Source organism: Candidatus Pantoea deserta, assembly GCF_003813865.1.
Taxonomy (GTDB): Bacteria; Pseudomonadota; Gammaproteobacteria; order Enterobacterales; family Enterobacteriaceae; genus Pantoea; species Pantoea deserta.
Window position 1 is genome coordinate 341,909 of record NZ_RMVG01000001.1, and the last position, 113,023, is coordinate 454,931.

General features: G+C 56.7%; 111 protein-coding genes and 1 tRNA gene (2 of these 112 cut by a window edge). 53 read left to right on the forward strand and 59 right to left on the reverse strand.

What is annotated here, in order from left to right; translation table 11 throughout:
* The 4 genes in view from mlaC to mlaF are tightly spaced (at most 13 nt apart) and all read right to left on the reverse strand, a layout consistent with a single transcriptional unit that may run on beyond the window.
* Positions 1-109: the 5' portion of a phospholipid-binding protein MlaC gene (gene mlaC, locus BBB56_RS01580; protein ID WP_123798181.1), read on the reverse strand. Its footprint begins 524 nt before the window's first position; the window shows 109 of its 633 coding nt (coding positions 1-109); it begins with the start codon at positions 107-109; its stop codon lies off the left edge, out of view.
* 13 nt (positions 110-122) lie between these two features.
* Positions 123-668, reverse strand: coding sequence for an outer membrane lipid asymmetry maintenance protein MlaD (mlaD, locus tag BBB56_RS01585; RefSeq protein WP_123798182.1), 546 nt, complete (start codon positions 666-668; stop codon positions 123-125).
* Between the two features lie 4 nt (positions 669-672).
* A complete protein-coding gene (gene mlaE / locus BBB56_RS01590) occupies positions 673-1,455 on the reverse strand; it encodes a lipid asymmetry maintenance ABC transporter permease subunit MlaE (protein WP_123798183.1) in 783 nt (260 codons plus the stop codon).
* A gap of 3 nt (positions 1,456-1,458) precedes the next feature.
* Positions 1,459-2,274, reverse strand: coding sequence for a phospholipid ABC transporter ATP-binding protein MlaF (mlaF, locus tag BBB56_RS01595; RefSeq protein ID WP_123798184.1), 816 nt, complete (start codon positions 2,272-2,274; stop codon positions 1,459-1,461).
* 224 nt (positions 2,275-2,498) lie between these two features.
* Here mlaF and BBB56_RS01600 point away from each other — a divergent pair, with 224 nt between their 5' ends.
* The 11 genes from BBB56_RS01600 (at position 2,499) to npr (ending at position 10,488) form a co-directional block, all read left to right on the forward strand.
* Positions 2,499-3,479, forward strand: a complete 981-nt coding sequence (locus tag BBB56_RS01600; protein WP_123798185.1) for a calcium/sodium antiporter — start codon at positions 2,499-2,501, stop codon at positions 3,477-3,479.
* Positions 3,480-3,496: 17 nt separating this feature from the next.
* Positions 3,497-4,483 carry an arabinose-5-phosphate isomerase KdsD gene (kdsD, locus tag BBB56_RS01605; RefSeq protein WP_123798186.1) on the forward strand — a complete coding sequence of 329 codons (987 nt, stop codon included), beginning with the start codon at positions 3,497-3,499 and terminating at the stop codon, positions 4,481-4,483.
* Between the two features lie 13 nt (positions 4,484-4,496).
* A complete protein-coding gene (gene kdsC, locus BBB56_RS01610) occupies positions 4,497-5,063 on the forward strand; it encodes a 3-deoxy-manno-octulosonate-8-phosphatase KdsC (protein WP_123798187.1) in 567 nt (188 codons plus the stop codon).
* Complete coding sequence (lptC, locus tag BBB56_RS01615; protein ID WP_123798188.1) at positions 5,060-5,638, forward strand: LPS export ABC transporter periplasmic protein LptC; 579 nt, start codon at positions 5,060-5,062, stop codon at positions 5,636-5,638. The genes kdsC and lptC overlap by 4 nt, the downstream gene beginning before the upstream one ends.
* A complete protein-coding gene (lptA, locus tag BBB56_RS01620; RefSeq protein ID WP_123798189.1) occupies positions 5,607-6,155 on the forward strand; it encodes a lipopolysaccharide ABC transporter substrate-binding protein LptA in 549 nt (182 codons plus the stop codon). The genes lptC and lptA overlap by 32 nt, the downstream gene beginning before the upstream one ends.
* Positions 6,156-6,160: 5 nt before the next feature.
* Positions 6,161-6,886: an LPS export ABC transporter ATP-binding protein gene (gene lptB / locus BBB56_RS01625; RefSeq protein ID WP_123798190.1), complete on the forward strand. Its 726-nt coding sequence runs from the start codon at positions 6,161-6,163 to the stop codon at positions 6,884-6,886.
* A 47-nt stretch (positions 6,887-6,933) separates the two neighbouring features.
* Positions 6,934-8,367 carry an RNA polymerase factor sigma-54 gene (gene rpoN, locus BBB56_RS01630; protein WP_123798191.1) on the forward strand — a complete coding sequence of 478 codons (1,434 nt, stop codon included), beginning with the start codon at positions 6,934-6,936 and terminating at the stop codon, positions 8,365-8,367.
* 21 nt (positions 8,368-8,388) lie between these two features.
* Positions 8,389-8,676 (forward strand): ribosome hibernation promoting factor, encoded by a 288-nt coding sequence (hpf, locus tag BBB56_RS01635; RefSeq protein WP_123798192.1) that lies wholly within the window; start codon positions 8,389-8,391, stop codon positions 8,674-8,676.
* Positions 8,677-8,830: 154 nt separating this feature from the next.
* Positions 8,831-9,310, forward strand: a complete 480-nt coding sequence (ptsN, locus tag BBB56_RS01640; protein ID WP_123798193.1) for a PTS IIA-like nitrogen regulatory protein PtsN — start codon at positions 8,831-8,833, stop codon at positions 9,308-9,310.
* Between the two features lie 54 nt (positions 9,311-9,364).
* Positions 9,365-10,219 (forward strand): RNase adapter RapZ, encoded by an 855-nt coding sequence (gene rapZ / locus BBB56_RS01645; RefSeq protein WP_123798194.1) that lies wholly within the window; start codon positions 9,365-9,367, stop codon positions 10,217-10,219.
* Entirely contained in the window at positions 10,216-10,488 is a 273-nt protein-coding gene (gene npr, locus BBB56_RS01650) for a PTS phosphocarrier protein NPr (RefSeq protein WP_123798195.1), read from the forward strand. The genes rapZ and npr overlap by 4 nt, the downstream gene beginning before the upstream one ends.
* Positions 10,489-10,490: 2 nt before the next feature.
* On the opposite strand, the gene mtgA is transcribed toward npr, so the two are convergent.
* Complete coding sequence (mtgA, locus tag BBB56_RS01655; protein WP_123798196.1) at positions 10,491-11,210, reverse strand: monofunctional biosynthetic peptidoglycan transglycosylase; 720 nt, start codon at positions 11,208-11,210, stop codon at positions 10,491-10,493.
* Positions 11,211-12,094: 884 nt separating this feature from the next.
* A complete protein-coding gene (arcB, locus tag BBB56_RS01660) occupies positions 12,095-14,437 on the reverse strand; it encodes an aerobic respiration two-component sensor histidine kinase ArcB (protein WP_123798197.1) in 2,343 nt (780 codons plus the stop codon).
* Between the two features lie 846 nt (positions 14,438-15,283).
* Here arcB and gltB point away from each other — a divergent pair.
* Together gltB and BBB56_RS01670 are read left to right on the forward strand one after the other, a co-directional pair.
* Positions 15,284-19,753: a glutamate synthase large subunit gene (gltB, locus tag BBB56_RS01665; RefSeq protein ID WP_123798198.1), complete on the forward strand. Its 4,470-nt coding sequence runs from the start codon at positions 15,284-15,286 to the stop codon at positions 19,751-19,753.
* Positions 19,754-19,807: 54 nt separating this feature from the next.
* Entirely contained in the window at positions 19,808-21,226 is a 1,419-nt protein-coding gene (locus BBB56_RS01670) for a glutamate synthase small subunit (RefSeq protein WP_123798199.1), read from the forward strand.
* Between the two features lie 52 nt (positions 21,227-21,278).
* On the opposite strand, the gene sspB is transcribed toward BBB56_RS01670, so the two are convergent.
* The 5 genes from sspB to zapE form a co-directional block, all read right to left on the reverse strand.
* Positions 21,279-21,764, reverse strand: a complete 486-nt coding sequence (gene sspB, locus BBB56_RS01675) for a ClpXP protease specificity-enhancing factor (RefSeq protein ID WP_123798200.1) — start codon at positions 21,762-21,764, stop codon at positions 21,279-21,281.
* Between the two features lie 3 nt (positions 21,765-21,767).
* On the reverse strand, positions 21,768-22,409 hold the full coding sequence (sspA, locus tag BBB56_RS01680) for a stringent starvation protein SspA (protein WP_123798201.1): 642 nt from the start codon (positions 22,407-22,409) through the stop codon (positions 21,768-21,770).
* Positions 22,410-22,734: 325 nt separating this feature from the next.
* Positions 22,735-23,127: a 30S ribosomal protein S9 gene (gene rpsI / locus BBB56_RS01685; RefSeq protein ID WP_031375459.1), complete on the reverse strand. Its 393-nt coding sequence runs from the start codon at positions 23,125-23,127 to the stop codon at positions 22,735-22,737.
* A gap of 15 nt (positions 23,128-23,142) precedes the next feature.
* Positions 23,143-23,571 carry a 50S ribosomal protein L13 gene (rplM, locus tag BBB56_RS01690; RefSeq protein ID WP_123798202.1) on the reverse strand — a complete coding sequence of 143 codons (429 nt, stop codon included), beginning with the start codon at positions 23,569-23,571 and terminating at the stop codon, positions 23,143-23,145.
* Between the two features lie 228 nt (positions 23,572-23,799).
* Positions 23,800-24,927, reverse strand: coding sequence for a cell division protein ZapE (gene zapE / locus BBB56_RS01695; protein ID WP_123798203.1), 1,128 nt, complete (start codon positions 24,925-24,927; stop codon positions 23,800-23,802).
* A gap of 186 nt (positions 24,928-25,113) precedes the next feature.
* Between zapE and zapG the strand changes: the two genes are divergently transcribed.
* The 3 genes from zapG (at position 25,114) to degS (ending at position 28,147) form a co-directional block, all read left to right on the forward strand.
* Positions 25,114-25,515, forward strand: coding sequence for a Z-ring associated protein ZapG (gene zapG, locus BBB56_RS01700; protein WP_123798533.1), 402 nt, complete (start codon positions 25,114-25,116; stop codon positions 25,513-25,515).
* Positions 25,516-25,625: 110 nt separating this feature from the next.
* On the forward strand, positions 25,626-26,987 hold the full coding sequence (gene degQ / locus BBB56_RS01705; protein ID WP_123798204.1) for a serine endoprotease DegQ: 1,362 nt from the start codon (positions 25,626-25,628) through the stop codon (positions 26,985-26,987).
* A 92-nt stretch (positions 26,988-27,079) separates the two neighbouring features.
* Entirely contained in the window at positions 27,080-28,147 is a 1,068-nt protein-coding gene (gene degS, locus BBB56_RS01710; RefSeq protein ID WP_123798205.1) for an outer membrane-stress sensor serine endopeptidase DegS, read from the forward strand.
* Positions 28,148-28,325: 178 nt separating this feature from the next.
* On the opposite strand, the gene epmA is transcribed toward degS, so the two are convergent.
* Positions 28,326-29,303, reverse strand: coding sequence for an elongation factor P--(R)-beta-lysine ligase (gene epmA, locus BBB56_RS01715; protein ID WP_123798206.1), 978 nt, complete (start codon positions 29,301-29,303; stop codon positions 28,326-28,328).
* 134 nt (positions 29,304-29,437) lie between these two features.
* Between epmA and BBB56_RS01720 the strand changes: the two genes are divergently transcribed.
* Positions 29,438-29,962 carry a lipocalin family protein gene (locus tag BBB56_RS01720; protein ID WP_123798207.1) on the forward strand — a complete coding sequence of 175 codons (525 nt, stop codon included), beginning with the start codon at positions 29,438-29,440 and terminating at the stop codon, positions 29,960-29,962.
* A 33-nt stretch (positions 29,963-29,995) separates the two neighbouring features.
* Here the strand turns inward: BBB56_RS01720 and BBB56_RS01725 are convergent, their stop codons facing one another.
* The 3 genes from BBB56_RS01725 to efp form a co-directional block, all read right to left on the reverse strand.
* Complete coding sequence (locus tag BBB56_RS01725) at positions 29,996-30,130, reverse strand: entericidin A/B family lipoprotein (RefSeq protein ID WP_033749247.1); 135 nt, start codon at positions 30,128-30,130, stop codon at positions 29,996-29,998.
* 102 nt (positions 30,131-30,232) lie between these two features.
* Entirely contained in the window at positions 30,233-30,361 is a 129-nt protein-coding gene (locus BBB56_RS01730; RefSeq protein WP_123798208.1) for an entericidin A/B family lipoprotein, read from the reverse strand.
* Between the two features lie 50 nt (positions 30,362-30,411).
* Entirely contained in the window at positions 30,412-30,978 is a 567-nt protein-coding gene (gene efp / locus BBB56_RS01735; RefSeq protein ID WP_123798209.1) for an elongation factor P, read from the reverse strand.
* A 41-nt stretch (positions 30,979-31,019) separates the two neighbouring features.
* Between efp and epmB the strand changes: the two genes are divergently transcribed.
* From epmB to BBB56_RS01760, 5 genes are all read left to right on the forward strand, one after another.
* The gene (gene epmB, locus BBB56_RS01740; protein WP_123798210.1) at positions 31,020-32,048 is read left to right on the forward strand and encodes an EF-P beta-lysylation protein EpmB; all 1,029 of its coding nucleotides are present in this window, start codon (positions 31,020-31,022) and stop codon (positions 32,046-32,048) included.
* A gap of 60 nt (positions 32,049-32,108) precedes the next feature.
* Positions 32,109-32,732 (forward strand): response regulator transcription factor, encoded by a 624-nt coding sequence (locus BBB56_RS01745; RefSeq protein ID WP_123798211.1) that lies wholly within the window; start codon positions 32,109-32,111, stop codon positions 32,730-32,732.
* Positions 32,729-35,836: an ATP-binding protein gene (locus BBB56_RS01750; protein ID WP_123798212.1), complete on the forward strand. Its 3,108-nt coding sequence runs from the start codon at positions 32,729-32,731 to the stop codon at positions 35,834-35,836. The genes BBB56_RS01745 and BBB56_RS01750 overlap by 4 nt, the downstream gene beginning before the upstream one ends.
* A 102-nt stretch (positions 35,837-35,938) precedes the next feature.
* A complete protein-coding gene (locus BBB56_RS01755; protein WP_158673928.1) occupies positions 35,939-36,373 on the forward strand; it encodes a DUF1090 family protein in 435 nt (144 codons plus the stop codon).
* A gap of 61 nt (positions 36,374-36,434) precedes the next feature.
* Positions 36,435-38,540: a fimbria/pilus outer membrane usher protein gene (locus tag BBB56_RS01760; protein WP_123798214.1), complete on the forward strand. Its 2,106-nt coding sequence runs from the start codon at positions 36,435-36,437 to the stop codon at positions 38,538-38,540.
* A 41-nt stretch (positions 38,541-38,581) separates the two neighbouring features.
* On the opposite strand, the gene BBB56_RS01765 is transcribed toward BBB56_RS01760, so the two are convergent.
* The 4 genes from BBB56_RS01765 to BBB56_RS01780 form a co-directional block, all read right to left on the reverse strand.
* Positions 38,582-38,935 carry a DUF4156 domain-containing protein gene (locus BBB56_RS01765; RefSeq protein WP_123798215.1) on the reverse strand — a complete coding sequence of 118 codons (354 nt, stop codon included), beginning with the start codon at positions 38,933-38,935 and terminating at the stop codon, positions 38,582-38,584.
* A gap of 195 nt (positions 38,936-39,130) precedes the next feature.
* Positions 39,131-40,780, reverse strand: a complete 1,650-nt coding sequence (gene groL / locus BBB56_RS01770) for a chaperonin GroEL (protein ID WP_123798216.1) — start codon at positions 40,778-40,780, stop codon at positions 39,131-39,133.
* A 45-nt stretch (positions 40,781-40,825) separates the two neighbouring features.
* On the reverse strand, positions 40,826-41,119 hold the full coding sequence (locus BBB56_RS01775) for a co-chaperone GroES (RefSeq protein WP_123798217.1): 294 nt from the start codon (positions 41,117-41,119) through the stop codon (positions 40,826-40,828).
* 235 nt (positions 41,120-41,354) lie between these two features.
* Positions 41,355-41,813 carry an FxsA family protein gene (locus BBB56_RS01780; RefSeq protein WP_123798218.1) on the reverse strand — a complete coding sequence of 153 codons (459 nt, stop codon included), beginning with the start codon at positions 41,811-41,813 and terminating at the stop codon, positions 41,355-41,357.
* A gap of 345 nt (positions 41,814-42,158) precedes the next feature.
* Here BBB56_RS01780 and aspA point away from each other — a divergent pair, with 345 nt between their 5' ends.
* The 6 genes from aspA (at position 42,159) to BBB56_RS01810 (ending at position 47,881) form a co-directional block, all read left to right on the forward strand.
* On the forward strand, positions 42,159-43,595 hold the full coding sequence (gene aspA / locus BBB56_RS01785) for an aspartate ammonia-lyase (protein WP_123798219.1): 1,437 nt from the start codon (positions 42,159-42,161) through the stop codon (positions 43,593-43,595).
* Between the two features lie 102 nt (positions 43,596-43,697).
* A complete protein-coding gene (locus BBB56_RS01790; protein WP_123798220.1) occupies positions 43,698-44,999 on the forward strand; it encodes an anaerobic C4-dicarboxylate transporter in 1,302 nt (433 codons plus the stop codon).
* A 75-nt stretch (positions 45,000-45,074) separates the two neighbouring features.
* A complete protein-coding gene (cutA, locus tag BBB56_RS01795) occupies positions 45,075-45,389 on the forward strand; it encodes a divalent cation tolerance protein CutA (protein ID WP_123798221.1) in 315 nt (104 codons plus the stop codon).
* Positions 45,365-47,065 (forward strand): protein-disulfide reductase DsbD, encoded by a 1,701-nt coding sequence (locus tag BBB56_RS01800; protein ID WP_123798222.1) that lies wholly within the window; start codon positions 45,365-45,367, stop codon positions 47,063-47,065. Before cutA ends, BBB56_RS01800 begins: the two co-directional genes overlap by 25 nt.
* Before the next feature lie 54 nt (positions 47,066-47,119).
* Positions 47,120-47,698, forward strand: a complete 579-nt coding sequence (gene dicD, locus BBB56_RS01805) for a division control transcriptional repressor DicD (protein WP_123798223.1) — start codon at positions 47,120-47,122, stop codon at positions 47,696-47,698.
* Between the two features lie 107 nt (positions 47,699-47,805).
* Positions 47,806-47,881: transfer RNA gene (locus BBB56_RS01810), tRNA-Phe, on the forward strand.
* A gap of 466 nt (positions 47,882-48,347) precedes the next feature.
* On the opposite strand, the gene argE is transcribed toward BBB56_RS01810, so the two are convergent.
* From argE to BBB56_RS01835, 5 genes are all read right to left on the reverse strand, one after another.
* Positions 48,348-49,499, reverse strand: a complete 1,152-nt coding sequence (gene argE, locus BBB56_RS01815) for an acetylornithine deacetylase (protein ID WP_123798224.1) — start codon at positions 49,497-49,499, stop codon at positions 48,348-48,350.
* Complete coding sequence (locus BBB56_RS01820) at positions 49,492-50,166, reverse strand: DUF1028 domain-containing protein (RefSeq protein ID WP_123798226.1); 675 nt, start codon at positions 50,164-50,166, stop codon at positions 49,492-49,494. Before BBB56_RS01820 ends, argE begins: the two co-directional genes overlap by 8 nt.
* Positions 50,163-50,597, reverse strand: a complete 435-nt coding sequence (locus tag BBB56_RS01825; protein ID WP_123798228.1) for a RidA family protein — start codon at positions 50,595-50,597, stop codon at positions 50,163-50,165. The genes BBB56_RS01820 and BBB56_RS01825 overlap by 4 nt, the downstream gene beginning before the upstream one ends.
* A gap of 18 nt (positions 50,598-50,615) precedes the next feature.
* The gene (locus BBB56_RS01830) at positions 50,616-51,881 is read right to left on the reverse strand and encodes a flavin-containing monooxygenase (protein ID WP_123798230.1); all 1,266 of its coding nucleotides are present in this window, start codon (positions 51,879-51,881) and stop codon (positions 50,616-50,618) included.
* Positions 51,882-52,033: 152 nt separating this feature from the next.
* Positions 52,034-52,951 (reverse strand): LysR substrate-binding domain-containing protein, encoded by a 918-nt coding sequence (locus BBB56_RS01835; RefSeq protein ID WP_123798232.1) that lies wholly within the window; start codon positions 52,949-52,951, stop codon positions 52,034-52,036.
* A gap of 445 nt (positions 52,952-53,396) precedes the next feature.
* On the opposite strand from BBB56_RS01835, the gene BBB56_RS01840 reads away from it, so the two are divergent.
* The 4 genes from BBB56_RS01840 to BBB56_RS01855 all read left to right on the forward strand — a co-directional run bounded on the left by BBB56_RS01840 (position 53,397) and on the right by BBB56_RS01855 (position 57,446).
* Positions 53,397-54,917, forward strand: coding sequence for an amino acid ABC transporter permease/ATP-binding protein (locus BBB56_RS01840; protein ID WP_123798233.1), 1,521 nt, complete (start codon positions 53,397-53,399; stop codon positions 54,915-54,917).
* A gap of 27 nt (positions 54,918-54,944) precedes the next feature.
* Positions 54,945-55,817, forward strand: a complete 873-nt coding sequence (locus tag BBB56_RS01845) for a phytanoyl-CoA dioxygenase family protein (protein WP_123798235.1) — start codon at positions 54,945-54,947, stop codon at positions 55,815-55,817.
* Between the two features lie 19 nt (positions 55,818-55,836).
* The gene (locus BBB56_RS01850) at positions 55,837-56,649 is read left to right on the forward strand and encodes an ABC transporter substrate-binding protein (RefSeq protein ID WP_123798237.1); all 813 of its coding nucleotides are present in this window, start codon (positions 55,837-55,839) and stop codon (positions 56,647-56,649) included.
* A 65-nt stretch (positions 56,650-56,714) separates the two neighbouring features.
* The gene (locus BBB56_RS01855) at positions 56,715-57,446 is read left to right on the forward strand and encodes a class II aldolase and adducin N-terminal domain-containing protein (RefSeq protein ID WP_123798239.1); all 732 of its coding nucleotides are present in this window, start codon (positions 56,715-56,717) and stop codon (positions 57,444-57,446) included.
* 11 nt (positions 57,447-57,457) lie between these two features.
* Here BBB56_RS01855 and fliR read toward each other — a convergent pair whose 3' ends face one another.
* The 13 genes from fliR to fliF form a co-directional block, all read right to left on the reverse strand.
* Positions 57,458-58,237, reverse strand: coding sequence for a flagellar biosynthetic protein FliR (fliR, locus tag BBB56_RS01860; protein WP_123798241.1), 780 nt, complete (start codon positions 58,235-58,237; stop codon positions 57,458-57,460).
* 1 nt (position 58,238) lies between these two features.
* Positions 58,239-58,508, reverse strand: a complete 270-nt coding sequence (fliQ, locus tag BBB56_RS01865; RefSeq protein WP_123798243.1) for a flagellar biosynthesis protein FliQ — start codon at positions 58,506-58,508, stop codon at positions 58,239-58,241.
* 13 nt (positions 58,509-58,521) lie between these two features.
* Positions 58,522-59,268 (reverse strand): flagellar type III secretion system pore protein FliP, encoded by a 747-nt coding sequence (gene fliP / locus BBB56_RS01870; RefSeq protein ID WP_123798245.1) that lies wholly within the window; start codon positions 59,266-59,268, stop codon positions 58,522-58,524.
* Positions 59,265-59,666 carry a flagellar biosynthetic protein FliO gene (fliO, locus tag BBB56_RS01875; protein ID WP_123798246.1) on the reverse strand — a complete coding sequence of 134 codons (402 nt, stop codon included), beginning with the start codon at positions 59,664-59,666 and terminating at the stop codon, positions 59,265-59,267. Before fliO ends, fliP begins: the two co-directional genes overlap by 4 nt.
* Entirely contained in the window at positions 59,666-60,067 is a 402-nt protein-coding gene (fliN, locus tag BBB56_RS01880; protein WP_123798248.1) for a flagellar motor switch protein FliN, read from the reverse strand. Before fliN ends, fliO begins: the two co-directional genes overlap by 1 nt.
* Before the next feature lie 4 nt (positions 60,068-60,071).
* Positions 60,072-61,070 carry a flagellar motor switch protein FliM gene (gene fliM / locus BBB56_RS01885; RefSeq protein WP_123798250.1) on the reverse strand — a complete coding sequence of 333 codons (999 nt, stop codon included), beginning with the start codon at positions 61,068-61,070 and terminating at the stop codon, positions 60,072-60,074.
* A 5-nt stretch (positions 61,071-61,075) separates the two neighbouring features.
* Entirely contained in the window at positions 61,076-61,588 is a 513-nt protein-coding gene (gene fliL, locus BBB56_RS01890; RefSeq protein ID WP_123798252.1) for a flagellar basal body-associated protein FliL, read from the reverse strand.
* 143 nt (positions 61,589-61,731) lie between these two features.
* Positions 61,732-62,931 (reverse strand): flagellar hook-length control protein FliK, encoded by a 1,200-nt coding sequence (locus BBB56_RS01895; RefSeq protein ID WP_123798254.1) that lies wholly within the window; start codon positions 62,929-62,931, stop codon positions 61,732-61,734.
* Positions 62,928-63,377, reverse strand: a complete 450-nt coding sequence (fliJ, locus tag BBB56_RS01900) for a flagellar export protein FliJ (RefSeq protein WP_123798256.1) — start codon at positions 63,375-63,377, stop codon at positions 62,928-62,930. Before fliJ ends, BBB56_RS01895 begins: the two co-directional genes overlap by 4 nt.
* Positions 63,378-63,379: 2 nt before the next feature.
* On the reverse strand, positions 63,380-64,759 hold the full coding sequence (fliI, locus tag BBB56_RS01905; RefSeq protein WP_123798258.1) for a flagellar protein export ATPase FliI: 1,380 nt from the start codon (positions 64,757-64,759) through the stop codon (positions 63,380-63,382).
* The gene (locus tag BBB56_RS01910) at positions 64,756-65,466 is read right to left on the reverse strand and encodes a flagellar assembly protein FliH (RefSeq protein WP_123798260.1); all 711 of its coding nucleotides are present in this window, start codon (positions 65,464-65,466) and stop codon (positions 64,756-64,758) included. Before BBB56_RS01910 ends, fliI begins: the two co-directional genes overlap by 4 nt.
* Complete coding sequence (gene fliG / locus BBB56_RS01915) at positions 65,453-66,439, reverse strand: flagellar motor switch protein FliG (protein WP_123798261.1); 987 nt, start codon at positions 66,437-66,439, stop codon at positions 65,453-65,455. The genes BBB56_RS01910 and fliG overlap by 14 nt, the downstream gene beginning before the upstream one ends.
* Positions 66,439-68,091 carry a flagellar basal-body MS-ring/collar protein FliF gene (gene fliF, locus BBB56_RS01920; protein WP_123798263.1) on the reverse strand — a complete coding sequence of 551 codons (1,653 nt, stop codon included), beginning with the start codon at positions 68,089-68,091 and terminating at the stop codon, positions 66,439-66,441. Before fliF ends, fliG begins: the two co-directional genes overlap by 1 nt.
* A gap of 271 nt (positions 68,092-68,362) precedes the next feature.
* Here fliF and fliE point away from each other — a divergent pair, with 271 nt between their 5' ends.
* The 8 genes from fliE to BBB56_RS01960 all read left to right on the forward strand — a co-directional run bounded on the left by fliE (position 68,363) and on the right by BBB56_RS01960 (position 75,641).
* On the forward strand, positions 68,363-68,689 hold the full coding sequence (gene fliE, locus BBB56_RS01925; protein ID WP_123798265.1) for a flagellar hook-basal body complex protein FliE: 327 nt from the start codon (positions 68,363-68,365) through the stop codon (positions 68,687-68,689).
* Positions 68,690-68,932: 243 nt separating this feature from the next.
* Positions 68,933-69,799 carry a CheR family methyltransferase gene (locus BBB56_RS01930; RefSeq protein WP_123798267.1) on the forward strand — a complete coding sequence of 289 codons (867 nt, stop codon included), beginning with the start codon at positions 68,933-68,935 and terminating at the stop codon, positions 69,797-69,799.
* Positions 69,796-70,842: a protein-glutamate methylesterase/protein-glutamine glutaminase gene (locus tag BBB56_RS01935; protein WP_123798269.1), complete on the forward strand. Its 1,047-nt coding sequence runs from the start codon at positions 69,796-69,798 to the stop codon at positions 70,840-70,842. The genes BBB56_RS01930 and BBB56_RS01935 overlap by 4 nt, the downstream gene beginning before the upstream one ends.
* A gap of 86 nt (positions 70,843-70,928) precedes the next feature.
* Complete coding sequence (gene cheY, locus BBB56_RS01940; RefSeq protein ID WP_123798270.1) at positions 70,929-71,318, forward strand: chemotaxis response regulator CheY; 390 nt, start codon at positions 70,929-70,931, stop codon at positions 71,316-71,318.
* Between the two features lie 4 nt (positions 71,319-71,322).
* Positions 71,323-71,964: a protein phosphatase CheZ gene (cheZ, locus tag BBB56_RS01945; RefSeq protein ID WP_123798272.1), complete on the forward strand. Its 642-nt coding sequence runs from the start codon at positions 71,323-71,325 to the stop codon at positions 71,962-71,964.
* 37 nt (positions 71,965-72,001) lie between these two features.
* Positions 72,002-73,147, forward strand: coding sequence for a flagellar biosynthesis protein FlhB (flhB, locus tag BBB56_RS01950; protein ID WP_123798274.1), 1,146 nt, complete (start codon positions 72,002-72,004; stop codon positions 73,145-73,147).
* A complete protein-coding gene (flhA, locus tag BBB56_RS01955) occupies positions 73,147-75,243 on the forward strand; it encodes a flagellar biosynthesis protein FlhA (RefSeq protein ID WP_123798276.1) in 2,097 nt (698 codons plus the stop codon). Before flhB ends, flhA begins: the two co-directional genes overlap by 1 nt.
* On the forward strand, positions 75,240-75,641 hold the full coding sequence (locus BBB56_RS01960; RefSeq protein WP_123798278.1) for a flagellar protein FlhE: 402 nt from the start codon (positions 75,240-75,242) through the stop codon (positions 75,639-75,641). Before flhA ends, BBB56_RS01960 begins: the two co-directional genes overlap by 4 nt.
* Positions 75,642-75,658: 17 nt before the next feature.
* On the opposite strand, the gene fliT is transcribed toward BBB56_RS01960, so the two are convergent.
* The 3 genes from fliT to fliD are packed head-to-tail and all read right to left on the reverse strand — an operon-like array spanning position 75,659 to position 77,958.
* A complete protein-coding gene (fliT, locus tag BBB56_RS01965; protein WP_123798280.1) occupies positions 75,659-76,009 on the reverse strand; it encodes a flagellar protein FliT in 351 nt (116 codons plus the stop codon).
* Positions 76,006-76,407 (reverse strand): flagellar export chaperone FliS, encoded by a 402-nt coding sequence (gene fliS, locus BBB56_RS01970; protein WP_123798282.1) that lies wholly within the window; start codon positions 76,405-76,407, stop codon positions 76,006-76,008. The genes fliT and fliS overlap by 4 nt, the downstream gene beginning before the upstream one ends.
* A 54-nt stretch (positions 76,408-76,461) precedes the next feature.
* On the reverse strand, positions 76,462-77,958 hold the full coding sequence (gene fliD / locus BBB56_RS01975) for a flagellar filament capping protein FliD (protein WP_123798284.1): 1,497 nt from the start codon (positions 77,956-77,958) through the stop codon (positions 76,462-76,464).
* Between the two features lie 440 nt (positions 77,959-78,398).
* Between fliD and BBB56_RS01980 the strand changes: the two genes are divergently transcribed.
* Positions 78,399-79,211: a flagellin N-terminal helical domain-containing protein gene (locus BBB56_RS01980; RefSeq protein WP_123798286.1), complete on the forward strand. Its 813-nt coding sequence runs from the start codon at positions 78,399-78,401 to the stop codon at positions 79,209-79,211.
* A 270-nt stretch (positions 79,212-79,481) separates the two neighbouring features.
* On the opposite strand, the gene cheW is transcribed toward BBB56_RS01980, so the two are convergent.
* The 18 genes from cheW to flgB all read right to left on the reverse strand — a co-directional run bounded on the left by cheW (position 79,482) and on the right by flgB (position 97,086).
* Complete coding sequence (gene cheW / locus BBB56_RS01985) at positions 79,482-79,994, reverse strand: chemotaxis protein CheW (RefSeq protein ID WP_123798288.1); 513 nt, start codon at positions 79,992-79,994, stop codon at positions 79,482-79,484.
* Between the two features lie 26 nt (positions 79,995-80,020).
* Positions 80,021-82,042, reverse strand: a complete 2,022-nt coding sequence (gene cheA, locus BBB56_RS01990; protein WP_123798290.1) for a chemotaxis protein CheA — start codon at positions 82,040-82,042, stop codon at positions 80,021-80,023.
* Positions 82,029-83,012 carry a flagellar motor protein MotB gene (gene motB, locus BBB56_RS01995; RefSeq protein WP_123798292.1) on the reverse strand — a complete coding sequence of 328 codons (984 nt, stop codon included), beginning with the start codon at positions 83,010-83,012 and terminating at the stop codon, positions 82,029-82,031. Before motB ends, cheA begins: the two co-directional genes overlap by 14 nt.
* Positions 83,009-83,899, reverse strand: a complete 891-nt coding sequence (gene motA, locus BBB56_RS02000) for a flagellar motor stator protein MotA (RefSeq protein ID WP_123798294.1) — start codon at positions 83,897-83,899, stop codon at positions 83,009-83,011. Before motA ends, motB begins: the two co-directional genes overlap by 4 nt.
* 107 nt (positions 83,900-84,006) lie before the next feature.
* On the reverse strand, positions 84,007-84,450 hold the full coding sequence (gene flhD, locus BBB56_RS02005; protein WP_370661845.1) for a flagellar transcriptional regulator FlhD: 444 nt from the start codon (positions 84,448-84,450) through the stop codon (positions 84,007-84,009).
* Between the two features lie 69 nt (positions 84,451-84,519).
* The gene (locus tag BBB56_RS02010) at positions 84,520-85,242 is read right to left on the reverse strand and encodes an RNA polymerase sigma factor FliA (RefSeq protein ID WP_123798296.1); all 723 of its coding nucleotides are present in this window, start codon (positions 85,240-85,242) and stop codon (positions 84,520-84,522) included.
* Between the two features lie 178 nt (positions 85,243-85,420).
* Positions 85,421-87,076, reverse strand: coding sequence for a methyl-accepting chemotaxis protein (locus tag BBB56_RS02015; protein WP_233592969.1), 1,656 nt, complete (start codon positions 87,074-87,076; stop codon positions 85,421-85,423).
* 104 nt (positions 87,077-87,180) lie between these two features.
* Positions 87,181-88,104: a flagellar hook-associated protein FlgL gene (gene flgL, locus BBB56_RS02020; RefSeq protein ID WP_123798300.1), complete on the reverse strand. Its 924-nt coding sequence runs from the start codon at positions 88,102-88,104 to the stop codon at positions 87,181-87,183.
* A 40-nt stretch (positions 88,105-88,144) separates the two neighbouring features.
* A complete protein-coding gene (flgK, locus tag BBB56_RS02025) occupies positions 88,145-89,788 on the reverse strand; it encodes a flagellar hook-associated protein FlgK (protein ID WP_123798302.1) in 1,644 nt (547 codons plus the stop codon).
* A gap of 104 nt (positions 89,789-89,892) precedes the next feature.
* Entirely contained in the window at positions 89,893-90,837 is a 945-nt protein-coding gene (gene flgJ / locus BBB56_RS02030) for a flagellar assembly peptidoglycan hydrolase FlgJ (RefSeq protein WP_123798304.1), read from the reverse strand.
* Positions 90,837-91,958 carry a flagellar basal body P-ring protein FlgI gene (locus tag BBB56_RS02035; protein WP_123798306.1) on the reverse strand — a complete coding sequence of 374 codons (1,122 nt, stop codon included), beginning with the start codon at positions 91,956-91,958 and terminating at the stop codon, positions 90,837-90,839. The genes flgJ and BBB56_RS02035 overlap by 1 nt, the downstream gene beginning before the upstream one ends.
* Positions 91,959-91,968: 10 nt before the next feature.
* A complete protein-coding gene (locus BBB56_RS02040) occupies positions 91,969-92,700 on the reverse strand; it encodes a flagellar basal body L-ring protein FlgH (protein WP_123798307.1) in 732 nt (243 codons plus the stop codon).
* Positions 92,701-92,753: 53 nt separating this feature from the next.
* Positions 92,754-93,536, reverse strand: coding sequence for a flagellar basal-body rod protein FlgG (gene flgG / locus BBB56_RS02045; protein ID WP_123798309.1), 783 nt, complete (start codon positions 93,534-93,536; stop codon positions 92,754-92,756).
* Between the two features lie 22 nt (positions 93,537-93,558).
* The gene (locus tag BBB56_RS02050; RefSeq protein ID WP_123798311.1) at positions 93,559-94,299 is read right to left on the reverse strand and encodes a flagellar basal body rod protein FlgF; all 741 of its coding nucleotides are present in this window, start codon (positions 94,297-94,299) and stop codon (positions 93,559-93,561) included.
* A 12-nt stretch (positions 94,300-94,311) separates the two neighbouring features.
* On the reverse strand, positions 94,312-95,514 hold the full coding sequence (flgE, locus tag BBB56_RS02055) for a flagellar hook protein FlgE (RefSeq protein ID WP_123798313.1): 1,203 nt from the start codon (positions 95,512-95,514) through the stop codon (positions 94,312-94,314).
* Positions 95,515-95,539: 25 nt separating this feature from the next.
* The gene (locus BBB56_RS02060) at positions 95,540-96,250 is read right to left on the reverse strand and encodes a flagellar hook assembly protein FlgD (protein ID WP_123798315.1); all 711 of its coding nucleotides are present in this window, start codon (positions 96,248-96,250) and stop codon (positions 95,540-95,542) included.
* A gap of 12 nt (positions 96,251-96,262) precedes the next feature.
* On the reverse strand, positions 96,263-96,667 hold the full coding sequence (gene flgC / locus BBB56_RS02065) for a flagellar basal body rod protein FlgC (protein ID WP_123798317.1): 405 nt from the start codon (positions 96,665-96,667) through the stop codon (positions 96,263-96,265).
* Positions 96,668-96,675: 8 nt separating this feature from the next.
* Entirely contained in the window at positions 96,676-97,086 is a 411-nt protein-coding gene (flgB, locus tag BBB56_RS02070; protein WP_123798319.1) for a flagellar basal body rod protein FlgB, read from the reverse strand.
* 341 nt (positions 97,087-97,427) lie between these two features.
* Here flgB and flgA point away from each other — a divergent pair, with 341 nt between their 5' ends.
* The 10 genes from flgA (at position 97,428) to BBB56_RS02120 (ending at position 110,050) form a co-directional block, all read left to right on the forward strand.
* Positions 97,428-98,087, forward strand: a complete 660-nt coding sequence (gene flgA, locus BBB56_RS02075; RefSeq protein WP_123798321.1) for a flagellar basal body P-ring formation chaperone FlgA — start codon at positions 97,428-97,430, stop codon at positions 98,085-98,087.
* An 88-nt stretch (positions 98,088-98,175) separates the two neighbouring features.
* Complete coding sequence (gene flgM, locus BBB56_RS02080; protein WP_255420526.1) at positions 98,176-98,472, forward strand: flagellar biosynthesis anti-sigma factor FlgM; 297 nt, start codon at positions 98,176-98,178, stop codon at positions 98,470-98,472.
* A 17-nt stretch (positions 98,473-98,489) separates the two neighbouring features.
* Positions 98,490-98,933 carry a flagella synthesis protein FlgN gene (locus tag BBB56_RS02085; protein ID WP_123798324.1) on the forward strand — a complete coding sequence of 148 codons (444 nt, stop codon included), beginning with the start codon at positions 98,490-98,492 and terminating at the stop codon, positions 98,931-98,933.
* Positions 98,934-99,174: 241 nt separating this feature from the next.
* Positions 99,175-100,437 (forward strand): SrfA family protein, encoded by a 1,263-nt coding sequence (locus tag BBB56_RS02090; protein ID WP_123798326.1) that lies wholly within the window; start codon positions 99,175-99,177, stop codon positions 100,435-100,437.
* Between the two features lie 4 nt (positions 100,438-100,441).
* The gene (locus BBB56_RS02095) at positions 100,442-103,399 is read left to right on the forward strand and encodes a virulence factor SrfB (protein WP_123798328.1); all 2,958 of its coding nucleotides are present in this window, start codon (positions 100,442-100,444) and stop codon (positions 103,397-103,399) included.
* Positions 103,396-105,546 carry a virulence factor SrfC family protein gene (locus BBB56_RS02100; RefSeq protein ID WP_123798330.1) on the forward strand — a complete coding sequence of 717 codons (2,151 nt, stop codon included), beginning with the start codon at positions 103,396-103,398 and terminating at the stop codon, positions 105,544-105,546. Before BBB56_RS02095 ends, BBB56_RS02100 begins: the two co-directional genes overlap by 4 nt.
* Positions 105,547-106,440: 894 nt before the next feature.
* The gene (gene flhD / locus BBB56_RS02105) at positions 106,441-106,788 is read left to right on the forward strand and encodes a flagellar transcriptional regulator FlhD (RefSeq protein ID WP_123798332.1); all 348 of its coding nucleotides are present in this window, start codon (positions 106,441-106,443) and stop codon (positions 106,786-106,788) included.
* A gap of 10 nt (positions 106,789-106,798) precedes the next feature.
* Positions 106,799-107,338 carry a flagellar transcriptional regulator FlhC gene (gene flhC, locus BBB56_RS02110; RefSeq protein ID WP_123798537.1) on the forward strand — a complete coding sequence of 180 codons (540 nt, stop codon included), beginning with the start codon at positions 106,799-106,801 and terminating at the stop codon, positions 107,336-107,338.
* A gap of 772 nt (positions 107,339-108,110) precedes the next feature.
* Entirely contained in the window at positions 108,111-109,142 is a 1,032-nt protein-coding gene (locus tag BBB56_RS02115) for a Gfo/Idh/MocA family protein (RefSeq protein WP_123798334.1), read from the forward strand.
* Positions 109,143-109,165: 23 nt separating this feature from the next.
* The gene (locus BBB56_RS02120) at positions 109,166-110,050 is read left to right on the forward strand and encodes a sugar phosphate isomerase/epimerase family protein (protein WP_123798335.1); all 885 of its coding nucleotides are present in this window, start codon (positions 109,166-109,168) and stop codon (positions 110,048-110,050) included.
* Here BBB56_RS02120 and BBB56_RS02125 read toward each other — a convergent pair whose 3' ends face one another.
* Positions 110,051-111,064, reverse strand: coding sequence for a Gfo/Idh/MocA family oxidoreductase (locus BBB56_RS02125; protein WP_123798337.1), 1,014 nt, complete (start codon positions 111,062-111,064; stop codon positions 110,051-110,053).
* A gap of 98 nt (positions 111,065-111,162) precedes the next feature.
* Here BBB56_RS02125 and BBB56_RS02130 point away from each other — a divergent pair, with 98 nt between their 5' ends.
* Positions 111,163-112,182 (forward strand): LacI family DNA-binding transcriptional regulator, encoded by a 1,020-nt coding sequence (locus tag BBB56_RS02130; RefSeq protein WP_123798339.1) that lies wholly within the window; start codon positions 111,163-111,165, stop codon positions 112,180-112,182.
* Positions 112,183-112,268: 86 nt separating this feature from the next.
* Positions 112,269-113,023 carry the 5' portion of a glutathione-dependent disulfide-bond oxidoreductase gene (gene yghU, locus BBB56_RS02135; protein WP_123798341.1) on the forward strand. Its footprint extends 112 nt past the window's final position, so 755 of the gene's 867 nt are visible here — the first part of the coding sequence; its start codon is at positions 112,269-112,271; the stop codon falls past the right edge of the window.

Here is a 113,023-nt window from a genome sequence, read left to right on the forward strand (position 1 = left end):
TCGCCGCGGCTTCATTCATCAGTTTGTAAGGATTGCTTTGATCGGCTGCATTTGCCGCGGCCAGCGGCGCAACGACCAGCATGGCGATCATCAGGAAGCGTTTAAACATCGTTTTTTACCTCTCAGGGTTGAGCCGGAGCCGCAGGCGCGCTGTCGCCGCCCTGCGTACCCGTGTTGTCCGTTTCGTTTTTATTGTCACCGCCGCTCTTGTACAGGAACTGACCAATCAGGTCTTCCAGCACCATCGCCGATTTGGTATCGCGCAGCGTATCGCCGTCTTTTAACATCGCCGAGCCAAGCTCAGGATCGTCAAAGCCCAGATTCAACGCTAAATATTGCTCGCCGAGTAGACCCTGCGTGCGGATCGCCAGCGAACTGGTGTCAGAAATTTTACCAGCATATTCATCGCTGATCGCCATAGTGACGCGCGGCAGCAGCGTTTTAGGTTCAAGAGAGATGTCGGTCACCCTGCCAATCACCACCCCGCCAATTTTAACCGGCGAGCTGACTTTCAGGCCGCCGATATTGTCAAAGGTGGCGTAGAGCTGCCACGTTGGCTGAGTGCCAAGCGACTTAAGATCCGCCACACGCAGGCAGAGAAATAGCATGGCTACCAGCGCCAGCAGCATAAATACGCCAACCCAAATTTCGCTTTTTTTGCTTTGCATTACATTATTTCCCAAACATCAGTGCTGTCAGCACAAAATCCAGACCGAGCACCGCCAGCGAGGCGTGCACCACGGTACGCGTCGTTGCGCGGCTGATCCCTTCCGAGGTCGGAATCGCGTCATAACCGTTGAACAGCGCTATCCAGGTGACCGTAACGGCGAAAACGGCGCTTTTGACCAGGCAGTTGATAACATCGGTGCGAAAATCGACCGCATTTTGCATCGCTGACCAGAAGAAGCCTGGGTCAATGCCTTTCCAGCTGACGCCCACCAGCGCGCCGCCGGCTATTCCCACCGCCGTGAAAATCAGCGTCAGCAGCGGCATGCTGATAAAGCCCGCCCAGAAGCGCGGCGACACGACGCGACGCAGCGGATCGACCGCCATCATCTCCATGCTGGAGAGCTGCTCGGTGGCTTTCATCAATCCGATTTCCGCCGTCAGCGCCGATCCGGCGCGTCCGGCGAACAGCAGCGCGGTGACCACCGGTCCCAGCTCGCGCAGCAGCGACAGCGCCACCAGCATGCCAAGACTGGTTTCCGCGCTGTAGGTGGTGAGTACCAGATAGCCCTGTAGCCCCAGCACCATGCCGATAAACAGGCCGGAGACGATAATAATCAGCAGCGACAGAACGCCGACGCTGTACAGCTGCCTGACCAACAGCGGCGCATGTTTGCGAAAGGCGGGCTTCCCTACCAGTGCATGAAACAGCATTAGACCTGCCCGACCAAAGGTTGAGCAGGTATTGATTCCCCGGCGTCCCAGCGACGCCAGCGCCTTGAACAACATTGACTACCCTCTCCCTGAGCCGGTTAAGTCGGCAAGATAGTCTCCGGCGGCAAACCGAAACGGCACAGGCCCGTCCGCAATGCCATCCAGAAACTGACGCACGCGCGGGTCGGGGTTTTCCCGCAGCTGCGGCGTGCTGCCCTGCGCAATAATTTTTTGTCCCGCCACAATATAGGCGCGATCGGCGATGCTCAGCACTTCAGGCACGTCGTGCGACACCACGATGCAGGTCACCCCCAGCGAATGGTTCAACTCATCGATCAGCTTGACCAGCACGCCCATGGTGATGGGGTCCTGCCCCACGAAGGGTTCATCAAACATGATCAAATCCGGCTCCAGCGCGATTGCTCGCGCCAGCGCGGCGCGCCGCGCCATCCCGCCGGACAGCTCGGCCGGTTTAAGCTGCGCCGCGCCGCGCAGCCCCACCGCTTCCAGCTTCATCATGACCGTGCTGTGCAGCAGCGGCGCAGGCAGCTGCGTGTGCTCGCGCAGCGGCCAGGCGACGTTTTCATACACGGTAAGATCGGTAAACAGCGCGCCAGACTGAAAAAGCATGCTCATTTTTTTACGCGCTTCATAGAGTCTGGCGCGCGACAGGCGTGGAATGTTTTCGCCGCGAAACCAGATTTCGCCTCGATCGGGCGGCAGCTGACCGCCAATCAGACGCAGCAGCGTGGTTTTACCGATGCCCGACGGTCCCATAATGGCCGTGACTTTTCCTTTCGGCACCGTCAGCGAGATATCGTCGAAAATTCGCCGATCGCCGCGTGAAAAACTGACGCCACGAACCTCAACCAGGTTCGTTTCCTGTTGGTCCATTATTACCTCTTCTGTGGAGCGGGCGCTATAAAGCCTAGGATGGTAGCCCGTAACGCGCCAATGCACGATAGCTTTGCAAAAATTCGCCTCTTCAGTTTGTCGAAAGCGGCCATAAAATTTACTTTTGCCGCTCGGACGGTCAAAATCAGCGCCTGTTTGTGATGACAAAACCTGAATCTGCCGCACAAGACGTGTTGGCAACGCATTTCATCCAAGGATTTTTCATGTTCGTAGCCTCTGCCCTGCTGATCGTTGGTTTGATTTTACTGGCTTATGGTGCCGATCGTCTGGTGTTCAGCGCCGCGATTCTCTGTCGATCCTTTGGTATTCCGCCGCTGATTATCGGCATGACCGTCGTCAGTATCGGCACATCGCTGCCAGAAATGATCCTCTCTTTTTCAGCGGCGCAGCACGGGCAAATGGATCTCGCGGTGGGCACCGCGCTGGGATCGAACATCGCCAACATCCTGCTGATTCTCGGCGGCGCAGCGCTGCTGCATCCCCTGACCATTCACTCCAATCTGATACGACGCGAACTGCCGCTGATGCTGCTGGTCTCACTTCTTAGCGGCCTGATGTTATTCGATAACTACCTGAGCCGTCTCGACGGCGTGAGCCTGATCGCTATTGCGCTGATCTATTTGCTGGTGGCGATCCGCATCGCACGCCGCGCGGAACGGGATAATAACGACACCCTGACCCGCGAGCAGCTGGCGGAACTGCCGCGCGAAGAGAGCGGCAATACGGTCGCGTTTCTCTGGCTGGCGGTTGCGCTGATTATTTTGCCGATGGCAACGCGCATGGTGATCGACAACGCCACTGCCTTTGCCGCCTATTTCGGCGTCAGCGAACTAGTGATGGGAGCGACGCTGATTGCGGTGGGTACCAGCCTGCCTGAGCTGGCGACGGTGATCGCGGGCGCGCTGAAGGGCGAAGATGACATCGCTATCGGCAATCTGATCGGCGCCAACATTTATAATATCGCCATCGTGCTGGGCCTGCCGGCGCTGATGAATCCCGGTAGCGTGGATGAACATGCCTTCGCGCGAGATTACTGGGTGATGCTGGGCGTCAGCGTGCTGTTCGCCCTGCTCTGCCTGCAACGCAGTCGTCGTATCGGCCGGCTGGCAGGCGCGCTTTTACTCTGTGGCTTTACTGCCTGGGTCGCGCTGTTGTGGATTCAGCCCGATTTTATCAATGGATAACAAAGGACCGATTTGCCATGTCAACTCAGCTTTCAATCGCGAATTTCGACTTTCAGACGGCGGGAAAAGCGGTACTGCGCATCGAGCGTGAGGGTCTGGAGCAGCTGGACCAGTATATTAACGAGGATTTTACCCGCGCCTGCGAGATGATCTATCACTGCCAGGGTAAAGTCGTCGTCATGGGCATGGGCAAATCGGGTCATATCGGCAAGAAAATGGCCGCCACCTTCGCCAGTACCGGCACGCCCGCTTTTTTCGTCCATCCCGGCGAAGCCAGCCACGGCGATCTTGGCATGGTCGGCAGCAGCGACATCGTGCTGGCTATTTCCAACAGCGGTGAATCGAATGAGATTCTGGCGCTGATTCCGGTCCTGAAGCGGCAGCATGTCAAACTGATCTGTATCACCAGTCGCCCTGACAGCGCCATGGGCCGCGTCGCCGATGTGCATCTCTGCGTGAAGGTGCCGCAGGAAGCCTGCCCGCTGGGTCTGGCTCCCACCAGCAGCACCACCGCGACGCTGGTGATGGGCGATGCGCTGGCCGTGGCGCTGCTGGAGGCGCGCGGCTTTACCGCGGAAGACTTCGCCCTGTCGCATCCGGGGGGCGCGCTGGGACGCAAGCTGCTGCTGCACGTCAGCGACATTATGCACAGCGGCGACGAAATCCCCCATGTCACCCGCGATGCCTCGCTGCGCGACGCGCTGCTGGAAATTACGCGCAAAAATTTAGGGCTAACGGTTATCGTCGACGACCTGATGAAGATTGAAGGCATTTTTACCGACGGCGACCTGCGCCGCATCTTTGATATGGGCATCGATTTTCAGCACGCCACCATTTCCGAGGTCATGACGCGCGGCGGCATTCGGGTGCGCCCTAATGTGCTGGCGGTCGATGCGCTGAATCTGATGCAAAACAAAAACATTACTGCGCTGTTAGTGGCCGATGACGATCGTCTGTTGGGTGTGGTACATATGCATGACATGCTGCGCGCCGGCGTAGTCTGAACAGGAAACAACAATGTCGGTAAATACTTCCCTGGTGGAAACCTGCTACGGCCCGGTCAGCGCGGAGGTAATGGCGCGCGCCAGCCAAATCCGTCTGCTGATTTGCGATGTTGACGGCGTGATGTCGGACGGCGTGATCTATATGGGCAATAACGGCGAAGAGTTAAAAGCCTTTAACGTCCGCGACGGTTATGGCATTCGCTGTTTGCTAACCTCTGATATAGAGGTCGCGATTATTACCGGTCGCAATGCGCGCCTGATGGAGGACCGCTGTAAGACGCTGGGGATCCGCCATCTTTATCAGGGGCAGTCTGATAAGCTTTTGGCCTATCGCGAACTTCTGGATACACTGTCGCTTTCCGACGATCAGGTTGCCTATATCGGCGACGATCTGATTGACTGGCCGGTCATGGCCAGAGTGGGGCTGAGCGTGGCCGTGGCAGATGCCCATCCCGTGTTATTGCCGCGCGCGCATTACGTGACCCGCATTGCAGGCGGACGCGGCGCGGTGCGCGAACTCTGCGATCTGATTTTAATGGCGCAGAACAAATTTGAGGATGCCAAAGGGCAATCAGTATGAGTAAAAGCAGGCGTTGGATAACGCTGGTTCTGGCCTTGATCGCGCTGGTGCTGATCGGCTGGAACCTGACCAGCCAGGATGAGGATAGCGCGCCGGTGGCGGCAAATGACCAGGAACCGACCTATACCAGCGCAAATTCGAATACCGTGGTGTATAACCCGACTGGCGCGCTGGCTTACAAACTGGTGTCGGACAAAGTGACCTACTTTGCGGCAGATGAGGTGAGCTGGTTCGACAAACCGGTGATGACCACCTACGACGAAAATAAGGTTCCGACCTGGTCCGTGCGCGCGGATAAAGCCAAACTGACCAAAGATCGTATGCTTTATCTGTATGGTCACGTTGAGGTGAATACCCTGACGCAGGATTCGCAGCTACAGCGCATTAAAACCGATAACGCGCAGGTTAACCTTATCACTCAGGACGTGACGTCCGACGATCAGGTCACGCTGTTTGGTCGCGGGTTTAACTCTACCGGCATGAAGATGCGCGGGAATTTACGGACGAAAAACGCCGAGTTGATTGAAAAGGTCAAAACGTATTATGAAATTCAAAATGCACAACAACAGCCTTAAGTTTTTCCTGGTCGGCGCGCTGCTGGCGGCCAGCCTGCCCGCGCTGGCGGTGACCGGCGATTCCGATAAGCCCGTGAACATTGACTCGGAGAATCAGGCGCTGGATCTGCAAGGCAATGTGGCCACCTTCACCGGCAACGTCATTGTGACCCAGGGCACCATCAAAATTACCGCCGATAAAGTGGTGGTGACGCGTCCCGGCGGCGACAGCAACAAAACCATCGTTGACGCCTGGGGCAATCCGGCCACATTTTATCAGATGCAGGACAACGGCAAGCCCGTGCAGGGCCACGCCGCCAAACTGCACTATGAGCTGGCGAAAGACTTCGTTGAGCTGACCGGCAATGCCTATATTGAGCAGCAGGACAGCAATATCAAAGGCGATCGCATTACCTATCTGGTCAAAGAGCAGAAGATGCAGGCCTATAGCCAGGGCCAGAGCAAGCGCGTCACCACCGTGCTGGTGCCGTCGCAGCTACAGGATAAGAACGCTAACAGCCAGAAAAAGAGTAACTAATCACTATGGCCACACTCATCGCAGAAAACCTGGCGAAGGCCTATAAAGGCCGTCGCGTGGTAGAAGACGTCAGCCTGCAAGTAAAATCAGGCGAGATCGTCGGCCTGCTTGGTCCCAACGGCGCCGGCAAGACTACGACCTTCTACATGGTCGTCGGCATCGTGCCGCGCGATGCGGGACGCATTGTCATCGACGAAGATGACATCAGTATTTTACCGCTGCACGCCCGCGCGCGTCGCGGCATCGGCTATCTGCCGCAGGAAGCGTCGATTTTTCGTCGCCTCAGCGTCTATGACAACCTGATGGCCGTTTTACAGATCCGTGACGATTTAAGTGAAGAGCAGCGTCAGGATCGCGCTAACGAGCTAATGGATGAGTTTCATATCGCCCATCTGCGCGACAGCATGGGTCAGGCGCTGTCAGGCGGCGAGCGCCGCCGCGTAGAGATCGCGCGCGCGCTGGCGGCGAATCCGAAATTTATCCTGCTGGACGAACCCTTCGCTGGCGTTGATCCTATCTCGGTAATCGACATCAAAAAAATCATCGAGCACCTGCGCGACAGCGGTCTCGGCGTGCTGATTACCGACCACAACGTCCGTGAAACCCTGGCGGTATGCGAACGCGCCTATATCGTCAGCCAGGGGCATCTAATCGCCCACGGCACCCCTAACGAAATTCTTGCAGATGAGCAGGTTAAGCGGGTTTATTTGGGCGAAGAGTTCAGACTCTGATAAGGTGTCGTTAATACGATGTTTGCTTAGGAAATCCTGTCCTGAATATGAAGCAAGGTTTGCAACTCAGGTTCAGCCAACAGCTGGCGATGACTCCGCAGTTGCAGCAGGCCATTCGACTGCTGCAACTCTCTACGCTTGAGCTTCAGCAAGAGCTACAGCTGGCGCTGGAGAGTAATCCGCTGCTGGAGCAGGCTGAAGTGCATGAAGAGATCGACAGCCGCGATTATCAGGAAGATGAGGTGCTGGACACGCGCGAGGCGCTTGAACAGAAAGAGATGCCGGACGAGCTGCCGCTCGACGCGACCTGGGACGAGATTTACACCGCAGGCACGCCTTCCGGCACCGGCACCGACTACCAGGACGACGAGCTGCCGGTCTATCAGGGCGAGACCACGCAGTCGCTTCAGGACTACCTGATGTGGCAGGTGGATCTGACGCCGTTTACCGATACCGATCGCGCTATTGCCACCTCGATCGTCGATGCCATTGATGATACCGGGTACCTTACCGTTTCGCTTGACGAGATCCTCGACAGCATGGGCAACAGCGAGCTGGCGCTTGATGAAGTCGAGGCGGTGCTGAAACGCATTCAGCGCTTCGATCCGGTCGGCGTGGGCGCGCGCGATCTGCGCGACTGCCTGCTGGTGCAGCTCTCCCAGTTCGCCCCCGCGACGCCGATGCTGGCCGAAGCGCGCCTGATTGTCAGCGAACATCTGGATCTGCTGGCTAACCACGATTTCCGCAGCCTGATGCGCGTTACCCGCTTCAAAGAAGACGTGCTGAAAGAGGCGATGCTGCTCATTCAGTCGCTGGATCCGCGGCCAGGCCAGTCGGTGCACACCGGCGAGCCGGAATATGTCATTCCGGATGTTCTGGTGCGCAAGGTCGGCAAGCGCTGGACGGTCGAGCTAAACGCCGACAGCGTGCCGCGCCTGAAGATTAATCAGCACTATGCGGCAATGGGCGGCGCGGCGCGCAACGACAGCGATAACCAGTTTATTCGCAGCAACCTGCAGGAAGCCCGCTGGCTGATAAAAAGCCTGGAAAGCCGCAACGATACCCTGCTGAAAGTGACGCGCTGTATCGTCGAGCAGCAGCAGGCTTTCTTCGAGCAGGGCGAAGAGTATATGCGTCCAATGGTGCTGGCGGACATCGCCCAGGCGGTGGATATGCATGAATCCACTATCTCGCGCGTGACCACGCAGAAGTATCTGCATAGCCCGCGCGGCATCTTTGAACTTAAATATTTTTTCTCCAGCCACGTAAACACGGAAGGCGGCGGCGAAGCGTCCTCCACGGCTATTCGCGCGCTGGTGAAAAAATTAATCTCAGCGGAGAATCCCGCTAAACCCTTGAGTGACAGCAAGCTCACCTCCATGTTATCTGAACAGGGCATCATGGTGGCGCGCCGGACTGTCGCCAAATACCGCGAGTCTTTATCTATTCCGCCATCGAACCAGCGTAAACAGCTGGTTTGACAGAAATGAGAAGGATGACCTATGCAGCTGAACCTTACTGGGCAAAATGTTGAAATCACCGAACCACTGCGTGAATTTGTAAACAATAAGTTTGCCAAACTGGAACACTACTTCGATCGTATCAATCAGGTTTATATTGTTCTGAAAGTGGAAAAGGTCACTCAGGTTGCGGAGGCAACCTTGCACGTCAGCGGCGGCGAGCTGCACGCCACGTCGGAAGCGGAAGATATGTATGCGGCGCTTGACGGGCTGGTGGATAAACTGGCTCGTCAGTTGACCAGGCATAAAGACAAACTGAAAAAACACTAACCTTCACGCTTGCAGCGCGCGCCGCGCGCTCAGGGCGGTCTGGATGGGGCGGATTTACCGCCCCGTTTTGCCATCTGTGCAAGCGCCACGGGATACCGCGCGGTCTCTGCGCGCCGTAAGCCTGCGGCTCTGTGAACTCGCAAGTGAAACGATAATGAATAACGATCTGACACTGGAACTGAATACCGTGCTGACGCTGGACTGTACGCGCAGCGGCGTACACTGCCAGAGTAAAAAACGCGCGCTGGAGATTATCAGCGAACTGGCAGCGAAACAGCTTAACCTGCCGCATCAAACGCTGTTTGAAGCGATTCTGACCCGCGAACGCATGGGCAGTACGGGTATCGGCAACGGTATCGCGATCCCGCACGGCAAACTGGAAGAAGACACGCTGCGCGCCGTAGGCGTCTTTATCAGCCTCGATCAGCCGATTGCTTTCGATGCGGTGGATAATCAGCCGGTCGATCTGCTGTTTGCGCTGCTGGTGCCGGCAGACCAGTGTAAAACCCATCTGCATACCCTGTCTCTGGTCGCAAAACGTCTGGCGGACAAAACCGTCTGTCGCCGCCTGCGCGCTGCGCAGAGTGATGAAGAACTCTACGCCATCATTACAGAAGCTCCAGAGGAGCAGTAACGCGCGTTGCGCTTTTACCGGCTTGCGCGCCGGTTTAAAACGGGAGAAAAGGTCATGGTGCTGATGATCGTTAGCGGTCGGTCAGGCTCAGGAAAATCGGTGGCGCTGCGCGCCCTTGAAGACATGGGATTCTACTGCGTCGATAACCTGCCCGTGGTGCTATTGCCAGAGCTGGCCAATTCGCTGGTTGAACGTAATATCTCGGCCGCCGTCAGCATTGACGTGCGCAATATGCCGGAATCGCCAGAAGTTTTTGAAACGGCGCTCAACAATTTGCCGGATGCCTTTTCACCTCAGCTGCTGTTCCTGGACGCCGATCGCAACACGCTGATCCGACGCTACAGCGACACGCGTCGCCTGCATCCGCTCTCCAGCAAAAATCTGTCGCTGGAAAGCGCCATTGATGAAGAAAATGATCTGCTGGAGCCGCTGCGTTCGCGCGCCGATCTGATTATCGATACCTCTGAGATGTCGGTGCACGAGCTGGCGGAAATGCTGCGCACGCGACTGCTGGGCAAGCGCGAGCGCGAACTGACCATGGTGTTTGAATCCTTTGGCTTTAAGCACGGCATTCCCATTGACGCTGACTACGTTTTTGACGTGCGTTTTCTGCCTAATCCGCACTGGGACCCGAAGCTGCGTCCCATGACCGGTCTTGACCGCCCGGTCGCGGCCTTTCTCGATCGCCATACCGAAGTCCATAATTTTATTTACCAGACGCGCAGCTATCTGGAGCTGTGGCTGCCGATGCTGGAAACGAATAATCGCAGCTATCTTACCGTCGCGATCGGCTGTACCGGCGGCAAACACCGTTCGGTTTATATCGCCGAGCAGCTGGCGGACTACTTCCGTTCGCGCGGCAAAAATGTGCAGTCACGCCATCGCACGCTGGAAAAACGCAAATCATGACCGTCAAACAAACCGTTGAAATCAAAAATAAGCTGGGCATGCACGCGCGACCGGCAATGAAGCTGTTTGAGCTGGTGCAGAGCTTTGACGCCGAGGTGCTGCTGCGCAATGAATCAGGCACCGAGGCAGAAGCCAGCAGCGTGATTGCTCTGTTGATGCTCGACTCGGCCAAAGGCGGCCATATCGAGATTGAAGCCAGCGGCCCGGAAGAGACTCAGGCGCTGGCGGCCGTGATTGAACTCTTCGAGGCTGGCTTCGACGAAGACTAGTCTTATTTGAGGTGATTACGCGCCAGAAAACCCTCTCCGCCCAGCTGGCGCATCTGGCGCATAATCCACTGCTGACGCTGGCGAACATAACCAGAAGGCGCGTCAGCGCGAAAACGGATGGGATTAGGCAACACGGCGGCCAGCAGCGCCGCTTCCGCCATCGTCAGGCGGCTGGCCGGTTTATGAAAATAGCGTTGTGACGCCGCCTCCACGCCAAAGACGCCGGGTCCCATCTCCGCGATATTAAGGTAGACCGTCAGAATACGACGCTTGGTCCAGACGGTTTCAATGCCGACCGTTAATCCCGCCTCCAGACCTTTTCTGACCCAGCTGCGCCCGTCCCAGAGAAACAGGTTCTTTGCCGTCTGCTGTGACAGCGTCGAGGCGCCGCGCATGCGCTCGCCTTCGCTTCCCAGCGCTGACTCAATGGCGTCAACGTCGAAGCCCCAGTGCTGAGGAAACTTTTGATCTTCCGAGGCGATAACCGCCAGCCCCATCCAGGGGGCGATATCATCCTGTCCAACCCAGTCGGAGTGCGCCACATAGTGAAAATCGCCGCGCAGCCAGGCCCCGATTTGCCGTTCCGCCATTACTGCGGAAAACGGCACGGGCAAAAATGCGAACAGTACGATGCCGGCGACCCAGAAACCCGTAATAATCAACAGGACGCTGGCTGCGACTCGCTTAAGACGCTGGCTGAGGCTCCCTTTATTCTTACTCATGCAATGTTCTCTTACCTGTTCCCTGCATTAATCAATTACTGACGTGATGAAAGGCTTATCTTCGTCAAAATGGCTGAAGAAGCGCGAAAACCTGTGCGCATTTTAAGCGCCACGTTATGATTTCATTAGCGATATTTTAAAACAGATCGAATGACATCAAGCACTTCCGTGAAAAAGGAATCGGTTCCATTCCTGTTTTATGGCTTTCTCATTGCGCCAGTCACACTTAATGATTTGTGATAAGCGCCCCGTTAAATCATTCGCATTATTAAACCTTCACCCCCGCGGCTATGTACCACTTTTCATGATTTAGCGCCGCTGGTGGTCCAGCCTGCGATTTGCGCGCGCCGATTCTCCCCGGACTGGCGCTGCAAAAGCGCGCAATTTAACCCTATAGTTTCTGTAAGTTTAGCTGGCACGGGACAAATCTGGAACTTTAAGAAGCCGCTTTCCAAAACGTTTTGGATAAAGCGGCCTGAAAACGACATTACGCTTTATATTTCATGGTATTAGCTAAAATAAACGCGCCATTTGCCCTTTGGGTCGCTTTTCTTGTCATGTTGACCTGGCTCTCACTGCTGAAGAAAACAAAAACCGCGCAAAAAAGAGTACAATTGGTCAAAATGAGCGCAATGCAACGCAGAAATTAATTCCTTACTTGACTGTGTTGCCAAATTAATGTTTTCTGTATTTAAACGCTGCTCAACATCACACATTTTAATGAATCTTCACCCAGTCGTTAATGAATTTGCTAAGGTGATGTCAGGCGTTAACCAATACCACGCTGCTGCACTTTTTATTCTTATCAGTATAGCAACAGCGACTTTTTCCCTGGTGTTGGCGCAGTATTCGCGCACCCCGGTCTCGACTGGGGTCATTTTTTTTTAAGCCCCCTGATTTTCTTTTTCCGCCACCCAGTCGCGCAGCACCTGTACATCGTGACGCCATTCGCGCTTTAACTCCTCAATCCATTCGCCAACATTGTCCCACCATGCCGGCAGTTCCGGGCTTTGGATCTGTTTCGCGACGTGCTGTAAATGCTGTAATCCTACCGATCCCGCCGCGCCTTTGATTTTATGCCCCTCTTCAGCGATCCCCTTCTGGTCGCGGGCCATCAGATTGGAGTCAAGCACCTCAAGGTAGCCCGGCATCATCTGTTCAAACATCGTCAGACTTTGCGTAATCAGTCCCGGCCCGACCAGCTCGATATACTGCTCCAGCATCGGCACATCGAGCAGCGTGCGCGTTTTGCCGTCGCTGCCGGCGTGAGTCGCCGGGTCTTCGTCGCCCTGGTGATCCCAGAACTTCTTGATCATGGCGGTCAGCGCCGGCACTGACAGCGGCTTACTCAATACGTCATCCATACCGGCATCCAGATACTCTTTTTTATCTTTCAGCACGTTCGCGGTCAGCGCGACCAGCGGCGGCAGCGTCGTGTCAGGATAGCGCTGGTGTATAGCGCGTGAGACATCCAGGCCGGTCATATCGGGCAGCTGAATATCCAGCAGGGCAAGGTCAAACTCCAGCGGGTCGAACATATCCAGCGCCGCCTGGCCAGTCATGGCGACCTCGACGCTACAGCCCAGTTTTTCCAGTACCGAGCGCGCGACCACCACATTCAGTTCGATATCTTCCACCAGCAGGACGTGCAGGGCGGGCAGCGGCATGTTGTCATCCATATCGTCATCCTCAACCTCTTCGGCCACGCGCGGCGCGTTAATTAACACGGTGAAACAGGAGCCCTGCCCCGGCGCGCTGCGAACGCTAATGTCGCCTCCCATCGCCTGCGCCAGACGCCGCGAGACCGCCAGCCCGATGCCGGTGCCGGTGGCGGGTTTGCCGCCGTGCTGATCTTTCACCTGATAGTACATAGCAAAGATCTTGTCCTGCTCTTCCTGCGGAATGCCCTGCCCTGAATCTTCGACTTCAAAGCGCAGCATCTCATTCTGCTCATAGGCGACGCGCACCACAATTTCACCCTGCTGGGTAAACTTCACCGCATTGCCAATCAGATTCCACAGGATCTGGCGCAGGCGCGTGCCGTCGGCGCAGATTTTGTGAGGAAGCGGTAAGGCCGGCGCCATCACGAACTTCAGCCCTTTCGGCTGCGCCAGCAGCCCGGAGAGGTTCTCCAGGTCGGCGAGGAAACCAGTAAAGTCGAGCGGCTGGTTGTCCAGCTGCACTTTCCGGCGCTCGATCTTATCCACCTCAATAACGTCGTTAAAGATATTGCCGAGGGTGATAGCAGAGACGTGGATGGTCTTGAGGTACTTGAGCTGCTCCTGATTAAGATCGGTATCCAGCAGAATGCGGCTCAGGCCGACAATGCCGTTAAGCGGCGTACGCAGCTCGTGGCTGATAGTAGAGATAAAGGTGGTCTTTTCCCGGCTGGCGTTTTCCAGCGCGTCCTGATAGCGCTTACGCTCGGTAATATCGCGTCCAAAACCCATCAGTCCGCTGCGTTTGCCGACGCGGTCATAGTAAGGCACCTTGCGGATCTCAAAGCAGGCCTTACGGCCGTCCGGATACTGTAGCCACTGTTCATAGGTCAGAGAGACGTTGTGGCGGAAAACTTTCTCGTCGGTCTCCAGTACCTTACTGGCGGCGTCCTCGTCATAAATATCGCGCGGCGTCAGGCCGATAAGCTGCTTTTCGCTTTTGCCGGTCAGCAGCTCCATGGCGCGGTTACAGCCGGAGAACTGCTTATCAATGTTGCGGTAGAACACCAGGTCTGGCGACGCATCGAGGAAAGAGCGCAGAAACGAGGATTGCTGCTCAAGTTCAATTTGCGCCTGCTCGCGGCGAGCCATCTCTTCGCGCAGCTTATCCATGACCTGCTCGCGCGCCTGCTCTGCCTTTATACGATCGCTGATTTCCTGATTAAGCTGCGTGATGGTCTCTTTCATCTGCTGGTTCAGCTCTAAGTCACGGGTGCGCATCTCCTCCAGCTTATCCACCAGCCGCGACAGGCGCTGACGCGACTCCTCCAGCTGATCGACCACGACAGAGAGGAAATAGACTGCCCAGGGCGTGATCAGCAGGCCGAAAAACACCGAGCGCACCACGTCGATGCTCTCAACATGACCGCGCAGCACCATGGTCACCGCCATCTGCACGACCATCGCCAGTACGACCAGCGCCGACGCCAGCAGCAGCGAAAAGCGCACCAGCCCAAGCTTCACCATCAAATCAACATAATACTGCGCCAGCAGACGAATCTGTTTCATACGAACTCCCTGGAAAATATCTGGCTCATCATAGCGTAATTAAACACCCGATGGCGCTGCGAGATACAGGAAAGCGCCCGTTCTGCCCTGTTATGGTGCAACTGACGTCACGTTCGCCGACGTTGACCGCCTGACGGCTAAAGAACTTGACTAAATTCTCCAACTGAATAATCTGGAGGGCCGCCTGTTTGCTGGCGGTCAGGTGATAAGCCCTTCATTTTCTTTGCCGGCAGCAGTCTGCTGCTCTGGCGCAGCCGTCTTTTATTGCATATCCATTCGATTTAACTGCATGAATCATCATATCCAACATGATTAATTTTGCTTATGATGCGGGTTTATTTTATTCAAATATGACGTTATAAGAAAAACAGATACATGACGTGCGGGGAATCTGCTATGCAGCATATCCTGCTGTCAAACCCCTGTAAGCCAGCATGCTAAAGGGATTTCAGCGCTAACCTACAGTGAGTCAGTTCACATTTCCGCCGGGTCGGGCAACTGGACGATTGACAGTAATTTCCCGGTTTATTTGATAAATATCATCAAGTTATCTCTGCATCGTCGTCAGAAATGACGACCAGGAACCCCATTTGACCTTATTCCGCTTTCCCGATAAGTTGGAAATCCGCTGGAAGCTTTCTGGACGAGTGCTCAACTCGTCATATTTATGCAGTAACAGAGATTCCCCCTGTAACAAGACCTCGACGCTTGTGACAACGACGCCAACGGCCAGACAGATGGGGCGACACCGGAGTGCGGCGCACGATGCGCGCCTCTGTCGTCTGCCCTTCCTGCGCCTGCGGTTCGACCAACGGGAATCCACAGAGCCTGGGGAGGTTCACTGAAATGTTGTATGACAAATCCCTTGAAAAGGATAACTGTGGTTTCGGCCTGATCGCCCATATAGAAGGCGAACCTAGCCACAAGGTAGTGCGTACCGCGATCCACGCGCTGGCCCGTATGCAACACCGTGGCGCGATCCTTGCTGACGGCAAGACCGGCGACGGCTGTGGTCTGTTATTACAAAAACCTGACCGCTTTTTCCGCGTGGTGGCCGAAGAGAAAGGCTGGCGTCTGGCGAAGAACTACGCCGTCGGCATGCTGTTCCTCAGTCATGATGAGGAAGAGGCGCAGGCGAGCCGCCGCATCGTGGAAGAAGAAGTGGTCCGTGAAACCCTCTCCGTGGTGGGCTGGCGCGACGTGCCCGTTAATCAGGACGTGTTGGGAGAGATTGCGCTCTCCTCTATGCCGCGCATCCAGCAGCTGTTTATCAACGCCCCGGCAGGCTGGCGTCCGCGCGATATGGAGCGTCGCCTGTATATGGCGCGCCGCCGCGCGGAAAAACGCATTGAGCAGACCGACGATAAAGCGTTCTACATCTGTAGCTTCTCGAACCAGGTCAATATCTATAAAGGCCTGTGTATGCCGGCCGACCTGCCGCGCTTCTATCTCGATCTGGCGGATCTGCGTCTGGAATCGGCCATTTGCCTGTTCCATCAGCGCTTCTCCACCAACACCGTGCCGCGCTGGCCGCTGGCGCAGCCGTTCCGCTATATGGCGCACAACGGCGAGATCAATACCATTGCCGGTAACCGTCAATGGGCGCGCGCGCGCGCCTATAAATTTAATACGCCGCTGATCCCCGACCTGCAAAACGCCGGGCCGTTTGTCAACGAAACCGGCTCTGACTCCAGCTCAATGGACAACATGCTGGAGCTGTTTCTGAACGGCGGTATGGATCTGGTGCGCGCGATGCGTTTGCTGGTTCCCCCAGCCTGGCAAAACAACCCGGATATGGACCCGGAGCTGCGCGCCTTCTTCGACTTTAACTCTATGCATATGGAGCCGTGGGACGGCCCGGCAGGCATCGTCATGTCCGACGGCCGCTATGCCGCCTGTAACCTGGACCGTAACGGTCTGCGTCCCGCGCGCTACGTGATTACCAAAGACAAGCTTATCACCTGCGCTTCCGAGGTCGGCATCTGGGATTACCAGCCGGACGAGGTCGTGGAAAAAGGCCGTGTCGGCCCTGGCGAACTGATGGTGATCGACACCCGTATCGGACGCATTCTGCATTCGGCAGAAACCGACAACGATCTCAAGAGCCGCCACCCCTATAAAGAGTGGATGGAGAAGAACGTTAAGCGACTGGTGCCGTTTGAAGATCTGCCCGACGATCAGGTCGGCAGCCGCGAGCTGAACGACGTGGAGCTGGCGACCTGGCAGAAGCAGTTTGCCTACAGCAGCGAAGAGCTGGATACCATTATCCGCGTGCTGGGCGAGAACGGACAGGAAGCCGTCGGCTCGATGGGCGACGATACGCCGTTCGCCGTGCTCTCCAGCCGCCCGCGCATTATCTATGACTATTTCCGCCAGCAGTTCGCGCAGGTCACTAACCCGCCGATCGATCCGCTGCGTGAAAACCACGTGATGTCGCTGGCGACCAGTATTGGCCGTGAGATGAACGTCTTCTGCGAAGCGGAAGGCCAGGCGCATCGCGTCAGCTTTAAATCGCCGATTCTGCTGTGGTCCGATTTTAAACAGCTGACCACCCTGGAAGGCGAATACTATCGCGCCGACACGCTCGACTGCACCTTCGATCCGGCCACGCAAACGCTGGAGCAGGCGGTGCATGCGCTGTGCGACGAGGCGGAGCGGATGGTGCGCAACGGCACCGTGCTGCTGGTGCTTTCCGATCGCGCCATCAGCGAAACCCGCCTGCCGGTTCCGGCGCCGATGATCGTCGGCGCGGTACAGACGCGACTGGTTGAGAAGAGCCTGCGCTGCGACGCCAACATCATTGTTGAAACCGCCAGCGCGCGCGATCCGCACCACTTTGCGGTGCTGCTCGGCTTTGGCGCGACGGCGATCTATCCGTATCTGGCCTATGAATCGCTGGCGAAGATGGTCGACAGCAACGTCATTGAGAAAGATTACCGCGCGGTGATGCTGAACTACCGTAACGGCATCAACAAGGGGCTGTACAAGATCATGTCCAAGATGGGCATCTCTACCATCGCCTCTTATCGCTGTTCGAAACTGTTTGAAGCGGTCGGTCTGCACGCTGACGTATCGGGCCTCTGCTTCCAGGGCGTGGTCAGCCGCATCAGCGGCGCAAACTTCGCCGACTTCCAGCAGGATCTGGTCAACCTGGCGAAACGCGCCTGGCTACAGCGTAAACCACTGGATCAGGGCGGCCTGCTCAAATACGTGCACGGCGGCGAGTATCACGCCTACAACCCGGACGTGGTGGGCACGCTGCAACGCGCCGTTGAAAGCGGCGAGTACAGTGATTATCAGGCCTACGCGAAGCTGGTGAACGAGCGTCCGGTCGCCACGCTGCGCGATCTGCTGGCGTTACAGCCGGGCACCGAAACCATCTCTATTGACGATGTCGAACCGGCCAGCGAGCTGTTTAAGCGTTTTGATACCGCTGCGATGTCTATTGGCGCGCTCAGCCCAGAGGCGCATGAGGCGCTGGCCGAAGCGATGAACTCGCTTGGCGGCTACTCTAACTCCGGCGAAGGCGGCGAAGATCCGGCGCGCTACGGCACCAACAAAGTGTCGCGTATCAAGCAGGTCGCTTCCGGCCGCTTCGGCGTGACGCCAGCCTATCTGGCGAACGCGGACGTTATTCAGATTAAAGTGGCTCAGGGCGCTAAGCCGGGCGAAGGCGGTCAGCTGCCAGGGGATAAAGTAACGCCTTACATTGCGAAGCTGCGCTACTCCGTACCGGGCGTGACGCTGATCTCCCCGCCGCCGCATCACGATATTTATTCGATTGAAGATCTGGCGCAGCTGATTTTCGACCTGAAACAGGTCAATCCCAAAGCGATGATTTCCGTGAAGCTGGTTTCCGAGCCAGGCGTCGGCACCATCGCGACCGGCGTGGCGAAAGCCTATGCCGATCTGATCACCATCGCTGGCTACGACGGCGGCACCGGCGCCAGCCCGTTAAGCTCGGTGAAGTATGCTGGCTGTCCGTGGGAGCTTGGCCTGGTGGAAACCCAGCAGGCGCTGGTCTCCAACGGTCTGCGCCACAAGATCCGTTTACAGGTAGACGGCGGATTAAAAACCGGTCGCGACATCATTAAAGCGGCTATTCTGGGCGCGGAAAGTTTTGGCTTCGGCACCGGTCCGATGGTGGCGCTGGGCTGTAAATACCTGCGTATTTGCCACCTCAACAACTGTGCGACCGGCGTGGCGACTCAGGATGACAAGCTGCGTAAGAATCACTACCACGGCCTGCCGTTCAAAGTGACCAACTACTTTGAATTTATCGCGCGTGAAACCCGCGAGATTATGGCCAGCCTGGGGGTAAAACGCCTGACTGACCTGATCGGCCGCACCGATTTGCTGAAAGAGCTGGATGGCTTCACGGCTAAGCAGCAGAACCTGGATCTGTCGTCGCTGCTGAAAACCGCCGCGCCGATGCCGGGCAAAGCGCTGCACTGCACCGAGAGCTGCAACCCGCCTTTCGATAAAGGCGAGCTGAACAAGACGCTGCACGATCAGGCGATGCCGTTTGTCACCGCTAAACAGAGCAAGACGTTCTACTTCGACATTCGCAACACCGATCGCTCGGTGGGCGCGACCCTGTCGGGCGCTATCGCCGCTATCCACGGCGATCAGGGGCTGGCGGCGGATCCCATCCGCGCGCACTTCTCCGGCACGGCGGGACAGAGCTTCGGCGTCTGGAACGCAGGCGGCGTTGAGCTGACGCTGACCGGCGACGCCAACGACTACGTCGGTAAAGGCATGGCTGGCGGTATGCTGGCGATTCGTCCGCCGGTGGGCTCGGCGTTCCGCAGCCACGAAGCGACCATCGCGGGCAATACCTGCCTTTATGGCGCGACGGGCGGCAAGCTGTTCGCCGCAGGCCGTGCAGGCGAGCGTTTCGCGGTGCGTAACTCCGGCGCCATCACCGTGGTGGAAGGCATTGGCGATAACGGATGCGAGTATATGACCGGCGGCATCGTCTGCGTGTTAGGCCGCACCGGCGTTAACTTCGGCGCAGGCATGACGGGCGGCTTCGCCTACGTGCTGGATGAAGACGGCGAGTTCCGTAAGCGCGTCAACCCGGAGCTGGTTGAAGTGCTGAGCGTTGATGAGCTGGCGATCCACGAAGAGCATCTGCGCGGCCTGATTACCGAGCATGTGCAGCATACCGGCTCCAGCCGCGGCGAAGAGATCCTCGCGAACTGGCCGCACTGGTCGTCGCGCTTCGCCCTGGTTAAACCAAAGTCCAGCGACGTTAAAGCCTTGCTGGGTCACCGCAGTCGTTCCGCAGCCGAGCTGCGTGTGCAGGCACAGTAATAGTTTGTCCCGTCTGGCGTCGTGCGCCGGGCGGGATAGCCGTAAGAGGTTACGATGAGTCAAAACGTATATCAATTTATCGACTTACAGCGCGTTGACCCGCCAAAGAAACCGCTGAAAATCCGTAAAATTGAGTTTGTAGAAATTTATGAGCCATTTTCAGAGAGCCAGGCGAAGGCGCAGGCCGATCGCTGCCTCTCCTGCGGTAACCCTTACTGCGAGTGGAAGTGTCCGGTTCACAACTACATCCCTAACTGGCTGAAGCTGGCGAACGAAGGCCGTATTATGGAAGCGGCGGATCTGTCCCATCAGACCAACAGCCTGCCGGAAGTGTGCGGACGCGTCTGTCCTCAGGATCGCCTGTGCGAAGGTTCCTGTACGCTGAACGATGAGTTTGGCGCGGTGACCATCGGCAACATCGAGCGCTATATCAATGATAAAGCGATGGAGATGGGCTGGAAGCCGGATATGTCGCACGTTAAGCCGACCGGCAAGCGCGTAGCGATTATCGGCGCGGGTCCGGCGGGTCTCGCCTGTGCGGACGTGCTGACGCGCAACGGCGTGAAAGCGGTTGTCTACGATCGCCATCCCGAAATCGGCGGCCTGCTGACCTTCGGTATTCCGTCGTTCAAGCTGGAAAAAGAGGTCATGATCAAGCGTCGTCACCTCTTCACCGAGATGGGCATTGAGTTTCAGCTCAATACCGAGGTCGGCCGCGACGTGCAGATGAGTGATCTGGTAAACGCCTATGACGCCGTATTCCTGGGCGTTGGCACCTATCAGTCAATGCGCGGCGGTCTGGAGAATGAAGATGCGCCAGGCGTCTATGACGCGCTGCCGTTCCTGATTGCCAACACCAAACATACTATGGGCTTTGCGCAGCAGGACGATCAGCCCTATATCAACATGGAAGGCAAACGCGTCGTGGTGCTGGGCGGCGGCGATACGGCGATGGACTGCGTGCGTACCTCTATCCGCCAGGGCGCGACGCACGTGACCTGCGCCTACCGTCGTGATGAAGCCAACATGCCGGGTTCAAAACGCGAGGTGAAAAACGCGCGTGAAGAGGGCGTAGAGTTTCAGTTCAACGTGCAGCCGCTGGGCGTAGAAATCAACGCCAGTGGTCGCGTCAGCGGCGTAAAGGTCGCGCGTACCGAAATGGGCCAGCCGGATGCGGCAGGTCGCCGTCGCGCCGAAATCGTGCCGGGTTCCGAGCATGTGCTGCCGGCGGACGCGGTGGTGATGGCGTTTGGTTTCCGTCCCCACAAAATGGAGTGGCTGGCCGACTTCAGCGTGGAGCTGGATAGCCAGGGGCGCATTATCGCACCGGAACAGGCTGAGAGCGCCTTCCAGACCAGCAACCCGAAAATCTTCGCCGGCGGCGATGCGGTGCGCGGGTCCGATCTGGTGGTCACGGCGATTGCCGAAGGCCGTAAAGCCGCAGAAGGCATTATGGACTACCTGGAAGTGTAATCTTCAGACAGCAACAAAAAAGCCGGCTAATGCAGCCGGCTTTTTTTATGTGCTATTTCACGACGCGCAGCGACGGACGATGCCCGCGCGGCGGCGGATCGTCATCCGGCGAGTTGTCCTCTTCGCCGGCGTCGTCAGGACGATCGCCGTCAATCACGGACATAACCGGATCGACCGGCGTCTCTTCCGCGCTCTGCGCGCCCAGCTCATAGGCCGGCTCCGGCTCAAACATCGTGCCTGCGCCATTTTCACGCGCATAGATGGCCAGAATAGCCGCCATCGGCACGGAAACCTGACGCGGCACGCCGCCGAAACGCGCGTTGAAACGCACTTCGTCGTTGCCAAGCTCAAGGTTGCCCACCGCGCGCGGCGCGATGTTCAGGACAATCTGACCATCGCGTGCATACTCCAGCGGCACCTGGACGCCAGGCAGATTAATGTCGACCACCAGATGCGGCGTCAGCTGGTTATCAAGCAGCCAGTCGTAAAACGCACGCAGCAGATAGGGACGACGGGCCGAGAGTTGCGACATTTCCATAGTTTAGCCCCGGGCTTGCAGGCGCATTTCACGTTCCGCTTCCGTCAGCGAAGCGAGGAATGAGTCACGCTCAAATACGCGATTCATATAGCCTTTCAGCTCTTTAGAACCGGAACCGGCAAGGTCGATGCCCATTGACGGCAAACGCCACAGCAGCGGCGCCAGGTAACAGTCTACCAGGCTAAATTCTTCGCTCATAAAGAACGGCGTGCGCGCAAACAGCGGTGCAATCGCCAGCAGCTCTTCGCGCAGCTGCTTACGCGCGGCTTCCGCTTCCTGGCCGCTGCTTTTTTCAATGGTATGCATCAGGCTGTACCAGTCTTGCTCGATGCGGTGCATCATCAGACGGCTTTCGCCGCGCGCAACCGGATAGACCGGCATCAGCGGCGGATGCGGGAAGCGCTCGTCCAGATACTCCATAATGATGCGGGATTCATACAGCGTCAGTTCACGATCTACCAGCGTCGGCACAGTGCGATACGGGTTGAGGTCAATCAGATCCTGCGGCAGGTTATCCATTTCGACCTGCTCGATCTCCACGCTGACGCCCTTTTCAGCCAGTACGATACGTACCTGATGGCTGAAAATGTCAGTGGGACCAGAAAACAGCGTCATTACCGAACGTTTGTTGGCAGCGACAGCCATGAAAACCTCCAAGTTTGTTCACAAAAAGTTACTGCGAATAGCCAACCACACGGCGACTCACCTGCTCAATCGGTCGCTCACAGCCCGCGCTAGCCACGTCTACTGACATCCTGACAGTTGACCGACCTCACACGCTGACTTATGGGCGCAAAGTGACACAGAGTTTACCAGATTTTGGGCAGCTTGTGGGCAGGGATTCAAGATTTGCGGGGAATTTGCGAGCAGCGCAGAGATTTTACGCGCGGATCGGGGGAGAAGCGGGAAAATAAAAAACCCGCCGAAGCGGGTTTTTTGCGCCAGTAGTCGCAGCCGGAGCTGCAAACCATTAACGCTTGGAGAACTGCGGACGACGGCGTGCTTTACGCAGACCGACTTTCTTACGTTCAACCTGACGTGCGTCACGGGTAACAAAGCCCGCTTTACGCAGTTCAGCACGCAGAGATTCGTCGTATTCCATCAGCGCGCGGGTGATACCATGACGGATCGCACCAGCCTGACCAGAAATACCACCACCTTTAACGGTGACGTACAGATCGAATTTACCAACCAGATCCAGCAGCTCAAGCGGCTGACGAACGACCATGCGGGCAGTTTCGCGACCGAAGTACTGCTCCAGAGAACGTTGGTTGATTACGATGTTGCCACTGCCCGGCTTGATAAATACGCGAGCGGTAGAGCTTTTGCGGCGACCAGTGCCGTAGTTTTGAGTTTCAGCCATTGCCTGTAATCCCGATTAAATGTCAAGAACTTGCGGTTGCTGTGCCGCATGGTTGTGCTCGTTGCCCGCGTAAACTTTCAGTTTACGGAACATTGCACGACCCAGCGGGCCCTTCGGCAGCATGCCTTTAACCGCGATTTCAATCACACGCTCAGGACGGCGAGCAATCATCTCTTCAAAGGTCGCCTGTTTGATACCACCGATGTGGCCAGTGTGGTGATAGTAAATCTTGTCAGAACGCTTGTTGCCGGTGACAGCGACTTTGTCAGCGTTCAGAACGATGATGTAATCACCAGTATCAACGTGCGGAGTGTATTCCGCTTTGTGCTTACCACGCAGACGGCGCGCCAGTTCAGTCGCCAGGCGACCCAGGGTTTTGTCCGTTGCGTCAACAACATACCAGTCACGCTGTACGGTTTCTGGTTTAGCTGTAAAAGTTTTCATCGAAAAGCTTACCCAAATTAAGTTACACGTTGGTGAAAACCCAAACGCTTAAGTAAACGGTTGAGGCTCACACGACCATTTTGACCAGCAAGCCCACCCCTTCGGATAGAGTTACCGGAGCACAACGGATTCGGGAAATAAATCCAGTTGCTGTAACGTGGGGTCGCAAGATTATAGAGAAGTCGATTGCAAAAATCGAACCCTATTTGATCTTTTTCTTGCGCGGCCTTACGGCAAATGCGGCAGCCGTAAATACTCCTCGCTCTGCATCTCCTGAAGACGCGACAGACAGCGCTGATACTCGAACTTCAGCCGCGTGCCCTGATAGATTTCAAACAGCGAGGTTTCCGCCGCGACCACCAGCTTAACGTGGCGCTCGTAGAACTCATCCACCAGCGCAAGGAAGCGCCGCGCCTGATCTTCGGTTTTATAAATCATCACCGGCACGTCATAGAGCAGCACGCTATGGAACCGGCGCGACAACTCGATATAGTCATGCTGGCTGCGCCCTTCTCCGCACAGGGTGAGAAAGTCGATCGCCAGCACGCCTTCGCTTACGCCCAGCGTCGGCATCTGCCGATGGTTAATTTCCAGCACCGGCGCATCGTCGCGCGCGCTGCCGGCCAGCGCCTTAAACATGCGCTCCATCTCGGCATGGGTCGCCTCGTTCAGCGGCGCGTTCCACAGATGCGCCGACGTCAGGGTGCGCAGCCGGTAATCGATACCTGCGTCAACGTTCATGATGTCGCAGTGCTGTTTAATTTGCGCAATCGCCGGCAGAAAGCGCGCGCGCTGCAATCCGTTGCGATAGAGTTCATCCGGCGGGATATTCGAGGTGGCGACCAGCGTAATGCCGCGCGCGAACAACGCCTCCATCAGCGTGCCCAGCAGCATCGCGTCGGTAATATCCGAAACGAAAAACTCATCGAAACAGAGAATATCGGTTTCAGCTTTAAAACGGTCGGCGATGGTCAGCAGCGGATCGCTTTGTCCCTGTAGCTGGGTCAGCTCTTCGTGCACGCGCAGCATAAAGCGGTGAAAGTGCAGACGCAGCTTGCGGTTGCCAGGAATAGACTGAAAAAACAAATCCATCACCCAGGTTTTGCCGCGTCCGACGCCGCCCCACATATAGAGGCCGCGCACCGGCGCCTGCGTCTCGTTTTTCTCTTTGCCCATCAGCCGCGACAGGCGGCCAAACAATCCTTTGCCGCTGGCAGGGACATCCGGCTGACGCGAAATCAATGCCTGCTGAACAGCGTCCAGTCGGGTGATCGCTTCACGTTGTACATCATCGGGTTTAAAGTCGCCCTGCGACAGCGCCTGCTCATAGCGCGCAAGCGGAGATGAGGTTTGCATGGTTCTCTCTGAGTCCCTGAAAAGGTCGTATTCACTATTCGGTTGAGGTTCTGTTGACGAAAAAAAGGCCGCTCTACACTAAGGCATGCCGCCTCAGAGTTCCACATCCATTAGATTAACGGGTATAGTGACTACTGTTGAAATGGTGGATGCCCTACAAACAACGGAAATTACATGGGAGTCATTATGACCTGGGAATACGGGCTAATTGGTTTAGTAATTGGCATTATTGTCGGCGCGGTTGCCATGCGTTTCGGTAATAAAAAACTGCGCGAGCAGCGCAGCATGCAGTACGAGCTGGAGAAGACCAAAGCAGAGCTGGCAGACTACCGCGAAGAGCTGACGAATCACTTCGCGCAGAGCGCTGAGCTGCTGGACAACATGGCGCGCGACTATCGCCAGCTTTATCAACATATGGCCAAAGGATCGAACGATCTGCTGCCGAATCTGCCGGGTGAAAAGAACCCCTTTGCCTATCAGCTGACCGAAGCTGAAGCGGATAACGATCAGGCGCCGGTTCAGATGCCGCGCGACTACTCCGAAGGCGCTTCCGGCCTGCTGCGTGGCGAACGCCCTGCGCGCGACTAATCTTATTGGGGCGTAATCCTGTTGCGCCCCGCATTTTTGCGAACCCAGACCCTGAATCAGCTGTCACATACCTTTACTCCCCCACTTTTTGCAGCGAGAGCGTTGTAGCAATGAAAAAACAATTAAGCGCATTAGCCTTGAGTATTGCATTGGGCCTGGCCGCAGCGCCTGCTGCGATGGCGACACTGCCCGCACAGATTCAGGGGCAGCCGTTGCCTAGCCTGGCGCCTATGCTGGAAAAAGTTCTGCCGGCCGTGGTCAGCGTCCATGTTGAAGGCACGGAAACCGCCAGCCAGGCGCAGGATATTCCGGAGCCGTTAAAACGCTTCTTTGGCCAGGGTCCCGGCGGCGAGCAGGCGCAGCCGTTTGAGGGCTTAGGATCAGGCGTTATTATCGACGCCGCCAAAGGCTATATCCTGACCAATAATCACGTCGTCAACGGCGCGGATAAGATCAGCGTGCAGCTTGGCGACGGCAGCGAATACGACGCGAAGCTGATTGGTCATGACGAACAGACCGACATCGCCCTGATTCAGGTCGAGGGCGCCAAAAATCTGACGCAGGTGAAGATTGCCGACTCCGATCAGCTGAAGGTCGGGGATTTCGCCGTCGCTATCGGCAACCCCTTTGGGCTGGGTCAGACCGCGACCTCCGGCATTATCTCCGCGCTGGGCCGCAGCGGCCTGAATCTTGAAGGGCTGGAGAACTTTATCCAGACCGACGCCGCCATCAACCGCGGCAACTCCGGCGGCGCGCTGGTGAACCTCAACGGCGAGCTGATCGGCATCAATACCGCGATTCTGGCCTCCAGCGGCGGCAATATCGGCATCGGCTTCGCCATCCCCAGCGATATGGCGATGAATCTGGCGCAGCAGCTGATTAAGTATGGCGAAGTGAAACGCGGTCAGCTGGGAATTAAAGGCACCGAGATGACGGCGGATATTGCTAAGGCGTTTAACGTTGACGCTCAGCGCGGCGCCTTTGTCTCTGAGGTGCTGCCGCAGTCCGCCGCGCAAAAAGCGGGCATTAAGTCCGGCGACATCATCACCTCGATCAATGACAAGCCCATCACCAGCTTTGCCGAGCTGCGTGTGAAGGTCGGCACCACCGCGCCAGGCGAGAAAGTGAAGCTGGGTCTGCTGCGCGACGGCAAGCCGCTGACGGTAGAGGTGACGCTGGATCAAAGCACGCAGAGCACCGCCAGCGCACAGCTGATGTCACCGGCGCTACAGGGCGCTACGCTCAGCGATGGCGCAACCAAAACGGGCGATAAAGGCGTTAAGATCGACAGCATCGAAAAAGGTACGGCGGCCGAACAGGTTGGCCTGCAAAAAGATGACGTCATCATCGGCGTGAACCGTACGCGCGTCACCAGTCTTGCTGAAATGCGCAAAGTGCTGGAAGGCAAACCGCCAGTGCTGGCGCTGAACGTGGTACGCGGCGACGAGTCTATCTATTTGCTGCTGCGATAATCCTCTCTGCCAGGCGGACAACACAAGCGCGTGTTTGTTCGCCTTTCTCGTGTTATTCTGCCCTGCGATCTCTCCTGGCGTAAGTTAACACCATGTTTCTTAAACTTTTGCGTTCAGTGGTGTTGGGCCTGATCGTCGCGGGCATTTTGCTTGCGGCGCTGCCCGCACTGCGCATGGGCGGCACCAGCGCCCTTCTTAACCGCGACGACAGCGACGATGAAACCCCTTTCAGCTTCAATGCCGGGGTGCGTCGCGCTGTGCCTGCGGTAGTGAATGTCTACAACCGTAGCGCACACGGCGGCAACAACAACCGCGGCATTACCACGCTGGGTTCCGGCGTGATCATGAACGCCAGAGGCTACATCCTTACCAATAAGCACGTTATTAATAACGCCGATCAGATTATCGTTGCGCTACAGGATGGCCGTTTCTTTGAAGCCACACTGGTCGGCTCCGACGCCATGACCGATCTGGCCGTGCTAAAAATCACCGCCTCCAGCCTGCCGGTTATTCCGATTAACGCGCATCGCGTTCCGCATATCGGCGATGTGGTGATGGCCATCGGCAACCCCTATAACCTCGGCCAGACGGTGACCCAGGGGATTATCAGCGCCACCGGCCGCGTCGGTCTCAGCTCTTCGGGTCGCCAGAACTTTCTGCAAACCGACGCCTCCATTAATCAGGGCAACTCCGGCGGCGCGCTGATCAACTCGCTGGGCGAACTGATGGGCATCAATACCCTGACCTTCGATAAGAGCAACGACGGCGAAACGCCGGAGGGCATCGGCTTTGCGATTCCTACCGCGCTGGCCAGCAAGATCATGGATAAGCTGATCCGCGACGGGCGCGTTATCCGCGGCTATATCGGCATTACCGGACGCGAGCTTCCTGCGCTGCATAATCAGGGCAGCGGCATCGATCATGTGCAGGGGATTATCGTCAGCGTCGTAACGCCAGGGGGACCGGCGGAGAAAGCGGGTATTCAGGTGAACGACGTGCTGCTGAGCGTTAACGGCAAACCTGCTGTTTCCGCTCAGGAAACCATGGATCAGGTAGCGGAAATCCGCCCTGGCTCGGTGATTCAGGTTGAGGTGCTGCGCAACGATCGTAAGCTCAGGCTGCCGGTGACGATTCAGGAGTTTCCCGACAGCGGCAGCTGATTCAGAGGGCCGGCCTGCGGCATGGCCCGCTCGCCAGGAGGCAAACGGCGGCATCGCTGTCCGCCCGCCCTGTTCTTCAGGCCCGCTCGCGGGCCGCGCCGTCTAACAAGCCTCCGACGCGGGCTCCTCCTTCTGCGACTTCTCTCTGGCGGCCGTTTCCCCCGCAGCAACCCCTCTTTTAGCTACGATCCACCGGAAACGCGATCACTTCGCTCAGCGAATCGGCCTTCAGCGCCAGCATAATCAGACGATCCACGCCCAGCGCCACGCCGGAGCAGGCAGGCATGCCGTGCGCCAGCGCATCCAGCAGATAAGCATCGACCGGATGTTGCGGCAGTCCGCGCGCCGCGCGCCGTCGGTTATCCTGCTCGAAACGCTGACGCTGCTCGCGGCTGTCGGTCAGCTCGCGGAAGCCGTTCGCCAGCTCTACGCCTTTGTAATAGACCTCGAAACGCTCCGCGACGCGATGGTCTTCGGTGCTGATCTCAGCCAGCGCCGCCTGGCTGGCGGGGAAGTGGTAGACAAAGGCCGGCTTATCGATGCCGATCTTCGGCTCTACGCCCAGCATAAACAGCAGCATCAGCAGGGTATCGCGATCCTCTTCACGGTTCGCCAGCTCGCCCTCGCCCAGCTTCTCTGCCGCCTCACGCAGCTGCGCCTTATCCGCTGACAGCGGATCGAGATCCAGATAGCGAATAAATGCCTGCTGATAAGAGAGGGATTCTGCGCTGTCGCACTCCAGCACCTGCTGCAACAGATCGTCCACCTCATTCATCAGGCGGTACATATCATAGTGGGGGCGATACCACTCAAGCATGGTAAATTCGGGATTATGGTGCCGACCGGCTTCTTCGTTACGGAAACAGCGCCCCATTTGATAAATCGGTCCGCTGCCCGCCGCCAGCAGGCGTTTCATATGATATTCCGGGCTGGTCATCAGCCAGAGGTCGCGCCCCTGCGTGGCGCCGGGACCCACAAAACGCGTCTGGAAAGGGACCAGATGAATATCGGTAACCGTTGCCTGGCTCATGGCCGGCGTATCCACTTCCAGCACGCCGCGATCGGCAAAGAAACGTCGAATTTCCGCGAGGATAGCGGCACGTTTCAACAAATTGGCAATGGGTGCGCTCGGCTGCCAGCTTGCCGTTTCGCTCATGGTGATGACTCCTTATACAAATAAGGGGTGGAAGTCTACCTGCATTGCCATCGGCAGACAATCTGCCGCCCGAATCCAGGGAAAAATCGCAGCGACAACTATACTTAATCTGCTCAATTAACAAGGAATCGCTTATGTCCCCATGGAAAACCTTTATTGCAGGGCTAGGCTCTGTGCTGTCAGTAGCCTGCTCTACTACGCCCCCAAAAAACGTTACCGTTGTCGAAGGGTTCGACAGCCAGCGCTATCTTGGCACCTGGTATGAAATCGCCCGCCTCGATCACCGCTTTGAGCGCGGACTGGAACAGGTCACAGCCACCTACACACCGCGCGAAGACGGCGGCCTGAAAGTGGTCAATCGTGGTTATAAACCGCAGAAGCAGAAATGGCAGGAGAGCGTCGGCAAAGCGTACTTTACTGGCGATCCGCAGCGCGCCGCGCTCAAGGTCTCCTTCTTCGGTCCGTTCTACGGCGGGTACAATGTGATCGCGCTGGATAACGACTATCGCTATGCGCTGGTGTGCGGGCCAAACCGCCATTATCTGTGGATACTGTCGCGCACGCCGCAGCTGGATGAAGGCGTGAAGCAGAGGCTGGTCGAGCAGGCGCGGCAGGCCGGTTTCCCGGTGCAGGATCTAATCTGGGTGAAACAGAAATAACCGGTACGACAGCATCGTACCGGTCTGGAGAGCTTACTGCGCAGTTCGTTGAATAGCCTGACCGCCCGCTTCTACGTCCTCGCCGACACCACGCGTGGTGTTACAGGCAGACAGCAGAGAAGAGAGCACCAGCACTGAAAAAATGGCAACAATACTTTTCTTTAACATGGTAATGTCCTTTTTGTGGTTGCAGTCAAGTACAGCGCTTTAAGCATAGACTGCTTATGGCTGAACGTACTGATACGCACAGAAAAAGGTTGTCAAACGGGACTATTTTGCCGCACGCGAAATGGCGCTGCCGAGGTGGGAAACATCTTCGCCAAAACCGTGAAAAGTATTACAGGCGCTGAGTGCGCAGCAGGCCAGCAGCACCAGAGTGAAAAACGTGGGATTTTTCATTCTTCGTCACTCACAAAAGAAAAGGCGCATCTCAGGATGCGCCTTCGCACTTATTTAACGCGTGATACGTATTCGCCAGAGCGGGTGTCTACTTTAACCACCTCGCCAATCTGTACGAACAGCGGCACTTTAACCACTGCGCCTGTCGCCAGGGTAGCCGGTTTGCCGCCGGTGCCTGCGGTGTCGCCTTTCAGACCCGGATCGGTTTCAATCACTTCGGATTCGATAAAGTTAGGCGCCTGCACGGCGATCGCTTTGTTGTTCCACAGGGTGACGATACACTCTGCATTGTCCTGAAGCCACTTCTGCACGTCTTCCAGCACTTTCGACTCAACCTGATACTGTTCGAAAGTTTCCGGGTGCATAAAGTAGTAGAAGTCGCCGTCGTTGTAAGAGTATTGCAGCGTCATATCGACAACATCCGCGCCTTCCGCTGAGTCGGTAGACTTGAAGGTTTTCTCAACGCGAGTACCGGTCAGCAGACGACGCATTTTAACGCGGGCGAATGCCTGGCCTTTACCCGGCTTAACGAACTCACTGGACTCGATGGCATACGGCTCGCCTTCGAACATGATTTTAAGACCGGAACGAAAATCGTTGCTAAGATAAGTCGCCATAAAGGCCCTCTGTAAATATTGAACTGGTAATAGCCAAAAAAATGGCACACATTGTAACCCTAAAAACCCCTTCCAGAGAAGATTGGTTGCAGCAACTTGCTGATGTTGTCACCGAACCCGATGAATTGCTGCAACTTTTAGGCCTTGATCAGCATACTGAACTGGCGTCTGGCAGCGATGCGCGGCGTCTGTTCGCGCTGCGCGTGCCGCGCGCCTTTATCGCCCGCATGAAGCCGGGCGATGCGCAGGACCCTTTACTGCTCCAGGTGCTTACCCAGCGCCAGGAGTTTATCCAGGCGCCAGGCTACAGCACCGATCCGCTCGACGAGCAGAGCAGCGTCGTGCCGGGCTTATTGCATAAATACAGAAACCGCGCGCTGCTGCTGGTCAAGGGCGGCTGCGCGGTCAACTGCCGCTACTGCTTCCGCCGCCATTTCCCCTATCAGGATAATCAGGGCAACAAGCGCAACTGGCAGACGGCAATTGACTATATTGCCGCCCATCCTGAGCTGGATGAGATTATCTTTTCCGGCGGCGATCCGCTGATGGCGAAGGATCATGAACTGGCGTGGCTAATTGACGCGCTGGCGCAGATCCCGCACCTGAAGCGCCTGCGCATTCACAGCCGCCTGCCAGTGGTGATCCCGGCGCGCATTACCGACGAGCTGTGCCGGCTGCTGGCCGACACGCGTTTGCAGGTATTGATGGTGACGCATATCAACCACGCGCAGGAAATCGACGCGGCGCTGGCGCAGGCGATGCAGCGCCTGCGGCGCGCTGACGTAACGCTGCTGAACCAGAGCGTGCTGCTGCGCGGCGTTAACGATGACGCCGGCACGCTGGCCGATCTCAGTAACGCGCTGTTCGACGCGGGGATTCTGCCCTACTACCTGCATGTGCTGGATAAGGTGCAGGGAGCCGCGCACTTCTTTGTCTCCGATGAAAAAGCGCGCGCGCTGGTACGTGAACTACTGAGTCGGGTTTCGGGCTATATGGTGCCGAAGCTGGCGCGCGAAATTGGCGGAGAGCCAAGTAAGACGCCGCTCGATCTACAGCTGCGCCAGGAATAGTATTTCAGACAGCGGACGGGAGTCCGCTGTTTACAGGCGCTCAATGACAAGGATGTATGTATGCCTAAGATACTGGTGGTTGATGACCATCCAGCCATCTGCTTCGCTGCAAAAGCAGTGCTGGAAAAAGAAGACGATTTTGAGGTAATGACCTCCCACGGCGGCCAGCTACTACAACAAATACGCCAGCATGCGCCGCAGCTGCTTATCCTCGATATTGCCCTCAATAATGAAGATGGCCTGCTGCTGCTCCCGCGTATCCGCCAGCACCACCCTGAATGTAAAATCCTGATCCACAGCGGCTTAGCGATTCACCTCTATGCCGAACGGGCATTACGCGCAGGCGCCGATGGTTTTGTGAGCAAACAAACCTCGTTAAGCGAGCTGCTTCCCGCCTGCTATTTAATTCTTAACGGCTACGTGGTTTTTCCCGCTCAGGGGTTCACGCTGCCGCCCGCCGACAAGCCCTGCGACCGACAGACGCTTCTCGCCAGGCTGTCTGACCGCGAGCTGGTGGTTTTACGCCTGTTACAGGAGGGAAAAACCAATAAAGCCATCGCGGAACAGCTGGCGCTGAGCCATAAAACGGTCAGTACCTACAAGACGCGCATCCTGGAAAAAAGCGCCGCGCCCTCGCTGGAGCAGCTGCTGCTGTGGCTGCAAGAGAGCGCGCAGGCGGAATGAGACTCCTGGTATGGCTTATGCTGCTGTGGTGCGCCGCATCGCAGGCAGCGGAGAAGCGCGAGCTGCTGGCTCACACGCAGCTGTCGCTCAACAATCTCGGTCTGAGTCAGCAGGAATGGCACTGGCTCAATAGTAAAAAAACGTTGCGGTATGCGGCGTGGCAGCCGATTAAGCCGCCTTTTGAACTGATGCCTGGCCGCCAGGACTATAGCGGCATCGTTGCCGATTACCTGGGCATTATCGCCGCCAGCCTGCATATTCCCGTAACGATAACGCTTTACGCCAGTCGGGAAGAGGCGTTACAGGCGCTGAAACTGGGTACGGCGGATGTTATCGCCTTTGCCCAACCCGCCCGGCCCTTTTCCGGTCTGGCGCTCAGCCGTCCCTGGACATCATCCCAGTCGGTGGTGGTAAGCAGACACGAGCAGCGCCAGCAGGCCAACAGCCCGCTACAGGTCGGGGTCGATGAGGATGATGTTTGCCTTGAGGAGGAAAGAAAACAGTTTCCCGCCGCCCGGTTTATTTCCTTTAAATATGTGCGCCAGGCGCTGGAAGCGCTGACGTTTGGCGACATCGACTTCTATCTCGGCAGCCTCATCCCGACGCAATATGTGATTAACCTGGAAAACCTCCAGGAACTGGACGTGCAGGTTCGCGACGACAATCCGCCTGCCCGCGCATTCTCTTTCGCCGCCGCGCAGGAACAGCGCAACTGGGTGGTGATTATCGATAAGCTGATGGCGCGTATCCCGCAAGCCGCGCACGCAGATATCCAGCGACGCTGGAGCAACAGCGTCACTCGTCGCAACGAGGCGCCTGCGCCGCTGAGTTCGCTGGAGAGCAAATGGCTTAGTCAGCATCCGCAGGTGAGCGTTGTCGTTCCTGAGAATAATTTTCCGCTGAGCTACGTTGATGCGCGCGGCCAGCTCCAGGGGATTGTCGCCGATTTACTGACTCTGATGCAGCAGCGTATCGGCATTGAATTTATTATTCACCGCACGCCCTATCAGGCTGACGCGCTGGATCGGGTTATGCGCGGCGACAGCCAGCTAATGGCCTCAACGTCGTTTTACAGCGCGCAGCAGCATGACCTTCTTACCTCTCGCATCCTTTTATATTCTTCGCGCGTCCAGGTGGTGCGCCTTGATGCGCAACCTCATGAGACGCCCCGGCGTCTGGCTTTTCTGTATGGCGAGCAGTCTGAAGAGACGCTGCGTCAGTACTATCCCACCAGCCAACTGACCGGGGTGCGCAGCTGGCGACAGGGGCTGGATAAAATCGTAAAGGGTGAAGCGGATGCCATGGTCATGCCGCTGATTATCGCCGGGCCGCTGATCGCTGCCCATTACCCTCAGCAGCTCAGGCTGGCGAAAGGCCAGTGGCCGGGTCCGCTGCGCATTGTGCTGGCGACCTCCAGGAACGACTACACGCTGGCCAGCATCCTGGACAAAACGCTGATGAGCCTGCCGCCTGAAGAGGTCAATGCCATTATCAGCAAACGCCGGGAGCCGCCGGTCGCGGTACCCCCCGCGCTGCTTCCTCCTACTGTTCCGGTCTGGCTGCCGCTGCTCACGATGCTGCCCTGTCTTGTCGTTATTGGCTGGCTGCTCTGGCTCGGACGGCGGCGGCAAAAAGCAGTGCGGCTGGCGGAGCGCCGCATACAGCAGCAAAGTACCTTTTTAACCGTCCTGAGTCATGAGATGCGTAATTCCGTCAGCGCCGTTAACGGCATGCTGGAGCTGCTGCGCCAGCAGCCGCCGGGTGAAGCTGTCGATCAGGCGACGCTGCACGTGGCGCACGACGCGGCGGGGTCCTTACTTAGTCTGACCAGCGAAATGCTCGACTTTGCCCGTCTGGAGGCAAACCGGCTGATTTTGCGCCCTGAGGCCGTATCGCTGCGCGCGCTGCTGGAGTCGGTCGCCGCGGTTTATGAGGGGGTTGCACGGCAAAAACACCTGCGCCTGCTGCTGGCGATCGATACCACGCTGAACCGCAAGATCCTGGTCGATCCGCTGCGCCTGCGTCAGATCCTGGAAAATTTGCTGAGTAACGCCGTGAAGTTTACCTCCAGCGGCGACATCAGGATGGAGGCGCTGTGCGACATCCTGCCGGACAACCATCTTCAGCTGACGGTTCGCATCGAAGACAGCGGTGCCGGCATTGACAGCGTCACCTGCCAGCGTCTGTTTCATCCCTTTACCCAGGGGGAGAATGGCGAAGAGAGGCAGGGAAGCGGAATGGGACTCTATATTTCTCGCTCGCTGGCGCGCATGATGGGCGGGGACATCCTGTTACAAAGCCAGCCCGGAAAGGGTTCTGTGTTCAGCCTGACCCTGCAACTGGCTGTTTTAGAAGAGCCTGACTACGTCGCGCCCGCCCCGGCAGCGCCCGATCGGCCGGAAAAGAATTCGCCAGACGGCCTGCGCATTCTGGTCATTGATGACCATCCGGCGAACCGTTTTTTACTGCTGCGGCAACTGGCGTGCCTGGGCCATCAGGCAATAGAGTGTGAAAATGCGGCTCTGGCCGGCGAACGGGTTAAACAGTATCGTCCCCAGCTGGTGATAACCGATCGCTGTATGCCGCAGCAAAACGGGTTTGATCTGACACGTAGTCTGAAAAAGCGCTGGCCAGATCTGATCGTCTGGGGGCTCTCTGCGGACTGGGACGACACGACGCTTGACGCGGCGGCCCAGGCTGGCATGACGGCCTGTTTATCCAGACCCTTAACGCTGCCTGTGCTGCAACAGCATCTGTCCCGACTGGACCAGCCCGTCCCCACGCTCTGGTCCCCTTCCGCCCTGCCCCCGGCGCTGCTTACGGGCGATAAACTCAGCCAGTTTCTTCTGATGCAGATTGAGGCGCTGGATGAGGCGCTAAGTCATATCGCCAGCTGGCGGCAGAGCGGTCAGCCTGCCCTGTCAGCCACGCTGCATCGCCTGTATGGCGGCATGGTGATACTGGGCGCCACGCGCTTAGCCGCGCTCTGCCAGCGTCGCTATCAGCAGCCTGACGAGCTTGACGAGCTGATCGAGGTCGCGAAAGCGTTACGCCAGGAGTTAATCGGGACTACAAAAAATGGCGACGGTCTGACAGCAAAATGAGGCAGCTCGTACATTGAGCCGCCTCGCCCTGCCTCCTATTATCTCGCTCACCAGAGGACGCCAGGGTGGCCCTCGGAGAGATCACTAATCAGGAGCATGACCATGAAAAAATCAACCGCGATAGCGCTCACTCTTATGACGGCGCTGGGCGCCGCGAGCGCAGCACAGGCATCCGTTTCATATTGTACGACCGTTGGCACCGCCAAACTGAACAAAGAGATCAGTCTGGCGACCAAATATGGCAACACCGCCAAAGCCGCTGCGCTGGAAGAAGCGCTGGCAAACATTGAAACCTCTTGCGCCGCGAAAGAAATGCAGGAAGCGCAGAAAAAAGTGATCAAACTGGAGAAAAAACTGACCCAGGCCCAAAACGAGTTAACTTCCGCTCAGGCGGAGTTGCAGAAGGCGCAGGTTGTAGGCAAAAACTCTAAGATCTTAAAATATCAAAACAAGATTGCTGAAAAACAGGCAAAAGTCGAGATCGTTACGGCTGAACTTGAGCAGGCTCGCGCAACGCTTGCCGCGCTGACCAGCTAATTCCCGCACTCGTTCTGACAAAACGGAAGCGCCAGCTTCCGTTTTTTTATCAGTCATAAGCATGGCGCACCTCTTCTTGCTGCTGTTTCTGCTTTCGTGCAGCTCGCTTGCCTGCGCTGAAGAGAAAACAGCGCTCTACGTTAACCAGACATACAAAGGTCAGGTCGCGCTTAAACAGGTGCAGCAGCGCCCCTGTCTGACCTATGAACTCCTTGAAGAGTGGGGGGTAATGTCGGCGGTAGCCGCTCAGCCCGTCTGGACAGCGCAGGGCTGCCTTGATCCCCATGCCTCGCCGCTGGCCGGGCAAGTCTTCCGCTATCGGCCTGAACTTCATATGCTGATCCTGACGCTGCCAAAAGCCTGGTTTACGCCGCAGTCCGGCGGCGTCATGACCAGCCGCTGGGATGACGGCATTAATGCCCTCTTTACCAGCTATAGCCTGAACGTCGAGCGTCAGCGTGCGCTGAGCGAGTGGGATGAAGGCGAAAGAAGCTTGATGCTGGACTTCAGCAGCGGCCTTAATGTCGGTCCCTGGCGGCTGCGCTACCAAAACAACGTCTGGCGCGAACCGGACGATCACGGCTCATATACGCGCTCGATCGCGCTGTGGCGCAGCATCACCCCGCTGCGCGCCCGCTTTACCGTCGGCGACACCACCTCCTCTGATGCGCTATTCGCCTCGCTCCCTTTACGCGGCGTATCGCTGGTCAGCGACGAAAATATGTATCCCAACAGCTGGCGACGTCAGGCGCCCTGGATAACCGGCTATGCGCGTTCGGCCGCCACCGTGACCCTCTATCAGGGCGGTATGCAAATCTATCGCACGCAGGTTGCGCCCGGTCCCTTTACGATTTACGACTATCTCCCTACTACCAGCAGCACCAGTTCAACCATCACCATGCAGATTGAGGAGAGCGACGGCACTGAACACACGCGCTTGCTTCCCTGGGTTTCCCTGCCAAACCTTGTCCATAAGGGCATAGTGAAATACGAGGCGCTGGCGGGACACTATCGCCCTCTTTACCGCAGCACGCTGCCGCAACCCGCCTTCTGGCAAGGCACGCTTTCCGCGGGCCTGACCCAGGATATTACGCTGTCAGGCGGCGCTCAGTCCTCTGCTGGCTATTACAGCGTAGTGGCTGGCGCAGGCGTGAATGTGCGGGCGGACACCACGCTATCGCTCGACGTGACGCGCGCCGTTGATAGCGGAAAAAACACCGCGGGCAGCGGCTCAATCTGGCGCCTGCGCTATGCGAAGGCGTTTTTTGCTGACAGCGTCAGCCTGAATGGTCTGGCCGCTTATTATCCAGCCGGTGGGCATTACCATACGCTGGGTGAAAAAATCAGCCAGACCAGCTATGCCAGCGCCAGCCTGGATAACCGGCGCTGGCGCGCCGGGCTGAATCTCAGCCGCAACTTCTCAGAAGATGCCTCACTGACGCTCGGCTGGACGCAGCAGTCAGGACGCGCGCCGGGCAGTCATACCCGCAGCGCCACGCTGGATTTCAACACCCTCTGGCAGGACGTAGATATTAGCTTCAGTTTCAGCCATAACCGCTACGGCCACGCGTTAGCCGAAAACTACCTGGAGCTGAGCTTAAGCCTGCCCCTCACGTTCGGCGCAAATTACCTGACGGCCAGCCATGTGACGCAACTGGAGCGGGCAGGCGCCGTCACCCAGGGCGTGGAGCTGGACGGGACGGCCTTTAAAGACTTTAGCCTGCGATACGGTATGGGCGTCTATGCGACGCGGAAAGGCAATGAACGTCTGACCGGTAATGTAGGGTACAGATACAACGCCGGAGAGGCGAGTTTCAGCGTTGAAAATGGCAGCAGACAACGCGCGCTTCACGGCGCGTTAAGCGGTAGTCTGGTATGGCATGACAAGGGCATTACGGCCGGGCAGACGCTGGGCGAAACAATGGCGTTAGTCAGCATGCCGCCGGGGGCGCACGCGGGCGTCTATAACCAGTTCGGCAGCACCAGCGATGAGCAGGGCTACCTGCTGGTCAGTTACCTGACGCCGTGGCGTCTCAATACGCTTTCTCTGGATAAATCAAATATGGACGAGGAGATGGCGTTTGAAGTCAGCAGGCTGGAGGTGGTGCCGACGCTGGGCGCGATCGTTCGCGCTGACTTTATGCCATCAGCGCCCAGCGTGAAGTAGAGATAAAAGGTGGCACCGGCGAAACGGGTGCCATCGCAACGCTACTTAGCAGGACACTTATAGACCTGACCGGTCATTTTGCTGTCCAGCGGCGCAAATGCGGACCACAGATTTTGCGTTGGACTGGTCGCGCCGTAAATCACGTTTCCGCCCATTTCCGCCGCGCGGTTGCGCAGATCGTTGGCCGCGCCGCGCAGTGAACTGCCTTCGCCGCCGGAGCCGCTGAGCCAGTTGCTCTGAGAGCCGGTGACGTTACCCAGAAGCTGACAGTCGCTGCCCGGCTGCTGATCGGTAAAAGTAACTCGTTCGCCGCCAGCGCTCAGCTGGTGAGAGCTGCTGCACCCTGCCAGCAGTAAGGTACCGACCGCCAGTCCAAGCAAGAGGTTAATCCGCATTGTAATCCCCATTTATTATCATCAGTATTGGGCGGCAGCGTAGCAGAAAAAAGCGGTTTTTTTCTGAACATTCATTGCCCTGAGCCCACAAAGCCGAAGGTTTGCGCCCTTACTTATACCCTTTTCATCCGTAAAAGAAAAACCCCCGACCGTTTCCGATCGGGGGTTTTTCAGCGCGCAAAAGCGTCAGGGCAATTACATCATGCCGCCCATACCGCCCATGCCGCCCATGCCGCCAGCGCCAGCACCTAAATCAGGCGCGTCGCCTTTCGGCAGGTCGGTCACCATACATTCGGTGGTGATCATCAGACCGGCAACAGAAGCCGCGTACTGCAATGCAGAACGGGTCACTTTGGTCGGGTCCAGGATACCGAAGTCGATCATGTTGCCGTACTCTTCGGTCTGCGCGTTGTAACCGTAGTTGCCGTCGCCGTTTTTCACGTTGTTCGCAACAACAGACGGCTCTTCGCCGGCGTTGGAAACGATCTGACGCAGCGGGGCTTCCATTGCGCGCAGCGCAACTTTGATACCCACGTTCTGGTCTTCGTTCTGGCCAGTCAGTTCGGTCAGCTGTGCCGCTACGCGCACCAGCGCGACGCCGCCGCCAGCCACCACGCCTTCTTCTACCGCAGCACGGGTTGCGTGCAGGGCGTCTTCAACGCGTGCTTTCTTCTCTTTCATTTCAACTTCGGTGGCTGCGCCCACTTTCAGCACGGCAACGCCGCCTGCCAGTTTCGCTACGCGCTCCTGAAGTTTTTCTTTGTCGTAGTCAGAGGTCGCTTCTTCGATCTGCTGACGAATCTGCGTTACGCGGCCAGAAATGGCAGACTCTTCGCCCACGCCATCGATGATGGTGGTGGTGTCTTTGTTGATGACAACGCGTTTCGCCTGGCCCAGATCTTCCAGCGCCGCTTTTTCCAGCTCCATACCGATCTCTTCAGAGATGACGGTGCCGCCGGTCAGGATAGCAATATCCTGCAACATCGCTTTACGGCGGTCGCCGAAGCCCGGCGCTTTCACCGCAGCCACTTTCACGATGCCGCGCATGGTGTTAACCACCAGGGTAGCCAGCGCTTCGCCTTCCACGTCTTCAGCGACGATCAGCAGCGGTTTGCCTGCTTTGGCAACGGCTTCCAGCACCGGCAGCATTTCGCGGATGTTGGAGATTTTTTTGTCAGCCAGCAGGATGAACGGCGATTCCAGCTCTACTGCGCCGGTTTCCGGCTTGTTGATGAAGTACGGAGACAGGTAGCCGCGGTCGAACTGCATACCTTCAACGACGTCCAGCTCGTCCTGAAGACCGGTGCCTTCTTCAACGGTGATTACGCCTTCTTTACCCACTTTTTCCATCGCCTGAGCGATCAGGGTGCCGACGCTTTCATCGGAGTTAGCGGAGATAGTACCGACCTGAGCGATAGCTTTAGAGTCAGAGCACGGAACGGACAGCGCTTTCAGCTGCTCAACAGCGGCGATAACCGCTTTGTCGATGCCGCGCTTCAGATCCATCGGGTTCATGCCAGCCGCGACTGCTTTCAGACCTTCGTTAACGATAGCCTGCGCCAGTACGGTTGCCGTGGTGGTGCCGTCGCCTGCCGCATCGTTCGCTTTAGAGGCAACTTCTTTCACCATCTGCGCGCCCATGTTTTCGAACTTGTCTTCCAGCTCGATTTCACGCGCAACAGACACGCCATCTTTCGTGATGGTCGGTGCACCAAAAGATTTATCCAGAACAACATTACGGCCTTTCGGGCCCAGGGTAACTTTTACTGCATCTGCCAGTACGTTCACGCCGCGCAGCATTTTTACGCGAGCGTCATTACCGAATTTTACGTCTTTAGCTGCCATTTCAATTGTCCCTTAAATTCGTTTCGTTCAGTGAATTTCGCGTAATTACGCTTCAACAATCGCCAGAATGTCGCTTTCAGAGATGATCAGCACTTCTTCGTTGTCGATCTTTTCGGTTTTTGCGCCGTAACCTTCGTTAAAGATCACCAGGTCGCCAACTTTAACGTCCAGCGGCTTAACCTCACCGTTTTCCAGGATGCGGCCATTACCCACCGCCAGCACTTCGCCACGGGTCGATTTGCCAGCTGCCGAGCCGGTCAGAACGATGCCGCCAGCAGATTTAGCTTCAACTTCTTTACGCTTGACGATAACGCGATCGTGCAACGGACGAATTTTCATTAGATAGCTCTCCTTTGAGAAGTCCAATCATTCATTTTTGGGTTGAACGCCGGACAGCCTGGCTTCCGGCCTCGTGGAGCAAGAGATAGGGTCGGATAAAAAGGCTTTCAAGGCCCTGAAAGCAAATTTTTTACCTGGCTATGACAACTGCCGCTTTTTTGCGCAAAACAGGCCCTTTTAGCGTCGCGCATAAAAAAAGCGCGACGCTCAGGTCGCGCTTCTCTTCTGGCTGCGCTTAGCGATCGTGGCGGTCATCGTGCCCGATGCGATCGCTCTCTTTACGCTCATATTCGCCCTCGACGGTAAAGCCGCTGTCCGGCCCTGCGCCCGGCCCGCGCCAGACGCGCAGATGCGGCATCAGCTTCAGCGTCAGGTGTTTCTGCACCGGCGGCAACAGCAGCAGCAGACCGAGAAAGTCAGTGAAAAAGCCAGGCAGCAGCAGCAGGAAACCGGCAATGATCAGCGAGACGCTTTTAATCATCTCTTCGGCCGGACTTTCGTTACGCGCCAGCTTCTCCTGCATTAGCATAAAGTTTTTCATGCCCTGGTTTTTGACCAGCGACACTCCCAGCGCCGAGGTGAAGATCACCAGCAGCATGGTCATCAGCACGCCCAGCGCGTGAGCCACCTGAATAAACAGGGTGATCTCAATCCAGGCGAGCACAAAAATAATGATTAACGGTAACCAGCGCACCGTATTCTCCTTTTAGTCGAGCCGTCCTGCTTCAGGCAGGCAGCAAAAACGCCTTTTCAGACGACATAGCTCTGAGATGGGCCTGCCGCAACGCTAATTCAACCGAGGTTTTCAAATATTTACAGTGGGGTTAAATTTGTGCGCAATATCACATATCGTAGCGATGCTGACGGCAATAAGAGCGTAATTTCCGATCCCCGCTCGCGCTTTAGCCCGACGGCAGCATATGATCGTGCGCACCTGAGAGCAGGCGGATACACTGTCGGCTCCGGCTTTCCACGACAAATAACACATCACCTGTGATGGATGGCGCCAGCGCAAGCGGCCAATAACAAGAAGGTTATCATGGCGAACAACATTCGTATCGAAGAAGACCTGCTGGGCATGCGTGAAGTTCCCGCCGATGCCTATTATGGCGTTCATACTCTGCGTGCGATTGAAAATTTCCGTATCAGCAACAGTAAAATCAGCGATATTCCTGAATTTGTGCGCGGCATGGTTATGGTGAAAAAAGCCGCCGCCCTCGCTAATAAAGAGCTGCAAACCATCCCGCGCAACATTGCAAACACCATTATTCAGGCCTGTGACGAAGTCCTGAATAACGGCAAGTGCATGGATCAGTTTCCGGTCGATGTCTATCAGGGCGGCGCGGGCACCTCGGTGAATATGAACACCAACGAGGTGCTGGCCAATATCGGGCTGGAACTCATGGGCCATCATAAAGGTGAGTACCAGTTCCTTAATCCCAACGACCACGTCAATAAATGCCAGTCCACTAACGACGCCTACCCCACCGGTTTCCGTATCGCCGTGTACAGTTCGATCCTGAAGCTGCTGGACGGCATTAAAGAGCTGGGCGAAGGCTTTGAGCGCAAGGCGGCCGAGTTCGAGAGCATCCTGAAAATGGGCCGCACCCAGTTGCAGGATGCCGTGCCAATGACGCTGGGCCAGGAGTTCCACGCTTTCCACGTCCTGCTCAATGAGGAGACGCGCAGCATTCTGCGCACCGCCGAACTGCTGCTGGAGGTCAATCTGGGCGCGACGGCGATCGGCACGCGTCTGAATACGCCAGACGGCTATCAGCATCTGGCGGTTCAGCGCCTTGCCGAGGTCAGCAACCTGCCGGTTATCCCGGCGGAGGATCTGATTGAAGCCACCTCGGACTGCGGCGCTTACGTGATGGTGCACTCCTCGCTGAAGCGTCTGGCCGTGAAGCTGTCGAAGATCTGTAATGACCTGCGTCTGCTCTCTTCCGGTCCGCGCGCCGGTCTCAACGAGATCAACCTGCCGGAATTGCAGGCCGGCTCCTCGATCATGCCCGCTAAGGTTAACCCGGTGGTGCCAGAGGTGGTCAATCAGGTGTGCTTCAAGGTCATCGGCAACGATACCACCGTGACGATGGCGGCCGAGGCGGGTCAGCTTCAGCTTAACGTGATGGAGCCGGTCATTGGCCAGGCGCTGTTTGAATCCATCAGCATTCTTACCAACGCCTGCTACAACCTGCTGGAAAAATGCGTTAACGGCATTACCGCCAACAAAGCGGTGTGCGAAGCCTATGTGTTTAACTCTATCGGCATCGTCACCTACCTCAACCCCTATATTGGTCACCACAACGGCGACATCGTCGGCAAAATCTGTGCGGAAACCGGTAAAAGCGTGCGCGAAGTGGTGCTGGAGCGCGGGTTGCTGACCGAAAGCGAGCTGGATGATATTTTCTCTGTGCAGAACCTGATGTACCCGGCTTACAAGGCCAAACGCTACACTGACGAAAACGAACAGTAAGTCGTCCAGAGCGAGATGAGAAAAAGGCGCGTCGCGATCAACACGGCGCGCCTTTTTATTTGCTACATAGCCTGCTGTTTTACCACTTTCATGAGGTGATGAATGATCGTCGTTGAGTTAGCGATCGTCCTGCTGGCGATCTGGTTGGGCGCCCGTCTGGGCGGCATTGGCATTGGTTTCGCTGGCGGGCTGGGCGTACTGGCGCTGACGCTGGTCTGCAGACTAAAGCCGGGCGCGATCCCTTTTGATGTGATTGAAATCATTATGGCGGTGATCGCGGCCATCGCCGCTATGCAGGTCGCGGGCGGCATGGATTACCTGGTCAGTCTGGCGGAGCGGCTGCTGCGTCGCCATCCGCGCTACGTCACGCTGCTGGCGCCGCTGGTGACCTATATCATGACGCTGCTGGCGGGCACCGGCCATACGGCCTTTTCTACGCTGCCGGTGATCGCCGAAGTGGCGAAAGAGCAAGGCGTACGCCCGTCGCGCCCGCTCTCTATCGCCGTCGTCGCCTCGCAAATCGCCATTACCGCCTCGCCGCTGTCGGCGGCGGTGGTATTTTTCGCCTCGCTGCTGGAGCCGCGCGGCGTCAGCTATATCGCCCTGCTGGCGGTCGCTATTCCCTCGACGATGATCGGCCTGTTTCTGGCGGCGCTGGTCACTAACTTCCTTGGCAAAGAGCTGCATGAGGATGAGATTTACCAGGCGCGCCTCGCGAAAGGCGAAGTACGCCTGCGCGGCGCAAGCCACTATGAAGAGAAGCCAGGCGCGAAACGTTCAGTGCTGCTGTTTCTGGCCGGCATCGTCGCCGTGGTGCTCTACGCTACCGCTATCAGCGACGGCGTCGGGCTGATTACCGATCCGCCGCTGCCGCGCAACGAAGCGATCGTGGTCTTTATGCTCACCATCGCCACGCTGATTTCGCTGTTCTGCCGCATCGACACCGGCGCGATCCTCAGCGCCAGCACCTTTAAGTCAGGCATGAGCGCCTGCATCTGCGTTATGGGCGTGGCCTGGCTCGGCGATACCTTTGTTAAAGCGCACATTAGCGAGATCCAGCATCTGGCGGGCGATTTACTGCATCAGGCCCCCTGGCTGCTGTCGGTGGCGCTGTTCTTCGCCTCCATGCTGCTCTATTCGCAGGCAGCGACCGCCAAAGCGCTGATGCCTGCCGCCCTGCTGCTGGGGGTATCGGCCCACACTGCCGTCGCCTCTTTTGCCGCCGTCTCCGCGCTGTTCGTGCTGCCGACCTACCCGACGCTGCTGGCCGCCGTTGAAATGGATGACACCGGTTCAACGCGCATCGGCAACTACGTGTTCAACCATGCCTTTATCGTGCCGGGCGTGCTGGCCATTGCGCTGTCGGTGCTGTCTGGCTTTTTGATTGGCGGTCTGGTGCTGTAGCGCCGTTACAACCTGTAAAGCCTGCGGCGCGGCGCGCGTGCTATCATCGACGCTTTCCGCAACGGGAGTGACGCAATGAATGCCGTGGTAATTCTGTGTACTGCCCCGGACGAAGCCTGCGCGCATCGGCTCGCCGCGCAGGCGCTGGCGTCCAGGCTTGCCGCCTGCGCGACGCTGCTGCCCGGCGCCACGTCGCTTTATGTCTGGCAGGGCAAGCTTGAGCAGGCGCGCGAGGTCCAGCTGCTGCTAAAAAGCGATAGCGCGCATCAGCAGGCGCTAATGGACCTGCTCAAACGCGAACATCCTTATGAAGTGCCCGAACTGCTGGCGCTACCGGTTCAATATGGAGACAGTGAATACTTGTCATGGCTGCACGCATCTCTTGCCTGATCGCCGTTATACTGGCGTTTTTTATCACGCTGCCGACGCAGGCCTCGCTCTTTTCCCCACAGGCTAACAGCCGCTTTGTGCCGGTAGATCAGGCTTTTACCTTCGATTTCAACCAGCAGGGCAGCGAGGTGGCGCTTAGCTGGAAGGTGAAACAGGGCTACTACCTGTATCGACAGCAGATTCATATCAGTGCGCAGCAGGCGCAGATTGCGCCGGTGACGCTGCCGCTGGGCCAGCCGCATGAGGATGAATTTTACGGTAAAAGCGAAATTTATCCGCAGGATCTGCATTTGCCGGTGCAGTTACAGCAGGCCGCGCAGGGCGCGACCCTCAGCGTTACCTATCAGGGCTGTGCGGCGGCGGGTTTCTGCTATCCGCCGGAGACGCGCACCATTCCGCTGTCGCCACTGAGCGCCAGCGCCGCATCGCCTGCCCTCAGCGCGCAGCCTGCGCCTGCGACACCGCTGCCCTTTTCGCCGCTCTGGGCGTTGCTGATTGGCATCGGCGTCGCCTTTACCCCCTGCGTGCTGCCCATGTATCCGCTGATCGCGGGAATTATTCTCGGCGGCCAGCGCAGCGGCTCGCTGCCGCGGCTGTTTAGCCTGGCCGTCATCTATGTTCTGGGCATGGCGCTTACCTACACGCTGCTGGGCGTCGTCGTAGCGGCGGCTGGCCTGCGCTTTCAGGCGGCGCTCCAGCACCCTTATGTACTGATCGGGCTGTCGCTGATTTTCACCCTGCTCGCGCTGTCGATGTTCGGTCTGTTTCAGCTACAGCTTCCCGCCAGCATGCAGACGCGCCTGACGCTGTGGAGCAATCGCCAGCAGGGTGGATCCCTGCCCGGCGTGTTCTTGATGGGCGCGCTGGCGGGATTGATCTGCTCGCCCTGCACCACCGCGCCGCTCAGCGCCATTCTGCTCTATATCGCGCAGAGCGGTAATCTGTGGGCAGGCGCGGGCACGCTGTGGCTCTACGCCGTCGGCATGGGACTGCCGTTAATTGCGGTGACGATGTTCGGCAACCGCCTGCTGCCGAAAAGCGGTCCCTGGATGCAGACGGTGAAGCAGGGATTTGGCTTTGTTATTCTGGCGCTGCCGGTGTTTTTACTGGAGCGCGTGCTGGGCGAACTCTGGGGCATGCGCCTGTGGAGCGCGCTGGGCATCGCCTTCTTTGCCTGGGCGTTTTGTAGCAGCCTGCGCGGCAACGGCGGCAGATGGCGACTCGTGCAGATAGTGATGCTGGCCGCCGCGTTGATTTGCGCGCGGCCCTTGCAGGAGTGGGTTTGGGGCGCGCCGGCGACCTCGCCGACGGCCGCCCGGCTTCCTTTTCAGCGCATCCTCTCTGCGCCCCAGCTGGACGCGGCGTTACAGCAGGCTAAGGGTCGCGTCACTATGGTTGATCTCTATGCCGACTGGTGCGTTGCGTGCAAAGAGTTTGAAAAATACACCTTTAGCGATCCGGGCGTGCAGGCGGCGCTGAGCCATATGCAACTGTTGCAGGCTGACGTCACCGCGAATAACGCAGCGGATAATGCCCTGTTGCAGCATCTACAGGTGGCTGGCCTGCCCACTATTCTGTTTTTTGACGCAGAAGGCCGCGAGATCCCCGACTCACGCGTAGCCGGTTTTCTTAACGCAGAAGATTTCCGCACGCATTTGCAGAATCGGGTTCGCTAAACGACACTGGAGAAACGCCGCCAGTGGCGGCATGGTTTACAGAGGAGACGTTACTTGCAGCGTGAACAGATACTTGAGCATGCGTTAAACGTGCTTGAAAAAAATGGACTGGCGGCAACGACGTCATTACAACAGCTGGCTGGCGACAGTGAACTGACGCTGGCGCAGCTTGAACAATTCTGGCCTGAACGCGATGCCCTGCTCTACGATGCGTTGCGCTATCATGGCCAGCAGATCGATACCTGGCGGCGCCAGGTTTTGCTCTCCACCGAACTCGACGGCGAACAAAAACTGCTGGCGCGTTATCAGGTATTAAGCGAACAGGTACAGAAAGGCCGCTATCCGGGCTGCCTGTTTATTGCCGCCTGTAGTTTCTACCCACAGCCGGACCAGCCGGTGCATCAGATTGCTGAACAGCAAAAGCAGGCTTCCTGGCATTTTACCCACGGCATTCTGGTTGAGCTGGGGCTGGATAACCCTGCGATGGTGGCGGACCAGCTGGAGCTTATCCTTGAAGGCTGTCTCAGCAAGCTGCTGGTTAAGCGCAATGTGCAAGATGTGGCGACGGCAAAACGCCTGGCGGAAGACGTGCTGCGCATCGCCCTGTGTCGGGCTAATGGCGCGCTGGCATAGGTTTTTGCCCCTTCTGCCTGAAAAGCAGGCAATCAGTCACGTTTTCCTGCTTTTTTAATGCAAAGCCGTTGACGCGAAGCGGCCATTACGGTTTAATGCGCCCCGTTGCCCGAATAGCTCAGTCGGTAGAGCAGGGGATTGAAAATCCCCGTGTCCCTGGTTCGATTCCGGGTTCGGGCACCAAAATTTAAAGAACCCAGCCTTATGGCTGGGTTTTTGCTTTTGTGCGGAACCCGTTCATCGAACCCGTTCGATAACCTCGCCGCGTCCAGCGGCTCGCCCTGCGGGTTTACCGCGCAGGCGCGGTAAAGCAAAAATGCTCCCGGCATTTTTGTCCGGGTTCGGGCACCACAAATTTAAAAAACCCAGCCTTATGGCTGGGTTTTTGCTTTTGTGCGGAACCCGTCATCGAACCGGTTCGATGATCTCGCCGCGTCCGGCGGCTCGCCCTGCGGGTTTACCGCGCAGGCGCGGTAAAGCAAAAATGCTCCCGGCATTTTTGTCCGGGTTCGGGCACCACAAATTTAAAGAACCCAGCCTTATGGCTGGGTTTTTGCTTTTGTGCGGAACCCGTCATCGAACCCGTTTGATTACCTCGCCGCGCTGAATGCCTTTATAAACGGGGTCGGTTGACAGATATAAACGAGGGTTAGCCAGCGCGCATCCAGGCGCAGAGCCTGGCGAGCATCTGCATACAGCGTTCAAGCTGCTCCACCGCAACAAACTCGTCGGCTTTATGTCCCTGCGCCATACTGCCTGGCCCGCAAATCAGGGTGGCAATGCCAGCTTCGTTGAACAGGCCGCCTTCGGTGCCGAAGGCCACGGTGGAAAACGCCGCGCTGCCGCTCCAGTCAGCCAGCCAGCGGGCAACGTCGCTTTGAGGATCGGTTAACAGACCAGGATAGGCGCCCAGCGGCTGAAACGTAATGGCGCTCTCCGGCGCTTTCGCCTGCATCGCGGGCAGTAGCTCGCTGCGCGCGAAGGCTTCGATATTCTTCAGTACGCTCTCTGCATCCGCATCCGGCAGAGTACGCAGCTCAAAATCGAACTGACAATCCTGCGGCACGATATTCAGCGCCGCCCCGCCCTGAATCGTTCCGACCTGCAAGGTGCTGAACGGCGGATCGAAGCGCGCGTCCTGCGTCTGCTGGAGCGATTCGCTGATGCCGGAGATATGCCCGATAAGCTTCGCCGCCTGCTCTATCGCATTGACGCCGGAGGGCGCCCAGGCGGAATGGCAGGCGTGGCCGCGCACCTGACAGCGCATCGCCACTTTGCCTTTATGGCCGTAAACCGGCTGCATCCCGGTGGGTTCGCCGATAATGCAGAGCGCGGGTTTCTCCGGCGAAGCCTGGAGATGCGCCACCAGCGAGCGCACGCCCAGACAGCCTACCTCTTCGTCATATGAAAAGGCCAGATGCAGCGGCATGCGCAGCGGCCGGGCTAAAAATGTCGTAAGCGAGGCCAGCACGCAGGCGATAAAGCCTTTCATATCGGCGCTGCCGCGACCATAGCAGCGCCCGTCACGCTCGGTCAGCGCAAAGGGCGGCATCGTCCACGCCTGCCCGTCCACCGGCACCACATCGGTATGGCCCGACAGCAGCACGCCGCCGTCGCCCGCCGGTCCCAGCCGGGCATAGAGATTCGCCTTGCGTCCGTCGTCGCTATAAAACAGCGTGGAAGCAACGCCGTGCTGCGCGAGAAGGTCGCGGATAAAGCCGATCAGCGCCAGATTCGATTCGCGGCTGGTGGTGTCGAAGGCCAGCAGCGACGCCAGCAGCGCGCGCAGATGGCTATTCATCGCCGGGCACGCCATAGCTCGGCGCTTCACGCGGATCGAGCGCGCGCGTCACATAGGCCTCCATCTGCGGTTCATAGGCGAGCCACAGGCGCGACAGCGCATCCACCGGGTCCTCTTCGGCCCAGTCCACGCGCAGATCCACCAGCGGCCAGGTATAGTCGTCTACCACCTTAACGGCGGCGGAGTGCACTGGTCCGGCTTCACCGCCGCGGTCGATGCCCGCCTGAAGCGCCGCAATCAGTCGGCTGGTCAGCTCCCCGGAAGAGGCTTCAAAAGCAGAGACCATAGCGTCAATCACCGCTTTGTCCGCCAGCATATTGCCTGCCGCTACACAGTTCTCGCCCTGCGCCACCTTCCAGACGCCTAAGGTCTGGCTGCCGCTGAAGTGCGCCACTTCGCCTGCGGAATCAATCACCGTCACCTGGCGATAATCGCTAAAGCGATCCTCCGCCAGCGCCAGCTTGAGCGCCTGCTGCGCGGACGCGCCCGCTTCCAGCTGCGCCAGCACCTGCTGCCCCAGCGCAGGCAGGGTAATGTTCTGGCTGGATACCGCGCCGGTTCCCGCCTGCAACCACGGGCAGCGCGCGCCGACCGCAATGCTGGAAGAGCTGATGGCGATACCCAGCTGCCCGCTTTCTGGGCAGCGTGCGCTAATCGAAAGCGTCATAGCGCCTCCTTGCCATGCCAGCCGTCCGGGATCACGGCGATGACGTCAATCTCCATCAGCCACTGCGGCTGCGCCAGCGCCGACACCACCAGCCCGGTGGATATCGGGAAAACGCCCTTTAGCCACTTGCCGACCTCCAGGTAGACCGGCTCGCGGAAGCGCGGGTCGGTGATATAGGTGGTGGTCTTGACGATATGCGACAGATCGCTGCCTGCCTCTTCCAGCAGCTGCTTAACGTTTTTCATCGCCTGCGCCGCCTGTACGCCTGGCTCGCCCAGCCCAACCAGGTTGCCGTCAAAGTCGGTGCCGACCTGACCGCGCACGTAAACGGTATTGCCCGCGCGCACCGCCTGACAAAGATCGTTATCAAGCGCCTGATTGGGGTAGGTCTCTTTGGTATTGAACATACGAATACGGGTATGCGTTGGCATTAGGGGTCTCCTGCCTGATTAAGAGTGTGGCGCGGTCTGGTAGCTCTGATACTGACGCTGGATGGCGATCTGGTCGGCGATATATTTCGCGTCGTGCCAGACTCCCCAGATAAAAGTAGAGCCACGGCGGGAGAGCCAGGGCAGCCCAAGAAAATAGACGCCCGCTTCGGCTGACACGCCGCGATGGTGCTGCGGTTTACCTTTTTCATCGAAAGCATCCACCTGAAGCCAGCTGTAATCCGCTACATAACCGGTCGCCCAGATAATGCTGTTAACCCCGGCGCTGGCGAGATTTAGCTCGCTAAGCGGATGCGTCACGCAGTCGGGATCGGGCAGAAAGTGACGCGCCTCTGGCTCTTCGGGCAGGTCGAGACCGTTACGGGCAATCCAGGCATCCGCCGCATCCAGCAGCGCCAGATAGCTGGCGTCGCCGCGCGCGATGTTGTGCGCCAGATCGGGCTGAAACGTCACCGTCTCCCCTTCAAAAGCCTGCGTCATGCCGACCAGGTTCACGCCCTGCGCCGCCAGCGCGCGAAAATCGACCGTGTGGCCGCCGCGCGCGCCGCTTACGGCGATGGTGACATGCTCTTTACCCGGCTGGCTGGCCGCCGCGTCCCACATCCCCAGCACGCCAAGCCACCAGCAAAAGTCACGGTTGCGATAGGCGCGCGGCGGACGATCGTGCGGTCCGACCGAGAGCCAGACTGTTTTTCCGGCACGCTGTAATTCGTCCGCGATCTGTACGCCGGAGGATCCCGCGCCGATAACCAGCACGCCCCCTTCGGGTAGCTGCTGCGGATTGCGGTATTCCGCCGAGTGGATCTGTTTCAGGCGATCGCTGCGCGGCGCGATCGCCGGGATCACCGGTTTCTGAAAAGGTCCGGTCGCCGCCACAATGCGCTGCGCCTCAATCACGCCCTCTGAGGTCTGCACGGTGAAGCCTGCGCGGCCGCTGTTGCGCTCGACGCGCAGCACCTCTACGCCGGTGCGGATCGGCGCGTGGAACTTTTTCGCATAGTCGACGAAGTAATCCGCCACCTTCTCTTTAGCGACAAAGCTGTCGGGCGCGCACTCCGGAAACGCCATACCGGGAAAGCGATCGTGCCAGGCGGGACCGTTTGCCACCAGCGAATCCCAGCGCCCGCTGCGCCAGGCTTCGGCAATACGATTTTTCTCCAGCACCAGATGGGGTACATCAAGGCGGCTCAGATGCTCGCTCATCGCGACGCCCGCCTGCCCGGCGCCAATCACCAGGGTATCAATCTCTGTTTTCATCTCTGTCATTTCAGCGTCCCTCAGCCAGCCGCCGGCCGATATATTCATCACAGGAAAGGCTTCCAAGACTATTTGAGGCGACGGAAAGGGTAAAATATTATAAAGCTAACGACTGGATAGGAATTTATTAGGCTGCGCCAGACGTCAGCTAAAACGCGTAATTAACGCTGCGGCACGGGAAAAAGTTCGGCGCGGCGACAATAGTCCATAAATAACTGAGCCGGTCGGGTTGGCTCATTATTTTGCAGGTAAGCCATAATCAGCGTGGAGTCCGGCATTTCATCTTCTATTTCCAGATGAATAAGTTTTTGTCCGTCATAGGTCATATCAGAACAGGGACGCGTCACCAGCACCGAAAAACCTAATCCCTGCCCCACCATGCAGCGCACCATTTCAATAGAAGGCGAACTGTAGGCGACGTCAGGATGGTAGCCCTTCTCTTTAAAGATGCGGATAAAGTAGTTTTTACTGGGGATGGCATCCAGCAGGATCATCGGCTCGCGGCTCAGCTGTTGCAGCGACACCGTTGCCTGTCGCGCCAGCGGATGCGCAGCGGGCAGCAGCGCATAGGGTCGGCGCGGCGCGTTCAGCGGCTCCTTCTTAATCGAGTGGTCCAGATCCAGATCGTAGAGAAACGCCAGATCGAAACGTCCGCGATGCAGTCCGTGCATCAGCTCATGCTGCTCGCCGTCATAGAGTTCGATGGTGATGTCAGGATAAATTTTTTTAAACCCGGCGATCAGTTTCGGCAGGTAGAGCGGCGCGGCCGACTCAAAGCAGCCCACTGCGATGGCGCCGGACACCAGCTGATGCTCAGCGCGGGAGTTCTGCTCAAACTCATAGGTTAAACGCAGCAGATCGCGCGCCTTCTCGTAAAAGCGGCGGCCGCCTGGCGTCAGGGAAACGCCCTGCGCGTGATGGCGGATAAACAGCTGCTGATCGAAGGTGTCCTCCAGATTTTTAATGGCAATAGAGATAGAGGGTTGAGCGATATGCAGCTGGCGCGACGCTTCAGCGATGCTCTCTGTTTCCACTACGGTGACGAAATATTTCAACTGTTTCAGCGTAAAGCGCATCATGAAAACCTTATGATTATGGCCGCCGTCTCAGCAGGACGGCTTTGCAGGTATCTGTACGCTGCAAGCCTCATGCCATGCTGTTGCCCCTTAAACGGGCAGAGCATGTCGTCACTTCTCGTAGCGCGCGATCCGAATTGTTATTGATATAACAACAAAGGCGGCGCGTTATATTTTAATGGCCTGCTGAGTATTTTTTAACGCCGCCTCATTTTGGCACAGACCTGCGCCATAAAAGGGCAAAGCTCTTTAAATTACGCAGCCGCAATAATGCCTGTTATTAACTTATGGTTGCCCTCTCTCTTTTTCCGCTGAATAGTTTTTTTAAAGTCTGAAGGCAACAATTTACTAATTGCCTCCAGTTAGCCGCTGCCGCCATAGTGTCAATTAACCAAAAGCGGCGAATTTTTATTGAAATTCGCTTTTATTTAAGCGAGTGAAATGCCTCATGACCTTTAACTGGAACTATATGTTCAGCCTGTTCAGCGACGCCGAATTTTGGCTGGCGACCTGGACCGTTATCAAACTGAGCCTGCTGACCTGGGGCATCAGTATCGTGGTGGGGTTTGTGCTGGCGCTGGCGAAGCAGTCGAACCGCGCGCTGTTCAACCTGCCTGCGCGCGGCTACATCTGGCTGTTCCGCAGTCTGCCGCTGCTGGTGCTGCTGATTTTCGTTTATAACCTGCCGCAGGCCGCGCCCGGCACCGCCGCGCTGCTCAGCGACCCCTTCTGGGCGGGCCTGATCGCCATGGTGCTGAGCGAAAGCGCCTATATCGCGGAGATCCATCGCGGCGGCCTGCTGTCGATTCCGAAAGGCCAGAGCGAAGCCGCGCGCGCGCTGGGGCTGCGCTTTACCGGCATCCAGTGGCGCATCATTATCCCGCAGGCGGTGCGCGTCGCCCTGCCCGCGCTGGCAAACGAATATATCGCCATCGTGAAGCTCAGCTCGCTGGTGTCGGTAATTTCGCTGACGGAGATCCTGATGGTCGGCCAGCGTCTCTATTCGCAAAACTTCCTGGTGATGGAAACCATGGCGGCGGTCGCCTGCTACTACGTGCTGATCGTCACGGTGTTCGACTTTCTGCTGAAACAGCTGGAGCGCTATCTCGACGTCACCCAGCGTCGTCCGTCCGGCAAGGTGGATGACCAGCTTTTCGCGCTGGCGCAGCGCGGCGTCACGCCGCTGGCCCGCCCGGCGGCGCAAACCAGCGGCCCGGCCCTACAGGCTTCGCGTTTGCACAAGGCCTATAACAATGTCGAAGTGCTGGGCGCGGTCAGCCTGCAAATTCAGCCGGGCGAAGTGGTCTCAGTGATTGGCCCATCCGGCTCCGGCAAAACCACGCTTATTCGCCTGCTGAACGGACTGGAGCAGATTGACAACGGCGAGATCCGCATTAACGGCCAGCCCTTTATTCACCTTAGCAAGCAGGGCGAGCAGAAGCCGCGCTTTATCGAGCACGCCGAGCACCGCCTCAACATCGGCATGGTGTTCCAGAGCTTTAACCTGTTTCCGCACCTTAGCGTGCTGGACAACCTGCTGCTGGCCCCGCGCTACCACCGGCTGGCGCCGCGCGACGAACTGAAGCAGCACGCCTGCGAACTGCTGCATAAAGTGGGCATGCTGGAGCACGCGTGGAAATATCCGCACCAGCTCTCTGGCGGCCAGCAGCAGCGCGTCGCTATTGCCCGCGCTCTGATGATGCGTCCGCAGATCATGCTGTTTGACGAGCCAACCTCGGCGCTGGACCCGGAAAAGGTCAATGAGGTATTGCAGGTGATCGAAACCCTGGCGCACGAAGGCATCACCATGGTGATCGTGACCCATGAGATGAACTTCGCCTTTAAGGTCTCTGACCGCATCGTATTTATGGAAAAAGGACGCGTGGTTTGCGATGACGCGCCACAGGCGATGCGCAGCGGGCAGCATCCGCGCGTTGAGGCCTTTTTGAAGGATGTTTCCCTGGCTTAATCCATTTCATCAGCACGAGGGCAAATCATGATCGAACAGTGGCAGGTAGACCAGTATCACCAGCAGGGTTTTCTGGTGGTGGAGAACGTATTAAGCGCTGCGGAGATCGCCGCGTTGCAGCACGATTTCGATGGCTGGGTCGAAGAGAGCCGCAGCCATCAGGCAGCCTATGGCGACACGCTGGATGGCCGCGCGCGTTTCGATCTGGAAAGCGATCACCGCGCTGACCATCCGTCGCTGCGCCGCGTCAGCTCGCCGACCGAGATCTCCGCCGCTTACCGGCATACGGCGCTTCAGTCGCGCATGGCGCAGATCGCCGGTCAGCTGACCGGAAGCCAGGGCGCGCGCTTTCATCACAGCAAGATCAACTCCAAGCTGCCGCACACCGCCACCAAAGTCGAGTGGCATCAGGACTTCCTGTTTACGCCGCACAGCAACGACGACATCGTTACGGCGCTGCTGATGGTCAGCGAAGTGACGCCGGAAAACGGCCCGCTCAACGTGGTGCCCGGCAGCCACAAAGGCCCGCTCTACTCTCACTGGCAAAACGGCCGCTTTACCGGCGCGGTGGATAAAAGCGTGGTCGAGGAGCAGTGCGCTCAGCCCGCCGCCTGTTTTGGACCGCCCGGTTCTGTCTGCTTTATGCATACGCGCCTGCTGCACGCCTCCAGCCCGAACGAAACCGAGCTGCCGCGCACGCTGTTCATCGCCGTCTACGCGGCGGAAGATGCGCTGCCCTTTGGCGAGAATCCCCTGCCGAGCCTCGATGCCGGCGCGCTGGTCGCGGGCCAGGAGAGCGGCATGGTGCGCAGCACCGTTAATCAGTTCCGTCTGCCGCAGAAGCCGAGCGGCGCATCCTTTTTTGTTCAGCAGGCTGGCAACGATCTTGCCCGCGCCTAATCGCCCCCACGGAGGCTTTATGAAATCTGTTGCCCTGACTTTTTTGGCCGCCAGCGTTGCGCTGGGTTCGTTTAGCGCGTCAGCGTTCCAGCAGCCGGGTAAAATCATCGCCGGTTCCGACATGACGTTTTTCCCCTATGAGTATATCGACAACAACAAACCCACCGGCTTCGACATCGAGTTTCTCGACGGGCTGGCAAAGGTGATGGGCCGTCAGGCGGTGAATCTCGACACCCGCTTTCCCAACCTGATTACCGGCCTTCAGGGCAACCGTTTCGATATAACCAACTCCTCCATGTACATCACGGCGGAACGGCTGAAGGTGATCGATATGATCCCCTATCTGAAAAGCGGAGAGGCGATCCTGTCGCTGAAAGGCAGCGATTATCAGCCCAAAACGCCGGAAGAGTTTTGCGGTCATAAGATCGGTTCGATGGGCGCAACCTCCTGGCTTCAGCAGCTGCATAAACTCTCTGCCGACTACTGCGTGAAGAACGGCAAGCCGCCGATCGCCATCAGCGAATACACCACCGATCCGCAAACGACCCAGGCGATGCTGTCTCATGCGGTCGAAGCGCAAATCACCGATGCCGCCGTGGCGCGCGGCGTGGTGCAGAAGCTGGGCGACCGCGTACAGATCTCTTCGGAAACGCTGATCTATCCGGTGCTTAACGGCTTTGGCGTGAAGAAAGGCAATGACGAGGTGAAGCAGGCGCTGGTGGACGGGCTGGAGAAGTACAGCAAAACGCCGGAATATGCCGCGCTGCTGAAGAAGTATAACTTCGTCGCGCCGAGCGAAGAGGACATCAAAACCCTGATGCCGCAGCCCTGATACCGATGCGGGCGTCAGGCCACTGGCGTCCGCCTCTTCTTTTTATCCCTTTTCAGGAGAGATGTATGGCGCTCTCGTTTGAAGAACAGACCCGTATCGACCTGGCCGCGACCTTTCGCATTATCGCCCATCTCGGTATGCACGAGGCGGTAGCAAACCACTTCAGCGCGGCCATTTCAGCGGACGGCAAGCAGTTCCTGCTCAACCCGAAGTGGAAGCATTTTTCGCGCATCCGCGCCAGCGATTTGCTGCTGCTGGACGCTGACGATCCCGCCTGCGCGCAGCGCAGCGACGTTGACGCCACCGCCTGGTCGATTCACGGCCAGATCCACCAGCGCCTGCCGGAAGTGCGCGTGGTGCTGCACCTGCACCCAGTCTACACCACCAGCGTCGCCTGCCTGGCCGAGCCGCATATCCCGCCGATCGATCAGAACAGCGCGCGCTACTTTAACCGCGTGGCGGTCGATACGCTTTACGGCGGCATGGCGGATACGGTGGAGGAAGGCGCGCGCCTGGCCAGTCTGCTGGCAGGCAAAAGCCGCCTGCTGATGGGCAACCACGGCGTCATGGTCACCGGAACGGACATTGGCGAAGCCTTTGACGATGTCTGGACGCTGGAGCGCGCCTGCCAGATCCTCGTCACCGCCTGGTCTACCGGCCAGCCGCTGAAGATCCTCAGCGACGAGGTGGCGGAAAAGACGGCGCGCGCCTGGGAAGGCATTCCTGACTTCTCGCGCCAGCATTTTGCGGAGATGAAAGCGCTGATGATCGCCGCCGATCCGTCCCTGCTCGACTGATCCTGCCGCGGCTACAGCAGGGCGCGCAAGATACTGTCCAGATGCACGAAAATGTCCCGCATATAGCTGTCAAAGACCGGGGCGAAATCGAACATCATCAGCAGCAGCGCCACAATGCCGAGGGTAATAGAGAGCGGGAAGCCGATAACAAAGATCGAGAGCTGCGGCGTCAGGCGGTTAAGCAGGCCCAGCGTCAGGTTTAACGCCAGCAGCAGCGCGATCATCGGCAGGCCAATCTTCAGCCCGCAGCTAAAAATTACGCCTGCCGTCTGCGCCAGCAGATAAAACCCACTGCCGTCGAGCGCTGTGGCATCCACCGGCAGCAGAGTAAAACTGTCGGCCAGCACCTGAAGCAGATAAAGATGGCCATTCAGGGTGAGAAACAGCAGCGTAAACAGCGTATTCAGGAAGCGCGCCAGCACCGGCATGGCCTGCCCGCCGGAGGGATCGAAAAAAGAGGCGAAGGATAGCCCCATCTGTAGGCCGATAATCTCGCCCGCGCAGCGCATCGCCGCGAACAGGAACTGCGCCGTCAGGCCCATCATGGCGCCGATCAGAATCTCTTTCGCCGTTATCCATATGCCCGCCACAGACCACAGCGTAACCGGCGTCTCAGGCAACGTCTGCCCGATTAAAAAGGCAATCAGCATCGCCAGGCCGATTTTGACTTTTTTTTGCGCCACCTTTTCGCTGAAAACAGGAGCGGTACTGAACAGGGCCAGCGTCCGCGTTAGCGGCCAGAAATAGTGGCTAATCAGCGGATAAAAATCGGCGACGGAGAGGTTTTGCATGTCAGCGGATGATATTCGGGATATTGCTGAACACCGAATGCATGTAATCCATCAGCGTCCCCATCATCCAGGGACCTAGCACAATCAGGACCACAATCACCGTTAATATTTTTGGAATAAAAGAGAGCGTGGATTCGTTAATCTGCGTAGACGCCTGCAAAATACTGATCAGCAGACCGGTAAACATCGAGGCTATCAGCAGCGGCCCGGCAATCATCAACGCGACCTTGATGGACTCATAGCCCAGGCTCATTACGCTTTCTGGCGTCATGTTACTCTCTCGCTTAGCTATAAAAACTCTGCGCCAGTGAACCGATCACCAGCTGCCAGCCGTCGACCAGCACAAACAGCATCAGCTTAAACGGCAGCGACATCGTGGCGGGCGGCACCATCATCATCCCCAGCGCCATTAACACGCTGGCGACCACCAGGTCGATGATTAAGAAGGGGACAAAAATGGTAAAGCCGATCTGAAAACCGCTTTTTAGCTCGCTGGTAACAAACGCCGGCAGCAGGATGCGCATCGGCACGTCCTCGCGGCTGTTGTAGTTCGGCAGCTTCGCAATACGGGTAAACAGCGCGAGATCGGTTTCACGCGTCTGTTCAAACATAAAATTGCGCATCGGGACCGCGCCTTTCGCCAGCGCCTCTTCCAGCGTGATTTTGTCCTGCGACAGAGGCTGCCACGCATCGTCGTAAACCTGCGACAACACCGGCGACATCACAAAAAAGGTCAGAAACAGCGCCAGTCCCAGCAGGACCTGATTCGGCGGCGACGACGCGGTGCCCAACGCGTTGCGCAGCAGGCCCAGAACAATAATGATGCGGGTAAAACCGGTCATCATCAGCAGAACGGCAGGCAACAGCGTCAGTGAGGTCAGCAAGACCAGCGTCTGTACCGGCAGCGACCAGTTTTCGCCGTGCGCGCCATGACCAATAACAATATCGCCGCTGGCCGCCCAGACGGGATGAAGGGTTAACAGCCACAGCGGCAGCGCGCGAAGCAGTAAGCGCACGCATTTATTCATCATTGGCCTTTTCCTTTTTTGAGGGTGGCGTTGAGCAACGCCTGCCGGAAAAGGCCCGCAGGTGGAGGCGAGGCGGAATGATCTTCCGGGTCTTTGTCGATTTCGCTCAGCAGGGTGACAGCCTCAGGCGTAATGCCCAACAGGAACCACCGGTTCCCGGCCTCGACGATCGCGACCCGCTCGCGCTGGCCTAATGACAGGCTATGCCTGACCCGCAGCGCAGGGCTTCCTTTCGTCAGCGCCTGCCCCCATCCTGAGCGCCGCGCCAGCCAGGCGATCGCCAGGATCACCAGGATAACCAGCGCCAGCGCGCCGCTCAGCCTGATCAGCATGCTACTCGCCGACACGGCATCGCTATGCCGGGCCAGGGTCTCTACATGAGGTTGTGCAAAAGGTTTCATTAGCGGCTTAAACGCTGCATTCTTTCGGAAGGCGTAATGATGTCAGTAATACGCACGCCGAATTTATCGGAGACCACCACCACTTCGCCCTGGGCGATCAGATAGCCGTTAATTAAAATATCGAGCGGTTCGCCCGCCAGCCCTTCAAGGGGCACGACCGATCCCTGACTTAGACGCAGCAGCTCTTTAATCGTCATTTTTGTGCGGCCAAGTTCCACGGTCATTTTGACCGGAATATCCAGAACCAGGTTGAGATCGTCGGATAAGTTCAGCGTCTGTTCATTTTTCGCTGAGGCAGGCGCGCTGCTTGCCTCTGTCGACATCTGCTCGCTCATCGCTTCTCCCCAGAGATCGTCAATAGATTGCTCGTCAGCCTCAGACGGCGGATTGGTGGCACTCATTTAGTTATTTCTCCTTGTTGAAAGAAAGTAGCGAGGGAGCGAGAATTTTTTCAATTCTGACGGCAAGCTGTTTATTGACCAGGCCATATTTACCGCGGAAAACAGGAAGGCCGTCGGAACAAACTTCAATGGTGTCGGGTTTATCGAGGGGAATAACATCTCCCTTCTTGAGGTTCATAATGCGTGAAACGTGCGTCGGGATTTCAGCCAGCTTCGCGACCAGCTCCAGCTCGGCATCGCGAACCTGAACCGCCAGGGTGCTATGCCACTGATCGTTTTCCTGCTTTGAATTTTCCAGCGGCGGATTGGTTAACAATTCCCGTAGCGGTTCGATGATGCTGAAGGGAATACAAATATTCAGCTCGCCGGAGTGCGACCCAATTTCCACGGAAAACGGCGTGGTTACCACGATGTCATTGGGTGACGAGGTGATATTGGTAAACTTAATCTGTGTTTCTGAACGCACATATTCGGTCTGAAGCTTAAAAATAGAGCTCCAGGCCTCATCGTAAGACGACAGCGCCATCGACATAATGCGTCGAATAATACGCTGCTCCGTCGGGGTAAATTCCCGCCCGTCCACTTTCGTCGGAAAGCTTCCGTCTCCGCCAAACATATTATCGATCGCCATCGAAATCATCTGCGGCGAGAAAGCAAACAGCGCCGTACCGCGCAGCGGATTCATATGCACCAGATTGAGATTAGTAGGCACGGGCAGATTACGCGCAAACTCATGGTACGGCTGAATGGTAATGTTGCCTGCGGTCACATCCGGATTACGCCGCAGCAGGTTAAACAAATCCATGCGAAACTGGCGCGCAAAGCGTTCATTAATAATTTCCAGCGAGTGCATACGCTCGCGAATAACGCGCCGCTGCGTATTCGGATCGTAAGGCCGAATATTTTCATGACTGGATGTTTCCTGAACGCTTTCACTTTCTCCGCTGCCGCCGCCATTTAAAAGACGGTCAATTTCAGCCTGCGATAAGAGACTGTCAGACATATAATTTACCGTAAAATAAATGCATTAAATAATACATCGGTGACAACCAGCTTGTGATGTTCCGTGAGCGGGCGATTAACGACCTCTTTGGTCTTTTTCAACAGCTCAGTTTTACCGTTGTCCGTGGCTAACCCTTCCCCGGTTTGCTGAGAAAAAAGCAGCAGCAGACGACTGCGTACTTCCGGCAAAAATTGTTGCAGCGTCTCTTTCGAGGTTTCATCATCCAGACGCAGCGTCAGGCCAATATATAACACGCGCTCGCTGCCGTTTTCGCCAGGTTTGAGACTGACGGTGAATGCGTCCAGCGGGACATAAATCGGCGGCGGCGGCGGCGGCAGATTTTTTTTTGTTACAGCAACGTCACCGCCTTGATTCTGCAATGCGGATTTCATGCTATTAAGCTGATAAAAAGTGTAGCCAGCCAACCCACATAAACCGGCAATGATTAACACAATAATAAGAATAACTAAGAGGCGTTTACTTCCGCCTCCTGATGCTTTCTGTTTTGTTTTTGGCATTATATTGAAAAGTCCTGTTTATAATTCTGTCAGGTCTAATTAAACGCTCCCCGATGAGCGGAGCATTCTATTATATCCGCCATCAGGGTAATTGATTTAAAAGGTAGAATTACTGCTAACAATTCTATAAATAAGTGGCGCTGTCAGGCGAAAGTATTAATACCGCTATTATAAATGCCTGTTCTCACAACATTTTCAACGCGCTCTTCCGGTAAATTCAGCTCGTCCTGCGCCGTCTGGCCAGCAAAATTTTGTCGGGCATGCTGTGAGGGATCGCCGGAGTGTTGCCAGGAAGACGGCGTTTCCGCTCCGATGCTGCTCTGGCCCAGCTCAATACCCGCTTCGGCCAGCGAGGTGCGCAGATGAGGCACCGCCGCCTCAATGGCGGCGCGCACCTGATGGCTCGCCGAGACAAAATGGAGCTGCGCCTGTTCGTTTTTCAGTTGCAGACTGATTTGCAGCGAACCTAACTCTTCAGGATGCAGGCGCAGCTCCGCGTGCTGAATACCGTTGCGCGTAAAGCAGGCGATCTGTTGTCCCAGCGACGACTGCCAGGCAGGCGTGCCCATGGTTTCCGTCAGCGTGCCGCTGCTCTGCGCCTGCTCGCTGGCGCGCGCCTCGCTGACGCGATCGGCGGCGAGCAGCGGCATGTGCGGCTCCTGCACTCTTCCCTGCGGCTCCTCAACGCGAGCGGCCTGATTCTCTTTCAGGGTGAAACTGGTCGAGACGGATACCGTCGCCGCAGGCTTCAGCGGCATCTGCGCGGCCGACAGGGCGGGTTCAGCCAGATCGGCCTGCTGTGCGCCGCCGCGTGGAGAGGCCGCCGCGCTAACGTGCGCCGCTAATGTCGGACGGCCGCTGTTTTTCGGCACGGCGGTGAGGTTTTCACTGACAGGCAGTGTTGCGTCCGCCGTCGTATCCGGCGCGCTGTCCGGCTGCGCCTCCGGAAGAGCGCTGAGGTTCGCCGCCAGCGGCAACGGCGGCGCGCCGTCCGCCGCGACGGTAGTATCGGATGCATCATGCTCAGCCGTCAGCGACAGGCTGGCATCCTTATCCTCACCGGCGCCAGGCGTCGCAGGCAGAGCGAGATTAAGCATCGTTAACAGAGAGGCGTCGAGATCGGCGTCGTCGGCGTCGCGGCTTTTTTCCGCGTCAGCCTCGGCCGCAGAGGCCGCCTTGCCGGACGGCTTATTCGCGCTCGCGCTTGCGCGGGAAGGCTCAGGCAGCGCGTCCCTTTTTTCATTCAGCACGCTGGCAAAGGTACTGCTCTCGCCTGACGCGCGGTCAGCAGAAGAGGATTGGCTTGCCGTCGGCGCAGGCGCCGGTAACGTTGCTATCATCATGCGGATTGTTTCCTTGCAAAAAGCTGGCTGGCAAATTCATCCATCATTTTTTGATCCTGCCGACTCTCTTTTAATTTAGCCGCGTCATCAGCTCGGGTTTTAAGCGTATTGAAAGCATTCAGACGACGGTGATCCATTTTCCAGTCGCACACGGCCCGATCGACCGCCTGCGCACAGGAGGTGACGTGCTCGCTGTAGTGCTGCGTCACTTTTTCCAGCGAGTGAATAAATCCCTGGTAGTTAAGCAGGTGGGTAACCGGAATGCCGGTATCAGCGGCCCGGTTTACCAGCTGCTGCTGATAATCGAGCTGGTAATCCTTTAGCTGATCCAGCTGAGCGCGCGCCTGCTCGTAGTTCTGACGCACTTTACCCAGCTGCTGAGTGGTCGCATCCAGCGTCTCTTCTGCCCTTTCGCGCAGCATGTCCAGTGGAGAGGGTGAGGCCATGATTAATGACTCGCAGAATCAGGTTGATCGGGAAACAGGCTATCCAGCTGAGTAAAAGACGCGTCATAGTCGCTGCTCTCACGGATGCCCTGCTGTAGAAAACGCTCCATCGCCGGATAGCGCGCAATCGCTTCGTCCAGCGTGGGATCGCTGCCCGCCGCATAGGCCCCCACGCTGATAAGATCGCGGTTGCGCTGCCAGGCAGAAAGCAGCTGTTTAAAGCGCTGTACTTTTTTGTAGTGAGACGGGGCAATGAGTTCCGTCATCGCGCGGCTGATTGACGCCTCAATATCGATTGCCGGATAGTGACCGGCCTCCGCCAGCCGTCGGGACAGCACGACATGGCCGTCAAGGATCGCGCGCGCGGAGTCCGCCACGGGATCCTGCTGATCGTCCCCCTCGGTGAGTACGGTATAAAACGCCGTGATCGATCCCCCGCCCTTAATGCCGTTGCCGGCGCGCTCAACCAGCGCGGGAAGTCGGGCGAATACCGACGGCGGATAGCCTTTGGTCGCAGGCGGCTCGCCGATCGCCAGCGCGATTTCACGCTGCGCCATGGCATAGCGCGTCAGCGAATCCATGATCAGCAAAACATTCATGCCGCGATCGCGATAGTCCTCGGCGATGCGCGTCGCGTAGAGCGCGCCCTGCATACGCAATATCGGCGAGACATCGGCGGGAGCGGCGATAACCACCGAGCGGCTCAGCCCCTCTTCGCCCAGAATATTTTCAATGAAGTCTTTTACCTCGCGTCCGCGTTCGCCAATCAGTCCCACCACGATGACGTCCGCTTTGGTGTAGCGCGCCATCATGCCCAGCAGCACGCTTTTACCGACGCCAGACCCGGCGAACAGGCCCATGCGCTGCCCTCGTCCAACCGTCAGCAGGCCGTTAATCGCGCGCACGCCAACGTCCAGCACGTTTTTAATAGGATCGCGCAGCAGCGGGTTAAAGGGCGCGGTATAGAGCGAACCGGCTTCACGCTGGGAGGGGGCTGGCTGCCCGTCAAGCGGTCGACCGCTGGCGTCCAGTACCCGCCCCAGCAAGGAGAGACCCAGCGGCAGCAGCTTGCCGTTGATATGCGCGCCGGGCAGGGCATAGACGCGCGCGCCAGGCAAAATGCCATCGACATTTTCCAGCGGCATCAGATAAAGAATACGGTCGTTAAAGCCGACGACTTCGCTCTCCACCGTACTGATACGCTCGCCGCTGGTTCGCTCAATCAGGCAGAGTGTCCCGATAGGCAGCGACAGCCCTGTCACCTCCATGACCAGCCCGGTGGCGCGCACCAGACGGCCATACTGGCGATAAGGCGGCAGCGTCACGATCTCTTTTTCACATTTAACGAGGGCGTCGAGCCATTTTTTAAGACGCGTACTCATGCCGGATCGTCTCTTTTGCTCAGCTCAACCAGCGTTTGCCAGCTTGTCGCCAGCGTCGCGTCCAGTTCGCCCTCTTCGGCAGTAATGCGGCAGCCGCCCGGCATCATCTTTTCATCCGCGCGCAGCGTCCACTGGTGAGTCAGAAGCGTCTCGCCCAGTTGCTCATTGACGAGGGGAAAATCCTCTTTGCTTACCCATAGCTCGATGTTCTGGGTGAAACGTAAATTCTCCTGCATCAGCTGGCGGATTTTCTCCAGCAGCAGCGAGGCATCACAGACGATTTGCTTGCCCAGCATAGCGTGCACGGCATTCAGGGCAAGCTGCACCAGGCGTGCAGGCATAACGCTGTCGAGACTGTCGAGCGCGGCCTGAAATTCATTCACCATTTGCGTTAAACGGTTAATCTGCGCCTGCTGTTCCAGGCTGTTTTCTAAGGCCGCCTGCTCTTTGCCCTCCAGCTTTCCCTGCTCAAATCCGGCCTGATAGCCGCGGCTTTGCCCCTCTTCCTGCCCACGCCGTTCGCCGGCGGCATAGCCTTCCCGCTCTGCCTGCTGACGCAGCCGGGCCAGCTCTGTCTGGAACTGCGCATCTGACAGCGGGTCGAACGCGTCGCCGGGCACGGACAGGCTGGGCAGCATCGGCTCGCACTCTTCCAGCAGACTGTCAGGCAGCCAGACCTGCCATTCATCGCGATCAGACGTAGACATCTTCGCCTCCACCAATCACGATTTCGCCGCTTTCCGACAGACGACGGGCGATCAACAGAATAGTTTTCTGTTCGGCTTCGACCTGAGACATACGTACCGGTCCGCGCGAATTGAGATCTTCCATCATAATCTCCGCCTGACGCTTCGACATATTGCGGAAGAACGCATCGCGTAACGGCGGCTCGGCGCCTTTCAGCGCGACAATCAGCGATTCCGGCTCGATGTCCTGAAGCAGACGCTGGATGCTGCGATCTTCGAGATCGACCAGGTTTTCAAACAGGAACATCTCGTCGATGATTTTCTGCGCCAGCTCCTGATCAAATTCGCGCACTGCGTCGATCGCCGCCTCTTCCTGCTGAGATTTCATCAGGTTGAGGATCTCTGCCGCTGGTCGCACGCCGCCCATTTTGCTGCGCTTGGTGTTTTGACCGGTCAGCAGATTGTTCAGGACTTCGGTCAGCTCCTGTAGCGCGGCGGGCTGAACGCCGCCAAAGGTCGCGATACGCAGCATAATGTCGTTACGCTCGCGCTCCTCGAATCTCGCCAGCACGTCTGCGGCCTGGCCGCGCTTCAGATGAACCAGAATAGTGGCGATAATCTGCGGATGCTCTTCACGGATCACGTCGAATACCGACTGCGGCTCCATAAAGTTCAGCGTCTCAAGACCATTCACGTTGCTGTGCGAATCCAGCAAATCTTCCAGCAGGCTGGAGGCGCGCTCTTCACCCAGCGCTTTCACCAGCACGTTGCGCAGATAATCGTTGGTATTGAAATTGAGCGCCGCGAAGCCTGAAACGTCACGGTCAAACTCTTTCATGACGCTGGCAAGATTGTCATGGGTGACGCCGTTCAGATTCATCATGGCGCTGCTTATCTGCGTGACCTCATGCGAGCTAAGATGCTTAAAAACCTCCGCCGCGCACTCATCGCCCAGCGTTAACATCACCATCGCGCACTTTTCTGCTGCGTTCATTATGATTTTTGCTCCCGGAACATCCACTTACGTATCACCGCAGCAATAACGTGCGGTTCCTGCACGGCCACATCGCGTAAATGCTGGGTCGCGATTTCGGTATCCACCTTCTGCTGCGCCTTCGCTTTTTCGGCGTGCTCTTTTTTACGCAGCTGCGCATCCAGCTCCTCCTGGCGAGCCTCTTTCTCCATCTCCAGCCGTTGCAGCGTCATCTCGTGATGCTTGATCCAGAAAGGCTGTACCGCCTTACGCCAGAGGATCCAGGCAACCAGCGCAATAAACAGATAACGCGCGGCTTCCAGCAGCATGTTGATGGTTTCTGGCTGCCGCCAGAGCGGGATGCTGGCTTCCTCTTCAGGCGCACTGAAAGGCGAATTCACCACGCTCAGCGTGTCGCCCCGCTGGGCTGAGAAGCCCATAGCCTCTTTAACCAGTGAATTGATCTGATCCATCTGCTCTTTACTTAGCGCAGCCGGGTTGCCCTCTTTATCGGGCAGATAGTTAATCACCACCGCCGCCGAGAGCTGCTGCACCGTGCCGGGACTGTGCAGGGTATGCGTCAGGGTGCGGTCCAGCTCATAGTTCACGGTCTCTTCGCTGTGCGTGTTATAGGGAACGCGCTGCGGTTGCGCGGATTGCGACGCGGCCGCCGGGCCGTTCTGCGCAATGGGCGCAGAGGTGGGCACAGGCGGCTGATTGCTCAACGCGCCGGGCACGCCGCCTGCCGCGGCTTTGCCGCCCTGCTCGCTGCCGCTGCTCTGGCGGCTGCGAATCGCTTTTTTATCCGGCTCATTGTTTGGCTGATACTGTTCAGCCGTCTGTTCGTGGGTGGAAAAATCGATTTTGGCCGTGACCTGGGCGCGCACGTTGCTGCTGCCAACTATCGGCGCGAGGATCGCCTGAATGCGGTTCTGGTAGTCGTTCTCGACCCTGCCGGTGTAGTTAAGCCGCGACGTTTGCGCTGCGCCTTCGCCGCTTTGCGTCAGCAGATGGCCGTTTTGATCGACAATGGTGACGCGATCGGCGGCCATGCCAGGCACGGCGCTGGAGATCAGATGGGTAATGGCATTAATCTGCCCCTCATCCAGAGTTCGGCCTCCGGCCAGATCGAGCGTCACCGACGCGGAAGGCGCCTTCTGTTCTTTGACGAACAGCGAGGCTTTAGGCAACGCCAGATGCACGCGTGAACGTCTTACGGGACCAAGCATATCGATAGTGCGCGACAGCTCTCCCTCTAGCGCGCGCTGGAAGTTAATCTGCTCGCTAAACTGGCTAATGCCGAATTTTTCATTGTCCAGCAGTTCAAACCCTACCGAACCGCCTTTGGGCAATCCTTGCTGAGCCAGCTTCAGGCGCAAATCATAAACCTGATCTTCCGGCACCATAATGGCGCCGCGTCGCTCATCGAAACGGTAAGGCACATTCATCTGCGTAAGCTGAGCCACCACGGCGCCGCCGTCCTGATCGCTGATATTGCTATACAGCACTCGATAATCCGGTGTTTTAGCCCAAAATAGCAGGGCAATAACAATAGAGAGCGCCGCTGCGGCAGAAATAATAAAAATGATTCTGGGATTTGAACGAGCACGCTCCAGGATAGCTTTCAGGTCAGGTGTACTTTTTTTGTTATTACCGTTAGTTGCGGCATTCATGCCATGTTCCTGTAAATAAAATAATGACACAATGTAAACGCAGCTTTAATTATTAATGCGCCATACACTGGTAAGCACGCATGCCATTACAGCATCGAAGGATAATCCAGTCAGGCCGCATATTATGTACAAACTCACAGTAACTTTAATCGGTAATAAGCTAAAACTTATGACAGCATTTCATATTATATTTATTACGGTTATCTGCTATCATTCTGCGGCTCAACTGGCAAGAAGATAACGCCAGATAAATTCATGAAGGACGACGAAGATGTCAATTAATTCAATGCGCGGCATCATTGATCAAATTCAGTTCCAGGCCCGTCAGGCTTCGGGCCTGAATAGCAGCAGTAGTCAGGCCGTCGTGGGCAGCAGCCTGCCTTTTTCTGACCTGCTGTCAGAGAGTATTCACTCATTAAACCAGGTGCAAAATAACACCAAAAGCCAGGCGGAAGCTTATATGAGCGGCGCATCCGGCGTGGCGTTAAATGACGTAATGGTATCTTTGCAGAAATCGACCCTTGCCCTCAATCTGGGCGTTCAGGTACGAAACAAAATGGTTAGCGCCTATCAGGAAATTATGAGCATGCCGGTTTAAATCAAACCGTTACTCTACAAACGCTCATTGACGCGCTCTGTCCAGAGCCGCATCGCTGTATGTATTTTACTGACCCGAAATTTCAACAATCGCCTGTAATATCTTTAAGGCATTTAACATTTTGTTATTTATTTTCGCATACCGGCTGAGCAACAGGACATCTGAATGATAATGGCGTTGTTAATTAAAATGATGACATAACAGGCCGACCGGCATGCGTACTTACCTGGCGTAATTGATCCAATGAATAAAAATAACACGACCATCAGCAACCAATACATCCAGTGTCAGCTTGGCGAGTCTGAGTTAGCGAAAATTATTGATATGATTTATCAGCGAGCGGGTATTGTCATTACCAGCCAGCGGAGAGAGATGGTTTATAACCGTCTTTCGCCTCGCCTGCGCGCGCTTAAAATAGAGAGTTTCAGCCATTACCTTCAGATTCTTGCAAATTCGCCGACCCACAGCGAATGGCAGCTATTTATTAACGCACTGACAACAAACCTGACCTCTTTTTTTCGCGAAGCCTATCACTTTCCTGTTCTGGCTGAACATGCTCGCCAGCGAGGGGGAGCCTATAACGTCTGGTGTACCGCCGCCTCCACCGGGGAAGAGCCTTATTCTATCGCGATAACGCTGGATGAAGCGCTGGGAGCGTCTTTTACCGGACCGCGCGTGCTGGCAACCGATATTGATACCGATGTGCTGGAAAAAGCGCGCAGAGGCATCTATCGCCTGGCTGATATAAATAATTTAAGTCCGGAGCAGAAGAAGCAATATTTTTTGCGCCGCAGCGACAGCGATAGTCCGGATCCAGAACTGGAACAGGTCAAAGTCGGACGCCTTCTGCAAAACGCCGTGCAGTTTCAGCAGCTGAACCTTGTCGCGCCGCAGTGGAACGTTCCTGCGCCTTTCGATGCGATATTCTGCCGCAACGTCATGATTTATTTCAATAAAGAAACTCAGCTTCGTCTGCTGAACCGCTTTGCCAAACTGCTAAAACCCGGCGGGTTGCTGTTTGTCGGCCACTCAGAACGTTTCAATGACGTAGACAGCCCTTTCCGTCTCAAAGGCCAGTCTGTGTATTGCCTGGCTAAGGAAAACGTATGAGCAAGATAAAGGTACTCTGCGTCGATGACTCCGCCCTGATCCGCAATATCATGACCACTATTGTGAATCAGCAGCCAGATATGGAAATGGTGGCGACCGCGCTCGACCCCCTTATCGCACGCGATTTGATTAAACTGCACAACCCGGATGTGCTGACGCTGGATGTTGAAATGCCGCGTATGGACGGACTCGATTTTCTCGAACGACTGATGCGGCTGCGTCCGATGCCGGTGATTATGGTCTCTTCGCTGACCCGTAAAGGCTCCGATATTACCCTGAGCGCGCTGGAGCTGGGCGCGGTGGATTTCTTGACTAAGCCGCAGATGGGCGTGCAAGAGGGCATGATGCAGTACAGCGAACTGATCGCTGAGAAGATCCGTACGGCCGCCAGAGCGCAGGTTCGCCGACGCGAGCAGCAGTCGCCCCTGCCGAAAATCATCCACAGCCCGCTGATAGGCAGTGAAAAAATTATCGCTATTGGCGCCTCTACCGGCGGAACAGAGGCCATTCGCCAGGTGCTCGCGCCGATGCCAGCCTCCTGCCCCGGTATTGTTATCGCCCAGCATATGCCGGCCGGCTTCACCCGCTCCTTTGCGGAGCGACTCGATAAAATTTGTCAGATTACAGTTAAAGAAGGCGAAGATGCCGAACGCGTTTTGCCTGGCCACGCCTATATTGCCCCCGGCGGCAGGCATATGGAGCTGTGCCGCAGCGGCGCTAATTATCACATCAGACTCAACGACCTGCCGCCTGTCAGCCGCCATCGCCCCTCTGTCGACATGCTGTTTGATTCCGTCGCCAAATCGGCCGGTAAAAACGCCGTCGCCGCGATCCTGACCGGCATGGGCTATGACGGCGCCAAAGGACTCCTCGCCTTACACCAGGCGGGGGCGAAAACGCTGGCGCAAAGCGAACGCACCTGTGTGGTCTACGGCATGCCGCGCGAAGCTATCGCTCTCAATGCCGCCAGTGACATTGTCGATCTGGAGCAGATCGCACCCACCTTGCTGAAAAATATTATCGGACAGGCGAGGAGAATTTAGGCCTGTTGCAGCGCCGCTCTCTGTTATGACCTGTTCTCATTAACCACCGCGCCTGACCGCGCATCTTTCATCAGGACATCTATTTTATGGCTGATAAGAATTTACGTTTTTTAGTCGTTGACGATTTTGCCACCATGCGCCGCATCGTGCGTAATCTATTGAAAGACCTGGGATTCAATAATGTAGAAGAGGCCGAGGATGGTCAGGATGCGCTAAATAAGATGCAGCAGGCGACCTTTGATTTCGTTATCAGCGACTGGAACATGCCCAATATTGACGGCCTGCAACTCCTGACAGAAATCCGCAGTAATCCGGACTGGAGCACCATTCCCGTACTGATGGTGACCGCCGAAGCGAAAAAAGAAAACATTATTGCCGCCGCTCAGGCAGGCGCAAGCGGCTACGTGGTGAAACCTTTTACGGCTGCGATTCTGGAAGAGAAGCTTAATAAAATTTTCGAAAAGATTGGATGGTAACAACGTGGATACGCAATCTAATAATCCTGCGGAAGATAATTTCAAAAACATTTTTTCCCGCGTCGGACACTTAACGCGCCAGCTGCGTAACAACATGACGAGCCTGGGCCTGGATCGCGCCATTATCAATGCGGCGGAAGCCATCCCCGATACGCGCGATCGCCTGAGTTACATCGTCAGTAAAACCTCTCAGGCTGCCGATCGCGCGCTGACCTGTGTCGAAACCGCGCGACCGCTACAGGATAGCTTACACGATCGGGCCGTCCACCTCAGCGGTCGCTGGGATGAGTGGTTTGCCGAGCCGGTTGAACTGCCTGTCGCCAAAGATTTAGTCAGCGACACCCGCCAGTTCTTGCGCGACGTTCCCGAGCTGGCCAGCAAGACCAACGCTGAACTGACTGAAATTATGATGGCGCAGGATTTTCAGGACCTCACCGGCCAGGTGGTGCAGAAAATGATGCACCTTATTGAAAGCATAGAGAAAGAGCTTATTCAGGTGCTGGTTGAGAACATGTCAGGGATAGCGGATCCCGCAGGCGAAGAGCCGGTAAACCTGAAAAACGGTCCGCAGATTAGCCAGAACCAGGCGGGCGTGGTCGCCACCCAAGATCAGGTAGACGATCTGCTGGCCGATCTCGGCTTTTGATAGCCGCCAGTAGCGGCTTTTAGCGTCAGGCCAGCCTATGTCTGAAGAGAGTGATGTAGAAAAAACCGAGGAACCCACCCCCCAGCGACGGCAAAAAGCGCGAGAGGAAGGCAATATCCCGCGCTCAAAAGAGCTGACTTCCTGGCTGATGTTGCTGGCGGGCTGGGCGCTGATTGCAGTGAATGGTAAGAGTACCGCGCAACAGCTGACGCAGCTGCTGCACGATGGTCTGGTGTTCGATCGATCGCTGGTGACAGACACAGCCACGATGCTGCATCGCTCCGGCGCGCTGTTATCCCTGATGCTGACGGCGCTGCTGCCCCTGCTGCTGAGCCTCTTCTGCGTGGCGATTGCCACCACCACCCTGATCGGCGGTCTCTATTTCAGCACCAAATCACTGAAGCTGGACATCAAGCGTATTTCGCCGCTGTCAGGCTTTAAGCGCATGTTCTCTCTCCAGGTCGTTTCAGAGCTGGCGAAAAGTTTAATGAAAGCGGTGTTGGTAGGCAGCGCCTGCGGTTTCTACTTCTACCTGAATAAGCAGCATTTCATTTTACTGGTCAATGAAACGCTTTCTGACGGCTTAAGCGATGCCGGAAAGCTGATTTCCCGCTGCCTGATCGTGGTGATCGTCGCGCTGGCGCCGATGGTGGGCTATGACGTGTTCTATCAGCTGATGAGCTACATCAAAAAATTGCGTATGAGCCGTCAGGAGATCCGCGATGAATTTAAACAGAGCGAAGGCGATCCCCACGTTAAAGGACGTATCAAACAACTGCGTCGCGCGCTGGCGCAGAGCCGCATGATGGAAGACGTGCCTAAAGCGGACGTCATCATTAATAACCCGACGCACTATTCCGTCGCGATCAGCTGGAAAGAGGGAAAAATGACGGCTCCGATCGTGCTGGCGAAAGGCGCCGGCGACATCGCGCTGCGCATTCGCGAAAAAGGCGCGGAGTGTCAGATTCCGATGCTGGAAGCGGCGCCGCTGGCGCGCGCGCTTTACCGCAACTGCGATATTGGCGAACAGATACCGGCCGAACTCTACAGCGTCGTCGCTGAAGTGCTCGCGTGGGTTTATAGCCTGCGCCGCTGGCGTAAAGCAGGCGGTCATAAACCGAAAAAACCTGAAAACCTCTCCGTGCCGACGGCACTGGATTTCGCCCCTGAGGGCCAAGAGTAATGGCGAATCTCACCACTAAATTACGTTTACCCGATCTTAAAAAGACGCAATGGCAAATTCTGGCTGGCCCGGTATTGATTCTGATGATCCTGGCCATGATGGTGCTGCCGTTACCGGCGTTTGCGCTTGATACGCTGTTTACCTTTAACATCGTGCTTTCGCTGATGATTTTGCTGGTGGCGATGTTTACCCAGAACACGCTCGACTTTTCCTCCTTTCCGATCGTGCTGCTGTTTTCTACCCTGCTGCGCCTGGCGCTGAATATCGCCTCGACGCGCATTATCCTGATGAAGGGCCATACCGGCGCCGCCGCCGCTGGCCGGGTAGTGGAAGCCTTCGGCCACTTTCTGGTTGGCGGCAATTTCGCCATCGGCATTATCGTTTTCGCCATTTTGATCATCATTAACTTTATGGTCATCACAAAGGGTGCGGGACGTATAGCCGAAGTGGGCGCTCGCTTCGTCCTGGATGGCATGCCGGGTAAACAGATGGCTATCGATGCCGATCTCAACGCTGGTTTGATCGGTGAAGAAGAGGCAAAGCGCCGCCGCCGCGAAGTCACCCAGGAGTCAGACTTTTACGGCTCGATGGACGGCGCCAGCAAGTTTGTGCGCGGCGACGCCATTGCCGGCCTGCTTATCATGGCGATTAATATTGTCGGCGGGCTGGTTATCGGCATCCTTCAGCATGACCTGTCGTTTGCCGATGCGGCACAAACCTATACCCTGCTGACCATCGGCGATGGCCTGGTGGCGCAAATACCGGCGCTGATCATTTCCACGGCGGCCGGCGTTATCGTCACGCGCGTCGCTACCGAAACCGATGTCGGTGAGCAGATGGTGGGTCAGCTGTTCAACAGTCCGCGCGTCATGCTGCTGTCCGCTGGCGTGATTGGTTTGCTGGGCATCATTCCCGGCATGCCGAACCTGGTGTTTTTACTGTTTACCACCGCGCTGCTCGGTCTTGCCTGGTGGCTACGCGGTCAGCAAATGCAGGAGCCTCATCGCCTTAAGCCGTCGGCCAGCCAGGAAAGTAGCGCCCTTAGCGAAGCGGCGCATATCTCAGAGGCCTCCTGGTCCGATGTGGAACTGGAAGACGTGCTGGGGCTGGAGGTGGGCTATCGCCTGATCCCGATGGTGGACAATACGCAGGATGGCCAGCTGCTGACGCGCATTCGCGGCATCCGTAAAAAATTCGCGCAAAAAATGGGCTTTCTGCCCCCGGCTATACACATCTGCGACAATCTCGATCTGAAACCGACCGCCTATCGCATCATGCTAAAAGGCGTCGAGATTGGCGGAGGCCAGGTCAATCCTGAGCGCTGGATGGCGATCGATCCCGGCTGCGCCGAAGGGGAACTGGATGGGCTGCCCGGTCTGGATCCCGCGTTTCAGCTTCCGGCGGTCTGGATCGACGAGGTGCTGCGCGAGCGCGCGCAAACGATGGGCTACACGGTGGTCGATCCCGCCTCGGTGATCGCCACCCATCTCAACCATCTGATCGAGATGCATACCGACGAGCTTTTCAGCCGTCAGGAGACGCAGCAGCTTCTGGAGCGCGTCACCAAAGAGATGCCGAAACTGGTGGAAGATTTTATCCCCGGCACGCTGTCGCTGTCGCTGTTTCATAAAGTCCTGCAAAACCTGCTGGCGGAGCGTATCTCCATCCGCGACATTCGCACCATCATCGATACGCTGGCAGAACACGCAGGCACCCAGAGCGACGCCGATGAGTTAACGGCGCAGGTCCGCATTAAACTGGGACGCGCCATTACCCATCAGTGGTTTGGCAGCCAGTCCGATATTGCGGTCATTGGGCTGGCGCCGAAGCTGGAAAGTCTGCTGATTCAGGCGACGCAAAACAGCAGCGCGCTGGAGCCTGGAATCGCAGAGAAGATTGTTGAGCAAACCGGCGAGGCAATACGGGAGCAAAGTACCCAGGGTGGTACGCCGGTGCTGCTGGTTAACCAGCCTCTTCGCCTGATGCTGTCACGCTTTCTGCGCCGGGTTTACCCACAGCTGGTGGTGCTGTCGAACTATGAAATCAGCCCCGATCGGACTGTTCATATGAGCTATACCATTGGAGGGGGACAATGAAGTGGCTGTCATTAACCTTCCTGTTTGCCTCGCTGACCGCACATGCCCTCAGCGGCAGCTGGAGCGACAGCAGCGCTGGGGGCAGCGTCAGCGTGGGCAAACAGATTTTAGTCAGCCGACCGCTGAACGCGCCGGGCGATCTGCCCGCCTCTGCCGTCGTTACCCGCCTGGCCTGGCGTATTGAGCTGCTCAGTCCGCCGCCGCCCGGTTTGCGCATCAAACTCTGCACGTCAGCTATTTGCTTTCCTCTGGCAGGGCTGTCCGGCGTAAAGCAGGTGCCGATCGCCCTGTCGGCGAAGAACAGGTTCCGTTTTGTCTATTCCGTGGAGAGTCGGGGCACGCTGTCCCCGGCGCTACAGGTGGTCAGTAACCGGCTTACCCTGAACTACTCAACGTAAGCCGTTGCCTGAAGATGTCAGCCTGCTGAAGGAAACAGACGACGAGGCATCTGCGCCGCGTAATCCTGACAACATTTTTTGTTCTGCTGAAGACGGGTCATCGCCTCACCCAGTACGGTGAGGCGCGCCTGTAGCTGCCGGGCGATCTCCGCATCGTTAGCCTGAAGCTGCTGTAACAGCGCAAGCTGCGCCTTTTTTGTGACGGCGCAGTCTGTCTGCTGCGCCGCGGCAATCAGTGACGCCTGCGCGCTGAGATACTGCTGTGACAGCGCAGAAAAACCGTCCCACTCTTCCCGTCTGGCCAGCTCAAGCAGCTGGCGGCTCAGCTCAGGAAGAGCAGACATCGTGGACGCTAAAGAAGTGCTCATCGCTGGCCAGCCTGTTTATGCGGCGCGATCTCATCCCAGACGTCCGCAATATCGGTAAGCAACTTGTCAGCTTCTTCCAGTTTGCTGACATCGTTATGCAAATTGGCCTGCATCAGCAGCCGGGAAATATAGTCGTAAAGGCGATCCAGATCGGCTGCGATCTGCTGCCCCTTCTCATGATCCAGCGAAGAGCGCAGGCCGTTATCGACGATATTGATCGCTTTTGAAATCATCTCGCCGCGCTTTGCAATATTATTCTCCTCAAAATAAATTTTCGCCCGCAGCAGCGCGCTGTGCGCGCCGTCAAAAAGCATGGCGATCAGCTGATGCGGCGTCGCGCCCGCCAGCTGGCTTTCCAGAGAGATTTTGGCATAAGCCTGTGAACCCTGGTGGTACATATTCACTCCTGAAAAATAAGCAGGGCATGACGCCCTGCTCAAAGGGGGCAATGATTAAGAGGACATAGAGGACATCAGCGCAGTAATGGAGCTGCTCATGCCGTTTAGTTTTGACATAATGCTGTCCAGATTCTGGAACTGCACCCGGTAGCGGTTGACCTGCGAATCGATCAGCTGCTGCGTCTTATCGATCTGCGTGTTGATATTTTTCAACTGGCTGTTCAGGTTGTCCGTTGCCGTTTTAATAATGCCGTCGGTTTTGCTCTCGGTGTCTCCCGCATACTTAGTGAGTACCGATCCCAGCGCCGTGGCCAGCCCTTCCGTCTCGCCGCTGCCTTTAAACATTTTGCCGATGCTGTCCGGATCGGCGGCGATAGCGTCATCCAGTTTGGTTTCGCTCAGCGTCATCTGTCCGGTTTGTGAATCAATAGTAATGCCCAAGTCAGCCAGCGCGCCGTAGGTCGATTCATTGCTGCTGGAATCGCCATACCAGCCGTTAACGGTGGAGCGAATCTCGCTGACCATGCTGCGCAGCATCGCATCGCCCATCAGAGGACCACTCTGGCTGCTTTTGGTCGCCACATCAGTGGTGCCCAGACCGCTGGTTACCGCCGCGACATATTTGCTGCTGGCGGTGGTTTCAGACAGCAGCGCGTTATATTGCTTCACAAAGTCTTGCAGCGTCGTCTTGATGGCTGAGGTATCCACCGTCAGCGTCAGCTGCTCAGGTTCTTTATCTTTTGTGACCGAATTAAGGCTCAGGGTCACGCCATTAATAATGTCGTTAATGTTATTGCTGGCGCGCGTGTACTCGGTGCCGTCAACGTTAACTTTGGCATCCTTCGCGGCCGTTACCTGGCTCATGGCATCCGTCTGGCTGTCGGCATTGCCGTCTACTTTGCCGCCATGACTGGTATTCAGTACCGCCGCCAGATCGCTGTCGCCGTCGACGCTCACCACCATCTCGCCGTCCGTTCCGGTCTTTTTCGAGCTAAGCATCAGCTGGTATTGCCCGTCGCCATTGCGCTGCACCGAAGCCGATACGCTGCCGTCCTGTTTGTTAATGGCTTTGGCGATCTGATTCAGCGAGGTTTGATCGTCCTTCAGCTCAATGGTCATCGGCTTGCCATCACCCTGCTGAATGGTGATAGTGCGGGTAGCCTCTTTACTGGTTTGGGTTCCCAGCTGAGTATCTGCGCTGTCAAAGCCCTGGGTTCTCAGCTTATGCGCGGTCGCAAGCTGCTCAACGGTGACCGAGTGCGCATCGGCGCTGGCTTTATCCGTCGCCGTAGCGGTAAAGGAGGTGTTTTTACTCACCGTCAGGGTGTTAAAAGCTTCGCCACTCAGCTTTTTGACTGAAGACTGTAGCGTCGTCATCAGGCTGGAGATCGTTCCCCAGGACGAGATCTTGTTTTTATAACTCGTCTGCATCGACTGGTAAGGCGTCAGGCGCAGCTGTTCAGCGCTCTGTAACTGCGCCAGCATACTGGCGGTATCGATCCCGCCGGTACCAATGCCCATTGCGGAAAAAGAAGTTGAAACTGTCGCCATTTTTCTCTCCTTAGCGATTAAAGGAATATTTTTCTCTCTCTTTAAAATATCGGCCTCAGCCAGAAAAAATAAACGCCTGAAAAAAATATTCCTTTACTGACGCGAGCCTGTGCAGCAAATAAAAAAACACAGCCATTCATCTCTGGTACAGCCAGATAAAAAATAACAAAAAAAACCTCATTCAAAAAAATACCCAACATAAATAAAACACCCACAAAAATTATTAACCTGCACGAAACAATAACATCGGCGGGCTACTCCAGCCTGTTCACGCCCCTTTTCCTTTATTGCCGATAGCCGCGGTGATTATTTTTTAGTCGGATAATCGTCAAAGATAAAAAAATAATTTCAGAATATTTTCCATGCCCCGATATTAATTATTATGCGAGCCAACGACGCATAGCTTATTCAAGTGTTAACCACGTAAAGAGGAAAATAATATGGCACAGGTCATTAATACCAACGCACTTAGCCTGATGGCTCAGAATAACCTGAACCGTTCTCAGTCTTCACTGGGCACCGCTATTCAGCGCCTGTCTTCAGGTCTGCGTATCAATAGCGCTAAAGATGACGCCGCAGGTCAGGCAATCAGCAACCGCTTTACTGCCAGCATCAACGGTCTGTCTCAGGCTTCACGTAACGCTAACGACGGTATCTCTCTCGCACAGACTACCGAAGGCGCGCTGAACGAAGTGAACGACAACCTGCAAAACATTCGTCGTCTGACTGTACAGGCGAAAAACGGCACCAACTCTGACAGCGATAAAAAGTCTATTCAGGATGAAATCACGCAGCGTCTGGCTGAAATCGATCGCATCTCTGCACAGACCGAATTCAACGGCGTGAAAGTACTGAGCGCCGATCAGACCCTGAGCATCCAGGTTGGCGCAAACGACGGCCAGACTATCGACATCGATCTGAAACAGATGGACTCTAAAACCCTGGGTATGGATAGCTTTGACGTGAGCGCGGCTGACAGCGACGATCTGCTGAAAACCGTCGATGACGCGCTGGCGCAGGTGGATTCAGTGCGTTCTGGTCTGGGTGCCGCTCAGAACCGCTTTGACTCAGTGATCAACAACCTGAACAGCACGGTTAACAACCTGTCTGAATCACGTTCGCGTATTCAGGATGCTGACTTTGCTACCGAAGTCTCCAACATGAGCCGTGCGAACATTCTGCAACAGGCAGGCACCACCGTACTGGCTCAGGCTAACCAGGTTCCGCAGAACGTGATGTCGCTGCTGCGTTAGTCACACAGAGTTGTCTTTCAGCCCGGCCTTTTGGCCGGGCTTTTTTTTGCCTGATACCTGCCCTCGTTTTGTCATGCTGGCTTCGCCTTGCTCATCGTTACGGCGGGTGTGAGCTGCCGTGCAGGGAGACGGGTTATCTGGGGTAAGAGGGTAGCCGTCGTAGCAAGGCGGAGAAGCGCTGAGCGGCCAGGCCCTCAGGAAAAAGAGAAGGAGTAACAGACAAAAAAACCAGGCTCGCCTGCGCGAACCCGGGAGAGGAGAAGAGGAAATTTAAGAAGAACAGGCCGCCAGCGCGGCGCTTTGTTCTACCAGCTCCATCTCTTCGCTATTCAGCAGCTTTTCGATATCCACCAGAATAAGCATCCTGTCATCGATTGAGCCTAACCCCTGAATATATTCCGTAGAGAGCGTAACTGAAAAGTCAGGTGCCGGACGAATGCGATCGGCAGCAAGCGTCAACACGTCAGAGACGCCATCAACGATAATACCCACGACGCGGTTGCCGAAATTAAGAATGATAACCACCGTGTTTTCGTCAAAGCTTGCGGCGGTGAGGCAGAATTTAATGCGCAGATCGACAATAGGAACAATAACTCCGCGGAGGTTGGTCACGCCGACAATAAAGTCTGGCGAGTTAGCGATGCGCGTCACCCGCTCGCAGCTGCGGATCTCCTGTACCTTGAGAATATCAATGCCATACTCTTCTTCGCCTAGTCTGAATACCAGGTATTCATGACCCGCAATATCACCGGCGATTTTATTTTCCGAACGCGTTTGATTCATCTTTTTCACCTTAAGGGAGACTGCTATTAATGCACTTTCTGTACCTGACGCTTCTCTTTTGCCAGCGTCGCCAGCACGGCGACATCCAGAATTAACGCCACGCTGCCGTCGCCAAGAATGGTCGCTGCTGAAATGCCCGGCACTTTGCGATAGTTAAGCTCCAGATTCTTCACCACCACCTGATGCTGGCCCACAAGCTGATCGACCAGTAAGGCGTAACGGCAATCAGCGCTCTGGACGATCACGGCAATGCCTCCCGTGACATCTTCAGTCTCACCAGGGAGATTAAATACCTTACGCAGCTCTACCAGCGGCAAATACTCTTCGCGCACCTGTAACATCATTTCATTACCGGCCATGCGATAGAGCGCTTTTTCGGAAGGAATTCGCGACTCCATGACGGTGCCCAGCGGGAGAACATAAATCTCGTCGCCCACCCGAACCGACATCCCGTCCAGGATAGCCAGCGTCAGCGGCAGGATGATGCGGATGGTCGATCCCTTATCCTGCTCCGAGCGAATCTCTACATAGCCGCCCATTTGCTGAATGTTTCGCTTCACAACATCCATACCGACGCCGCGGCCAGACACATCTGTCACCTTTTCCGCCGTGGAGAAACCTGGCGCAAAGATCAGCATCCAGACCTCTTCGTCACTCATATTTTCGCTGACGGGCAATCCCTGTGCCTGCGCTTTGGCCAGAATTTTGTCGCGATTAAGACCCGCGCCGTCATCAATCACTTCAATGACGATGTTGCCGCCGTGGTGTTCGGCGGACAGGATTAAATTGCCCTTCTCTGCTTTACCCTTTGCGCGTCGCACCTCAACCGGCTCGATACCGTGGTCAAGGCTGTTGCGCACCAGGTGCGTCAGCGGATCGATAATTTTTTCAATCAGGCTCTTATCCAGTTCGGCTGATCCCCCATGCAGCGTCAGCTCCACTTCTTTATTCAGTTTTCCCGCTAAATCGTGTACCAGCCGTGGAAAGCGGCTAAACACATACTCCATCGGCATCATACGTATCGACATCACCGACTCCTGCAGATCACGCGCGTTGCGCTCCAGCTGAGCCACGCTGTTAATCAGCGCGTCGTGCTGCGAAGGATCGAGTCGCGAGGTGAGCTGGGTCAGCATCGCCTGAGTAATAATCAGTTCCCCGACCAGATTGATGATCTGATCGACTTTATCGACTACAACGCGAATGCTGCCGTTTTCGCTGCCGGCTGTTTTGGCGGGGGGCCTGGCTCGGGCGGCGACCGGACTGGCAGAGGCGGACCCGGAGGGCGTCGGGTTTGCGAGGTTGACCGCCTCGTCAGCATCCTGGGTATACGCCTCGATCGGCGGCGCGGGCGTAATCACAATTTGCCGCGGCTCCAGCACAAAACACATCACAGCTGCAATATCGTCTTGACTGGCCGTGGTATGCAGCGTGATTTCCAGTCTATCTGCCTCGTTCCGCTGACTGATAATTTTGCCCAGATTAGCCAGCTCTTCCGTTAACGGGGCTTTGTCCTGCTCTTTAATCTGTCGTAGCGACACCAGCAGCGTTGCCCCTTTATCCGCCGTCCCCTGAGCGGGCGTTTCCGCCTCCGGCGTACTAACCGGTTCGGGGGAAGCGGACGGCGTCTGCTGGGCGATTTCCGACGCCGGTTTGTCGTCCGCGCGGTTTTCCAGCGCTATTTTACGCAGCGCCTCGCAGATATAGTGAAAACTTTCGGCGTCCGGCTCCTGTGAGGATTTATAGGCATCCAGTTGTTGCTGCATAATATCTTTGCTCTCAAGAAACAAATTAATAATGTCAGCGGTAAGCGTTAACTCACCACAGCGGGCCTCATCCAGTAAGTTTTCCAGAATATGCGTCGTTTCTTGCAGGATGGTAAAACCGAATGTGCCGGCGCCGCCTTTAATCGAGTGAGCGGCACGGAAAATTGCGTTTAGCAAGTCTTTATCGGGAGAGAGAGAATCCAGTTCCAGCAGATGTTTTTCCATATCTGCCAGCAGTTCATCAGCCTCGTCGAAAAAAGTTTGATAAAAATCACTTATGTCCATCTATTCCCGTTTGCTCCAGGTTTTTGTCTACCGCTTCAACAGTCCGGCCGGTTTGTTTCGCAGTGGAAGACTGAATATTCAGCTGCGATTTCAGGCCGGCATTTTCTGGCGTTGACGTTAATTTTTTTAACAATGTATCTTCTCGAAGAATTTCATTTTCGTTGGTTTTACTGTGAACCAGGATGGTAATGCGGCGGTTGAGCGGATTACTCTGATCGGCATTGTCTACGCTAACGCTGTCGGCCATGCCGATAATGCGCAGAAATTTCCCGGCCGCCAGCCCACCGCTAATCAGGGCGCGACGCGACGCATTGGCGCGATCGGCGGACAATTCCCAGTTGCCATAAGCCGCATCGCCGCCTGCGTAGCGCAACGAGTCGGTATGGCCGGAGAGCGTAATACGGTTAGGAAGCTCATTTAGCGCCGGCGCGAGCGCCTGGAGAATAGACCGCATATAAGGTTCGGGTTCACGGCTGCCCACTTTGAACATGGGGCGATCCTTGCTGTCCGTAATTTGAATCAGCAGGCCGTTGTCCGTTAAAGAGAGACGCAGGTTGGACTGAAAATTACTGAGGCGCGGGTCCTGCTTGATCAAACTCTGGAGCTTTCCGAGCAGGCTGTGCAGGTTTTCGTCGCTTCTCTTATTTCTGTCCAGCTTATCGAGGGTCTTTTTCAGCTCCTCGCCATCTTGCTTAATCATATTTTCGCCGCCGCCAGGGATCACGCTGCTGCTCAGGCTGTTTTTATTGCCGTGCGCCAGCGCTACGCTCAGGGGCATCTTAAAATATTCCGCAATTTGCTCGCGCGCTTCCGGCGTTGATGAAGAGAGAAGCCACATCACCAGAAAAAACGCCATCATGGCCGTCATAAAGTCGGCATAGGCAATTTTCCATGAGCCGCCATGATGGCCGCCATGCTTATTGCCTTTCTTTTTACGAACGACAATCACGGATTCATTTTTTTTACTCATGAGCTTGCTTCCGCTGCCGCGCTTTGTCCTGCTGATTTCACCTGGCGAATATGCTCTTCCAGTTCGTAAAATGTCGGCCTGATGCTGGAATAGAGTGTCTTACGACCAAACTCAATGGCGATTTGCGGCGCGGCGCCATTGACTGACGACAACAACACGGCCTTAATACAAAACAGAATTTTGCTTTGCTCGGCGCTTTTCTGTCTCAGCAGCGTGGCCAGTGGAGAAATAAAGCCGTAAGCCAGCAAAATCCCCAGAAAGGTGCCCACCATTGCGTGGGCAATCAGTTCGCCTAACTCCGCCGCAGGCCGATCAGCGGCCGCCAGCGCATTCACCACCCCCATAACGGCGGCGACGATACCAAAGGCCGGAAAGCCGTCCCCCATAGCGTTGAGGCTGTCTGCGGGCATTTCAGCTTCATGCTCCGTGGTTTCGATTTCCTCATCGATCAGCGCCTCAATCTCAAAAGCATTGGTGCTGCCGCTAATCATCAGGCGCAGATAATCAACAATGAAGTTCATAACCACGGGATCGCCCATCAACGCCGGATAGCGGGTAAAGATGTCGCTGTTCTGCGGATCCTCTATCTCTGCCTCCAGCGACATCATGCCGTTCTGGCGGCCTTTGGTCAGCAGCAGATAGAGCAGGGCCAGCACATCCATATAGGTGCTTTTGCTGTAGCGCGAGCCTTTAAATAACAGCGGAAGCGCTTTTAATGTCGCCTTAATCGCTTTCGCATTATTGCCCACAATAAAAGCGCCGACGCCTGCGCCGCCGATAATGATCAGTTCAGTTGGCTGATAAAGCGCGCCCAGTTCACCGCCTGCTAACGAGAATCCACCCAGCACGGCGGCACAAACAACGATATAGCCCAAAACGACAAGCACAATAACCCCTTTAGTATTAACAGGCTTTTAAAATACGCGCAGAAGCGGAACGTGAGGATATAAAGCGGCATAGCGCACTATCCGCGCATGAAAATAATCCCTGATGGTCAGAGCGCCAGCAGCGTCTCTGTTTGATTAACAACGACACTTTTTTCCGCCGCGCTGGAAGAGTTACCGCCTGTTCCTGCCGCCTGTGCAGCGCTCTCTTTTTTTTCCGCTGCTTTAAGCAATCTTGTCGATAAAATAATACCGGTATGGACGCCTTGCAGCGCATCAAGCCTGGAGCTTTTTGTTACCGAATGAAGAATGGCGGCATCCTCTATACGCAGCTGACAGATAAGTCTGTCCGTGGATGCCAGCCGAATAAGCTGCGACAGCGGTAAATCTTCGATCATGTCAATAACATCGTTACTCATGCCAAGCATAAAACTGGCGGCGTAGCGATCCTGCTTTATCAGACGCTGAGCAAGCAATAAATAAGAAAGATTTAACACAAAGATACTTTGCAACCGTTCCTCATAGCTGATCATCCCTGTCTGGATCATATTCATACTCGCCTGTTATCTCCTGCGTTATTGCCAAACATGCCCGTCCGTTGCAATCGACGCGCAAGAGTCTGGCTAACTGTGTAAATCTAAACGCGCGCGTAAACGTTTAATGGTCTGACTATGAAGCTGGCTGACCCGCGTTTCGGTGACGCCAAGAATATAGCCAACCTCTTTCATATTAAGTTCCTGCTGGTAATAGAGATTAAGCAGCAGCTGTTCCCGCTCTGGCAGATTTTTAATTTCCTGGCTGATTTGCGTAGACAGTCGCGCGAATAGCGTTTCATTCAGGGGATTTAACGCCTCATGCGCGCTGTCTGGCTGTTCGAAACTGTCGCCATACTCCTCCCGGAGTTCATCCAGCGAGTAGATCTGACTGTTATTGCTTTCAGCCAGCATCGACTGATATTCAGCCAGCGAGACCCCCATCGCTTTTGCAATGTCGGCTTCAGAGGCCGCCGTTCCCGTTTCCTGCTCGATCCGCTGGATGGCGGCGGAAAGCTGACGGGCGTTGCTGCGTACGCGTCTTGGCACCCAGTCGCGCTCACGTAATTCATCAATCATCGCCCAGCGCACGCGCTGTCCCAGATAGGTGCTGAGCGCAATCCCCTTTTTCGCGTCGTAATGTTCAATCGCGTTAAGTAATCCGAGGACGCCCGCCTGAATAAGATCGTCAAGTTCAACGCAGGCAGGCAATCTGGCCTGTAAATTTAACGCCTCCCTGCGTACCCAATAACGATATTTTAACCACAGCTCATTTTTATTTATAATACCTTCTGGGGTATAAAGACCTTCCAAAATAAGTTATTCCAGCACAGTAAGACAGAATATTATTATTGTCGATCACCGTTCATTCAAATAGTGTGATAAGCAGAAATAAATAAGCCTACTTCTTCTTACGCCAGCCTTTTCCTGCGGCAATAAATAAACAACAGCATAGCGCTGTTGTTTATTTTTCATTTAACCCCGGCTTATATCAAAAACTCACCCAGTCGTCCTCAGCTTTCTTTTTGCTGATAACAGGCTCGCTGCTGGCTGCTGTTTTAACTCTTTTTACGTCCGCGCCCTCAATGGTGTTCATGGGCAAATCTCGCTGCAACGAGAACATCGACACCACGCTTTCCAGGTCGCGGGCATGCTCTTCAACGCTGCGCGCGACCCCAGCCGCCTGCTCCACCATGCTGGCATTTTGCTGAGTCACCAGATCCATCTCATTGACCGCCTGAGCGATCTGACTAATCCCTGTGCTCTGCTCATCGGAAGCAGAGGTAATTTCAGCCATAATGTCCGTTACCTGCGTAACCGACTTCACAACCTCTTCCATCGCCATATTAGCCAGCTCCACCTCCTGTGAACCCGTATTCATATTGGCGACGCAGACGTTGATTAACTGGCGAATTTCTTTTGCGGCATCCGCGCTGCGCTTCGCCAGGCTACGCACTTCACCGGCAACCACGGCAAAGCCACGGCCCTGTTCACCGGCGCGCGCGGCTTCTACCGCGGCGTTCAGCGCCAGGATATTGGTCTGGTTAGCGATGCTGTCAATGACGCCGTTGATGTCAGCAATTTGCCGTGAATTCTCGGTAATCTCGCGCATGATGCCGTCCAGATTACCCATAACGTCTCCCCCTTTTCTGGCGCTGCTGCTGGCGCCTTCAACCAGCTGCTTCGCGCTATGGGCGTTATCGGCGTTCTGCCGCACGGTGATTTTCAGCTCTTCCATGCTGGCTGCGGTCTGTTGCAGAGCGGAAGCCTGCTGTTCGGTGCGCGAAGAGAGATTGTTGTTGCTGCTGGCGATCTCCTGAGCGCTGCCGAAAATACTGGTTACGCCGCGGCGAATATCGGCAATCATTGCAGTGAGAGACAGACGCATCTTACCCAGCGCCGCCATCATTTCGCCGATTTCATCATTCGCGCCCGTTTCGACTTCTTTACTCAGATCCCCGGCGGCAATCATCGCAAAGGTTGCTTTAGCCTGTTCCAGACGTGCAAACAGCGCCCGCTTCAGCCACATACGCGCCAGAAGCACCATGATGATAGAAACCAACATAATAAAGCCAGCGGTATAGATCATGCGTAAGTTGATCTTATCCGCTTCATCCATATGTTTTTCAAGAATGTTATTCATGATCTGGCTATAGCGTTCACGATGAGTTTTAAGCTCGTCGCTAAGCTGATAGGCTTTTTGCTCTAACTCAATGGCGTTGGCAAAATTCGCATTGGGATCGGTAAGCTCATTTTTTGTTTTCGAGACAAAGGCTAACAAATTATTGTATGCCCTATAAACGTTCTCATTTTGCGCCTGCTCTTCTCTGGATAAGTCTGGCAGGTCTTTAAAAATCTTGTAACTGGCGTTTGCACTGGTTAATAAATGCGTAATATTTTCCAGCGTACTTTGCTCGACGCTGCGATTCACCGCGTTAGAATTTAATCTGTTCATCATCACCAGCCCGCTGGCGCTAACCAGATCGCTGGAGGCGCGATTTAACGCATCATGCTTTTGGGTGACGGTCAGGACGAAGTCTATTTCTTTGTCAAAACGGTCGCCGCTGGCTATCGTAAAAAAAGTAATGATCGCCATAAAGATAATAAATACGCACATCAGGACATTCGTCCCGGTTGAGATCTTCATATTTTTAAACATGTTAAACTGTACTCTCCCACATGACTTTACATTCTTTATAAATTTATTTATCAATGCCTGAATAAGCGAGACGACTTCATTTAACGAGGTAGTTAACTCACAAAATTAAAAATCGACATTTTTTGCATCGTCTGAAACACCATCATTGAAGAACTCAATGCGAATTCAGACATCTTCGACTGGGAAATCAGACTGATTTGCGTGTCGGGATCGGAACCCACTGTTTGCTGTAAGCGCGACTGAATCGTTATTTTTTGCGCATCCGCGCTGAAACCGAGCGACTCAATCTGTTGCAGGTTAGTACCGACCTCCGCCTGAATTTTGCCAAGATTATCTATATTGTGCTTCACGCTTATATTGACGCTGTCCAGCGTACTTTGCAGCGCCTGGCGATCCTCATCGTCTGTCACTGGCTGATTTAATGCGGCTATGGCTTTATCGAGCGATACCAGCAAATCGTCATCGGTGCCGCTCATAAACAGATCGGCTCCCGTATGGCCCACCTGCATTACAACGCTGTCACCCACTTTTTGCGTCATTGCCGTGTCGCCGCCCTGGTAGCCGCCATCCTCAGAAAAAGGCTCAGTACCCGTTTTATAGCCGGAAAAGATGTAGCGGCCACTGCTGTTGCGCGTATTGCCCAGGTCGCGCAAATTATCGCGAATCCCCTTTAGCTCTGTCGCAAGCGCCTGACGATCCTTATCGGAATAGGCGCCGTTGCCGCCTGCCACAATCTTTTCGGACAGGTTGCCGGTCAGAATATTGCTGATGCTGGTAAGCGTAGTGTCTTCCTGGCCCAGAGCATCCTGCGCGTAGGTCCGGGAGGTGTCATACTGGCTCATATTAGCCAGCGCCATTTGCAAGGTGACTGCCTGCGACGCGCCCGCAGGATCGTCTGAGGGTTTTAATAGCGTTTGGCCAGAAGACAGTCGGGTATAAATATCATTCCCACCTGCAATAGCTTTGGAAACGCTGTCGATATTATGCTGAAACATATAGTGAGTGCTCAGGCGCATCGCTACATCCTTTTCAAATTAATAACAGAGGCGACAATAATCATTTAATACTGAGAATGGTATCAAACAGGGTAGTAGCCGTTTGTAATACCTGGGAATTAGCCTGGTAATACTGCGTATACATTTGCAGGTTAATATATTCTTCATTAATATCGACGCCGGATACCGACTGCTGCTGTTCTTCCCACTGCGACGCCACGCTGGCGGCTGTCGTGCGACCGGAATTTAAGGCGGTCATAGAGGAGCCAACAGAACTCACCAGACTGGCATAAGCTTCGTTCAACGTGGCTTTACCGATGATCTGCTGATTCTTAATGTCGATCATCTTCATAATATTTTCGTTGTTGCTTACGTCGCTGGCATCCGCTGAACCTGACGCGGCAATATAGCCGCCGTCAGTAATGGCCACGCTAAGGGAGTCCGCCACGCCGGAAACGGGATTAAAGACAAAGCTGTCGTTAGCCTGCGGGGTGCCCTGTGGCTTTACCGTAATGCCCTCGAAGCTCAGCGAACCGTCATCGCCGACCGTTGGCGTAATTGTCCGGCCATCGCTGGTCGTCACGCTCCAGTCGCTGCTGGACGGTCCCTTGAAGGTCATGGTGTAGTCTTCGGCGCGGATTGCGCCGATATCCGTGCGTGAAATGTCCAGCGTGGCGTCGCTCTGGTTAGCCGTATTCGCTATCGCCTGCGGATCGGCCATGGCGAAGATGTCTACGCCCGCGTCGCCGTTGGCGTCATATCCGCCTTTGTTCACCTCGTTAAACTGGTTGGCCATTTGCAGGGCGAGCTGATTAAGCTGGTTACGCGCGTCAGTTAAATCGGTATTACGGAATTTGAACAGGCCGCCCAGGCTGCCGCCGCTCATCTTATCTTCATCGAGCAGCATGCTGTTGCCAGCAGCGTCAATGTAGGAGACGACGGTTTTATTCGGATTGTCAGCCGCAGGCTGTGCTTTGAGTTCACACACGCCGTCGCCATTGACCAGCGACAGACCGTTCGCCAGCGTCACGTCAACGCGGCCAGTGGTGCTGTTTTCATTTACCCTGATGCCCGTCAGTCCGCTAAGCTGGCTGAGCACCTGATCGCGCTGATCGAGCAGGTCCGCAGGCAAATTGCCGCTGGCCGCCTTTACTTTGGCCATTTCGCTGTTGAGTGAGGCGAGCTGTTTAGCGCAGGCGTTAATATCGTCAACGGTCTGGCTGATTTTTTTATTGGTGCTCTTCTCCAGCCCGTTTAACGTGCTGCTGTTACTCTGGTACTGATTAGCTATCGCTTTAAACTGTGACAGAACTTCCTGGCGCGCTGCCGTACTGACGGGATCGTGACTCACTTTTTCCATCGCGCCAAAGATATTGCCCAGGGTGACGGAGAGATTATTGGTGTCGTCGCCAAGCATATCGTCAATCTGACTGAGCTGCTGGTAGCGCCCATCCAGCGCCTGAAACTGCGACGTCGAGCCGCGAACCTGATTGTTCAGAAAGCTGTCATAGCAGCGCTTAACGTCATCTGTCTGCACGCCGTAACCAAAAAAACCGTAGCGTGTGGTTCTACCGCCAGCCTCTCCCAATATGATCTCCTGACGGCTGTAGCCGGTTGTCATGGCGTTGCTTAAATTATTTCCCACGACATTAAGAGCCGACTGAGCGGCGCTTAATCCACCCTGAGCGATATTAAATAGATTCATGGTTTAACCAACCTCATAATTAGGCACAAAGGCGCACGCAGGCCTGGAAATTTTTTGTCACTCTTATATATCGTGAGTTTCAGAAAAAACTAAAATCTCAGAAGCTAAAATAGCGCATCGAACGCGCCTTTATATTTCTCCGCCCCTTTAGCAATATTATTCTCAACATGCCTGACGATATTTATTAACTTATTCGCATAGTCAGGATCGGTTGCATAACCACTGGCCTGAAGGGCATGCGCCGCTTTTTCTACCGAATCACTATTAACGACGCGTTGATAGCGCGGATTATCGCGAATAAAGCGCGCATAATCGGTTAATGCCTCGGCATAACTCTTATAAACCCGGAAGGCGGCTTTTACTTTTGTCGCCACGCCGTTGATATATTCGGTCGTCAGAACAGAAGTGGTTTCCCCATTCCAGTCCGGCGTGGCCTTAATACCAAACAGGTTATGACTCGGTTTGCCGCTGCGGGTACGAATTTCGCGATTGCCCCATCCCGACTCCAGCGCCGCCTGAGCAATAATCAGCTGATGCGGAATACCGCTCCGCCGCGCCGCCTCTCTGGCGGGCAGCATCAGTCGCGAGACAAAGGCGTCGTTGTCCGCTGAACCTGCGCCGCCTGGGTTCCCCTGCCCGGCTTGCCCGCTGCGCTGTTCATTCACTGCCCTCAGTGAGCAGGGTAAGCCGTTTGCTATCTGCATCGCGATGGGCAGTTCCGGCTGAAGCGGGCTGCTGGCAGGTTTAGCGGATCCTTGCACCTGCCGCATAATCAGATCGGCAAATCCCAGCTTGCCCTGCGCGGCAATATCCTGTGAGATTTGCTGATCGTAGAGCGAGGTAAACATCTGCGATTGTTGATTATCAAACAGGCCGCCTTTAAACGAGGCGTCGCGCATGCTCTTCAGCATCATCTGGACAAACAGCCCTTCCATCTGCTGCGCCGCTGCTTTCAGGCCCTGCTGCGGCGACCGCTTCGCCGCCAGCTTCAGGCTATCAAGGCTGTGCAGATCGAAGGCCGCGCCGCCGGGCAGAACAGGCGCGCGCATTAGTCCGTCTCCAGACGCGCGTGCAGACAACCCGCGCTTTTCATCGACTGAAGAATCGACATCAGATCGTTCGGCGTCGCGCCCAGTCGATTCAGCGCACGCACCACGCTGTTAAGGTCGGCGCTGGTGTTGACCCGCTGTAACGAGCCGCCTTCTGAACGCACCGACACCTGCGTATTCGGCGCGACCACCGTCTGCCCGCCCGCCAGCGGCGTATCCGGCTGGCTCACCTGGTTGGTGCGCGACACCTCGACCGTCAGGTCGCCCTGGGCGACCGCGCAGGCATCCAGCATGACGTGACGATTCATCACCACGGAACCGGTGCGCGAGTTGATAATAATTCTGGCGTCGCCTGCGCCCGGCTTAACGGGAATATCCTGCACCGTTGCCAGAAAGCGAACGCGCGCGGCGCTGTCCTGAGGCGCATAAAGCCGGATGACGCGCGCATCTTCCGCCACGGCGGTGAGTGCGCCGAAGCGGCGATTAATTTCGTCGCTAATCTGCTGCGCGACCGAGAAGTCCTCGTCATTCAGTTGCAGCCTGAGCACGCTATCGCTGGCGAAGCTGGTGGCGATTTCCCGCTCTACCGTCGCGCCGCCGCTGATGCGCGCGCCGTTCAGCTGGTTGACCTGTACCCGGCTGCCGCCCCCCTGCGCGCCTGCGCCGGTAACCAGCAGGTTGCCCTGCGCCAGCGCGTAGATTTGATTATCAACCCCCTTCAGCGGCGTCATCAGCAGCGTCCCGCCGCGCAGGCTTTTGGCGTTGCCCATTGAAGAGACCACCACGTCGATTTTGTCGCCGGGGCGCGAAAACGCGGGCAGCTCGGCGGTCACCATTACCGCAGCCACGTTTTTCAGCTGCATATTGGTGCCGCTCGGCACCGTAATACCCAGCTGCGAGAGCATATTGCTCAGGCTCTGCGTGGTAAAAGGCGTCTGCATCGTCTGATCGCCGGTGCCGTCCAGGCCGACCACCAGACCGTAACCAATCAGCGAGTTGCTGCGCACGCCCTGCACCGTGGTCAGATCGCGAATGCGCTCGGCGTGCGTCATAAAGGAACAGAAGAACGTCAGGCTAAGACACAGCAGACGCAGTAAAGGAAACAAAGATGCGGTTTTCATGATCGCCGTATTAAAAGGGAGAAAGGTTAAGGAAAAGGCGTTGCAGCCAGCCCATTTGCTGCGCCTCGTTGATGTAGCCGTTGCCGACGTATTCGATGCGCGCGTCTGCCACCTGTGTCGATGCCACGGTATTACTGCCGCTGATGGTGCGGGGGTTCACCACCCCGGAGAAGCGGATAAATTCGGTGCCCTGGTTGATTTCGATCTGCTTCTCGCCCACCACCAGCAGGTTGCCGTTTACCAGTACCTTTTTCACGGTGACCGTCAGCGTGCCGCTAAAGGTATTTTTCGCCGCCGCGCCCCCTTTGCCGGAAAAGTCGTTTTTCCCGGAAATCGCGGTGTTGGCGCGGTCGCCGCCAAAGAGTCCGGCCAGGAACTTTGGCGTGGTATCAAAGGCAAGCGAGCCAGACCCGCCGCGCGTGGCGTTGGCCGAAGAGCTTTTGCTGGCGCTGACGTTTTCCTGCAACACGATGGTTAAAATATCTCCAACATTGCGCGGACGACGATCTTCAAACATCGGCTGGTAGCCGTAATTCATGGCCTGACCCGCCTGGAATATCGATCCGTTGATTTGCCCAGGCATAACCGGCGTCGGCTCGGCCGTGGTTTCTCCACGAACCAGAGGCTGATGCGGGATGTACGCGCAGCCGCCCAGGACAAACGCCAGCGCCAGCGTGCGCAGTGAGTGCAGAATATGAACAGGCGCGAGTAGGGACCTCGCGCAACCAGGCTTGTTGATCATGTGATAACCGGTATGGGGAAGCCGCGGCCCGCGTCAGGCGGCCGCGGTCAGGCTTAAAGATTCGATAAACGCTGTAGCATCTGATCGGACGTGGAGACGGCCTTACTGTTGATCTCATAGGCTCGCTGCGTCTGGATCATGCTCACCAGCTCCTCCGCGACATTGACGTTTGACGTCTCGACATAGCCCTGCCGCAGCGAGCCGCCGCCGTTGAGTCCCGGCGTGGTCTCATTCGGCGCGCCAGAGGACTGGGTTTCGCGGTAAAGATTTTCGCCAATACTCTCCAGCCCGGATTCATTGATAAAGGTGCTGAGCGTGAGCTGTCCCACCTGCTGCGGCGCCGTCTGACCCGGCACCGTGACGCTGACAATGCCGTCATTGCCGATGGTCAGAGACTGGGCATCCTGCGGAATCGTGATGGCGGGCTGCACCGGATAGCCGCTGGAGGTCACCAGCTGGCCATTCTGGTCAAACTGAAAAGAGCCATCGCGGGTATAGCCCGTGGTGCCGTCCGGCAGCTGGATTTGAAAAAAGCCGCCGCCCTGAATCGCGACGTCTTTGCTGTTGTTGGTTTGCGTCAGGCTTCCCTGGCTGTGAATGCGTTCAGTGGCGACAGGGCGCACGCCGGTGCCGATCTGCAAACCAGAAGGGATCGTGGTCTGTTCAGACGACTGCGCGCCGGGCTGACGCAGCGTCTGATAAAGCAGATCTTCAAACACCGCGCGCTGGCGTTTGTAGCCGTTGGTACTGACGTTCGCCAGGTTGTTGGAAATCACATCCATATTGGTCTGCTGTGCTTCCAGACCGGTTTTAGCAATCCATAAAGAGCGGATCATAATAGGTTCTCCTCGCCGTGCCTTAGCCCAGCGTTAGCAGCTGATTAGCGCTTTTCTCGTTGTCATCGACGGTGCTGATGATCTTCATGTGCATCTCGAAGCTGCGCGCAGTGGCGATCATATCCACCATGGTCTTGACCGGGCTGACGTTGCTGCTCTCCAGCATGCCGGGCATCAGGCGCAGGTCAGGATCGAGCGGCAGAGGCGCGCCGTTGCCATTAACATGGAACAGCCCGTCATCCTCCATATGCAGCGCCTCCGCCGAAGCGTTGACCATCTTTACCCGGCCGACCTGCGCCAGCGATTTCGGTTCGTCGCCTGCGCCAAGCGCGGTAAGCGTGCCATCGGGACCAATGGTGATCTTTGACTGAGGCGGAACGCTTAGCGGGCCGCCATCGCCGAGCAGCGGCAACCCACGCACGCGCAGCATCCCTTCGCTGTCGACTTCGATATTGCCGTCGCGCGTATAGCCTTCGCCGCCATCAGGCAGCTGCACGGCCAGCCAGCCATCTTTCGGCAGGGCGACATCAAGATCGCGGTCGGTCTGATGCACCGCGCCCATCGTCGTGTCGTTGTAGGGGGTCGATTCCGTCACCAGCGTGCGGGTCGGCACCGACGGGCCGTTGACCGGCACCGCGCGGTAGGCCATCAGCTGCGCGCGAAAGCCCGTTGTCGATGCGTTGGCCAGATTGTTCGCCGTTATCGCCTGGCGATTGAGCGCCGCATTCGCCGCGCCCAGAGCGGTATAGATCGCGCGATCCATAATAAGCGCCCGTTATCCCAGGTTAACCAGCGTCTGCAACAGCTCAGACTGGGTTTTAATGGTCTGTGAGTTGGACTGATAGTTACGCTGGTAAATGATCATGTTGACCATCTCTTTACTCAGATCCACGTTAGAGGCTTCCAGCTTGTTGCCGTACAGCGTGCCCAGATTGCCCGACCCGGAGATGCCGGTCACCGGCTGTCCTGATTCCGGCGTTTCAATCCAGCAGTTGTTGCCCTGAGAAGAGAGTCCGCCGGGGTTGGTAAAGTTGCTCAGCACCACCTGACCCAGCAGCTGCTGCTGTCCATTACTGTACGAGGCGATGACCTGGCCGTTATCGCCTACGGTATAGCCATTCATCAGACCTGGCGCATAGCCGGTGGTGGTCGGGCTATTCATGGCGGTGTCGGACGCCTGCTGGGTCATCCCCGTCAGATCGAAGTCGAAATTCAGCGCCTCACCGCCCTGATAGGACGCGCCCTGCACGTTCAGCTTTACCGGACTGGTCGCCAGCTGACCTGAGGTGTCAAATTGCAGCGTAGTCTGCTGATAGCTGTCGCCCGGCGCAGTGGCATCGCGGGAGTAAGCCGTCCACTGGTTATCCGCCGTTTTGACAAAGTAGACATTGATGGTGTGTTTATTGCCCAGGCTGTCATAGGCGTCGGCCTGCGTCACCGAGCTGTAGCTGGTGTTGTCGCTGGGATCGAAGGTTGTGTTGGTGACAACCGGCGTGCCGGAATCGAGGTTGCCATTCAGCGTACCGCTGTCTGACGCGCGAGCCGGCATCTGGCTTGTCGGGATCTGGATGGGGCCAACGGCCGCGCCGGGCTGAATAGCGGGCGGCGTGCCGGTAGCCTGATAACCCGTCAGAAACATGCCCTGATTGTTAATGATGTAGCCGTTAGCATCGGTTTTGAACTGCCCGTTACGGCTGTAGAACACACGTCCGGCCTCGTTAACCAGTCGAAAAAAACCGTTGCCCTGGATCCCCATATCCAGGCTGCCGGTTCCGGCCCCCAGCACCCCATCGGTAAAGCTCTGGTTAACGCCGGCAACCTGCACGCCCATCCCAACCTGCGAACCGGCAAACACATCGGCAAAGGCGACAGAACCTGACTTAAAGCCCACGGTTTGTGAGTTAGCGATATTGTTACCTACGACGTCCAGCGCCTGAGAGGCCGCATTCAAGCCGCTAAGACCTTGTGAGAAGCTCATTGCTGTTATTCCTGAAAGCTAAAAATTATGCGATTTCGTAAACCTGACCGAGCGTGGCGCTGCCATCGATGCCCAGCTGCAATACGGAACCGGATGACGAGAAAGAGACGCTCTCGACCTGCGCCTGTTTCAGCGCCACAATACCGGGCGTGTCGCCACTGCCGTTTGTTGCGGAAAAAGAGACGGTGAACTGGCTGTCTGCTGGCGGCGCGCTGGGCTGGAAGTTACTCATATCATCCAGGCTGTAGTGATGGATGCCGGCTTTGACGTTGTTCAGCTCTGCCTGGTAGGCGTTGCCCTCTTTGTCGGTCAGGGTCACCTCCACCTTGTCGGCATCGCTGTCCAGCGAGAAGGCGAACGCTTTGTTAGCCCCGTCCGCGTCGCTGGTGTTGACCACTGGATTGCCTTCGATCATCACGTTGCGGCCTACCCACCCTGCCGCATTCATCGCCGCGCTCATCTGCTGCATATTGGCGACCAGCGTGCCAACATCATTAAGGGTGCTATTCAGCTTTTCGACGCCCGCCGCAGTGTTGAACTGCGCCAGCTGCGACGTCATCTGGTTATTGTCCATGGGATTGGTGGGATCCTGGTTTTGCATCTGCGCCACCAGCAGCGTCATGAAGTTGTTCATCAGATCCTCTGCGCTGGTGCCGCTGCTGGTTCCGCTGTCGGCCGTAGCGGCCTTGAGCGCCGCGCCGCTGCGCGCGCTGCCCATTACTGGCGTAACTGCCATGGTGTTTTTCCTTTATTGACCAAGCGTAAGGGTTTTAAGCATCAGATTTTTCGCTGTGTTCATGACATCGACGTTGGCCTGATAGCTGCGCGATGCCGAGATGGTGTTAACCATTTCGCCCGCGACGTCGACATTCGGCATATGCAGATAGCCTTTGCTGTCCGCCAGCGGGTTGCCGGGCGAGTAAACCAGCCGATCCGGCGCATTGCTCTCCACCACATCGCTGACGCGCACGCCGCCGATCGCCTGGTCCGGTGCGCCGTCGACCTGAAAAATCACCTCTCTGGCGCGGTAGGGTTTGCCGTCCGGCCCGGCAACGCTGTCGGCATTCGCCATATTGCTGGCGCTGACGTTCAGCCGTTTAGACTGCGCCGCCATCGCTGAACCGGAAATATCAAAAACAGAAAACAGTGACATAATCGTTATTAGCCCTGATTAATGACGCTCATCATATTTTTTATTTGCGTGCCGAGAATCGTTAATCCCGACTGATAACGAATGCTGTTATCGGCGAAATTAACGCGCTCCCGGTCCATATCAACCGTATTTCCGTCAGCCGCAGGCTGATCGGGTACGCGATATAACAACATGGCGTCATCCAGCGCCGAGGCGCTGGCTGCAATATGGCGGCCGGAAGTAAAGGTTAATGCCAGCGGACCGCTATTTTTTTCGCGCTCAACCGCCGATTTTAATTGCGCCGAAAAATCAATATCTCTGGCGAGATACCCCGGCGTATCAGCATTAGCGACGTTAGACGCCAGAATAGTCTGGCGTTTATTAAGTAGAGTCAACGCCTCCTGCTGAAAGCGCAACTCTCTGTCGAGTTTATCGAGCATAAACAGCTTATTCTCGTCTGTCGGAAAGGATAACTGGCGTGCATCTTAGATGAGAGCAAATAAATTCTATACTTTAAAAAGTAATCAGAAGCAGCCTTACTTGACTGCTTTACGTTAATGCTACAAAAAAGTAATAAACAATAAAGCTAAACGCGCACAGTTATGCCGTTATTTCCCCGTCTTTGAAAACAGCCATATCAAGTAAAATTATTGTGTCCCTGGAAACAACAGAGAACAGGCCTGTGCGTTTTAATAATTTATTTTCTTTTAATCACGATAATCAGCATTTGTTAAACAAGCGGTCGCTATTCTCCTTGTTTATCTTTTTTCTGGGGCTAAATATGGTTTTGCCTGCGCGGGCCGACGACGCCGCGCTGAAAACGCGCATCGCTGCGCTCTTTAATCAGAGTGAACTCTTGCCGCCGCAGGCCAACCCGGTTCTGAACCTGACGCTGCTGACCCCGCCGGCGCAGCTGGCGACGCTGTGCGCGACGCCCGCGCTTTCCCTGAGTGGTCCCCTTAACCGCCTGTCCGGGTTGCACAGCATCATCGCGCGCTGTGACGCCCGGCGCCGGTTTATCCAGGTGAGACTTGAGGTGATGGCAACCTGGTGGCAGGCCGCGCGCGCGATTCAGCCGGGCCAGACGGTTATGCGCGACGATATTCGCGCGCAGCGCGGCTCCCTTGCGCACGCGCCTGCCGGCCTGCTCTTCGAGGCTCAGCGCATTATCGGTCGCGTCGCCCTGCGCACGATTCGCCCTGGCGAACCGCTGACAGAGCGCCAGCTACGCCAGCAGTGGATGATTAAGGCCGGTCAGAAGGTAGACATCCTGTATATCGGTAACGGTTTTCGCATCAGCGCCAGCGGCAAGGCGCTGGATAATGCAGCCCTGAATGCGCATCTGCGTATCCAGTCTGCGTCGGGACAGATTATTACCGCGACGGCTATCGCAGTGGGCAAAGCCCAGGTGACGGTGGATAATCCTGACGCAGCAAGATAATTTTGCTTTTGGCTTTAGTGATTTCCCTCCCGACCGATAGTTTACTAAAGGGATCAGATCACCATTACCACCACTGTCGAGGATCATGATGAGCATAGACCGCACGCAGCAAATTACGGCCACGTCACTGCCAGAACTTCATCAGGAAATGACAAAACGCACGGATAAGAGTTCAGCACAGCACGCCTCGTCCTCCAGCCATGCTCGCGCCTGTACCCGCGTCAGCCTGAGTAATCAGGTCAGTGATTTACAGTCAGATACGACGCAAGACATAAATTATAGCCGTCTGGAAAGCATTAAATCCGCGCTGGCCGCGGGCGAACTCCCTATTGATACCGATAAAATTTCGCAATCCCTTGTGCAGGAAATGTTTCAACTTTCTTAACCGAAACGCAATAAACAATGAATAACTTACGTGATACGCTGAATACCATGCAACAGCTGCTTGAGGAGCTGAAAACCGTCCTGACCGAAGAATTGAATCAGTTACAGCGCCCTCAGGTTAACCCTGTCTCACTTCAGATGCTGTCTGATAATAAAAGTCGACTGCTTGCCGCCATCGGTTTTTACGATGAGCAGCGCAAAACAGAAGAGAAGCAATTAAATATCTCAGCGCCCTATGGTCTGCATCCCGATTTAAAACGCCGGTGGGACAGCTTAACGGCTACGGTTCGCGTGACAAAAGAGATGAATATAAACGCCTACCCTTTAATTGAATTACAGATGAAGAAAGCGGCCATGCTAAAGAAAATGGTCAGTAAGGCGGGCTCAGCCTCCTCGCTCTATAGCGCGGATGGCAAGACGCAGGAAAGTCCGAAAGGCAAGGCCTACAATATCAATATTTAATAAACAGCCAGACCGCGCTCCGCTGCTAATGAAATTTAGCACTGCGCGCCGACAATAAAGAGGCTCAGCGACAAGCACCGCATTCATTTTTATCCTGTCGCGCTTATATCGCATTATGTTATATCGCTGTAATCGCTGATATGCGCACAATCATGGCCGCTTATTGCCTGAATCATTTCGATTCGGGCGGACTAAAAGTCATTTAAAATAGACGCTCTCTATTTATGGCGGAACAAAATAAGTGACGAAACCTCTCCTGCGCAGCGGCAGCAAAGATGACTTTTGCGCGCTGGGCGAAAACGGCCAAAGTCTGTTTGAATTAGCGCAGCAAATACGTGAAACCTTACGCCTGCGTAAACAGCACGCGCTATTTAACTCTCTGGCGGTGCCTCAGCTCAATGAGACGAATAATCGCGTTAACTGGTTCGCGCCGCAGGAAGGCGAGGTTATTCCCTGGGCGGCGGCCAGCGCCGAGCAACAGCGCGCCGCGCTGGCGCATCTGGAAACCTGCGCCGCAGCAATAGCCACGCTGGCGCAGCAGTTCAGTCAGTCTCAGGATGCCACCGCGCAGCTGTTTGCCGCGCTACTGCCAAACATTATGCGCTTTCCCGGCAGTCAGTTTGTCTATCTGGTTGAGGGCATGCCGGTTATCACGTTCTGGGGATTCACCCCTTTTGGCGCAGAGCCTGAGCAAGAGGCGCTGGCTCCGCTGCGCGCCGCCTTAAAAGCCGAGCCAGAGCCGGAGCCAGCTGCCGAAGCCTGCGCGCCTCTTCTGCCACAGCGGGAAGAGGAGGACGAAGCAATAGTGGTGTCATTGCGCCAGCAGCCGATCGCCGATGTCGCGACGGTCGCAGAGACCGCGCCGACAGGCCGTGCGCCCGCGCGTATGGCCCGCTGGGCGCTGACGGGGGCGTTCTTTGCCCTGTGCGGCGCGCTGCTGTTCTGGCCAGGATGGCATGCGCTGCGCCGTCCAGGCCTGACGCCGCTTCAGGCCGCTTCTCCCCAGTCCGCTGCCGCGCCGGCACTGCCTGAACTGAATAACATTCAGCTACCTCTGGTTGCCTCCAGGCTAAAGCTGCCTGCGACTGTCGTGCCGCCCCGCGCTGAGGCGGTGCCGCCGCCAGACGCATTACAACTTCCTGCCGACGATGTCCGGACAGGGTCAACCCGCTTTTTTCAAGGCAAATGGCGTCTCTCTCCCCTTGAGCATGCCAGTGCGCTGCCGGGCATCGCCGGTTTTCGCCTGACCGTCGGGCGCGAGGAGAGTCAGGCACAGCTGACTACGGTTTCTAACGCTCACTGCCAGGCCAGCATTAAATTTGGCCTGATGCAATCCGGCAATCTGGTCGTCAAAAGTTACAGCAGGGCGAAATGTTCCGACGGCACGCGACTCGCCGTGCCAGACGTCATTTGTAACCGCAACGCAGAAGGGATCACGCTCTGCAATGCCGATTATGGCGATGGCCTGCCGATAGCGATTAGCGTGCGCAAGGTAAAGGAATAACATCATGATGGTTGATCTTTCAGACGCCCAGGCTGGCGTCACGCTTATCCAGAACAGCGGTATACAGCTGCTGGATGCAGGCGTCTCGCTGGCCGCGTTCAACTCGCACAGCGGGCGCTTTGCCCGCCAGACAGCGAACGGGCCGCTTCTGCGCCTCGATTATCAGGCTGCCTCAGCTAAATATCAGCTCACGCATCCACAAAGCGGCGCGACGGAAATCGTCAAACCGGAAAGCCAGTTTACTGCGGAAGCGTCGCTGATGATGCTGCAAAACCAGTGGCTGCCGCTGCCGCTGCTGCGCGTGCAGGCGCAGCGCACCGCGTCTGTCGGCCCTTTTAACTGGGCCAGAGTACAGTTCAATCGCCTGCCCACCGCCAATGCCCTCTGTCATGACGTACAGGTCACGCTGGCCTTCGATACCCAGACCGATCCAGAAGGCAGAGAAATGCCGGGTCTGGCGCCGACCAGCGCTGACGTGCGCAACGGCACCCGCTTTCGTCTGGCGTGGCGCAATCATGAGCTGGCCGAGTTTCTCGATCAGACATGGATCGATGGCTGGCTGCGCGAAATATTTATCCTAAAAACTGAGCAGCTGGGCTATAGCGATGAGGCCAAAGCCCATGCGCTGAAATACTTCGATTACCAGGCGCACTACCTGAATTTGCTGGAGATAGTGGGCGAGCAGCTGCCGGGCCTGCAAGTGCAGCTTGCGGGCGAAACGCCCGCAGCCTCCGCCATTGATGTCGATCTGGTGCTGGATGTCGGCAACAGCCATACCGCCGGCATTTTAATTGAAGACCACGGCCTGAAAAACGACGGGCTGCGGCAGTGCGCCGCGCTACAGATTCGCTCGCTCAGCGAACCGACCTGGGTGAATGAGCCGCTCTTCTCCAGCCGCATTGAGTTCAGCGAGGCGCAGTTCGGCAAGCCCTGTTACTCCGCCGAGAGCGGACGCGACGACGCCTTTGTCTGGCCCTCTCTGGTGCGTACCGGCGCAGAGGCTTGCCAGCTGGCGATAGCGCGCAGCGGGACGAAAGGTCCCAGCGGCCTCTCCAGCGCGCGCCGCTATCTGTGGGATACCGCGCCTGCCGACACGCCCTGGTATTTTAGCCACGCCGAAGACGCCCCGCGCAGTGAGAAGCCCGCCGTCGCTATGCCGCTGATGCGGCTGGTTAATAGCGAAGGCGTGCTGCTCGCCAGCCTGCCGGAAGAGGCGCGCATGCCGGTCTTCTCTCCTCGCTACAGCCGGAGCGCGCTGATGACGCTGATGCTGAGCGAACTGCTGGCGCAGGCGCTGATGCAGATGAACAGCTTCGCCTCGCGGCAGCAAATGGGACAAAGTCATACCGGCCGCCAGCTGCGCAGCATTATCCTGACGCTGCCCTCCGCCATGCCGATACAGGAGCAAAAACTGTTTCGCCAGCGCATGGAAGAGGCCGTAGCTATCGTCTGGAAAGCCAGGGGATGGCATCCGCTGGACGCCCTGTTCGACTATGCGGAGGCGGGCAAACAGAGCAAGGTGCCGCTCCCGGCGATCCATATCGACTGGGACGAAGCCACCTGTGGTCAGCTGGTGTGGCTCTATAACGAAACCCGACGCCGCTACGACGGGCGTGTCGATCTGCTGCTGCGCACGCTGGCGCGTCCCGATCGCCTGCCGAAAGCAGAGGACGAACGGGGACAGCGCTTGCGCATCGCCTCGCTGGACATCGGCGGCGGCACGACGGATATGGCGATTGTGGAGTATCGCTGCGGCCACGCCGTGGGCGGCCAGCAGGAAATCAAACCCACCCTGCTGTTTCGTGAAGGCTTTAAGGTTGCCGGAGATGACATGCTGTGCGATGTGATCCAGCAGCTGATTTTACCCGCCATTGACGCCCAGCTGCACCGGTGCGGCATTGCCGCCAGTCGTCCGCTGATGACCCAGCTGTTCGGCGATGCGCCGGGCGCAGAACGCGACGGCGCGATGCAACAGCATATTACGCTACAGCTGCTGATTCCGCTGGCGCAGGCGGTGCTGGCGCGCTGGCAGAACAGTGCGGCAGACCCTCGTCACGAGGTGCTGGAATCGAGCTTCGCCTCTCTGCTGCCCTCGCCTCCCAGCGCGGCCGTGATAGCCTGGGTTCAGGAGCGCGTGGCTCGCGCTGCGCCGGAGTCCAGTCAGGCGTTTGACCTGCTGGCCACGCCGCTGCACGTGGACTTTGCCGCGCTGAATGACGCGCTGATCGCAGGACATTTCTCCGTTACTCCTGCCCTGCGCGCCCTGTGCGAGGCCGTTGCTTATCATCACTGCGATCTGCTGCTGGTCGCCGGACGCCCCGCCGCGTTGCCGGGCATCCAGGCGCTGCTGCGCGCGCTGCAACCCGTGCCGGCCAGCCGCATTATCTACCTCAATGATTATCAGGTAGCGCTTGAATGCCCGCTGAGCCGTCAGGGCGCGCTGACTAACGCCAAATCCACCGCGGCTATCGGCGCCATGCTGTACCGACTGGCGACCCAGCTTCGGCTGACGGGCTTTCATTTCAACGCAGCGGAAATCAGACCCTATTCCACCCTTCGCTTTTTCGGCCCTCTGAACCATGACGGTCAGCTCCAGGAAGAGCATGTCTGGTATGGACCCGCCGATCTCGACGAGACAAGCGCACCGCTCAACCCGGCACTGATGTTTCCGGTACGGGGCACGACGCGTCTTGGCTTTCGCCAGTTAGCCAACGCCAGCTGGCCTGCCTCGGCGCTTTATCAGCTGAGTATCAAGGATAGCGAACTGGCCCGACAGGTTGCCGCCGGTAAAACGCTGCGGGTGAGTCTGCAACGCGATCCGCAGAGCGGCGCGTTCTCGCTCGCCAGCGCGCAAATGCAGGACGGCAGCGCCGTGACGCCGCAGCAGTTACTGCTTACGCTGAACACGCTGGGCGGCGCGGCCGATGAGTACTGGATCGACAGCGGGAAACTTTATCAATGAATGGCTTAGCAAAAAAACGTGCCGCTCTGACGCACTGGGTGCTGCACACGCGTCAGCACGTATCGCGCGTCGAGGATGAGGCCGAAACCCTGCTGGCGCAGCTCTCCTGCCTGAGCGCTCGCGCGCGGCGTATCGATGCGCTGGCGCATCAGCCGCTCTCTGTGGGGCTGTATGGTCATGCGTCCGCCAGCAAAATCGGGTTGCTTAAAACGCTGCTTAACAGCGCTGACGGCGCGCTCTGGCTGCGCAGCGGCGAGCGGAAACTCGATTATTTCGCCCACGTTCATCCTGGCTGGCATCAGTCCGCCATCGCCGTTCGCTTTACCGCGCAGCCGCAGCCGTTTACTTCAGGCGCGCCGCTGCTGCTGACCCTGTATCGCGAAAGCGAATTTGCGCGCCATCTGGCTGACCAGGCCTCGCTCCGCACGCCACCGGCAGAGGTGTGCAGCCGACTCGATGCGTTACAGGCTCAGGCGATGCCGCAGCCGCAGTCCGGCATGAGCGCGAACGAAGCGATGGAAATGCTGGCGGCCTGTCAGCGCAACGCCCCGCCAGCCAGCCTGCTCTCCGCAGAACTTCTGCTGGAGATGGCTGAGCTGCTGCCGCGGCTACGCCGGGAAGATCGCGCGCAGCTTCTGGCGACGCTTTGGGGCGAAGACGCCACGCTGACTGCCGCCTGGCTTCATCACGCCAGGCTGTCAGAGCAGCTCAGCGGCGCGACGCAGATACTGGCCTCAGACGCCCTGCTGCTGAGTGATGCCATGTGTCTGGCAGGGCGCTCACTGGCGGACGCGCCGCCTGATGACCCTGGCGACCTGCGCGAAACCGCCGTATTTCCGCTACGCGACGGCCAGCCGCAGCGCGCGCAGCGCGTCAGCGTGGCGGATCTGGCGCGCGCCTGTCAGGAGATAACGCTGCAACTGGATAAACCGGGTAGCTGTCCGGTCGATTTAGTGACGCTTCCTGTCGGCCGCCTCGGCGACTATGGCGAACGTCTGCTGCCCGATACGCTGCTGATCTGTCAGGCGGCCCGCACGCCTGAAGAGGCGCAGCTGGCGGCGCAGCAGCTGGCTGGCTGGCTCAGTCGTACCGACATCGGTTCGGCTACGCCGCGCCTGGTCTGGGCGCTGACCGCCGAGGACATCGCCAGCCGCAGTCAACGCCAGATCGATGATAAGGTTCAGCGCGCGCTGATGCGCGCCGATGTCCCCTGGGGCGTCTTTCAGCTTTTTGAGGGCGAACACGCCAGGCAGGCCAGCGCCTGGCTAAAAGAAACGGTCAACGACGCCCAGCGCCAGCAGCGCTATCGCGCGCTACTGCAAGCCTGCGCTCAGCAAACCGAGGCGCTGTTTTCCGCGTTCCTGCCGCTGACCGCGGCGCAGCGCGCGGCGCGTGAACAGCAGATAAAACAGCTGATTCAGCATCTGCAACAGCAGATCGATCGTCATGGCGATCTGCTCACCGCGCTTGAGCTGCCTGCGGGGCTGCTGACGCAAACTCATCGGCTCTTCCGGCAAAAACAGCCCGTCTCGCCAGCCGCCGGCGTGCCGGTTATCGACCTCTTTGCCGATTCGCCGGATACCGACAATCAGACAAAGCATGGACAGCCCGACCTGGCTGCGTCGATCTATAAAGCCTGGGTGCATTACCTGCGACAGCTTACGCCGGAACATCCGCGCCTGAAGTCGCTGATGATGCCGTCATCGGCGCTGCGGCTGACGACCGATTTGTTGATTAAGATCGCGGAGCACTGCGAGTTACGCGCGCGCCTGCGCGCTCGTCTGGCGGAGTGCAAAGGGTGCGACGAGGCCGAAATGGCCTGCGCTGCCGCCACAATAAGCGAGTTTGCGACCTGGCTGGGCTATGCGGAGACGCCGCCAGAAAATCGGCCGCGCAGTAAAGTCGATGCCGCGAAAGCCATTTTTGCCGCCGCCCAGCAAACGGACTCGCGGCAGCGGTTAACGCAGCTTGATACGCAGCCGCTGAGCCAGGGTTTGCACTGGGCTTATGACTGGCTGGTGGCGTTTTATCACCGGATTCAGGAAGTGCATAACGAGGCTGACGCGCTGACATCCGAACAGGCACATTCACTGCGGGCGGCATGGCAGATGGAGAAGGATACCACCGCTCTCGCACAGGAAGCCTGACAGCCAGACGCCGCACGGGTCCTGGTCCTGAAAAGCCGTTTTTCAGGACCGATCGCCTTTCGCGCGGACAGGGCGTGAAGCATCATGCGCTTTTCCTGCCTTCCTGGGCCGCCTGACCAGCGCTTTGCCCCAGGCGGCCCATGGAATCGCAACCGCAAAGGCGCACAGAAAATTCCGTCACGTCTTGTACCACGTGCCGGTCTGCCCCCGCTGCGCGCGCGGGCGGCCTGACAGATGCTCTCCCCTGGCTTTTCCAGCGCGACAGCGCGCCTTTTCAACCTGCCGCTTATCTGAGCGCCAGCGAACCCACGCTTTTCGCGCGTTTTCCCGCCTGTATCTACTCTTCTTTGTTTTCACCCCCGCGCGGCGTTATTGCTGGCCATCCCGATTCGATTAACATCGGCATAGTGATTTACCGCACGCCTTTTTAATCCTTTGCTGCGCAGCTATTTTTTATTTAACCATGATTGCCAAATAACAACTTTAGCCATCAGCACGCCTGTTGTGAGTTGATACAGCCAGTAATGGCCGTACTATGACGCTTAGCCTTTTATTTTAATCGCCGAAATACACAGAGATGATAAGCGAAGACGCCCTTACAGGATACCGCTCAAGCTATTGAATTAAATACAAAAACAAACGAAACCTTTCACGGATGATAATCATTTCCTTTTATCGGCGCGGGTAATAGCGTTAATAAGACCGTTTTCAGTCAGGTATTTGCTATATGACGTTATATCCATTGAGCCTTCATTAAGATTTTAAGTGTTATTTTCGTGCCGATATTTGAAAGAGGGTTTGTGTCCCTCTTTCACATCGCCGCATGGCTCTGCCTGTGCGATGCATACAATACACAATAAAAAAATAATGACTTACTACACTCAGGACAATTACATGCAATCTCTTTCTGCTCAACAGGAACAGGTGAAAAGCATTAACGATCTTAACCTCTCTTATCTTTTGTTGGCGCAATCGCTGATTAAAGAGGATAAAGACGCCGCCAGCTTTCGCCTGGGCTTAACCGAACCCTTAATGAACACCTTAAAATCCCTGTCTGTATCACAGTTAATTAAGCTGGCCTCTACCAATCAGCTTATTTGCCAGCTGCGAATCAACAGTGAAGCCGTTATTGATTTCTTAACCAGGGATTCACGTATTGATGCGCTTCAGCGCGTGCACACCGGTATTATTTTATCGACCGATCTGCTTCATACCCTTACCGGTTCCGACATTTCAAAGTGATGGTGATGTGATGAGCGATCCAGGCATCCTTGATGAAATTAAAGATATTCATCTGGCTATGGCACTTATCTCTGCCGGCGCGCGTATGCAGGTATTAGAAAGTGAAACCTCTCTCAGCCGCAGAAAGTTGCTGCGGCTGTATAAAGAGATTAACGGCTGTTCTCCCGCAAAAGGAATGCTGCCCTTTTCACCCGACTGGTTTATGTCGTGGGAACAGAATATCCACTCTTCGCTTTTTTATAATATCTATCTCTATCTACAAAAAACAGAGAAGAAACGCCCGGTAGAGACGCTGCTAAAAGCGTATCATCTCTATGGCGAGCAGTGTCCGTGCGAACCGGGCGAAAAGCCCGTGCTGGAGTTTACCCGCGCCTGGACGCTGCTGCGCTTTATTGACTGCAATATGCTGGAACAGGTTTCCTGTTCCGTCTGCGGGGGAAATTTTATCTCCACGTCGCGTTATACAAATGCGTTATTCACATGCAGTTTATGCCACCCGCCCTCGCGCGCCAGTAAAAAAAGCACAATAAATGGAGAGGTCATGTATTGAAGTGGTGAAAAATTAATTGTGGCGGTAAGCGCTAAATTACCCACCCAGATAATACCCTGAATAAACATACCGCCACCTGTTTTTGATTATCAGGATAGAGGCTGGAAGGAATATCAGACAGACTGCGCAGGGCTTGCCTGTTTAAAAGCCCGCTGTTGCTTCTGATAACTATGCTCCGCAGGCCGTCTTTCTTGCTGGCAGAAATTAAATCACAGATCCTGCCATATAAGCCATAAACTTTATCGCTGGGCTGTTTTGTTATGCTTTACTGACGCAACGCGTCAGATCATTGTTAATACACCTGTCTTTGTCACTTTTGAGAATACTCCTTGTCGGTTTAGCAGTTTGCGTGTCTGTTGCCTGCTACCTCCTGGCGATGCCGCGCAGCAATCACCCTGCCCGAACCCGTCGGCGTATTCGCCCCAGTAAAACGCACTGAAATATCCGGGCGCGGACCGGCTTTTTACGCTATGTAAATGCCTGCATACGGGCCAGCCGTCATGTTTTGTTGCTCTTATGGCAGCCCCACTCACCTCTTCCCTCTGCCTCAGCAGGTTGATCCTGCTCGCAAATCAGAACATTTGTTTCTTTACACATTCAATGTGGAATAAATATTTGATAAAAATATCAGCCATTCGACCCTGCGCGCCCTGATGGAATCCCATCAGCAAAAGGTTAGAGAGGGGGACGTCAGGCTTTCTATAGTGAAAACCTGGTGAACTGAGCGGCCCCCGCCGCTTTCCCGTAACACACTTATAACTATGGAGATGTTATGTTTCCCTCTTGCTTACCTGCTCCCCGCCTGCCCGACGCCGCCCGGATCCCTGCGCTGCGCTGGGGAATCGTCGGTCCAGGCTGGATCGCCGATCATTTTGCCAGCGCGCTGCGCCAGCACACCGGCCAACAGCTCGTTGCCGTTTCATCGCGCAGCCAGCAGAAGGCCCAGACGTTTGCTGATAAATGGTCTGTTCCCCATGCGTGCGGCGGCATTGACGAGCTGCTGGCGCGTGATGACATTGATGCGGTCTATATCGCCACGCCGCACAATCACCACTTCCCCGACGGCCTGCGCGTGTTGCAGGCCGGCAAACATGTGCTGATTGAAAAGCCGCTGGCGCTGAATGCGCATCAGGGCGCGGCGCTTCAGCAGGCGGCGCAGCGCGCGCAGCGGCTCTGTATGGAGGCGATGTGGTGTGACTTCGCGCCGAAATATGACGTTATACGCCAGCTGCTGGCGGACGGCGCGCTGGGCGAGATTCATAGCCTGATCGCCGACCACGGCGAGTTTTTCACCCCGGATCACCGCATTTTCAATGCCGATCTCGCAGGCGGGCCGATGCTCGATCTCGGCAGCTATCTGGTCGCCTTTAGCATTCTGGTGGGCGGCGCGCCTGAGCGCATCATCGCGCAGGGCGAACCTGCGCCGGGCGGCGTTAACGGTCAGACCTCGATGCTGTTTCGCCATGCCCGCGGGATGCAGTCGGTGCTGCACACCACGCTGTTCAGCAACACGCCGGGCGCGGCGGTGATCGCCGGACGTGACGCGACGCTGTTTATTGACGGCCAGTTCTATGCGCCGGGCAACTTCCGTCTGGTCTCCAGCGATAAGCGCCAGACGCTGCGCTGGGACGAACCCACCAGCCGCTATCAGCAGCTGTGCCACGAAATTAACCACTTTGCATGGTGCGTCGGCCAGAGCCAGTTTGATTCGCCGATCCGCTCGCTGGAGACGTCGCTGATGACGCTGCGCGCGATGGATGAGGTGCGTCGGCAGATCGGCGTGCAATTCAACGAAGAACGCTAACCTTGAGCCTGGAGTTCAGAGAGATGAAAATTGCTTTTGATGTGGATGTAATCAGAGACATGGGCATTACCCGCATGGTGCACCAGGTGGCCGAATGGGGATACAAATACATTGAACAGTCGCCTCATCCGCAGATCAACCCGTTCTACAAGCATCCTAAAGCCAGCCGCGAAATCATGCGCGAGTACAAGAATGCGCTGAACGCCACCGGCGTTGAAATCTCCTCTTTTATTACCGTGTATCGCTGGTCCGGTCCGGATGAGCTACGCCGTCAGGCGGCAGTAAAAAACTGGAAGCGCATGATTGAGATTGCCGTAGAGATGGGGGTGCAGGTGATTAACACCGAGCTTTCCGGCAATCCTAACGAGCCAGAAATCTGCGAAGAGATGTTCTATCGCTCAATGGAAGAATTGCTGCCGATTTTCGAACGAGAAAACATCCGCGTCGAAATCCAGTCCCATCCGTGGGATTTCTGCGAGAACAGCAACGAAACGGCGGATATGGTGAAGTCGTTCCGCAGCGACAACGTGAAGTACGTCTACAGCGTGCCGCACACCTTTTTCTACGACAACGGCAAAGGCGACGTCAGGCCGATGCTGGAGTATGCCGGGGACGATCTGTCGCACGTGCTGATTGCCGATACCATGAACCACACCAAACACTGTCGCTACATCGTCAATCCACCGGGCGTGGATGCCACTATCCACCAGCACGTTGGCGTGGGCGAAGGCGAAGTCGATTTTGATACGCTGTTTCAGACGCTGCGCGAGATGGATTTCGCCAGCCGCACCTACAAGGTGGGCGGCGAATCCATTATCGCCTCTGCGCTGTTCGGCTACCCGGAAAAGATGAAGACGCAGGCCGTCGAAACGCGCGAGCTGATCGAGCGCGAGCTGCTGAGCCGCTGATTAACTCAGGCGCTCGACCCTGACAAAGCGCCCACTGGTCAGGGATTCGCAGGCGGCTTCCGCGATGGCCTGCGCCTGTAAGCCATCCATCAGGCCAGGCAGATCCGCCACCGTTTCGCCGCCGAGCTGGCGCAGAAACGCATCCAGATGGGCATACCAGGTGTCGCGCACGCGGCTAAACCAGTCCGGGAACAGGCCGGGCTGGGTAATGCCGTCTGCCTGATAGAGCGTCGCGCCGCGCAGGGACTGCGGCTCCGACGCCAGCATGCCTTGCGAACCCGCCACGCTGATGCGTTCGTCGTAGCCGTAAGCGGTGCGCCGCGCGTTATCAAGCTGCGCCAGCGCGCCGCGCCTGAGCTGCATAATAATGACCGAGGTGTCCACGTCGCCAAACTCGCGAATGGCGGGCAGCGCCAGCGCCGCGCCCAGCGCGCCGACGCTCTCGACCTCATCGCCGGTAAGAAAACGCAGCAGGTCGAAAAAGTGAATCGCCTGGTCGCGCATCTGGCCGCCCGACGCGCGCAGATAGTCGAGCGACGGCATCTCGGATGCGCGGCACACCATCTGAATCAGCTCCGGCGCGCCGATCGCTCCCTGCTGAATGCGCTGCTTTAGCTGCTGATGGCTGCGGTCGAAACGCCGGTTAAAGCCGACGGTAACCGGCACCTGTAGCGGCATAAGCTGTTCCACCACCGCGCGCGCCTTCGACAGCGACAGATCGATCGGCTTTTCGCAGTAGACCGCCTTGCCTGCGCGCACCGCCTGCGCCAGAAAATCGGCGTGGGTCGGCGTCGAGCTGGCGATCAGCACCATATCTATATCGTCGCGCTTAAGCGCCTCGCTGACCTGGGCGGCGCGCGCGCCGTAACGCTGCGCCAGCGCCTCGGCGCGCGCCGCGTCGAGGTCGCATACCAGCGCCAGCCGGGCGGCAGGATGCGCCGCCAGATTCGCGGCGTGAACCTGGCCGATAAAACCGCTGCCAATCAGGGCAACACGTTGAGTCACAGGCAACATTTCCGTTTTCCTCTTCACAGTTCGGGGTGGCTGACCTTGTCAAAATAGCCCGTTCTGTCAGGCTGGCTGAACGCAGAAATTGATGGAATCCACTCAGTATGAAGCGAATGACGCTCAGCAAACTGGCGCAGGCCGCAGGCGTTGGCGTGGCGACCGTGGACCGGGTGTTAAACGATCGCGGCGGCGTCTCACCGGCGATGACGAAAAAGGTGCTGGAGGCGGCGCGCGCCGCAGGGCTTAACCGCATCCTGCCGGAAGAGCACCGCCAGCCGTGGCAAATCGAGGTGATCCTCAGCGGCAATGACTCTTTTTTCTTTCAGCAGCTGGCGCAGGATTTTCAGCAGCTGGCCGATGCGCTGGGCTATCGCCGCCTGCGCTTACAGCGCACCTTTATCGCTGAAAACGCGCCGGAGAAACTGGCGGCGCATATTCTCGCCAGCAGCCGCAGGATGGATGCGCTGATGGTATTCGCCCATGAACATCCGGCGATTTACCAGGCGCTGCGCGACTGCAAAGCGCGCAGCGTGCCGGTTATCACGCTGGTATCCGATCTGCCGGAGTCCGAACGTCTCTTGCATGTGGGCATCAATCAGCTGCAAGCCGGACGCACCGCCGGGCTGATGATGGGCAGCATGCTGGCGCGCGCGGGCGAGGTTCTGATGGTGAGCGGCCGCGTCGACTATCGCGCCCATCGCCAGCGCATCGACGGCTTTCGCGACGTCTTGCAGCAGCGCTTCCCGCATTTGCGGCTGCGTGAAGTGCTGGCCGGACAGGAAGAGCGCGCGCGCATCAGCAGGCTGCTGGAGAAGGCGCTGGTGGAATCGCCAGACATTGTCGGCATCTACAATACGGGACTCGGCAACAGCGAGATTTCGCAGGCGCTGGCGCGTCACCGCCGCGAGCGCGCGGTGGTTTATATCACCCATGAGCTTTACGCCACCACGCGCCGCCTGTTGCAGCAGCGCATCCTGACGTTAACCCTCGATCAAAACACCCAGCGTCACGCCCAGCTGGCGCTGAATCTGCTTTTGCAGCAGCTGGAAAAGGGCGGCGATTTTTCCACTTATGAAGATGGCCGGGTCGACTTTATGCTCTACACCCAGGAAAACGTCGATTAACGCCAGCAGGGTTAAACCGCGATTTTCCGCCCTGCTACACTCAAAAACGTCGAGACACTCTCACATCAACAAGGCGAACCTTCACTATGTCGGAAAATAGCTATCAGCCCGCAACAGTCTGGAAATGGGACCCGCAAGCCAAAGGCAACGGCGCGGCCACTAACCGCCCTGCCGCAGGCGCAACCCATGAAAAAACGCTGCCGGTCGGCAAGCATCCGCTGCAACTCTATTCGCTCGGCACGCCAAACGGCCAGAAAGTCACCATTCTGCTGGAAGAGCTGCTGGCGGTAGGCGTAAAAGAGGCCGAGTATGACGCCTGGTTAATCCGCATTGGCGACGGCGACCAGTTCGGCAGCGGCTTTGTTGAAATCAACCCCAACTCAAAAATCCCGGCGCTGAGCGACCACTCGGTGACGCCGCCGCAGCGCGTGTTTGAGTCAGGCAATATTCTGCTCTACCTGGCGGAGAAATTCGGCCACTTCCTGCCGGACGACCCGGCGGGCCGCACCGAAGCCCTGAACTGGCTGTTCTGGCTACAGGGCGCGGCGCCTTTCGTTGGCGGCGGCTTTGGCCACTTCTACCACTATGCGCCGGAGAAAATCGAGTACGCCATTAACCGTTATACGCTGGAGACCAAGCGTCTGCTCGACGTGCTGGATCGCCGCCTGGCGGAGAGCCGTTTCCTCGGCGGCGACGCCTACACTATTGCCGACATCGCCACCTGGCCCTGGTTTGGCGGTCTGGTGCTGAGCAACCAGTATGGCGCGACCGAATTCCTCGACGCCAAATCCTATAAGAACGTGGTGCGCTGGGCGCAGGAAATCGCAGAGCGCCCGGCGGT

Coding starts and splice junctions, on each gene's coding strand:
- flgE (WP_123798313.1), bottom strand. CDS start 95,514: ATGAGCTTCTCACAAGGTCTTAGCGGCTTGAATGCGGCCTCTCAGGCG.
- mlaE (WP_123798183.1), bottom strand. CDS start 1,455: ATGTTGTTCAAGGCGCTGGCGTCGCTGGGACGCCGGGGAATCAATACC.
- fliP (WP_123798245.1), bottom strand. CDS start 59,268: ATGATGAATAAATGCGTGCGCTTACTGCTTCGCGCGCTGCCGCTGTGG.
- BBB56_RS01725 (WP_033749247.1), bottom strand. CDS start 30,130: ATGTTAAAGAAAAGTATTGTTGCCATTTTTTCAGTGCTGGTGCTCTCT.
- BBB56_RS02050 (WP_123798311.1), bottom strand. CDS start 94,299: ATGGATCGCGCGATCTATACCGCTCTGGGCGCGGCGAATGCGGCGCTC.
- lptB (WP_123798190.1), top strand. CDS start 6,161: ATGGCCACACTCATCGCAGAAAACCTGGCGAAGGCCTATAAAGGCCGT.
- cheW (WP_123798288.1), bottom strand. CDS start 79,994: ATGAATCAAACGCGTTCGGAAAATAAAATCGCCGGTGATATTGCGGGT.
- BBB56_RS02125 (WP_123798337.1), bottom strand. CDS start 111,064: ATGTTGCCTGTGACTCAACGTGTTGCCCTGATTGGCAGCGGTTTTATC.
- BBB56_RS01855 (WP_123798239.1), top strand. CDS start 56,715: ATGGCGCTCTCGTTTGAAGAACAGACCCGTATCGACCTGGCCGCGACC.
- flhB (WP_123798274.1), top strand. CDS start 72,002: ATGTCTGAAGAGAGTGATGTAGAAAAAACCGAGGAACCCACCCCCCAG.
- efp (WP_123798209.1), bottom strand. CDS start 30,978: ATGGCGACTTATCTTAGCAACGATTTTCGTTCCGGTCTTAAAATCATG.
- BBB56_RS01820 (WP_123798226.1), bottom strand. CDS start 50,166: ATGACGCTTTCGATTAGCGCACGCTGCCCAGAAAGCGGGCAGCTGGGT.
- fliT (WP_123798280.1), bottom strand. CDS start 76,009: ATGAGCACTTCTTTAGCGTCCACGATGTCTGCTCTTCCTGAGCTGAGC.
- BBB56_RS01745 (WP_123798211.1), top strand. CDS start 32,109: ATGCCTAAGATACTGGTGGTTGATGACCATCCAGCCATCTGCTTCGCT.
- flhC (WP_123798537.1), top strand. CDS start 106,799: ATGAGCGATCCAGGCATCCTTGATGAAATTAAAGATATTCATCTGGCT.
- mlaD (WP_123798182.1), bottom strand. CDS start 668: ATGCAAAGCAAAAAAAGCGAAATTTGGGTTGGCGTATTTATGCTGCTG.
- sspA (WP_123798201.1), bottom strand. CDS start 22,409: ATGGCTGTCGCTGCCAACAAACGTTCGGTAATGACGCTGTTTTCTGGT.
- degS (WP_123798205.1), top strand. CDS start 27,080: ATGTTTCTTAAACTTTTGCGTTCAGTGGTGTTGGGCCTGATCGTCGCG.
- zapE (WP_123798203.1), bottom strand. CDS start 24,927: ATGCAAACCTCATCTCCGCTTGCGCGCTATGAGCAGGCGCTGTCGCAG.
- BBB56_RS01850 (WP_123798237.1), top strand. CDS start 55,837: ATGAAATCTGTTGCCCTGACTTTTTTGGCCGCCAGCGTTGCGCTGGGT.
- flhA (WP_123798276.1), top strand. CDS start 73,147: ATGGCGAATCTCACCACTAAATTACGTTTACCCGATCTTAAAAAGACG.
- BBB56_RS01960 (WP_123798278.1), top strand. CDS start 75,240: ATGAAGTGGCTGTCATTAACCTTCCTGTTTGCCTCGCTGACCGCACAT.
- BBB56_RS01775 (WP_123798217.1), bottom strand. CDS start 41,119: ATGAAAATTCGTCCGTTGCACGATCGCGTTATCGTCAAGCGTAAAGAA.
- BBB56_RS01935 (WP_123798269.1), top strand. CDS start 69,796: ATGAGCAAGATAAAGGTACTCTGCGTCGATGACTCCGCCCTGATCCGC.
- BBB56_RS01980 (WP_123798286.1), top strand. CDS start 78,399: ATGGCACAGGTCATTAATACCAACGCACTTAGCCTGATGGCTCAGAAT.
- BBB56_RS01730 (WP_123798208.1), bottom strand. CDS start 30,361: ATGAAAAATCCCACGTTTTTCACTCTGGTGCTGCTGGCCTGCTGCGCA.
- fliR (WP_123798241.1), bottom strand. CDS start 58,237: ATGCAAAACCTCTCCGTCGCCGATTTTTATCCGCTGATTAGCCACTAT.
- BBB56_RS02130 (WP_123798339.1), top strand. CDS start 111,163: ATGAAGCGAATGACGCTCAGCAAACTGGCGCAGGCCGCAGGCGTTGGC.
- fliL (WP_123798252.1), bottom strand. CDS start 61,588: ATGCCAAAAACAAAACAGAAAGCATCAGGAGGCGGAAGTAAACGCCTC.
- flhD (WP_123798332.1), top strand. CDS start 106,441: ATGCAATCTCTTTCTGCTCAACAGGAACAGGTGAAAAGCATTAACGAT.
- fliS (WP_123798282.1), bottom strand. CDS start 76,407: ATGTACCACCAGGGTTCACAGGCTTATGCCAAAATCTCTCTGGAAAGC.
- BBB56_RS01760 (WP_123798214.1), top strand. CDS start 36,435: ATGGCGCACCTCTTCTTGCTGCTGTTTCTGCTTTCGTGCAGCTCGCTT.
- lptC (WP_123798188.1), top strand. CDS start 5,060: ATGAGTAAAAGCAGGCGTTGGATAACGCTGGTTCTGGCCTTGATCGCG.
- BBB56_RS01750 (WP_123798212.1), top strand. CDS start 32,729: ATGAGACTCCTGGTATGGCTTATGCTGCTGTGGTGCGCCGCATCGCAG.
- BBB56_RS02060 (WP_123798315.1), bottom strand. CDS start 96,250: ATGGCAGTTACGCCAGTAATGGGCAGCGCGCGCAGCGGCGCGGCGCTC.
- kdsC (WP_123798187.1), top strand. CDS start 4,497: ATGTCGGTAAATACTTCCCTGGTGGAAACCTGCTACGGCCCGGTCAGC.
- BBB56_RS01835 (WP_123798232.1), bottom strand. CDS start 52,951: ATGATGCGCTTTACGCTGAAACAGTTGAAATATTTCGTCACCGTAGTG.
- flgL (WP_123798300.1), bottom strand. CDS start 88,104: ATGCGCCTGAGCACTCACTATATGTTTCAGCATAATATCGACAGCGTT.
- ptsN (WP_123798193.1), top strand. CDS start 8,831: ATGAATAACGATCTGACACTGGAACTGAATACCGTGCTGACGCTGGAC.
- BBB56_RS01790 (WP_123798220.1), top strand. CDS start 43,698: ATGATCGTCGTTGAGTTAGCGATCGTCCTGCTGGCGATCTGGTTGGGC.
- BBB56_RS02120 (WP_123798335.1), top strand. CDS start 109,166: ATGAAAATTGCTTTTGATGTGGATGTAATCAGAGACATGGGCATTACC.
- kdsD (WP_123798186.1), top strand. CDS start 3,497: ATGTCAACTCAGCTTTCAATCGCGAATTTCGACTTTCAGACGGCGGGA.
- flgC (WP_123798317.1), bottom strand. CDS start 96,667: ATGTCACTGTTTTCTGTTTTTGATATTTCCGGTTCAGCGATGGCGGCG.
- BBB56_RS01830 (WP_123798230.1), bottom strand. CDS start 51,881: ATGACAGAGATGAAAACAGAGATTGATACCCTGGTGATTGGCGCCGGG.
- cheA (WP_123798290.1), bottom strand. CDS start 82,042: ATGGACATAAGTGATTTTTATCAAACTTTTTTCGACGAGGCTGATGAA.
- npr (WP_123798195.1), top strand. CDS start 10,216: ATGACCGTCAAACAAACCGTTGAAATCAAAAATAAGCTGGGCATGCAC.
- BBB56_RS01670 (WP_123798199.1), top strand. CDS start 19,808: ATGAGTCAAAACGTATATCAATTTATCGACTTACAGCGCGTTGACCCG.
- flgM (WP_255420526.1), top strand. CDS start 98,176: ATGAGCATAGACCGCACGCAGCAAATTACGGCCACGTCACTGCCAGAA.
- BBB56_RS02035 (WP_123798306.1), bottom strand. CDS start 91,958: ATGAAAACCGCATCTTTGTTTCCTTTACTGCGTCTGCTGTGTCTTAGC.
- flgB (WP_123798319.1), bottom strand. CDS start 97,086: ATGCTCGATAAACTCGACAGAGAGTTGCGCTTTCAGCAGGAGGCGTTG.
- flgA (WP_123798321.1), top strand. CDS start 97,428: ATGGTTTTGCCTGCGCGGGCCGACGACGCCGCGCTGAAAACGCGCATC.
- degQ (WP_123798204.1), top strand. CDS start 25,626: ATGAAAAAACAATTAAGCGCATTAGCCTTGAGTATTGCATTGGGCCTG.
- flgJ (WP_123798304.1), bottom strand. CDS start 90,837: ATGCGCGCGCCTGTTCTGCCCGGCGGCGCGGCCTTCGATCTGCACAGC.
- mlaF (WP_123798184.1), bottom strand. CDS start 2,274: ATGGACCAACAGGAAACGAACCTGGTTGAGGTTCGTGGCGTCAGTTTT.
- fliI (WP_123798258.1), bottom strand. CDS start 64,759: ATGAGTACGCGTCTTAAAAAATGGCTCGACGCCCTCGTTAAATGTGAA.
- BBB56_RS01600 (WP_123798185.1), top strand. CDS start 2,499: ATGTTCGTAGCCTCTGCCCTGCTGATCGTTGGTTTGATTTTACTGGCT.
- BBB56_RS01800 (WP_123798222.1), top strand. CDS start 45,365: ATGGCTGCACGCATCTCTTGCCTGATCGCCGTTATACTGGCGTTTTTT.
- motB (WP_123798292.1), bottom strand. CDS start 83,012: ATGAGTAAAAAAAATGAATCCGTGATTGTCGTTCGTAAAAAGAAAGGC.
- BBB56_RS01765 (WP_123798215.1), bottom strand. CDS start 38,935: ATGCGGATTAACCTCTTGCTTGGACTGGCGGTCGGTACCTTACTGCTG.
- epmB (WP_123798210.1), top strand. CDS start 31,020: ATGGCACACATTGTAACCCTAAAAACCCCTTCCAGAGAAGATTGGTTG.
- aspA (WP_123798219.1), top strand. CDS start 42,159: ATGGCGAACAACATTCGTATCGAAGAAGACCTGCTGGGCATGCGTGAA.
- BBB56_RS02100 (WP_123798330.1), top strand. CDS start 103,396: ATGAATGGCTTAGCAAAAAAACGTGCCGCTCTGACGCACTGGGTGCTG.
- fliO (WP_123798246.1), bottom strand. CDS start 59,666: ATGAAACCTTTTGCACAACCTCATGTAGAGACCCTGGCCCGGCATAGC.
- BBB56_RS01845 (WP_123798235.1), top strand. CDS start 54,945: ATGATCGAACAGTGGCAGGTAGACCAGTATCACCAGCAGGGTTTTCTG.
- arcB (WP_123798197.1), bottom strand. CDS start 14,437: ATGAAACAGATTCGTCTGCTGGCGCAGTATTATGTTGATTTGATGGTG.
- BBB56_RS02095 (WP_123798328.1), top strand. CDS start 100,442: ATGATGGTTGATCTTTCAGACGCCCAGGCTGGCGTCACGCTTATCCAG.
- mtgA (WP_123798196.1), bottom strand. CDS start 11,210: ATGAGTAAGAATAAAGGGAGCCTCAGCCAGCGTCTTAAGCGAGTCGCA.
- BBB56_RS01930 (WP_123798267.1), top strand. CDS start 68,933: ATGAATAAAAATAACACGACCATCAGCAACCAATACATCCAGTGTCAG.
- BBB56_RS01825 (WP_123798228.1), bottom strand. CDS start 50,597: ATGCCAACGCATACCCGTATTCGTATGTTCAATACCAAAGAGACCTAC.
- BBB56_RS01895 (WP_123798254.1), bottom strand. CDS start 62,931: ATGATGATAGCAACGTTACCGGCGCCTGCGCCGACGGCAAGCCAATCC.
- fliG (WP_123798261.1), bottom strand. CDS start 66,439: ATGAACGCAGCAGAAAAGTGCGCGATGGTGATGTTAACGCTGGGCGAT.
- BBB56_RS02040 (WP_123798307.1), bottom strand. CDS start 92,700: ATGATCAACAAGCCTGGTTGCGCGAGGTCCCTACTCGCGCCTGTTCAT.
- BBB56_RS01840 (WP_123798233.1), top strand. CDS start 53,397: ATGACCTTTAACTGGAACTATATGTTCAGCCTGTTCAGCGACGCCGAA.
- fliF (WP_123798263.1), bottom strand. CDS start 68,091: ATGAATGCCGCAACTAACGGTAATAACAAAAAAAGTACACCTGACCTG.
- fliD (WP_123798284.1), bottom strand. CDS start 77,958: ATGGCGACAGTTTCAACTTCTTTTTCCGCAATGGGCATTGGTACCGGC.
- groL (WP_123798216.1), bottom strand. CDS start 40,780: ATGGCAGCTAAAGACGTAAAATTCGGTAATGACGCTCGCGTAAAAATG.
- hpf (WP_123798192.1), top strand. CDS start 8,389: ATGCAGCTGAACCTTACTGGGCAAAATGTTGAAATCACCGAACCACTG.
- rplM (WP_123798202.1), bottom strand. CDS start 23,571: ATGAAAACTTTTACAGCTAAACCAGAAACCGTACAGCGTGACTGGTAT.
- gltB (WP_123798198.1), top strand. CDS start 15,284: ATGTTGTATGACAAATCCCTTGAAAAGGATAACTGTGGTTTCGGCCTG.
- zapG (WP_123798533.1), top strand. CDS start 25,114: ATGACCTGGGAATACGGGCTAATTGGTTTAGTAATTGGCATTATTGTC.
- fliE (WP_123798265.1), top strand. CDS start 68,363: ATGTCAATTAATTCAATGCGCGGCATCATTGATCAAATTCAGTTCCAG.
- fliM (WP_123798250.1), bottom strand. CDS start 61,070: ATGTCTGACAGTCTCTTATCGCAGGCTGAAATTGACCGTCTTTTAAAT.
- cutA (WP_123798221.1), top strand. CDS start 45,075: ATGAATGCCGTGGTAATTCTGTGTACTGCCCCGGACGAAGCCTGCGCG.
- BBB56_RS02085 (WP_123798324.1), top strand. CDS start 98,490: ATGAATAACTTACGTGATACGCTGAATACCATGCAACAGCTGCTTGAG.
- rpsI (WP_031375459.1), bottom strand. CDS start 23,127: ATGGCTGAAACTCAAAACTACGGCACTGGTCGCCGCAAAAGCTCTACC.
- epmA (WP_123798206.1), bottom strand. CDS start 29,303: ATGAGCGAAACGGCAAGCTGGCAGCCGAGCGCACCCATTGCCAATTTG.
- rapZ (WP_123798194.1), top strand. CDS start 9,365: ATGGTGCTGATGATCGTTAGCGGTCGGTCAGGCTCAGGAAAATCGGTG.
- fliJ (WP_123798256.1), bottom strand. CDS start 63,377: ATGGCCTCACCCTCTCCACTGGACATGCTGCGCGAAAGGGCAGAAGAG.
- argE (WP_123798224.1), bottom strand. CDS start 49,499: ATGAATAGCCATCTGCGCGCGCTGCTGGCGTCGCTGCTGGCCTTCGAC.
- BBB56_RS01720 (WP_123798207.1), top strand. CDS start 29,438: ATGTCCCCATGGAAAACCTTTATTGCAGGGCTAGGCTCTGTGCTGTCA.
- sspB (WP_123798200.1), bottom strand. CDS start 21,764: ATGGAAATGTCGCAACTCTCGGCCCGTCGTCCCTATCTGCTGCGTGCG.
- flgK (WP_123798302.1), bottom strand. CDS start 89,788: ATGAATCTATTTAATATCGCTCAGGGTGGATTAAGCGCCGCTCAGTCG.
- BBB56_RS02015 (WP_233592969.1), bottom strand. CDS start 87,076: ATGAAGATCTCAACCGGGACGAATGTCCTGATGTGCGTATTTATTATC.
- flgG (WP_123798309.1), bottom strand. CDS start 93,536: ATGATCCGCTCTTTATGGATTGCTAAAACCGGTCTGGAAGCACAGCAG.
- BBB56_RS01910 (WP_123798260.1), bottom strand. CDS start 65,466: ATGTCTACGTCTGATCGCGATGAATGGCAGGTCTGGCTGCCTGACAGT.
- cheY (WP_123798270.1), top strand. CDS start 70,929: ATGGCTGATAAGAATTTACGTTTTTTAGTCGTTGACGATTTTGCCACC.
- lptA (WP_123798189.1), top strand. CDS start 5,607: ATGAAATTCAAAATGCACAACAACAGCCTTAAGTTTTTCCTGGTCGGC.
- fliQ (WP_123798243.1), bottom strand. CDS start 58,508: ATGACGCCAGAAAGCGTAATGAGCCTGGGCTATGAGTCCATCAAGGTC.
- fliN (WP_123798248.1), bottom strand. CDS start 60,067: ATGAGTGCCACCAATCCGCCGTCTGAGGCTGACGAGCAATCTATTGAC.
- BBB56_RS01755 (WP_158673928.1), top strand. CDS start 35,939: ATGAAAAAATCAACCGCGATAGCGCTCACTCTTATGACGGCGCTGGGC.
- rpoN (WP_123798191.1), top strand. CDS start 6,934: ATGAAGCAAGGTTTGCAACTCAGGTTCAGCCAACAGCTGGCGATGACT.
- flhD (WP_370661845.1), bottom strand. CDS start 84,450: ATGAATATGATCCAGACAGGGATGATCAGCTATGAGGAACGGTTGCAA.
- BBB56_RS02115 (WP_123798334.1), top strand. CDS start 108,111: ATGTTTCCCTCTTGCTTACCTGCTCCCCGCCTGCCCGACGCCGCCCGG.